97 protein-coding genes and 2 tRNA genes (2 of these 99 running past the window's edge) are annotated in these 115343 nt (G+C 62.5%); 50 read left to right on the forward strand and 49 right to left on the reverse strand.

The window, feature by feature from the left end; all coding sequences use genetic code 11:
* The 4 genes from LIX93_RS18615 to LIX93_RS18630 all read left to right on the forward strand — a co-directional run.
* Window positions 1–425, forward strand: partial view of an EAL domain-containing protein gene (locus tag LIX93_RS18615; RefSeq protein WP_226505522.1) — the 3' portion only. The gene continues 1693 nt to the left of window position 1, outside the view; the window shows 425 of its 2118 coding nt (coding positions 1694–2118); its start codon lies beyond the left edge, outside the window; the stop codon is at window positions 423–425.
* A gap of 85 nt (window positions 426–510) precedes the next feature.
* Window positions 511–1017, forward strand: a complete 507-nt coding sequence (locus LIX93_RS18620) for a M48 family metallopeptidase (protein ID WP_226505523.1) — start codon at window positions 511–513, stop codon at window positions 1015–1017.
* A gap of 18 nt (window positions 1018–1035) precedes the next feature.
* Window positions 1036–1332 carry a winged helix-turn-helix domain-containing protein gene (locus LIX93_RS18625; protein WP_226505524.1) on the forward strand — a complete coding sequence of 99 codons (297 nt, stop codon included), beginning with the start codon at window positions 1036–1038 and terminating at the stop codon, window positions 1330–1332.
* A gap of 212 nt (window positions 1333–1544) precedes the next feature.
* A complete protein-coding gene (locus LIX93_RS18630) occupies window positions 1545–2306 on the forward strand; it encodes a transporter substrate-binding domain-containing protein (protein WP_226505525.1) in 762 nt (253 codons plus the stop codon).
* Window positions 2307–2315: 9 nt separating this feature from the next.
* Here the strand turns inward: LIX93_RS18630 and yccS are convergent, their stop codons facing one another.
* From yccS to LIX93_RS18680, 10 genes are all read right to left on the reverse strand, one after another.
* The gene (gene yccS, locus LIX93_RS18635; RefSeq protein ID WP_226505526.1) at window positions 2316–4502 is read right to left on the reverse strand and encodes a YccS family putative transporter; all 2187 of its coding nucleotides are present in this window, start codon (window positions 4500–4502) and stop codon (window positions 2316–2318) included.
* Between the two features lie 216 nt (window positions 4503–4718).
* A complete protein-coding gene (locus tag LIX93_RS18640; RefSeq protein ID WP_226505527.1) occupies window positions 4719–5897 on the reverse strand; it encodes an NAD(P)/FAD-dependent oxidoreductase in 1179 nt (392 codons plus the stop codon).
* A gap of 119 nt (window positions 5898–6016) precedes the next feature.
* A complete protein-coding gene (gene dbpA / locus LIX93_RS18645) occupies window positions 6017–7396 on the reverse strand; it encodes an ATP-dependent RNA helicase DbpA (protein WP_226505528.1) in 1380 nt (459 codons plus the stop codon).
* 60 nt (window positions 7397–7456) lie between these two features.
* Window positions 7457–8881 carry a multidrug transporter subunit MdtD gene (mdtD, locus tag LIX93_RS18650; protein WP_226505529.1) on the reverse strand — a complete coding sequence of 475 codons (1425 nt, stop codon included), beginning with the start codon at window positions 8879–8881 and terminating at the stop codon, window positions 7457–7459.
* A 117-nt stretch (window positions 8882–8998) separates the two neighbouring features.
* Window positions 8999–10330: a TldD/PmbA family protein gene (locus LIX93_RS18655; protein ID WP_226505530.1), complete on the reverse strand. Its 1332-nt coding sequence runs from the start codon at window positions 10328–10330 to the stop codon at window positions 8999–9001.
* Window positions 10330–11772, reverse strand: coding sequence for a TldD/PmbA family protein (locus tag LIX93_RS18660; protein WP_226505531.1), 1443 nt, complete (start codon window positions 11770–11772; stop codon window positions 10330–10332). The genes LIX93_RS18655 and LIX93_RS18660 overlap by 1 nt, the downstream gene beginning before the upstream one ends.
* A 118-nt stretch (window positions 11773–11890) precedes the next feature.
* The gene (locus LIX93_RS18665; protein ID WP_226505532.1) at window positions 11891–13669 is read right to left on the reverse strand and encodes a molecular chaperone; all 1779 of its coding nucleotides are present in this window, start codon (window positions 13667–13669) and stop codon (window positions 11891–11893) included.
* A gap of 208 nt (window positions 13670–13877) precedes the next feature.
* Window positions 13878–14747, reverse strand: coding sequence for an archaetidylserine decarboxylase (asd, locus tag LIX93_RS18670; protein WP_226505659.1), 870 nt, complete (start codon window positions 14745–14747; stop codon window positions 13878–13880).
* A 3-nt stretch (window positions 14748–14750) separates the two neighbouring features.
* On the reverse strand, window positions 14751–15566 hold the full coding sequence (locus LIX93_RS18675) for a rhodanese-like domain-containing protein (protein ID WP_226505533.1): 816 nt from the start codon (window positions 15564–15566) through the stop codon (window positions 14751–14753).
* 45 nt (window positions 15567–15611) lie between these two features.
* Window positions 15612–17132: an HDOD domain-containing protein gene (locus tag LIX93_RS18680; protein WP_226505534.1), complete on the reverse strand. Its 1521-nt coding sequence runs from the start codon at window positions 17130–17132 to the stop codon at window positions 15612–15614.
* 148 nt (window positions 17133–17280) lie between these two features.
* Between LIX93_RS18680 and motA the strand changes: the two genes are divergently transcribed.
* On the forward strand, window positions 17281–18132 hold the full coding sequence (motA, locus tag LIX93_RS18685; protein WP_226505535.1) for a flagellar motor stator protein MotA: 852 nt from the start codon (window positions 17281–17283) through the stop codon (window positions 18130–18132).
* 3 nt (window positions 18133–18135) lie between these two features.
* Window positions 18136–19143 (forward strand): flagellar motor protein MotB, encoded by a 1008-nt coding sequence (gene motB / locus LIX93_RS18690; RefSeq protein WP_226505536.1) that lies wholly within the window; start codon window positions 18136–18138, stop codon window positions 19141–19143.
* A gap of 101 nt (window positions 19144–19244) precedes the next feature.
* On the opposite strand, the gene rsgA is transcribed toward motB, so the two are convergent.
* On the reverse strand, window positions 19245–20276 hold the full coding sequence (gene rsgA / locus LIX93_RS18695) for a small ribosomal subunit biogenesis GTPase RsgA (protein WP_226505537.1): 1032 nt from the start codon (window positions 20274–20276) through the stop codon (window positions 19245–19247).
* A 159-nt stretch (window positions 20277–20435) separates the two neighbouring features.
* Between rsgA and orn the strand changes: the two genes are divergently transcribed.
* Complete coding sequence (gene orn, locus LIX93_RS18700; protein WP_226505538.1) at window positions 20436–20978, forward strand: oligoribonuclease; 543 nt, start codon at window positions 20436–20438, stop codon at window positions 20976–20978.
* A 116-nt stretch (window positions 20979–21094) separates the two neighbouring features.
* Here orn and queG read toward each other — a convergent pair whose 3' ends face one another.
* Window positions 21095–22171: a tRNA epoxyqueuosine(34) reductase QueG gene (gene queG, locus LIX93_RS18705; RefSeq protein WP_226505539.1), complete on the reverse strand. Its 1077-nt coding sequence runs from the start codon at window positions 22169–22171 to the stop codon at window positions 21095–21097.
* A 66-nt stretch (window positions 22172–22237) separates the two neighbouring features.
* On the opposite strand from queG, the gene LIX93_RS18710 reads away from it, so the two are divergent.
* From LIX93_RS18710 to LIX93_RS18765, 12 genes are all read left to right on the forward strand, one after another.
* On the forward strand, window positions 22238–23110 hold the full coding sequence (locus LIX93_RS18710; protein ID WP_226505540.1) for an NAD(P)H-hydrate dehydratase: 873 nt from the start codon (window positions 22238–22240) through the stop codon (window positions 23108–23110).
* Window positions 23098–23568 (forward strand): tRNA (adenosine(37)-N6)-threonylcarbamoyltransferase complex ATPase subunit type 1 TsaE, encoded by a 471-nt coding sequence (gene tsaE / locus LIX93_RS18715; protein ID WP_226505541.1) that lies wholly within the window; start codon window positions 23098–23100, stop codon window positions 23566–23568. The genes LIX93_RS18710 and tsaE overlap by 13 nt, the downstream gene beginning before the upstream one ends.
* Before the next feature lie 5 nt (window positions 23569–23573).
* Window positions 23574–24998 (forward strand): N-acetylmuramoyl-L-alanine amidase, encoded by a 1425-nt coding sequence (locus LIX93_RS18720; RefSeq protein ID WP_226505660.1) that lies wholly within the window; start codon window positions 23574–23576, stop codon window positions 24996–24998.
* Entirely contained in the window at window positions 24995–26920 is a 1926-nt protein-coding gene (gene mutL, locus LIX93_RS18725; RefSeq protein ID WP_226505542.1) for a DNA mismatch repair endonuclease MutL, read from the forward strand. The genes LIX93_RS18720 and mutL overlap by 4 nt, the downstream gene beginning before the upstream one ends.
* A gap of 1 nt (window position 26921) precedes the next feature.
* The gene (miaA, locus tag LIX93_RS18730) at window positions 26922–27893 is read left to right on the forward strand and encodes a tRNA (adenosine(37)-N6)-dimethylallyltransferase MiaA (RefSeq protein ID WP_226505543.1); all 972 of its coding nucleotides are present in this window, start codon (window positions 26922–26924) and stop codon (window positions 27891–27893) included.
* A 91-nt stretch (window positions 27894–27984) separates the two neighbouring features.
* Window positions 27985–28248: an RNA chaperone Hfq gene (hfq, locus tag LIX93_RS18735; RefSeq protein WP_226505544.1), complete on the forward strand. Its 264-nt coding sequence runs from the start codon at window positions 27985–27987 to the stop codon at window positions 28246–28248.
* Between the two features lie 12 nt (window positions 28249–28260).
* Window positions 28261–29562, forward strand: coding sequence for a ribosome rescue GTPase HflX (gene hflX, locus LIX93_RS18740; RefSeq protein WP_226505545.1), 1302 nt, complete (start codon window positions 28261–28263; stop codon window positions 29560–29562).
* 96 nt (window positions 29563–29658) lie between these two features.
* Window positions 29659–30837, forward strand: coding sequence for an FtsH protease activity modulator HflK (gene hflK, locus LIX93_RS18745; protein ID WP_226505546.1), 1179 nt, complete (start codon window positions 29659–29661; stop codon window positions 30835–30837).
* Window positions 30837–31703: a protease modulator HflC gene (gene hflC, locus LIX93_RS18750; protein WP_226505547.1), complete on the forward strand. Its 867-nt coding sequence runs from the start codon at window positions 30837–30839 to the stop codon at window positions 31701–31703. Before hflK ends, hflC begins: the two co-directional genes overlap by 1 nt.
* A gap of 286 nt (window positions 31704–31989) precedes the next feature.
* On the forward strand, window positions 31990–33177 hold the full coding sequence (locus tag LIX93_RS18755; RefSeq protein ID WP_226505548.1) for an ATP phosphoribosyltransferase regulatory subunit: 1188 nt from the start codon (window positions 31990–31992) through the stop codon (window positions 33175–33177).
* A 54-nt stretch (window positions 33178–33231) separates the two neighbouring features.
* Window positions 33232–34524 carry an adenylosuccinate synthase gene (locus LIX93_RS18760; RefSeq protein ID WP_226505549.1) on the forward strand — a complete coding sequence of 431 codons (1293 nt, stop codon included), beginning with the start codon at window positions 33232–33234 and terminating at the stop codon, window positions 34522–34524.
* Between the two features lie 141 nt (window positions 34525–34665).
* Window positions 34666–36600 carry a methyl-accepting chemotaxis protein gene (locus tag LIX93_RS18765; protein ID WP_226505550.1) on the forward strand — a complete coding sequence of 645 codons (1935 nt, stop codon included), beginning with the start codon at window positions 34666–34668 and terminating at the stop codon, window positions 36598–36600.
* 134 nt (window positions 36601–36734) lie between these two features.
* Here LIX93_RS18765 and LIX93_RS18770 read toward each other — a convergent pair.
* Together LIX93_RS18770 and LIX93_RS18775 are read right to left on the reverse strand one after the other, a co-directional pair.
* Window positions 36735–36821, reverse strand: a tRNA-Leu gene (locus LIX93_RS18770).
* A 174-nt stretch (window positions 36822–36995) separates the two neighbouring features.
* A tRNA-Leu gene (locus LIX93_RS18775) sits at window positions 36996–37082 on the reverse strand.
* 225 nt (window positions 37083–37307) lie between these two features.
* Between LIX93_RS18775 and rnr the strand changes: the two genes are divergently transcribed.
* The 8 genes from rnr to LIX93_RS18815 all read left to right on the forward strand — a co-directional run bounded on the left by rnr (window position 37308) and on the right by LIX93_RS18815 (window position 47135).
* Window positions 37308–40007, forward strand: coding sequence for a ribonuclease R (gene rnr / locus LIX93_RS18780; RefSeq protein ID WP_226505551.1), 2700 nt, complete (start codon window positions 37308–37310; stop codon window positions 40005–40007).
* A complete protein-coding gene (rlmB, locus tag LIX93_RS18785) occupies window positions 40004–40756 on the forward strand; it encodes a 23S rRNA (guanosine(2251)-2'-O)-methyltransferase RlmB (RefSeq protein ID WP_226505552.1) in 753 nt (250 codons plus the stop codon). The genes rnr and rlmB overlap by 4 nt, the downstream gene beginning before the upstream one ends.
* A gap of 274 nt (window positions 40757–41030) precedes the next feature.
* Window positions 41031–41453 carry a 30S ribosomal protein S6 gene (gene rpsF, locus LIX93_RS18790; protein ID WP_226505553.1) on the forward strand — a complete coding sequence of 141 codons (423 nt, stop codon included), beginning with the start codon at window positions 41031–41033 and terminating at the stop codon, window positions 41451–41453.
* 28 nt (window positions 41454–41481) lie between these two features.
* Window positions 41482–41712 carry a 30S ribosomal protein S18 gene (rpsR, locus tag LIX93_RS18795; protein WP_003171373.1) on the forward strand — a complete coding sequence of 77 codons (231 nt, stop codon included), beginning with the start codon at window positions 41482–41484 and terminating at the stop codon, window positions 41710–41712.
* Between the two features lie 35 nt (window positions 41713–41747).
* Complete coding sequence (locus tag LIX93_RS18800) at window positions 41748–42638, forward strand: hypothetical protein (RefSeq protein ID WP_226505554.1); 891 nt, start codon at window positions 41748–41750, stop codon at window positions 42636–42638.
* A gap of 19 nt (window positions 42639–42657) precedes the next feature.
* Window positions 42658–43104, forward strand: coding sequence for a 50S ribosomal protein L9 (rplI, locus tag LIX93_RS18805; RefSeq protein ID WP_226505555.1), 447 nt, complete (start codon window positions 42658–42660; stop codon window positions 43102–43104).
* A gap of 110 nt (window positions 43105–43214) precedes the next feature.
* Window positions 43215–44612, forward strand: a complete 1398-nt coding sequence (gene dnaB, locus LIX93_RS18810) for a replicative DNA helicase (RefSeq protein ID WP_226505556.1) — start codon at window positions 43215–43217, stop codon at window positions 44610–44612.
* Window positions 44613–44831: 219 nt separating this feature from the next.
* Window positions 44832–47135: a YgiQ family radical SAM protein gene (locus LIX93_RS18815; RefSeq protein WP_226505557.1), complete on the forward strand. Its 2304-nt coding sequence runs from the start codon at window positions 44832–44834 to the stop codon at window positions 47133–47135.
* Between the two features lie 9 nt (window positions 47136–47144).
* Here the strand turns inward: LIX93_RS18815 and LIX93_RS18820 are convergent, their stop codons facing one another.
* Entirely contained in the window at window positions 47145–48944 is a 1800-nt protein-coding gene (locus tag LIX93_RS18820; protein WP_226505558.1) for a hypothetical protein, read from the reverse strand.
* Entirely contained in the window at window positions 48887–51511 is a 2625-nt protein-coding gene (locus tag LIX93_RS18825) for a hypothetical protein (RefSeq protein WP_226505559.1), read from the reverse strand. Before LIX93_RS18825 ends, LIX93_RS18820 begins: the two co-directional genes overlap by 58 nt.
* Window positions 51512–51755: 244 nt before the next feature.
* On the opposite strand from LIX93_RS18825, the gene LIX93_RS18830 reads away from it, so the two are divergent.
* The 4 genes from LIX93_RS18830 (at window position 51756) to azu (ending at window position 59263) form a co-directional block, all read left to right on the forward strand.
* Complete coding sequence (locus LIX93_RS18830; protein ID WP_226505560.1) at window positions 51756–55040, forward strand: transglutaminase family protein; 3285 nt, start codon at window positions 51756–51758, stop codon at window positions 55038–55040.
* 101 nt (window positions 55041–55141) lie between these two features.
* Window positions 55142–57628: a circularly permuted type 2 ATP-grasp protein gene (locus LIX93_RS18835; protein ID WP_226505561.1), complete on the forward strand. Its 2487-nt coding sequence runs from the start codon at window positions 55142–55144 to the stop codon at window positions 57626–57628.
* Window positions 57628–58539, forward strand: coding sequence for a transglutaminase family protein (locus LIX93_RS18840; protein ID WP_226505562.1), 912 nt, complete (start codon window positions 57628–57630; stop codon window positions 58537–58539). Before LIX93_RS18835 ends, LIX93_RS18840 begins: the two co-directional genes overlap by 1 nt.
* A 274-nt stretch (window positions 58540–58813) precedes the next feature.
* Window positions 58814–59263, forward strand: a complete 450-nt coding sequence (gene azu, locus LIX93_RS18845; protein WP_226505563.1) for an azurin — start codon at window positions 58814–58816, stop codon at window positions 59261–59263.
* Between the two features lie 82 nt (window positions 59264–59345).
* Here azu and pncB read toward each other — a convergent pair whose 3' ends face one another.
* A complete protein-coding gene (gene pncB, locus LIX93_RS18850; protein ID WP_226505564.1) occupies window positions 59346–60542 on the reverse strand; it encodes a nicotinate phosphoribosyltransferase in 1197 nt (398 codons plus the stop codon).
* A gap of 491 nt (window positions 60543–61033) precedes the next feature.
* Between pncB and LIX93_RS18855 the strand changes: the two genes are divergently transcribed.
* The 6 genes from LIX93_RS18855 to LIX93_RS18880 all read left to right on the forward strand — a co-directional run bounded on the left by LIX93_RS18855 (window position 61034) and on the right by LIX93_RS18880 (window position 67678).
* Window positions 61034–62170, forward strand: coding sequence for a branched-chain amino acid ABC transporter substrate-binding protein (locus LIX93_RS18855; RefSeq protein ID WP_226505565.1), 1137 nt, complete (start codon window positions 61034–61036; stop codon window positions 62168–62170).
* Window positions 62171–62331: 161 nt separating this feature from the next.
* On the forward strand, window positions 62332–63246 hold the full coding sequence (locus tag LIX93_RS18860; RefSeq protein WP_226505661.1) for a branched-chain amino acid ABC transporter permease LivH: 915 nt from the start codon (window positions 62332–62334) through the stop codon (window positions 63244–63246).
* 2 nt (window positions 63247–63248) lie between these two features.
* Complete coding sequence (livM, locus tag LIX93_RS18865; RefSeq protein ID WP_226505566.1) at window positions 63249–64550, forward strand: high-affinity branched-chain amino acid ABC transporter permease LivM; 1302 nt, start codon at window positions 63249–63251, stop codon at window positions 64548–64550.
* Entirely contained in the window at window positions 64547–65422 is an 876-nt protein-coding gene (locus LIX93_RS18870) for an ATP-binding cassette domain-containing protein (RefSeq protein WP_226505567.1), read from the forward strand. Before livM ends, LIX93_RS18870 begins: the two co-directional genes overlap by 4 nt.
* Window positions 65419–66135, forward strand: coding sequence for an ABC transporter ATP-binding protein (locus LIX93_RS18875; RefSeq protein ID WP_226505568.1), 717 nt, complete (start codon window positions 65419–65421; stop codon window positions 66133–66135). The genes LIX93_RS18870 and LIX93_RS18875 overlap by 4 nt, the downstream gene beginning before the upstream one ends.
* Before the next feature lie 775 nt (window positions 66136–66910).
* Complete coding sequence (locus LIX93_RS18880; RefSeq protein ID WP_226505569.1) at window positions 66911–67678, forward strand: SDR family oxidoreductase; 768 nt, start codon at window positions 66911–66913, stop codon at window positions 67676–67678.
* Between the two features lie 130 nt (window positions 67679–67808).
* Here the strand turns inward: LIX93_RS18880 and LIX93_RS18885 are convergent, their stop codons facing one another.
* The 7 genes from LIX93_RS18885 to LIX93_RS18915 form a co-directional block, all read right to left on the reverse strand.
* On the reverse strand, window positions 67809–68933 hold the full coding sequence (locus LIX93_RS18885; RefSeq protein ID WP_226505570.1) for an AGE family epimerase/isomerase: 1125 nt from the start codon (window positions 68931–68933) through the stop codon (window positions 67809–67811).
* Window positions 68934–69161: 228 nt separating this feature from the next.
* Complete coding sequence (locus LIX93_RS18890; RefSeq protein WP_226505571.1) at window positions 69162–69731, reverse strand: HupE/UreJ family protein; 570 nt, start codon at window positions 69729–69731, stop codon at window positions 69162–69164.
* Window positions 69732–69864: 133 nt separating this feature from the next.
* Window positions 69865–70479, reverse strand: coding sequence for an urease accessory protein UreG (ureG, locus tag LIX93_RS18895; protein WP_226505572.1), 615 nt, complete (start codon window positions 70477–70479; stop codon window positions 69865–69867).
* Between the two features lie 10 nt (window positions 70480–70489).
* Window positions 70490–71164 (reverse strand): urease accessory protein UreF, encoded by a 675-nt coding sequence (locus LIX93_RS18900; protein ID WP_226505573.1) that lies wholly within the window; start codon window positions 71162–71164, stop codon window positions 70490–70492.
* Window positions 71161–71661, reverse strand: coding sequence for an urease accessory protein UreE (gene ureE / locus LIX93_RS18905; protein WP_226505574.1), 501 nt, complete (start codon window positions 71659–71661; stop codon window positions 71161–71163). The genes LIX93_RS18900 and ureE overlap by 4 nt, the downstream gene beginning before the upstream one ends.
* 174 nt (window positions 71662–71835) lie before the next feature.
* Window positions 71836–72462: a TetR family transcriptional regulator gene (locus tag LIX93_RS18910; RefSeq protein ID WP_226505575.1), complete on the reverse strand. Its 627-nt coding sequence runs from the start codon at window positions 72460–72462 to the stop codon at window positions 71836–71838.
* 166 nt (window positions 72463–72628) lie between these two features.
* Complete coding sequence (locus LIX93_RS18915) at window positions 72629–73165, reverse strand: phage infection protein (RefSeq protein WP_226505576.1); 537 nt, start codon at window positions 73163–73165, stop codon at window positions 72629–72631.
* 332 nt (window positions 73166–73497) lie between these two features.
* On the opposite strand from LIX93_RS18915, the gene LIX93_RS18920 reads away from it, so the two are divergent.
* Window positions 73498–75573 (forward strand): AsmA family protein, encoded by a 2076-nt coding sequence (locus LIX93_RS18920; RefSeq protein ID WP_226505577.1) that lies wholly within the window; start codon window positions 73498–73500, stop codon window positions 75571–75573.
* Window positions 75574–75760: 187 nt separating this feature from the next.
* Here the strand turns inward: LIX93_RS18920 and LIX93_RS18925 are convergent, their stop codons facing one another.
* On the reverse strand, window positions 75761–76294 hold the full coding sequence (locus LIX93_RS18925) for a ferritin-like domain-containing protein (RefSeq protein WP_226505578.1): 534 nt from the start codon (window positions 76292–76294) through the stop codon (window positions 75761–75763).
* A gap of 176 nt (window positions 76295–76470) precedes the next feature.
* Entirely contained in the window at window positions 76471–76812 is a 342-nt protein-coding gene (gene osmE, locus LIX93_RS18930) for an osmotically-inducible lipoprotein OsmE (protein ID WP_226505579.1), read from the reverse strand.
* A 195-nt stretch (window positions 76813–77007) separates the two neighbouring features.
* Between osmE and LIX93_RS18935 the strand changes: the two genes are divergently transcribed.
* Together LIX93_RS18935 and LIX93_RS18940 are read left to right on the forward strand one after the other, a co-directional pair.
* Complete coding sequence (locus LIX93_RS18935) at window positions 77008–77298, forward strand: PsiF family protein (protein WP_226505580.1); 291 nt, start codon at window positions 77008–77010, stop codon at window positions 77296–77298.
* A 195-nt stretch (window positions 77299–77493) separates the two neighbouring features.
* Window positions 77494–78504 carry a hypothetical protein gene (locus LIX93_RS18940; RefSeq protein ID WP_226505581.1) on the forward strand — a complete coding sequence of 337 codons (1011 nt, stop codon included), beginning with the start codon at window positions 77494–77496 and terminating at the stop codon, window positions 78502–78504.
* Window positions 78505–78634: 130 nt separating this feature from the next.
* Here the strand turns inward: LIX93_RS18940 and LIX93_RS18945 are convergent, their stop codons facing one another.
* Complete coding sequence (locus LIX93_RS18945; RefSeq protein WP_226505582.1) at window positions 78635–79906, reverse strand: Hsp70 family protein; 1272 nt, start codon at window positions 79904–79906, stop codon at window positions 78635–78637.
* Window positions 79907–80178: 272 nt separating this feature from the next.
* Here LIX93_RS18945 and LIX93_RS18950 point away from each other — a divergent pair, with 272 nt between their 5' ends.
* Window positions 80179–81138: a DnaJ C-terminal domain-containing protein gene (locus LIX93_RS18950; RefSeq protein WP_226505583.1), complete on the forward strand. Its 960-nt coding sequence runs from the start codon at window positions 80179–80181 to the stop codon at window positions 81136–81138.
* 53 nt (window positions 81139–81191) lie between these two features.
* Here LIX93_RS18950 and LIX93_RS18955 read toward each other — a convergent pair whose 3' ends face one another.
* The 16 genes from LIX93_RS18955 to cbiE all read right to left on the reverse strand — a co-directional run bounded on the left by LIX93_RS18955 (window position 81192) and on the right by cbiE (window position 98538).
* Window positions 81192–83822 carry a membrane-targeted effector domain-containing toxin gene (locus LIX93_RS18955; RefSeq protein ID WP_226505584.1) on the reverse strand — a complete coding sequence of 877 codons (2631 nt, stop codon included), beginning with the start codon at window positions 83820–83822 and terminating at the stop codon, window positions 81192–81194.
* Between the two features lie 120 nt (window positions 83823–83942).
* Window positions 83943–85643, reverse strand: coding sequence for an urease subunit alpha (gene ureC / locus LIX93_RS18960; RefSeq protein WP_226505585.1), 1701 nt, complete (start codon window positions 85641–85643; stop codon window positions 83943–83945).
* Window positions 85644–85749: 106 nt separating this feature from the next.
* Window positions 85750–86055: an urease subunit beta gene (locus tag LIX93_RS18965; protein ID WP_226505586.1), complete on the reverse strand. Its 306-nt coding sequence runs from the start codon at window positions 86053–86055 to the stop codon at window positions 85750–85752.
* A complete protein-coding gene (locus tag LIX93_RS18970) occupies window positions 86052–86588 on the reverse strand; it encodes a GNAT family N-acetyltransferase (RefSeq protein WP_226505587.1) in 537 nt (178 codons plus the stop codon). The genes LIX93_RS18965 and LIX93_RS18970 overlap by 4 nt, the downstream gene beginning before the upstream one ends.
* Window positions 86589–86592: 4 nt before the next feature.
* A complete protein-coding gene (locus tag LIX93_RS18975) occupies window positions 86593–87126 on the reverse strand; it encodes a GNAT family N-acetyltransferase (RefSeq protein WP_226505588.1) in 534 nt (177 codons plus the stop codon).
* Window positions 87127–87135: 9 nt separating this feature from the next.
* The gene (locus tag LIX93_RS18980; RefSeq protein ID WP_226505589.1) at window positions 87136–87438 is read right to left on the reverse strand and encodes an urease subunit gamma; all 303 of its coding nucleotides are present in this window, start codon (window positions 87436–87438) and stop codon (window positions 87136–87138) included.
* Between the two features lie 139 nt (window positions 87439–87577).
* Window positions 87578–88417, reverse strand: coding sequence for an urease accessory protein UreD (locus tag LIX93_RS18985; protein ID WP_226505590.1), 840 nt, complete (start codon window positions 88415–88417; stop codon window positions 87578–87580).
* A 45-nt stretch (window positions 88418–88462) separates the two neighbouring features.
* Window positions 88463–89161, reverse strand: a complete 699-nt coding sequence (gene urtE, locus LIX93_RS18990; protein WP_226505591.1) for an urea ABC transporter ATP-binding subunit UrtE — start codon at window positions 89159–89161, stop codon at window positions 88463–88465.
* Between the two features lie 361 nt (window positions 89162–89522).
* A complete protein-coding gene (gene urtD, locus LIX93_RS18995; RefSeq protein ID WP_226505592.1) occupies window positions 89523–90383 on the reverse strand; it encodes an urea ABC transporter ATP-binding protein UrtD in 861 nt (286 codons plus the stop codon).
* Entirely contained in the window at window positions 90380–91459 is a 1080-nt protein-coding gene (gene urtC, locus LIX93_RS19000; RefSeq protein ID WP_226505593.1) for an urea ABC transporter permease subunit UrtC, read from the reverse strand. The genes urtD and urtC overlap by 4 nt, the downstream gene beginning before the upstream one ends.
* On the reverse strand, window positions 91459–93030 hold the full coding sequence (gene urtB, locus LIX93_RS19005; RefSeq protein ID WP_226505594.1) for an urea ABC transporter permease subunit UrtB: 1572 nt from the start codon (window positions 93028–93030) through the stop codon (window positions 91459–91461). The genes urtC and urtB overlap by 1 nt, the downstream gene beginning before the upstream one ends.
* Window positions 93031–93223: 193 nt before the next feature.
* A complete protein-coding gene (gene urtA / locus LIX93_RS19010) occupies window positions 93224–94489 on the reverse strand; it encodes an urea ABC transporter substrate-binding protein (protein WP_226505595.1) in 1266 nt (421 codons plus the stop codon).
* Window positions 94490–94839: 350 nt separating this feature from the next.
* Entirely contained in the window at window positions 94840–95283 is a 444-nt protein-coding gene (locus LIX93_RS19015) for a copper chaperone PCu(A)C (protein ID WP_226505662.1), read from the reverse strand.
* Window positions 95284–95514: 231 nt separating this feature from the next.
* Window positions 95515–96240 carry a cobalt-precorrin-6A reductase gene (locus tag LIX93_RS19020; protein ID WP_226505596.1) on the reverse strand — a complete coding sequence of 242 codons (726 nt, stop codon included), beginning with the start codon at window positions 96238–96240 and terminating at the stop codon, window positions 95515–95517.
* Complete coding sequence (locus LIX93_RS19025; RefSeq protein WP_226505663.1) at window positions 96237–97334, reverse strand: cobalt-precorrin-5B (C(1))-methyltransferase; 1098 nt, start codon at window positions 97332–97334, stop codon at window positions 96237–96239. The genes LIX93_RS19020 and LIX93_RS19025 overlap by 4 nt, the downstream gene beginning before the upstream one ends.
* Window positions 97327–98538: a precorrin-6y C5,15-methyltransferase (decarboxylating) subunit CbiE gene (gene cbiE / locus LIX93_RS19030; protein ID WP_226505597.1), complete on the reverse strand. Its 1212-nt coding sequence runs from the start codon at window positions 98536–98538 to the stop codon at window positions 97327–97329. Before cbiE ends, LIX93_RS19025 begins: the two co-directional genes overlap by 8 nt.
* A 143-nt stretch (window positions 98539–98681) precedes the next feature.
* Between cbiE and cobG the strand changes: the two genes are divergently transcribed.
* From cobG to LIX93_RS19075, 9 genes are all read left to right on the forward strand, one after another.
* Entirely contained in the window at window positions 98682–99986 is a 1305-nt protein-coding gene (gene cobG, locus LIX93_RS19035) for a precorrin-3B synthase (protein ID WP_275948756.1), read from the forward strand.
* Window positions 99979–100605 (forward strand): precorrin-8X methylmutase, encoded by a 627-nt coding sequence (locus tag LIX93_RS19040; RefSeq protein ID WP_226505599.1) that lies wholly within the window; start codon window positions 99979–99981, stop codon window positions 100603–100605. The genes cobG and LIX93_RS19040 overlap by 8 nt, the downstream gene beginning before the upstream one ends.
* Window positions 100602–101348 carry a precorrin-2 C(20)-methyltransferase gene (locus LIX93_RS19045; RefSeq protein ID WP_226505600.1) on the forward strand — a complete coding sequence of 249 codons (747 nt, stop codon included), beginning with the start codon at window positions 100602–100604 and terminating at the stop codon, window positions 101346–101348. Before LIX93_RS19040 ends, LIX93_RS19045 begins: the two co-directional genes overlap by 4 nt.
* Window positions 101348–103033 carry a precorrin-3B C(17)-methyltransferase gene (gene cobJ / locus LIX93_RS19050; protein WP_226505601.1) on the forward strand — a complete coding sequence of 562 codons (1686 nt, stop codon included), beginning with the start codon at window positions 101348–101350 and terminating at the stop codon, window positions 103031–103033. Before LIX93_RS19045 ends, cobJ begins: the two co-directional genes overlap by 1 nt.
* A 116-nt stretch (window positions 103034–103149) precedes the next feature.
* Window positions 103150–103926: a hypothetical protein gene (locus LIX93_RS19055; RefSeq protein WP_226505602.1), complete on the forward strand. Its 777-nt coding sequence runs from the start codon at window positions 103150–103152 to the stop codon at window positions 103924–103926.
* A 63-nt stretch (window positions 103927–103989) separates the two neighbouring features.
* Entirely contained in the window at window positions 103990–104640 is a 651-nt protein-coding gene (locus LIX93_RS19060) for a hypothetical protein (RefSeq protein ID WP_226505603.1), read from the forward strand.
* A 79-nt stretch (window positions 104641–104719) separates the two neighbouring features.
* A complete protein-coding gene (locus LIX93_RS19065; protein WP_226505604.1) occupies window positions 104720–105532 on the forward strand; it encodes a hypothetical protein in 813 nt (270 codons plus the stop codon).
* A 65-nt stretch (window positions 105533–105597) separates the two neighbouring features.
* Window positions 105598–106407 carry a hypothetical protein gene (locus tag LIX93_RS19070; RefSeq protein WP_226505605.1) on the forward strand — a complete coding sequence of 270 codons (810 nt, stop codon included), beginning with the start codon at window positions 105598–105600 and terminating at the stop codon, window positions 106405–106407.
* Window positions 106404–107174, forward strand: coding sequence for a hypothetical protein (locus LIX93_RS19075; RefSeq protein ID WP_226505606.1), 771 nt, complete (start codon window positions 106404–106406; stop codon window positions 107172–107174). Before LIX93_RS19070 ends, LIX93_RS19075 begins: the two co-directional genes overlap by 4 nt.
* Before the next feature lie 3 nt (window positions 107175–107177).
* Here the strand turns inward: LIX93_RS19075 and LIX93_RS19080 are convergent, their stop codons facing one another.
* The 6 genes from LIX93_RS19080 to LIX93_RS19105 all read right to left on the reverse strand — a co-directional run.
* A complete protein-coding gene (locus LIX93_RS19080; RefSeq protein ID WP_226505607.1) occupies window positions 107178–109952 on the reverse strand; it encodes a hybrid sensor histidine kinase/response regulator in 2775 nt (924 codons plus the stop codon).
* 141 nt (window positions 109953–110093) lie between these two features.
* Window positions 110094–111389, reverse strand: a complete 1296-nt coding sequence (gene purD / locus LIX93_RS19085; protein ID WP_226505608.1) for a phosphoribosylamine--glycine ligase — start codon at window positions 111387–111389, stop codon at window positions 110094–110096.
* 173 nt (window positions 111390–111562) lie between these two features.
* Window positions 111563–113170 (reverse strand): bifunctional phosphoribosylaminoimidazolecarboxamide formyltransferase/IMP cyclohydrolase, encoded by a 1608-nt coding sequence (gene purH, locus LIX93_RS19090; protein ID WP_226505609.1) that lies wholly within the window; start codon window positions 113168–113170, stop codon window positions 111563–111565.
* 81 nt (window positions 113171–113251) lie between these two features.
* Window positions 113252–113572 carry a DNA-binding transcriptional regulator Fis gene (gene fis / locus LIX93_RS19095; protein WP_008368706.1) on the reverse strand — a complete coding sequence of 107 codons (321 nt, stop codon included), beginning with the start codon at window positions 113570–113572 and terminating at the stop codon, window positions 113252–113254.
* Window positions 113569–114582 carry a tRNA dihydrouridine synthase DusB gene (gene dusB / locus LIX93_RS19100; RefSeq protein ID WP_226505610.1) on the reverse strand — a complete coding sequence of 338 codons (1014 nt, stop codon included), beginning with the start codon at window positions 114580–114582 and terminating at the stop codon, window positions 113569–113571. Before dusB ends, fis begins: the two co-directional genes overlap by 4 nt.
* Window positions 114583–114726: 144 nt before the next feature.
* Window positions 114727–115343, reverse strand: partial view of a DUF3426 domain-containing protein gene (locus tag LIX93_RS19105; protein WP_226505611.1) — the end only. It continues 814 nt past the right edge of the window; the window shows 617 of its 1431 coding nt (coding positions 815–1431); its start codon lies off the right edge, out of view; the stop codon is at window positions 114727–114729.

A 115343-nucleotide genomic window follows, 5' to 3' on the forward strand; every position in this document is an offset into this window, starting at 1 on the left:
TGTCGGCTGATCAGCTGGAAATCGAAGTGGTCGAGTCTTTGCTCATGCACAACCCGCAGCAGGCCCGGGAACAACTGCAGCAATTGCACCGCCTGGGAGTGAAGATCGCCTTGGACGATTTTGGCAGTGGCAACTGCTCGGTAAAAATGCTCCGCGACCTGCCCATCGATACCCTCAAGCTCGATCGCCAGCTGATTGCCCGCCTGCCCGATTCGGCGCACGACGCTGCGATGGCCAAGGGCATCATCGAAATGTGCCTGGCCTTCGATATCACGGTGATTGCCGAGGGCGTCGAGACCCACGAGCAATACCAGTGGCTGCGGGCCAATGGTTGCCAGTTCGTGCAGGGCTTCGTGGTGGCCAAACCGCTGACCGCGGCCGATGCCGGGCAGTTTACCGAGCCGTTCGAGTGGGGGCTGCACTAGGCGCTACGGCGCGATCAGCATGGGCGATGCACTCGAGCGTTCGCCCCGGTAGACTGGCGGCTGATCCTCGGCCAGTCATCGCCCAATGAATCCCTTGAAGTATCTGCAAGCCTATCCCTCTTCGTTGCAAGAGCAAGTCCGCCAGATGATCACCCAGGATCGCCTGGGGGATTATCTGCGTCAGCGTTATTCCCAGCGTCACGACGTGCAGAGCGACAAGGCGCTGTACAGCTATGCCCAGGGATTGAAGCAAGAGCATCTGCGCAATGCGCCGAATATCGACAAGGTGCTGTTCGACAACCGTCTTGACCTGACGCATCGCGCATTGGGCCTGCATACCGCGATTTCGCGGGTGCAGGGCGGCAAGCTCAAGGCCAAGAAGGAAATTCGCATCGCCGCCTTGTTCCGCGACGCCGACCCGCAGTTCCTGCGCATGATCGTGGTGCACGAGCTGGCGCACCTTAAGGAGTCGGACCACAACAAGGCGTTCTATCAATTGTGCGAGTACATGCAGCCCGGCTACCAGCAGCTGGAATTCGACCTGCGCTTGTACCTGACGTATCGCGATCTTCCGCCGCCAGAGCGGCCCTGACCCTAAAAGGCTTTTGCAATGGATGTCAGCAAGACCAAAACCAGTTTTTATCGCCGCCTGTACGTGGCTTGGCTGATCGATAGCCAGCAGGCCAGCAGCGTGCCGGCGCTGACCGAGGTTACTGGCATGCCGCGGCGTACCGCGCAGGACACCCTCGCAGCGCTGGCCGATCTCGACATTGTCTGTGAGTTCGAGCAGGGCGATGGCGCGCGGCAGAACGCCGGGAGTTACCGCATTCGTGACTGGGGCGCGGTGCAGCCGCAGTGGATCGAGGCCAACGTGGAGCGTATCAAGGCGGTGCTCGGCTATCCCTGAATAGCATTCCTGAAACGCGGCCTACCCCTGCCTGCCAAGCGCGAATGTAACGAAAATGTATCACTCCCCGGCTTATTGCCATCACCAGGCTATGCTGGCGGCGCGTTCTGTGTGTAATCTGCATTGGCTACCCGGTGCATCGGTTCCCCTGAGCCAGTCAGCTCATGGACAAAGACAACGCAGGGCGCGGGCCCGTTGATAGGATGTTGAGCATGGGGCGTTTGCATCGAGCCTGTTGTTCGCTGGGGTTAGGGTTATGTGCACTGGGATTGCTGCTGCAGAGCCCTGCATTGGTGGCGCAGACACTACGATTGGTTGCCGATGCCTGGCCGCCGTTCACTGATGCGACCATGGTCAATGGCGGCCTGGCTACTGACCTGGTGACCCGCGCGCTGGTGCGGGCTGGCTACGCCACGCAATTTGAACAGGTGCCTTGGGCGCGAGCCCTGCAGGGGGTTGGCGAAGGGCGCTATGACGTCGTGATCAACGCCTGGTTCAGCGACGATCGCACCCACCTCGGCCAATTCTCCGCGCCCTATCTGACCAATCGCATCCGCTTGCTCCAGCAGAAGGGCGACAATCTCACCTTCAACGGTAATCTCGAGTCGCTGCATGGTCAGTCCGTGGCGGTGGTTCGTGATTATGCCTACTCAGCCGGATTCGACGCCGACAGCCAGATCACCAAAGTGCCGGTCCACAATTTTTCGATGGCCGTGCGCATGGTCGCTGCCGGTCGCGTCAACCTCACCCTCGAAGACGAGTACGTGGCGCGCTACTACCTGCAGCAGGAGTCGCCGAAAGTGCGCGGCGCGGTGGAGTTTTTCGGTCCGCCACTGGCAGAGAATACCCTGCACATCATGGTCAGCCTGAAGAACCCTGAACACGATCAGATCATCGCCGGGTTCGACTCGGCCATCGCCTCGATGAAGGCCGATGGCAGCTATGCCCGGTTGATGCACGAATACGGCATGTAGCGGTGCGGCTCAGGCAGCCTTTTCGTTTTCCTTGATGAGATGCGCCGCCATGGTCCGCAACGGTCCGAGTTGACGGCAGATCATTGCCAGCTGGCTTTGCACCAGACGCTGGCCTTCGTCGATTTCTTCGGGCATCTGCTCAAGCTCATTGGCCAGCGCCTCTTCGGCATCGCTGTGCACTGCCACTGCGGTCTTGTTGATCAGGCTGTTGGCGATTTCCTCGATGCTGCGAGACAGTGTTTCCCCTGCGCCCTCGATCAAGTGCACGCGCACCGGCTCCGGCAGCTCGGTGCCGCGATGGGCGCCCAGGCCCGATAGATAGCTGAGCAAGGTGTGGGACAGCACCAGGAAGCGAAAGCCCACGTCGGCTTCTTTGCGAAAGTGCCCAGGCTCCATCAGCATGTTGGCCAAGGTGGTGGAAAGTGCGGCATCGGCGTTGTGCGCGTTGCGCCGGGCCAGGCGGTAGGCGAGGTCGTCGCGCTTGCCCTGCGCATATTGCTGCATGATCTGGCGCAGGTAGATGCTGTTGCAAGTCAACGTATTGGCCAGCACCTTGTTGAGTTTGCGGCCCTGCCAGTCGGGCAGGAACAGGAACACCGCCATGCCGGCGATCAGGCTGCCGATCAGGGTATCGAACAACCGCGGCAGGAACAGCCCGTATCCATCGCCGGTCTGGTTGAAGCAGAACAGCACCATCAGCGTGATACCCGCCGTGGCCACGGTGTAGCGTGTGGTGCGATTGACGAAGAACACCAGCCCCGCAAGGATCGCGAACAGCGACTGCACCAGCGGGCTGGGGAACAGGTCGAACAGCGCCCAGCCGATGGTCAGGCCCACGGCCGTACCGACGATCCGCTGCCCCAGTTTGCGCCGCGTGGCGCCATAGCTCGGCTGGCAGACGAATACCGTGGTGAGCATGATCCAATAGCCCTGGTTGGGGTGAATCAAATGCACCATGGCGTAGCAGATGACCAGTGCCAGCGGCAGGCGCAAGGCATGGCGGAACAACAACGAGGTGGGGGTCAGGTTCTGGCGGATACGCGCCCAGTAGTCCTTGAGTCCCCGTGGCGAGCGGTCCAGCAGGCTGCTGTCGGTGTTGTCCGCGAGTTTGTCCGGGTTGCTGGCGTCGCTGAGCAGGCGGTCGAGGGTGGCCAGGTTGTTGGCCAGGGCCCGCAGCGAGCGCAGCAGCCCACGCCAGGCGGGGTTGTTCTGTTCGCGCAGGAAATTCAACGAGGCCTGCAAGTCGTCCAGCGCTTCGGCGAAGTTGGCGTCGTAGTTGAACGGCTGGCGCAACTGGATCGATTCCGACAGCCGCCGGCAGGCTGCCCCTTGCTGGCGCAGCAGGCGCTGGCAACGGTACAGCACGTCGCTATGGAAAAACGCATCGGTGAGGGCGTTGTACGCGTAATGCGAAGAGCTGGCGCGCTCGTGGATGTCCTGCGCCATAAAGTAGAGCTTCAGGTAGCGGCTCACTTTGGACCCCGGCCGCGTGCTGCCGACCCGGTGCAGGATGATTTCCTTGGAGGCGTTGAGCGCCGCCACTACGCGGCCGTTCTGCTTGGCCAGCTCCAGGCGGCGGGCTTCGATATCGAGGCCACGGATGGGTTCGAACAGCGACGACTTGAGCTTCAGGTATTGGCCCAGTTCGCGGAACAGCCGCGCCAGGCTCTGCTGCACCGGCTGGTTGGAAAACAGCGCCTGCCACAGTACCGACAGGATGCCGTACCAGCCCGCGCCCGCGACCAGCAACATGGGTTCATGCCAGAAATCCGTGACTTCGCCGCCGCGCTGGTCGACGCCGATCATGGTGTACACAGAGAGGATCAGCGTGGCGTAGGCAATGGCACCATAGCGTTCACCCAGCGAGCCGAGCATGGTCAGGGCGAAGGCCGCCACTGCCAGTGCGCAGACAAACAGGATGGGGAAGGGGAACAGCAGCTCTACGGCCAGTGCGCCGACGCTGAAGCACAACAGCGTCACCACCAGGGCGGTGAGGCGGCCTTGCCAGTTGTCGTCCGTTTCAGCCAAGGCACTGGCGATAATTCCCAGGAACAACGGAATCAGCAGGCGCATCTCATTCTGCCACCAGCACAGCGCCATGCTGCCGGTCAGGGCGATGAACACCCGCACGCTGTAGCTGAACTTGTCGAGCGCCCATACACGGCGCAGGGTCTGGCGAAAAGAGGTCGATGCCATGGGTTGGGGCAAACCAGTGGGGCAGAGGTGGGTATCTTAATGGAGGGGCGTGGGTGCTGATACAGGCTGGGTGTTGAAATCTGTGGGGTGCATTCAATCAGCGCCAGGCTTGCGGGCCCTTTCGCGGGCAAGCCTTGCTCTCGCAGGTTTACAGCTTGGGAGCTGTGTCCACTGTGGGAGCAAGGCTTGCACGCGAAGAGGTCCGAGAGCGCATCTTCAAACGTACTGCGCAGCTGCATACCCCGAGGCCCAGGCCCATTGGAAGTTGAAGCCGCCCAGGTGCCCGGTCACATCCAGCACTTCGCCGATAAAATACAGCCCGGGGCTTTTCAGCGATTCCAGGGTCTTGGACGACACTTCGCGGGTATCGACCCCGCCCAGCGTCACCTCGGCGGTGCGATACCCTTCAGTACCCGCCGGCACCAGGCGCCAGTTGCTCAGTTGCTCGGCAATTTCAGTCAACTGCGACGGGGTGTACTGCTTCATCGGCCGTGACTCGAACCATAGATCGGCCAGCAGGGTGGCCATCTTTTTGGTGAAGACCTCGCCCAGCAGCGTCTTGAGCTCGCTGTTGGGGCGCTCGGCCTGCTGTTGGGTCAGCCAGTCCAGAGCATCGACATCCGGCAGCAGGTTGAGCTCGATGCTGTCACCGGGCTCCCAGAACGACGAGATCTGCAGGATCGCCGGGCCGCTGAGGCCGCGGTGAGTGAACAGCAGGTTTTCCCGGAAGCTCTGGTCGTTGCAGCTCGCGATACAGTCCACTGACGTACCTGACAGCTCGGTACACAGCGCTTTCAACTGATCGGTGATGGTGAACGGCACCAGCCCGGCACGGGTCGGCAGCACGCTGTGGCCGAATTGCCGGGCGATCTGGAAGCCGAAACCGGTAGCGCCGAGGGTCGGAATCGACAGGCCGCCGGTGGCGATCACCAGCGACTGGCAAGCGAACTCGCCGGCGCTGGTAGTGAGTTGGTAGCCGCTGGCGGTTTTCTCGATCGTCTGGACGCTGGTGTCGAGGCGCAGATCTACTTTGGCGTCGCTGCACTCGTTCAGAAGCATCTCGAGGATGTCGCTGGACTTGTTATCGCAGAACAGCTGGCCGAGTTTTTTCTCGTGATAGGGCACGCCGTGCTTGGCCACCAGGGCGATGAAGTCCCATTGGGTATAGCGTGCCAGAGCCGACTTGCAGAAATGCGGGTTCTGCGAAAGGAAATTGCCTGGCTCGGTGTACAGATTGGTGAAATTGCAGCGGCCACCCCCAGACATGAGGATTTTCTTGCCGGCTTTGTTGGCGTGGTCGAGCAATATCACCTGGCGGCCGCGCTGAGCGGCGCTCAGGGCACACATCAGGCCAGCGGCGCCAGCGCCAATGATGATGACTTCGGTAGAGCGCACTGCGGGGTTCTCCCGGAAAACAAAAATCACCGTAGCGAGGGGGCCTGCCCCCGACAATAGCTCAGACACCGGGTGTGCCAGACACGCCGAGTCTAGGGCAAGCCCCGCGCTACAAAGGTTTAAAGAATCCGCACTTTCAGCGAGCGACCCTTGATCTTGCCGCTATTGAGGCGCTGAACCGCCTCTTTGGCGACATCACGCTCTACCGCCACATAAGCCTGGAAGTCGAAAATCGCGATCTTGCCCACTTGAGTGCCGGCGATGCCCGCGTCACCGGTCAAGGCGCCAAGGATATCCCCGGGGCGTACTTTGTCTTTGCGCCCGGCGCCGATCAGCAAGGTCGACATGGGTGGCAGCAGCGGCGCGCCACCCTTGGACACCAGCTCGCTCAGCGGCGCCCAGTTGAGCGGCGACTTCTGCAGTTGCTCGATCGCCTGCGCGCGATGCGCTTCGCCCGGTGCTACCAGGCTGATAGCTACACCGCTCTCGCCAGCACGACCGGTACGGCCGACGCGGTGAATGTGGATTTCCGAATCACGCGCCAACTCGACGTTGAGCACCATGTCCAGCGCATCGATATCCAGGCCGCGCGCGGCGACATCGGTGGCCACCAGCACCGAGGTGCTGCGATTGGCGAACATCGCCAGCACCTGGTCGCGGTCGCGCTGCTCGAGATCGCCATGCAAGGCCACGGCGCTGAAGCCCTTGGCGACCAGATGGTCGACCGTCTCCTGGCACTGCTGCTTGGTAAAGCAGAACGCCACGCAGGACTGCGGGCGGAAGTGGCCCAGCACCTTGGTCACGGCGCTCATGCGCTCGTCCGGAGAGATCTCGTAGAAGCGTTGCTCGATCTGGCTGTCGGCATGCAGCGATTCAGCCTTGACCTGCTGCGGATCGCGCATGAACTTCGACGATAGCTGCTTGATGCCGACCGGGTAGGTGGCCGAGAACAGCAAGGTCTGCCGGCGCGCCGGGGTCTGCTCGATGATGTCGGCGATAGAGTCGTAAAAGCCCATGTCGAGCATGCGGTCGGCTTCGTCCAACACCAGCGTGTTGAGGCCGTCGAGCACCAGCGAACCCTTGCGCAGGTGCTGCTGGATGCGCCCGGGGGTGCCGACGATGATGTGCGCGCCGTGCTCCAGGGAGGCGATCTGCGGGCCGAAGGACACGCCGCCGCACAGGGTCAGCACCTTGATATTGTCTTCGGAGCGCGCCAGGCGGCGGATTTCCTTGGCCACCTGGTCGGCCAGCTCGCGGGTGGGGCATATCACCAGTGCCTGGCAACCAAAGTAGCGCGGATTGATCGGGTTGAGCAGGCCGATCCCGAACGCGGCGGTCTTGCCGCTGCCGGTCTTGGCCTGGGCGATCAGGTCCAGGCCCTTGACGATCACCGGCAAGCTTTGCGCCTGGATTGGCGTCATCTGGGCATAACCGAGTGATTCGAGGTTAGCCAGCATGCCGGCAGACAGCGGCAAAGTGTTGAAAGCGGTGTTGGTCACGGGACGGCCCTGCAAAAAAAGCAAAATGTCGCGCAGTGTAACAGCCCGTGACGCATGACCCTATGCTTCGATTTCGGCTTCCTGACGGGGCGTACCGCTGCTGGGCTTGTTCGACAGCTGGGCAAAGATCGCCGCCGCCAGCATGGTCATGATGCCGATGGTGAGGAAGGTCATCTGAAACGCGTCCACCGTGGTGGTGCCGTCGATACCCACCGAGGTACTGAAACCGCCGAGCAGCGCCCCGGCGCAGGCCACGCCCAGGCTCATGGCCAGTTGCGCCACCACCGACAGCAAGCTGTTGCCGCTGCTGGCGTCGGCATCATTGAGGTCGATCAGCGTCACGGTATTCATCGCCGTGAACTGCATCGAATTGACCGCCCCGAGCAGGCTCAGCTGAACCAGCAGCAGCCCATAGGGTGTCGCCGGCGTAACCAGGCCCAGGCTGCACAGCAAAGCACCCAGCAGCAGGGTGTTACAGGTCAGAATGACTCGGTAGCCAAAGCGCTCGATCAGCGGCTTGGCAATCGACTTGGCGATCATGGCTGCCGCTGCCAGGGGGATCATGCTCATCCCGGCTTCCGAAGGCGAGTAGCCCATCGCCACCTGCAACAACAACGGCACCAGGAACGGCAAGGCGCCGCCGCCCAGGCGCGCGAACAGGTTGCCGAGGATGCCGACGGCGAAACTGCGGGTACGGAATAGCGTCGGTGAAAACAGCGGGTTGTCGATGTGACCGGCGCGCAGCCAGTACGCCGCCAGGCATGCCATGCCGGCAAACAGCAGGAGCATCACCCGCAGGTGTGGCAGATGCAATTCACCCAGGCCTTCCATTGCGATAGTGATCAACACCATCGCCGCGCCGAACAGCAAAAAACCCACGCCGTCGAACGCGGTGCGGGTGCTGCCGCGCAGGTCCGGGAGGATTTTCCAGGTCGCCCAACAGCCGATCACGCCCACCGGCAGATTGATCAGGAAGATCCAGTGCCACGTCAGGTATTGCACCATCCAGCCGCCCAGCGTCGGGCCGATCAGCGGCCCTAGCAGGCCGGGTACGGTGATGAAACTGAGAATGCGCACCAGCTCCGAGCGCGGATAGGTGCGCAACACCACCAGTCGCCCTACCGGTAGCATCAGTGCACCGCCCAGGCCCTGCAGAATGCGCGAGATCACCAGCATGTTCAGCGTGTGCGAGAGTGCGCAGGCCAGCGAGCCCAGGCTGAACAGGAAGATGGCGCTGAAAAACACCTTTTTGGTGCCGAAACGATCGGCAATCCACCCTGAACCCGGGATCAGCAAGGCCACCGTGAGCATGTAGGCGATCACCACCGACTGCATGCGCAGCGGGTTTTCTGCCAGATCGCGGGCCATGGCCGGCAGTGCGGTATTGAGGATGGTGCCGTCGAGCGATTGCATGAAGAACGCGATGGCCACCACCCAGGGCAGCCAGCGAGCGGTGACGGGGTCAAGCGGTGGTCGTGTGGGCATTGTTAGCTCTTATTGGTTGGAGTCTGCGGCGCTTCCTTCGCGGGCAAGCCTTGCGCCCACAACTGCACACTGAGCTCTTTGTGGGAGCAAGGCTTGCCCGCGAAGCTTTTGAAACCGCTACAAGGTCAAGGTAATGCCTTTTATCAACGCCCCGGGCAAATGACTCGAAGACGTTCGTCGTTCACTGTAAGTACTGGTGGAAAGAATCATCTCGCGCTCTACCGTCAAGGCTTCCAGCTGCTCGCCGAACAGGCTGTAGAGGCTGTCATCGAAACGCATGGTGCTCACCGGGGCCTGGATGCGCCCGTCCTCGACCCAGAAGGTCGCGAATCGGGTCAGCCCGGTCATGCGCGCGGCGGGCAGATCCGAGTAGTTGAGGTACCACAGATTACTGATGTAGAGCCCGGTGCCCAGGCGTTGCAGGATGTCCTGCTCGCGCAGCTCGCCGGCCGCCATCTCCAGCGCGCTCGGGTATTCACCGCCGCTCGCGCCGTTACAGTGCAGGGCATATTCGCTGGCGCTGCGCGAATCGATCAAGCGCTCGCCGGCGCGGCCTTGGCGGATCAGCACGAGGTCGTCGCGGGGGTAGCCTTCTTCGGAAAAGCTCGGGCTCAGGGAGCCGCTGACCTGTTCGCTGAGCGTGACCAGCGGGCTCAGATGCTGATCGCCTTCGTAAAGGCGCTGCAACGGGCTGTTCTTGCTGGCGATGGCCTGGGCGGAAAAACCACCCCAGCTGAGCATTCCGACCAGTTCGTCCATGGCGGCTGGCGCCAGATAGGCGCGGTAGCGACCGGGTTGCAGGGTCTTGAGGGGCTGGGTCAGATGTTGCAATTGCTGGCGTGCGGCCTGCAGGCGCGTTTCGAACGCCCCCTGCTGCCAGCGCTGGCCGGCGTAGTTGGCCTTGACTGCCTCGCCGCTGGCATGGAACAGGCTCCAGTCCAGATTGAAACTATTGGCCTGATGCCAGCCGACCGCACCGTGGGAGTTGGCGAAGCCGCGGCTGATCGGGCCAGCGGCATAGATGCCGACCAGGTCGAGGCTGCCCGCCGCCGCGCAGATCTGCCGCACCACTGCATCGGGATCGGGCAACGGCTGTTCGAGCACCACATGGCTCTGCCAATCGCTGCTGTTGAGTTGCAGATAGGGGTCGGCCGGCAACAGCGGCAATGTCGACCGCAATGAACGCAGGGCGTCGGCCAGACGCTGACGATCGACCCCCAGATGCCCACTCAAGGCCAGGTGCATCGTGGCCTGGCGGCCGTTATCGATCAGTTTGAGATCGACCTGGATCTGCGTCACGTGCCCCGCCTGGCGCACTTTGGCATGGTTGAAGCGGATAAAGTCCGAGGCCTCGGCGTTGTAGCCGAAGGTGAACTGCGCCGGGGCGTCGATCGACTCGCTGAGCCAGTGCACCAGCGCCTGGAAATGGGCGAAGGATTCGTTATGCATCAGGCATCGCCTCCAAAGACGTCGATCTGGCTGAACACGCAGGCCGGCGAGGCATGACCGACGTTGACCACCTGATTGGGCTCGCCTTTACCGCAGTTGGGAGTACCCAGGACCTCGAAGGTGCTCAGGTCGCCCACTGCGCTGAGGTTGCGCCAGAATTGCGCGGAAATACCCCGGTAATTGGGGTTCTTGACCACGCCTTTGAGCTCGCCGTTTTCGATCAACTGGCCCCATTCGCAGCCGAACTGGAATTTGTTGCGGGCGTCGTCGATCGACCAGGAACGGTTGGTGGCCATCAGGATGCCGTGCTCGATGTTACCGATCAGGCGCTCCAGCGGCTGATCGCCGGGCTCGATATTGAGGTTGGCCATGCGGTCGATCGGCGCGCGGTTCCAGCTGCAGGCGCGGCTGTTGGCGACGCCCGCCATGCCGGTGCGGTGCTGCGACAGCGCGCCGCCCAGCGGGCGCAAAAGCACGCCATCTCGAATCAGGAATTGCTTGCTGGCCGGGCTGCCGTCATCGTCGAACGCGTAGCTGGCCAGTTGCTCGGGGATCTCGGGGTCGAAGGTGACGTTGAGCAGCGGCGAGCCGTATTGCAGGTGGCCGAAGTCTTCGGCCTTGATGAAGCTGGTACCGGCGTAGTTGCGCTCGTCACCCAGAATGCGATCGAGTTCCAGCGGATGGCCGATCGACTCGTGAATCTGCAGGGTCATCTGATCCGGCAGCAACAGCAGGTCGCGCGGGCCTTCGGGGGTATTGGGCGCTCCCAGCAGTTGCAGGGCCTGGTCGGCAACCCGTACCGCAGCGCCTTGCAGGCCGCAGCGGTGGATGACGTCGGTGCCGCCCTGCTGGCCGAAGTTCTCTCGGCCGAGGCTGCGTGATTGGGTGTCCTGGCCATCGTGGGCGGTGACGCTGATGCCCGGGTAGACGAACCGCCAGGCCTGGCGGATCTCGGCGCCAGCGCTGTTGAGGTAGATCTGCTCGACATCGCTGACCCCCAGGCTGGTCTGCCAGCTCACCAGCTTGCTGTTCACGGGCACGGCGGCGGACTCGGCGGCGAGCAGGGCGTAGCAATCGCTCAGGGACGCGAAAGGTTGTTCGATACCCGGTGAGGTGTAGTCGAAACGCCCTTGCGCGACGGCTTGAGTGCTCAGGTCGAGCAGGGCGTGGGGTTTGATCGCGCGCGCCTGGTGCTCGGCGCGGCTGAGGGCCTGCTGCAGGCCCTGCAAGGACAGATCCGGCGTGGCCGCGTAGGCCTCGACACCGTTGACACGCACGGTCAGCATCACCCCTTCATCGAGGCTCAGGCTGGGTGGTTCGGCGATGTTCTTGCGCACCGACAGGTACTGGCGCGATTGACGCACGTAACGCAGCGAAAAGAACTCCGCGCCCGTGCTCAGGGCGGCGAAGCGCTGCCTGAGTGACGCGGTGAAGTCGAACATGCTTGGCTCCTTTGGCTGATTGCCGATCCTTGTAGCGAGGGGCTCGCCCCCGAAAAAACGAACAAGCGATATCTATGCATCTGACACGGCTCATCGGCGCCGGACGCGCACCCTTTCGCTACAGGTCTTTCCACAGCGAATCAAAATCATCTTCCGGCGCCACGCCGCCCGCTGCTCCAGGCCCTTTGCCTGGATCGGCCGGCTGCTCGAGCGCGCGGTATTCGAACTGGTTGAAACTGCCGGTACTGGCCACGCGTTTGCCAAGGCCGGCGCGGCTTTCGTCGCCGTTGGTATTGATCACCACCTTGTTGCCTTCCTGAAAGGGCAGGCGCGGTGCCAGCAAGGTGGCCGGGATATCAATGGCGCGGATTTCCGGCAGCAGCAATCCGCGCAGATACTGGCTGTTGGGCTCGTTGGTGCGCACCAGTTGCAGGCCGCACGGCTGGGCATTGGGGGCGACCAGTTCGATGCCCATCTGCGTGCCGCCGCTGCGCACCTGGCGCACCCAGCGCACCACGGCGATGCTCCAGCCCTGGGAGGGCGCGTCCTGAATGCCGACCATCTCGCCGGCCTGCAATTGCGCCGGTACGTCCTTGAGCCAGGCCAGGCAATAGCCGCCCGGGCTGTGGTTGACGATCTGCAGCACGTAGGTCGGGTAATCCTCGGTGGTGCTGGCACTGTTGACGCTCTCACCGGCAGCGCCTGGCTGGCTGTACTGGATCTCTTCGAAGCCCGAGTTCATCTTTTCGGCATCGAATGCGTGGCCCCAGGTATCCGGCGTCGTCACCGCACCGAACTCCGCCGCGCGACCGGCCGGGCGGCGCAGGATGTCGCTGAACGAGCGCTCGCCGCCCAAGTGGTAATGCAGCGAGCTCATGCCGACGCACAGGGTCAAGGTGCCTTGGCCAGGGGTGCGCTGAAACGTGCGCTCGGCGACGTCGCCCCAGGCTGCAGCCACCAGTTGCAACAAATCGCTGCTGATACCGTTGGGCATCATCAGCCTGGATTGACCCCGTTGTTCAACGGGCAGCTCCAGGTAGGTCTTGATCGCTTCGGCCAGAGGTTGCGGGTCCAGACCGGGCAGATTGACCACTTGTTCATCGGTGAACAGGGTCTTGTAGCGGGGTGGTCCGTCGACGCCGGGCGCGATGGCGAACAGGCTCGACGGCTCGCTGGCGGGCTGGATCTTGACCAGTGCGCTCCAGGCCTCCAAGGCCTCGGCCAGTTTGGAAATGGCGCTCTGGCGCATCTGGTTGCAACGCGAACTGCCCAGCAGCAAGGCGCAGGCGTAGGTCTGCTCGGGGGTCATGCTGCGTGTGGCCAGCGCCAGTTCGTCCACCACCAAGGTGTTTTGCACCTTGTGTTCGCGGGCTATCTGGTACAGCTGGTGCAGTTCGAGCCAAAGGCCTTCAGGGACGGGACAATACAGGAGGCTGGCGCGAACCAGCGGGCCGTTGAGGCAATGCAGTGCTCGCTGGATTGCCATGGCGAGGAGTTGCAGGCGATCCTTGCCGAGTTTGGGCACGATATCGACGATGATCTGCTTGTAGCCGATGGCCAGCTGGTTTTGCAGGGCCTGGCACAGATTGGCGACCTTGCGCGCACGTTCGTCGAGGACGATCGCCTGATTGAGGAAGTGCCGCTCCAGGTGCTTGCAGACGTAATAGACCTCGGGGCGCAGCAGTTCGAGCAGTTGCAGGCGGTTCTCGCTGGGTGTGACCAGTTGATTGAGTTCAGCCATGCCTTGATACAGCTGCCGCGCCATTTCCCCGATATTGGCTTTCGGAAGCGCGGCAATCCAGCGTTTGAGCTCGCGCGGGTTCGCCTCGCAGAAGCTCAGGCTCAACTGCGATGGCGTCGGTGCGCGCAACAACAGGTGGGGGCTGGGGCGTGACATCACTCAATTCCTGGTATTGATTGCAGCTCCACGTGCAAATAGCGGCCCGGATGAACGGGAGTCTTGCACTCGATCAACTGGCCTCTGGCACGGACTCTAGCAGCATTGCGAGTCCATCGTCGGATCACTGATGCTACAGGGCAATTCGAGGCCCGTGCGATTGTTTCGTTCCTCAAGCCCTGGCCTCGGCGCAGGACCTGTTGCGTACTCATGACCTGGCAGGCGACGCCAAGCCTTGGCCCATCCGTACCGGCGAACCGGCCGTGAGGGAATGCGCCCATTTTACCTGTTCGGGGCCAAACAGCACGATGGCGGTCGAGCCCAGCTTGAAACGGCCCAGTTCGGCGCCCTTTTCCAGATGAATGGGTGCCCGGGCGGCCTCGTCGTAGCGGAACGTCTTCAGCTCGCGCTTGGGCGGCGTGACCAGCCCGGCCCATACCGTCTCTACCGAGGCAACGATCATCGCGCCCACCAGCACCACGGCCATGGGGCCGCGTTCGGTGTCGAACAGGCAGACGACGCGTTCGTTGCGGGCAAACAGCTCAGGAACGTTTTCGGCTGTGGTCTGGTTGACCGAGAAGATCCGCCCTGGCACATAGACCATTTCGCGCAGGGTCCCGGCCAGCGGCATGTGCACGCGGTGGTAATCCTTGGGCGACAGATAAACGGTGGCGAATTCCCCGCCCATGAACGGCGCTGCATTGGCCTGATCGCCGCCCAGCAGTTCGAGCACGCTGAAGCTGTGGCCCTTGGCCTGGAAGATGCGCCCGTGTTCGATGGGGCCCAGCTGACTGATGGCGCCGTCGGCGGGGCAGAGGATGGCCTCGGGTGTCGGGTCCAGCGGGCGCGCGTCGGGCTTCAGCGCGCGGGTGAAGAAGGCGTTGAAGTTTTCATAGGCGGTCACGTCCTCGACCAGCGCTTCGGACATGTTGACCTGATAGCGCTTGGCGAACCACTGGGTGAAGGCATTCTTGAACCAGGGGGCACGGCATTCGGCGACGCAACCCGCCAGGCGCGACAGCAGATGATGGGGCAGCAAGTACTGGCTGATGATGAACAAGCGAGATTTCATGGATATTCCTTAAACTTCAACCGGGGTGTCGGGGTGGTTGCCCCATTCGCCCCATGATCCGGCATAGCCTTTGACGCGCGGGTAACCCAGGTGCTTGGCGACCAGGTAGGTAAAGCCCGAGCGGTGGTGGGTCTGGCAGTGGGTGATGATTTCTTTGTCGGCGGTGATGCCCAGGCTGGTGAGCACGGTAGCGATATCCTGGCGAATGCGCAGCGAACGCTCCTTGTCCATGCCGGCGGTCCATTCATAATTGATGGCGCCGGGGATGTGCCCGGCCTTGGCCGCAAGGACCTTGGCGCCGGAGTACTCCAGCGGGCCGCGGGCATCCCAGATTGCCAGGTCGTCCGTGCCCAGGCGGCTTTGCAGGTATTCACGAGTCGCCGTGGGGGTATCGTCGAAGGTCAGTGCAACGGGGCCGCCGACGGCGGTCGGGGTCATGCTGGACAATGGCAACTGCTCTGCTTCCCAGGCCAGCATGCCACCGTTGAGATAGTGATAGTGCTTGTGGCCGATGACATCGAGCAGCCAGATGAATCGGCCGGCCCAGCCACCGCCCTCGTCGTCGTAGACCACGTAGGTGGCGTCGGCATTGTGGCCGAGCTCGCCGAACAGCGCTTCGAGCGACGCCTGAGTGGGCAGCAGGCCGGGCGCCGGCGCTTGCCCCAGCTGAGTGCGCTTGGGGTCGACGAAATGGGCGCCCGCGATGTGACCGGCCTGGTAGCGTGCGGCGCTGGACAGGTCGACCAGGATCAGGCCTGGCGCGTCCAGGCGCGCCTGCAGCTCGGAGGGCTCGATGACCAGAGGCAAGCCGGAAAAATCAGACATGCGAAATCACCACGTCGAAGGAAAGCCGCAATTGTAACGCAAGCATCATCGGCTGCGGTTGCTAAAGGTGGTCAGGGCGCGCTCGATACATTGCGCGGTTTTGCCGAAGGCTTGCACGGTGATCTCGGAAAACGGCCCGCCGCCCTGATCGGCCAGCAGGATCATGACCACGCGGCCATTGCTCACCAGCGACCGAGCCAGCAGGTTGTCGCCGCGGAACAAGGTGCGCAGGCTGGCGGGCAGCTTGGACCAGTACTGGTCGTGGTTCTCCAGGGTGATACGGATCTGCCCGGCCTGGCGCGTCAGGTGTTGCAGCAGCGTGCTGTGGTCGATGTTGAGGGTCAGTTGCGCCGACGGCTCCGGCAGACCGGCGATCTGGTGCACGCGCAACTGGGTCATGCCCTTGTCGGTCATCAGCATCATGATGCGGCTCATGCCGCTCGCCACCAGGGCATCTCGCGCCCAGTTGGTCAGTTCCATGGCGTTGTTGAAGCGGCTCGGTTCCGCCAGCAGCTCGGTACAGAATTTGCTCCAGCGCTTGAGGTCATGGGCACTGGGCGCCGCTGCGGCGACCATGCCTTTATGCTCCCGGCGTTGATCCCACGGCCAGAGCAGCGCGGTGGCCGGGTGCCAGATCCCGGGGCCGGCATGATTTTGCGCACTGAGCACCGCTTGCTGGTGCACCTGTTGCTGCAGATCGCCCAGGGGCATTTGCAGGTACAGGCAGGTCAGGTACTGCCAGCGCGTGTTGTGGGGGCTGTCCCAGGCTTGCTGCGCCGACAGCGCCAGGCCGTTGGCCAGCAACACCGTATTGGCCGGCTGATTGAGCCAGCGCCGCAGTTCCGGATCGCTGTCCAGCTCCTGCTGTTGCTGCAGCCCCAGCTCGCGATGCCGCGCGATGTGCATGACCCGCACCAGTTGCCGCCGTTCGTTCTGCAACAGGCGATAGCCCTGAATGATCCACAGCGGCAGGCGCCACAGTTCGGCCATGGCCTGGCAAAGCTCCAGCAGGCGGATGCCGAACAGCTCGAGCTCGACCTTGGCGACCGGTTCGCGCTTGTGGATAACCCGCAATTCCCACTCCTCCAGCAGCTTGGGGTGGCTGATTGCCAATGGCCACAGCGGCGAGAGAAACAGCAGGCTGCCCCAGTGGATCTCTTGCCACAGGCGCGCCAGCCGCGCGGCGAACAGGCCATTGGCCTGCTGGCTGGCGTGCAGACTGATCATTTGCAACTGGCGCAGCGCCACCGGAAGGTCGTCCGCTTCAACGGCCGGCAATGACCGCAGCAGCTCGCCGGTGCGCTTGAGGCCCAGGCGATTGATGGCGATTTCCAGGCTCTCGGCGGGCTCCACCAGCTCGTTGCTGACTGCCATGTTGGCCTCGCGGATCACGCTCAGGACCAGCGCCGGGCTATCCTGCATGCGCTCGGAGATCTCGCGCAGGGAGCGGTTGCTGTCGTTGATCGCACTGCTGACCCGCTCGTGGGCGAGGCGCGCTACGGGCAGGCGAATGCTGTTGAGCAGCTTGATCCAGGCTTGTAGCGTACGGGGTGTCTGCGGTGGCATGGGCACTTCACTGGCAAGCGGGAGGGGGCAAACTGGTTTTTCATGTCGACTAACTATAGTCTGACGCACCTCTGCCGATAAGTAGGGCATCTGAACTAAATTGCTTATGCCCAGCCCCGTCCACGACTTCGTAAGTGTTTGCTAACCTATGGCTAAAATTATCGGCATCATCGTCGTAATCGCTAGTGTGCTAGGCGGTTACGTGCTGTCCCACGGTCAGATCGCAGCGTTGATCCAGCCCTTCGAGGTCCTGATCATCGGCGGCGCGGCGCTGGGCGCATTCCTGCAGTCCAACCCGGGCTACATGACCATGCACGTCTTCAAGAAAGCCCTGAAGATGTTCGGCTCACGGTTCACCCATGCCTTTTACCTTGAAATCCTCAGCCTGATCTACGAGATTCTGAACAAGAGTCGTCGTGAAGGCATGATGGCCATCGAAGCGGACATCGAAGACGCTTCGGCCAGCCCGATTTTCGCCAAGTACCCGACCATCCTCAAAGATGAGCGCATGACGGCGTTCATCTGCGATTACCTGCGCATCATGTCGTCCGGCAACATGGCACCCCACGAGCTCGAGGGCCTGTTCGACATGGAAATCCTCAGCATGAAGGAAGAGCTCGAACACCCTTCCCATGCCGTGACAGGCATTTCCGATGGCTTGCCGGGCTTCGGTATCGTCGCGGCGGTACTGGGTATCGTGGTGACCATGGCCTCGCTGGGTGACGGTGACAAAGCTGCGATCGGTGGCCACGTGGGGGCGGCACTGGTCGGTACTTTCCTCGGTATTCTGGCGGCTTATGGTTTCTTCGGCCCGCTGGCCCAGTGCCTGGCCCATGATGCCAAGGAAGAGGTCAACGTTTACGAATCGATCAAGGCTTCTCTGGTGGCTTCGGCCTCCGGGATGCCGCCGTCGCTGGCCGTGGAATTCGGTCGTAAAGTCCTGTATCCAGCCCACCGCCCCAGCTTTGCCGAGCTGGAGCAAGCGGTCCGCGGTCGCTGATCCATGGAAAATAACCAGCCCATAATCATCAAGCGCGTCAAGCGCTTCGGTGGCGGACACCACGGGGGCGCCTGGAAAATCGCCTTCGCCGACTTCGCCACGGCAATGATGGCGTTCTTCCTGGTGCTGTGGCTGTTGTCCAACGCCACGCCGGAACAGAAGATCGCCATTGCCGGATATTTCAAGGACCCGATCGGCTTTACCGAGAGCGGCTCGCCCTATGTGATCGACCTCGGCGGTTCGCCGCAGCTGGCTCCGGACGCGACGCTCAATCCGGAGCAGGAAGTGTCGCCGGCCAAGCCCGAAACCCAGAAAAACGACACCCAGGACAACATCAGCAAGAACGACGAAGCGGTCGAGAAGCAGCGCCTCGAACTGTTGCTGCAGGAGTTGCAGACCAAGGTCGACGAGAACCCGCAACTGGCCAAGTTCAAGGACCAGATCCTGTTCGAGATCACCCAGGAAGGGTTGCGCATCCAGATCACCGACGCCGACAATCGGCCGATGTTCGACCTTGGCAGTGCGCGCCTCAAGCCATATTTCGAAGACATCCTGCTGGCCATGGCCGACACCATCAAGGCGGTGCCGAACAAGATCAGCATCAGCGGCCATACCGATGCCACCGCTTACAACAACGTCAACGGCATGGGTAACTGGGAGTTGTCGGCCAACCGTGCCAACGCCGCACGGCGCGCACTGGTAGCGGGTAGCTATCCTGACAATCAGGTGGCCCGAGTGGTAGGTTTTGCTTCGTCGTCGCTGTTCGATCGCAAGAACCCGCTGAGCCCGATCAACCGTCGTATCGACATCGTGGTGCTGACCAAGAAGGCCGAGAAGGCCATCGAAGGCGAGCAGTCGCCGGATGACGGCAAGGATGCGGCGCCTGCAACGCCGGCAGCTCCGGGCCAGCCAGGCGCCTCGATCGAGCCGGGCCCGCCCGTGCAGCCGAACCAGGTACGGCAGAAGGTCAATATCTTCGATAACGGGCCGCTGAAGGGCACTTCGCCTTAACCAGGGTGATCTTGCCAGCGCCTTCGCAGGCAGAGCCCGCTTCCACAATCTGGGAGCGGGCTCTGGCCGCGAAGGGTCGGTCCGGCCAGCACCGATCCCGATCAGTAAGAATCCTGCGGCAAACTGGCGATGATCGAGCGATAACTGTTCATTCGCTGTTGCTGCACACGACCATCGTCCAAGGCCATGAGCAGCGCACAGCCGGGTTCGCGATCGTGCTTGCAGTCGCGGAAACGGCAGGTACCGAGCAGGTCGGCGAATTCGATGAACCCTGCCTCGACATCGGCACGGCTGACATGGCCCAGGCCGAATTCGCGAATACCCGGTGAGTCGATCAGCTCGCCGCCGCCGGGGAAGTGAAACAACCGCGCCGTGGTCGTGGTATGGGTGCCCTGACCGGACAGTTCCGACAGCGGCCCGACGCGGGTCTGCACTTCCGGTAGCAGGCTGTTGACCAGCGACGACTTGCCCACCCCCGATTGCCCGACGAACACGCTGATGTGCCCATCCAGGCGGGCTTGCAGTTGCTGCATACCGTCGCCGTGGTGCGCCGACACTTCCAGCAACGGATAACCCAACTGTCGATACACCGCCAATAGTGCGTTGAGCGCTGGCGCGTTCTGCTCGTCGATCAGGTCGGCCTTGTTCAGCAGCAGCAGCGGGTGAATGCCAGCGTGCTCGGCGGCCACCAGATAGCGGTCGATGAGATTGGCGTGGGGCTCGGGCATCGGCGCGAAGACGATCACGATCAGGTCGACGTTGGCCGCTACCGGTTTCAACTGGCCGCGGCTGTCGGGCCGGCACAGCTCGGTGTTGCGCGGCAGTTGCGCGACGATCACGCCGATGCCTTGGTTGCCTGCGCGCCAGACCACCTGGTCGCCGGTCACCAGCGCAGGCAGGTTGGCCCGCAAGTGGCAGCGGAATACCTGGCCGGCCAGTTCGCCTTCACGCGCCTCCACCTCGACCTGAACGCCGAAGTGCGCGATCACCAGGCCGATTTGCTCAGGTCCCAGCTCGCCGCCTTCCAGCGTCTCCAGTGTGTGTAGTTCGCGTTTGGCCGCACGCGCGGCGCGCTCACCCTGGACTTTTTCGATGCGCCAGTTCTGGCGGCGGTTTAACTGGCGTTTGGCCATGGGACTTCCACGTGAAGAGCAATTTGAGGTTGAAAACGAATCGACGCAGCGCGTGACTGCATGCATGCAGTGACAAAACCGCAGTAATGATCGAAACGGCGGCGAGTTTAGCACGCCCGGCTAGGCTAAACTGCGCAGCTACGCCGAGGAGCCTTACCCATGCAAAACCCGCAGAACCTCATCTGGATCGACCTGGAAATGACCGGCCTCGATCCCGACCACGACGTCATCATCGAAATGGCCACCATCGTCACCGACAGCGACCTGAACACCTTGGCCGAAGGCCCAGTGATCGCCATTCATCAGAGCGACGAGATCCTCGCCGGCATGGACGAGTGGAACACCCGCCAGCACGGCGGTTCGGGCCTGACCCAGCGTGTCCGCGAGAGCACCATCAGCATGGCCGAGGCCGAGGCGCAGACCATCGCCTTCCTGGAGCAGTGGGTGCCCAAGGGCAAGTCGCCGATCTGCGGCAACACCATCTGCCAGGACCGCCGCTTCCTGTATCGCCACATGCGCGGGCTGGAAAACTACTTCCACTACCGCAACCTTGACGTCTCGACCCTCAAGGAGCTGGCCGCGCGCTGGGCGCCGGAGGTCAAGGACAGCTTCCAGAAGGGTAGCACCCACCTGGCGCTGGACGACATCCGCGAGTCGATCGCCGAGTTGCAGCACTACCGCAAGCATTTCATCAAGTTTTGATCCTTGGGGCTCTTTGGATAAGCGGTAAGCCGTTAGCCGTTAGCCGTTAGCCGTTAGCCGTTAGCTTAAAAAGATCGGCCCTTTGCGAGTATCGCAAGGGCCGATTTTCGCATCGATCAAGATGCCTGCGCCCGCTGCGCATGTTGCGCCAACGCCCACTCCACATGCTCGCGCACCAGCGCCGAAGGATGCTCGCGGCGCGCTTGCAGGGCTTCCAGCACGGGTATGGTCGACGGCGCGTTGCCCAATCCCACTGCAAGATTGCGCAGCCAGCGTTCATAGCCAGCGCGGCGCAGGGGCGAACCCTCGGTGCTGCTCAAAAAGTGCGCTTCGTCCCACAAAAACAACTGGGCCAGGTCGGCATTGTCGAGATTGTGCCGAGGGCTGAAGTCCGTTTCTCCGGTGGGCCGGGCAAAGCGATTCCACGGGCAGACCATCTGGCAGTCATCACAGCCGAATACGCGATTGCCGATCAGCGCGCGCAATTCCACGGGTATCGCGCTTTTCAGTTCGATGGTCAGGTACGAGATACAGCGCCGCGCGTCCAGCACGTAAGGGCCGACGAACGCCGCAGTCGGGCAGACATCCAGACAGGCGGTACAACGCCCGCAATGTTCGGTGGTGTGCGGCGGGTCGATCGGCAGAGGCATGTCGACGAACAGCTCGGCGAGGAAGAAGTAGCTGCCAGCCTTGCGATTGAGTACCAGGGTGTTCTTGCCGATCCAGCCCAGCCCCGCCTGTTCGGCAATGGCTTTTTCGAGCACCGGGGCGCTGTCGACGAAGGCGCGATAGCCAAACGGCCCGATCGCCGCCTGGATGCGTTCGGCCAGTTGCTGCACGCGTTTGCGGATCAGCTTATGGTAGTCACGGCCCAAGGCGTAGCGCGACACGTAGGCTTTGTCGGGCTGTGCCAACTGCTGGGCCATGCGCGTGTCGCCGGGCAGGTAGTCCATGCGCAGCGACACCACCCGCAACGTGCCCGGCACCAACTCCTCGGGGTGCGAGCGCTTGGTGCCGTGGGCGCCCATGTAGTCCATTTCGCCATGGTAGCCGGCGTCGAGCCAGCGCTGCAGGTGGTGTTCATGCTCGCCAAGGTCCAGCCCGGCGATGCCGACCTGCTGGAAGCCCAGTTCGCGGCCCCACTCCTTGATGGAGTCGGCCAGGGCATAAAGATCGGCGGCATTGCTAGACATGCGAGGGAGGCAACCAGGGCTGAGGTGCGTATAATTCTGCCAGACATTGCTCCCGAAGGTTAAAGCATGCTGCCGCCCGACGACTCACTCCCCGACGTATCGCACCCTCCCGTGCTGCTCACCGCCCTCACCACACCTGTGCTGACGCCGCGCGAGCCCGACAGTCATAAGGGCCAGTTCGGCCGCGTGCTGGTCATCGGTGGTGATCACGGCACCGGCGGCGCCAGCCTGTTGAGCGCCGAATGCGCGCTGCGCAGCGGTGCTGGCATGGTATCGCTGGCCACTCGTCCTGAGCACGTCGCGGCGGCGCTGGTGCGCTTGCCGGAAGTCATGACCGCAGGTGTCAGTTCGGCCAACCAGTTGCTGAACATGGTCGAGCAGGCCACCGTGCTGGCCGTCGGGCCTGGGCTGGGGCAGGGCAGTTGGGGGCACAGCCTGCTGTCGATGGCGGCCTGCTCCGACAAACCGCAGGTGTGGGATGCCGACGCGCTCAATCGCTTGGCGAGCGGCGCCGTGACCTTGCCCGCCGGTGCGGTAATCACGCCGCATCCTGGCGAGGCGGCGCGTTTGCTGGATGTATCGATCAAGCAGATTCAGGCGGATCGCCCGGCGGCGGCGCATGCCTTGGCGAAAAAATACGCGGCGGTGGCGGTGCTCAAGGGCAGCGGCAGCTTGATCGCCTCGCCGGACGGACGGCTGGCGCAATGCGATCACGGTCATGGGGCGATGGCTACCGCTGGCTTGGGCGATGTCCTCACCGGCCTGATCGCGGCGTTGCTGGCACAGGGCATGGCGCCGTTCGAGGCGGCCTGCCTGGGCGTCTGGCTGCATGCCCGCGCCGGCGAGCAGCAAGGCCCGCACGGCCGCGGCCTGGCGGCCAGCGATCTGATCCCAGCCATTCGTCAGTTGCTCGAGGAGCATGCGCCGTGCCAGAAGTAACGCTGTATCTGCAGGGCGAAGAAGCGATGGAGGCCTTTGGTAAACGCCTGGCAGCGTTGACTCTAGGGGTTGGGACTATTTTTCTCGAAGGCGATCTGGGCGCTGGCAAGACTACGCTGTCGCGCGGTCTGATTCGCGGTCTGGGGCATGTGGGCGCGGTCAAGAGTCCGACCTTCACTTTGGTGGAACCCTATGAAATCGGCGCTGTGCGAGCGTTCCACTTCGACCTCTATCGGCTGGTCGACCCAGAGGAACTCGAGTTTTTGGGGATCCGCGATTATTTCGATGGCGATGCCCTGTGCCTCATCGAGTGGCCCCAGAAGGGTGCAGGCTTTTTGCCAAAGCCTGACCTGACCATTACCATAAGCCCGGCAGCGGCAGGACGCTCGCTGCATATAGCGCCGCAGACTGACCGCGGCACTGCGTGGTGTGCCGTTCTGGCACAGGAAATTACTTGATCATGATGGGGAAAGGTATGCGCATGCGCGCTTGGGTCGCGGCCGTTGGAGTATTAATGACGGTGGTGGCGGTCAATGCATTGGCCGCTTCGCAGGTCAAGAGCGTGCGGTTGTGGCGGGCCCCGGATAACACCCGGCTGGTATTCGACTTGTCAGGGCCTGTGGAGCACAGCGTCTTCACCCTGGCGGCGCCCGATCGCCTGGTCATCGACATCAATGGTGCAACGTTGGGCGGCCCGCTGAACGTACCGATGGCCAACACCCCCATCACTTCGATGCGCTCGGCGCAACGGACGCCAACCGATCTGAGGGTGGTCATCGACCTGAAAAAGGCGGTGACGCCCAAGAGCTTCGTCCTGCCCCCCAACCAGCAATACGGCAACCGCCTGGTAGTGGATCTCTATGATTCGCCTCAGGACGCCGAGCCTGCGCCGCCATCGCCACCGGTAGCCACGACGCCGGCGGTGCCGGTCTCGCCCGCCCAGCCGAGCATCAAGCTGGAGCCGGTACCCAACGGTAAACGCGATATCGTCGTGGTCATCGATGCCGGCCACGGCGGTGAAGACCCAGGCGCTTCCGGCTCGCGCGGCCAGCATGAGAAAGACATCGTGCTGGGCATCGCTCGCGAATTGCAGCGCCAGATCAATCAGGACAAGGGCTTTCGCGCCGAATTGACCCGCACCGGCGATTATTTCATTCCGTTGCGCGGCCGTACCGAGATCGCCCGCAAGAAGGGCGCCGACCTGTTCATCTCTATCCACGCCGATGCGGCGCCTTCCTCGCAGGCCTTCGGTGCCTCGGTGTTTGCCTTGTCCGATCGCGGCGCGACTTCCGAAACCGCGCGCTGGCTGGCGGACAGCGAAAACCGTTCCGACCTGATCGGCGGTGCCGGCAATGTCAGCCTCGACGACAAGGACCGCATGCTTGCGGGCGTGTTGCTCGATCTGTCGATGACCGCGTCGCTGAGCTCCAGCCTCAACGTGGGGCAAAAAGTGCTCAGCAGCGTCGGGCGCGTCACACCGTTGCACAAGGCGCGGGTCGAGCAGGCCGGGTTCATGGTGCTCAAATCTCCGGATATCCCGTCGATTCTGGTCGAGACCGGCTTTATTTCCAACGCCAACGAGGCCAGCAAGTTGCAATCGGCGCAGCATCAGCAGGCCTTGGCCCGTTCGATCCGTGCCGGCGTGCAGCAGTTCTTCCAGCAGAATCCGCCGCCGGGCACCTACATCGCCTGGCTGCGAGACAGCGGCAAGCTGGCGGCGCGCTCGGCCAGCGAGCACGTGGTGCGTGCCGGGGAAACCCTGCCGATGATCGCCGCGCGCTACGAGGTCCCGGTGGCCAGCCTGCGCGGCACCAATAATTTGAAGAGCGACGAGCTGAAAATCGGCCAGACCTTGACCATTCCCAGCGCAGCCTTGGCGTCCCAATGAATACTACCGCCCGTATCGAGCTGCTCAGCCCGCGCCTTGCCAACCAGATCGCTGCTGGCGAGGTGGTCGAGCGCCCGGCCTCGGTGATCAAGGAACTGCTGGAAAACAGCCTCGACTCAGGCGCCCGGCGTATCGATATCGACGTCGAGCAAGGTGGCGTCAAGTTGCTGCGGGTACGTGACGATGGCGGCGGTATCTCCAGCGATGACCTACCGCTGGCCCTGGCCCGTCACGCTACCAGCAAGATCCGCGACCTGGATGACCTGGAGCGGGTGATGAGCCTGGGCTTTCGCGGCGAGGCGCTGGCATCGATCAGTTCGGTGGCGCGCCTGACCCTGACCTCGCGCACTCAGGATGCCGAGCAGGCCTGGCAGGTGGAGACCGAAGGTCGCGACATGGCTCCGCGAGTCCAGCCCGCCGCGCACCCGGTGGGCACTTCGGTGGAAGTGCGCGACCTGTTCTTCAACACGCCCGCGCGGCGCAAGTTTCTCAAGACCGAAAAAACCGAGTTCGATCACCTGCAGGAAGTGATCAAGCGTCTGGCGCTGGCCCGCTTCGATGTCGGCTTCCATCTGCGCCACAACGGCAAGACCGTGCTCAGCCTGCATGACGCCCACGACGACACCGCCCGTGCTCGTCGTGTCGCTGCGGTGTGCGGCCCGGCGTTCCTGGAGCAGGCGCTGCCGATTGAAGTCGAACGCAACGGCTTGCACCTGTGGGGCTGGGTCGGGCTGCCGACCTTTTCCCGTAGCCAGGCTGATTTGCAGTACTTTTTCGTCAACGGCCGGGCGGTGCGCGACAAGCTGGTGGCGCATGCGGTGCGCCAGGCCTATCGCGACGTGCTGTTCAACGGTCGTCACCCAACGTTCGTGCTGTTTCTGGAGGTCGATCCGACGGCAGTCGACGTCAATGTGCACCCGACCAAGCACGAAGTGCGTTTTCGTGATGGCCGCAGTGTGCACGACTTCCTGTACGGCACCTTGCACCGCTCCTTGGCCGATGTGCGACCGGAAGATCACTTGCCAGCAGCGTCTGCCACGCCTGAGGCGGCGCGGGCGACCGGGCTCGATGCCGGTGAATTCGGTCCGCAAGGCGAGATGCGTCTGGCGGCCAATCTGCTCGAGCCTACGGCCTCGGCGCCGACCTACGGCGCGGGCCTGCAGGGTAATTACGGTGGCAGCGGTTCCGGATCCGGGTCCGGTGGCTACGGCAATCAGTACGTGCCACGGCCCTCGGCTGCTTTGCCGGTCGCGGAAGCCCAGGCGGCATATCGCGAGTTCTTCAAACCGCTACCAGGTGCTGAAGGCGCCGCCGCACTGCCGACCAGCGATGGTGACATTCCGCCATTGGGCTACGCCCTGGCGCAACTGAAGGGCATCTATATCCTTGCCGAAAACGCGCAGGGCCTGGTGCTGGTGGACATGCACGCGGCCCACGAGCGCATCATGTACGAGCGCCTGAAAATTGCCATGGCCAGCGAAGGCCTGAGTGGCCAGCCCCTGCTGGTGCCCGAATCCATTGCAGTCAGCCAGCGCGAGGCCGATTGTGCCGAAGAGCACGCCAGCTGGTTCCAGCGCCTGGGCTTCGAGCTGCAGCGTCTGGGCCCGGAAACATTGGCCATCCGGCAGATTCCGGCGCTGCTCAAGCAGGCCGAGGCCAATCGCCTGGTGCATGACGTGCTCGCCGACCTGATGGAGTACGGCACCAGCGATCGTATCCAGGCGCATCTGAACGAGTTGCTCGGCACCATGGCCTGCCACGGCGCGATCCGCGCCAACCGGCGCCTGGCCATCCCGGAAATGAACGGCCTGCTGCGCGACATGGAAATCACCGAGCGCAGCGGCCAGTGCAACCACGGTCGACCGACCTGGACGCAGATGGGCCTGGACGACCTCGACAAGCTGTTCCTGCGGGGGCGCTGAGATGATTGCCTTGCCACCCGCCATTTTCCTGATGGGGCCGACCGCTGCCGGCAAGACCGACCTGGCCATCGAGCTGACCAAGGTGCTGCCCTGCGAGCTGATCAGCGTCGACTCGGCGCTGGTCTATCGCGGCATGGACATCGGTACCGCCAAGCCGTCCCGCGACGTGCTCGCCCAGTACCCCCATCGGCTGATCGACATCCTCGACCCGGTGCAGAGCTACAGCGCGGCGGATTTTCGTCGCGATGCCTTGCAGGCCATGGCCGAGATCACCGCGCGGGGCAATATCCCGTTACTGGTGGGCGGCACCATGTTGTATTTCAAGGCGTTGCTCGAAGGGCTCGCCGATATGCCGGCCGCCGACGCCCAGGTGCGCGAAACCCTTGAAGCAGACGCCGCACGTGACGGCTGGCAAGCGCTGCACGCGCGTCTGGCGGCCGTCGATCCGGTGTCGGCGGCACGCATTCACCCCAACGATCCCCAGCGCTTGATCCGCGCGTTGGAGGTGTTTCTGGTCAGCGGCGCGAGCATGACCGAGCATCGGCAGCGACAAATCGCGCAAAGTACTGACGCAGGCGCTTCTGGTAGCGGTCAATTGCCCTATACTGTGGCCAATCTGGCGATCGCTCCGACGGATCGGCGGGTGTTGCATGACCGAATTGCAGTTCGATTCGGGCAGATGCTTGAACAGGGATTCGTTGACGAGGTCAAAGCGCTGCACGACCGGGGCGACTTGCATGCAGGTCTGCCGTCGATTCGGGCAGTGGGTTATCGGCAAGTCTGGGATCATCTCGATGGCAAGCTGACAGCGGTAGAAATGCAGGAGCGGGGCATCATTGCCACTCGCCAATTGGCGAAGCGACAATTTACCTGGTTGCGCAGTTGGGCTGACTTAAACTGGCTGGACAGCCTGGCCTGCGACAATCTGCCGCGCACCTTGAAATACCTGGATTCGGTCTCCATATTGAGCTGAGTCCCTGCAATTGCCGTCTATCCTTGGGGGTGCGACGGCTAAAGCCATCATTTTTCGAATTATTCTATCGATCCTTAAAGGAGTGCGGCACATGTCAAAAGGGCATTCGCTACAAGACCCTTACTTGAACACCTTGCGTAAAGAAAAAGTGGGGGTTTCAATTTATCTCGTCAACGGTATCAAGCTGCAAGGCACGATCGAGTCGTTCGACCAGTTCGTCATCCTGCTGAAAAATACCGTGAGCCAGATGGTTTACAAGCACGCTATCTCCACCGTTGTTCCGGTCCGTCCGATTCGCCTGCCTAGCGCCAGCGAAGATGGCGCCGAACATGGCAGCGAACCAGGTAACGCCTGATAGGAGTCTGCATTGTTCTTTGAGCGCCACGGCGGTGGTGAACGGGCGATCCTCGTTCACTTGGATGGTCAGGACCCTGAGGCGCGTGAAGATCCGCAGGAGTTTCAGGAGCTGGCTGTCTCGGCAGGTGCCGACACCGTCGCGTTCGTGAGCGTGTCGCGACATCAGCCCACTGCCAAGTATCTGATAGGCAGTGGCAAGGTCGAAGAGTTGCGTGACCAGGTCAAGGCAGAACATGCCGACCTGGTGATCTTCAACCACACCCTCACACCCAGTCAGGAACGTAACCTCGAAAAAGCTTTCGAGTGTCGCGTGCTTGACCGTACCGGTCTGATTCTCGATATCTTCGCGCAACGCGCCCGTACCCATGAAGGCAAGCTGCAGGTCGAACTGGCCCAGCTCGAGCACATGAGCACGCGTCTGGTGCGTGGCTGGACTCACCTTGAGCGCCAGGGCGGCGGTATCGGTATGCGCGGCCCGGGTGAAACCCAGCTCGAAACCGACCGTCGTCTGTTGCGGGTGCGCCTGCGCCAGATCAAGGCGCGTCTCGAAAAGGTCCGCAGTCAACGCGAGCAGGCCCGTCGTGGCCGCAAGCGTGCGGACATTCCTTCGGTGTCGCTGGTGGGTTACACCAACGCCGGCAAATCCACGCTCTTCAATTCCGTGACCTCCTCGGATGTCTACGCGGCCGACCAATTGTTCGCTACCCTCGATCCGACCCTGCGTCGGCTCGAGCTACCCGATGCCGGGCCGATCGTGCTGGCCGATACCGTGGGCTTCATTCGCCATTTGCCGCACAAGCTGGTGGAGGCTTTCCGAGCTACGCTCGAAGAGTCCAACAACAGCGACCTGTTGCTGCATGTGATCGATGCCCACGAGCCGGAGCGCGATCAGCAGATCGAACAGGTGATGGCGGTGCTGACCGAAATTGGTGCACAAGGCTTGCCGATCCTCGAGGTGTATAACAAACTCGATCTGCTCGAAGGTGTAGAGCCGCAGATTCAGCGCGATGCAGATGGCAAGCCGCAGCGAGTCTGGGTGTCGGCTCGTGACGGCCGCGGCCTGGACCTGCTGCGCCAGGCCATGGCGGAACTGATCGAAAACGATCTGTTCGTCGGTACCTTGCACCTGGGGCAGCAATTCGCGCGTTTGCGGGCGCAGTTCTTCGCCGTCAATGCGGTCCAGAGTGAAACACACGACGACGAGGGCGCAAGCCTGCTGGCCGTGCGTCTGCCGCGTGTCGAGTTCAATCGGTTGATCAGTCGTGAAGGGCTGGAGCTCGAAGAATTCATCCAGCAACACACTTTGCAATAAATGCTTCGGTATCTGGTTATGCCGAGGTGACAGGCATTCTGTAGCATTGGTTGGCGCGCCGCGGGCGCGTCTTTGCTTTATCAGATGGAGAGCGCTATGGCTTGGAATGAGCCGGGTGGTGGCAATTCGAATAATCAGGATCCCTGGGGTGGCAAACGCCGCGGAGGCGACCGCAAGGGGCCACCGGATCTGGATGAAGCCTTCCGCAAGCTACAGGAAAGCCTGAACGGTTTGTTCGGTGGTGGGAAAAAACGCAGCGGTGATGGCGGTGGTCCGTCGTCGTCCAAAGGCGGTGGCTTCGGCTTGCTGGGTATTGGCCTGGCAGTGCTGGTGGCTATCTGGCTGTACAGCGCGGTCTACGTGGTCGACGAGCAGGAGCAGGCCGTCGTGCTGCGCTTCGGCAAGTACTACGAAACCGTGGGTGCGGGCCTGAATATCTACTTTCCACCGTTCGATAAAAAGTACATGGAAAACGTCACGCGCGAGCGTTCGTACTCCAAGCAGGGCCAGATGCTGACCGAAGACGAGAACATCGTCGAGGTGCCGCTGACCGTGCAGTACAAGATCAGCAATCTGAAGGACTTCGTCCTCAACGTCGACCAGCCTGAAGTCAGCCTGCAGCACGCGACGGACAGCGCCTTGCGTCATGTGGTCGGCTCGACCGCGATGGACAAGGTCCTGACCGAAGGCCGTGAGCAGATGGCGGGTGAGATCAAGGAGCGTCTGCAACGCTTCCTCGACACTTATCAGACCGGCATCAGCGTGACTCAGGTCAACGTGCAGAGCGCGGCAGCCCCGCGTGAAGTGCAGGAAGCCTTCGATGACGTGATCCGTGCCCGTGAAGACGAGCAGCGCTCGCGCAACCAGGCTGAAACCTATGCCAACGGCGTCGTGCCGGAAGCCCGTGGTCAGTCGCAGCGCATCATCGAAGATGCCAATGGCTATCGCGACGAAGTCGTCTCGCGCGCCAAGGGTGAGGCCGATCGTTTCACCAAGCTGTTGACCGAATACCGCAAGGCCCCGGATGTGACGCGCGAGCGCCTTTATCTGGAAACCATGCAGGACGTCTACAGCAACACCAGCAAAGTGCTGGTCAGTGGCGACAAGGGCAACAACCTGCTCTATCTGCCGCTCGACAAGATGGTCCAGGGCAGCCGCAACAATGGCGGTGCGTCCTCGACAACGCCGGCGCCGGTGGTGGATTCGGCGGGTGCACGTGCGGCGTCCGACTTGCAACAGCAGCAGCGTGAATTGCGTTCCAGGGAGAGTCGCTGATGAGCAATAAATCCGTGATTGTCCTGATCGTCGGCGTTGTCCTGGCGGTCGTTGCGTGGAATAGCTTGTATGTCGTTTCGCAGACTGAACGCGCTGTGCTTCTGCAATTCGGCCGTGTCGTTCAGGCCGATGTAGCCCCTGGCCTGCATGCGAAAATCCCGTATGTGAATCAGGTGCGCAAGTTCGACGCGCGGCTGCAGACTCTCGACGCGCCTACTCAGCGGTTCCTGACGCTGGAAAAGAAAGCCGTGATGGTCGATGCCTACGCCAAGTGGCGGATCAAGGACGCCGAGCGTTTCTATACTGCCACGTCGGGCCTCAAGGCCAACGCCGACGATCGCTTGGGGCGTCGCCTCGAGTCCGGTCTGCGTGACCAGTTCGGCAAGCGTACGCTGCATGAAGTAGTGTCCGGTGAGCGCGACGCACTGATGGCTGACATGACCGCTTCGCTGAATCGTATCGCCGACAAAGAGTTGGGGATCGAGGTGATCGATGTGCGGGTCAAGGGCATCGACCTGCCCAAGGAAGTCAACAAAAGCGTGTTCGAGCGCATGAGCACTGAACGTGAGCGTGAGGCTCGCGAGCACCGTGCCAAGGGTAACGAGCTGGCTGAGGGTATCCGCGCCGATGCCGACCGCCAGCGCCGTGTACTGCTGGCCGAGGCCTATCGCGAATCGGAAGAGGCCCGTGGTGATGGTGATGCGCAAGCAGCAGCCATCTACGCCAAGGCTTATTCCCAGGACCCTGAGTTCTACGGGTTCTATCGCAGCCTGCGTGCCTACCGCGACAGCTTCTCCAGCAAGAGTGATGTGCTGGTACTCGACCCGAGCAGCGATTTCTTCCAGTACATGAAGAAACCCAAGTAAAGGTCGCAGTCATCACTGCGAAGGGCTCCGCCGGGCGGCTTATCCGTCTGGCGGGGTGATCCTTCGGCAAAACGTGTGTATGATGCGGCAGCCGGGAAATTCCCGGCTTTTTTGCGTCTGCGATATCGATTGGCCTTTAAGCGGGCCGTGCATCGGTAAAGATTTCGAGGATAGCGGCCTCCAGGGCTTGTGCGGTCTGTAGCGACCGCCGTGCGCCTGCGCCGCTATCTGCTTCACTCAAGGCTCGGCTCAGGGCGGGCCGCCCGGATCAAAGGGGATTGGCGTAATGGCAACGGTAGACCGCTGGCTGCTGCCAGATGGCATCGAAGAAGTACTGCCGCCGGAAGCAGCGCGCATCGAAGTAGCGCGCCGCAAGGTGTTGGATCTGTTCCAGAGCTGGGGCTACGAGTTCGTCGTCACTCCGCATATCGAGTACCTGGAGTCGCTGTTGACCGGCGCGGGCCAGGACCTGGATCTGCGCACCTTCAAGGTGATCGACCCACAATCGGGTCGGCTGATGGGCTTTCGGGCCGACATCACGCCTCAGGTCGCCCGCATCGACGCTCATACCATGCGCCGCAAAGGCCCAAGCCGCCTGTGCTATGCCGGCAGCGTGCTGCATGCCAAGCCGCGGGCGCTGTCGAATTCGCGCAGCCCTATCCAGCTGGGCGCCGAGCTCTATGGTGATGCCAGCCCGAGCAGCGATGTTGAAGTGATCAGCCTGATGCTGGCTATGCTTGATCTGTGGCAGGTGCCGGGTGTGCACATGGATCTTGGTCATGTCGGTATCTACCGTGGCCTGGCCCGGGCGGCCGGCCTGACCGGCGAGGTCGAGCAGCAGTTGTTCGATGCCCTGCAACGCAAGGCTATCGACGAAGTCATAAGCCTGACGGCCGGCCTGCCCGCTGACCTGGCGCGCATGCTGCGTGCGTTGGTCGGGCTGTGTGGCGGTCAGGAAGTATTGGAGCAGGCCCGCGAAGTGCTGGCCGATGCACCGGCGCCCGTTGTGGCGGCGTTGAAGGATTTGCTGGAAATCGCCAAGCGCCTGGCCGCGCGGTTCCCGCAGTTGCCGCTGTATTTCGACCTGGGCGAGCTGCGCGGCTACCACTACCACACGGGTGTGGTGTTCGCCGCGTTCGTACCGGGTGTCGGCGTGTCGATCGCCCAAGGCGGTCGCTACGATGATATCGGTGCGGATTTCGGGCGCGCGCGTCCGGCCACTGGTTTTTCAACCGATCTCAAGAGCCTGGTGACATTGGGCAGCAACGAGATCGAGCTCCCGTCTGGCGGCATCTGGATGCCTGACAGCACGGATGCAGCGCTCTGGCAGACGGTCTGCCAGCTGCGCGGCGAAGGTCAGCGGGTGGTTCAGGCGTTGCCTGGACAACCGGCGAGCGCCGCCCTGGAGGCGGACTGTGACCGGCAATTGATTCAGCAGAACGGGCTGTGGCAGGTATTGCCGCTGGCTTCTTGAGTGTTCCTGCCGGCCGCAGCCGGCACCAAGTTTGCGCGAATGAGGACAAGTGTTATGGGTAAGAATGTCGTAGTCCTGGGCACCCAATGGGGTGATGAGGGCAAAGGCAAGATCGTTGATCTGCTGACCGAACATGCTGCCGCGGTGGTGCGCTATCAAGGCGGCCACAACGCTGGTCACACGTTGGTGATCAATGGCGAAAAAACCGTATTGCACCTGATCCCGTCGGGTGTGCTGCGTGAAGGTGTCGAGTGCCTGATCGGCAACGGCGTAGTGGTTGCGCCGGACGCTCTGCTGCGCGAAATCATCAAGCTGGAAGAAAAAGGCGTGCCTGTGCGCGAGCGCCTGCGTATCAGCCCTTCCTGCCCGCTGATCCTGTCGTACCACGTGGCGCTGGATCAGGCCCGTGAAAAGGCCCGTGGCGAGTTGAAGATCGGCACCACCGGTCGCGGCATCGGCCCGGCTTACGAAGATAAAGTCGCCCGTCGCGGCCTGCGCATCGGTGATCTGTTCCACCGTGAGCGCTTCGCCTCCAAGCTGGGCGAGTTGCTGGACTACCACAACTTCGTGCTGGTCAATTACTACAAAGAGCCCGCCATCGACTTCCAGAAGACTCTGGACGAGTGCATGGAATACGCCGAGATGCTGCGCCCGCTCATGGTCGACGTCACCGCCGAGCTGCACGAGCTGCGCCGCGCCGGCAAGGACATCATGTTCGAAGGTGCCCAGGGTTCGTTGCTGGATATCGACCACGGTACCTACCCGTACGTCACCAGCTCGAACACCACCGCTGGCGGTATCGCTACCGGTTCGGGTTTTGGCCCGATGTACCTGGACTACATCCTCGGCATCACCAAGGCCTACACCACTCGCGTGGGCTCCGGTCCGTTCCCGACCGAGCTGTTCGATGATGTCGGCGCCTACCTGGCCAAGAAGGGTCACGAATTCGGCGCTACCACGGGTCGTGCCCGTCGTTGCGGCTGGTTCGATGCCGTCATCCTGCGCCGCGCCATCGACGTCAACAGCATTTCGGGCCTGTGCCTGACCAAGCTGGACGTGCTGGACGGCCTGGAAACCATCAACATCTGCGTCGGTTACAAGAACGAAGCCGGTGCGGTGATCGACGCGCCAACCGATGCCGACAGCTACATTGGCCTGGAGCCGGTGTACGAGCAGATGCCAGGCTGGAGCGAATCCACCGTCGGCGCCAAGACCTTGGAAGAACTGCCTGCCGCCGCTCGCGCTTACATCAAGCGCATCGAAGAGCTGGTCGGCGCGCCGATCGATATCATCTCTACCGGCCCGGACCGCGTCGAGACGATCGTGCTGCGTCACCCGTTTGGCTGATCAAGCGAGCGCGGTAACAGACAAGGGGCCCTATTCGGGCCCTTTGTCGTTTCTGACACCTGTGCGGCACAGGATTTGCTGAGACTCTCCTCGTGTGAAGTGCCATCATTTTAGTGGCAGCCAGAAAATGAGGGTTCAGCGGTGTCGGCCATTCTTTCGTTGTTGCAGAGTCGTTTGTTGCGTCCGGTGTTCATCGCGCTCGGCATTGCCCTTTTGGTGCAGGTGCTGGTGGCCGTTGCTCTTACGCGGAGCACGGTGAGCGCCCTGGAGGCGGATTTAGGCAAGAGCATGCAGGTTGACAGCCAGCGCCTGAGTGCCGAGCTGGGGCAGGCCAGCGATGAGGTGCGTGGCAGCCTCGAGGCACTGTCGAGCAGCACCCGGCAGAAGCTCACGGCGGGTTTGTCGACACGCCTCCAGGATGAGCAGAAGCAACTGCGCGCCACCTTGGAGAAGGACCTGCACGACTCGGCCAACGACATGGCGCAACTGCTCGCCTCGGTGGCGCCGCGGGCCATGTGGGACAACGATGTGCCAGCGCTGTCGGAATTCGCCCGGCGCGCCCAGCGCAATCCGAACGTGCTGTTCGTGGTCTATGACGACGCCGCGGGCGAGCACCTGACCCGTTATCTCAATCGTGACAACCCGATCAACCAGGCGCTGGTGGAGAAGGGCGCCGGCGATCGCGCGCTGGACAAAGCGCTGGATGCAGCGCGCAACGACCCGGCCGTGTATTACGTCGAGTCCTCCATCAGCCCCAACGGCGTGGAGATCGGCAAGGTACGCATGGGCGTATCGACGGCGTCTATCGATGTCGAGCTCAAGGCGCTCGACAAGCGTTTTGCTGCACTGATTGCGAGTGGCGCTCAATTGGTGGGCGACAGCCTGGGTTCCGCTGCCAGCGACAGCGCGAAGACGCTGCAAGGTCGGCTCAAGATTGCGCAGGACAGCGCGACCGGCATGCAGGCCAATACTACTGCTGCGGTGCAGGAAGCGGCGGGCGCATTGCGTTGGCGCATCGGCATGGGCCTGGCACTGGTCGGCCTGGGGGTATTGCTGGTGCTGGCGGTGGTGCTCGGGCGCCGGGTGGTCAGCAAGCTGCATCTGTTGATTCGCGCGCTCGATGATCTGGCGGCGGGCGAGGGCGACCTGACCAAGCGGGTACAGCTCGACAGTCGTGACGAAATTGGCGATATGGCCGCAGCGGTCAATCGCTTCGTCGACAAGTTGCAGCCCATCGTGCGTGAGGCGGGTGATGTGGCTCAGCGCACCGGTGCGGAAATTGGTGCCCTGACGCAACGCAACGCCGGCGCCAATGCTGCCGCCGAGCTGCAGCGGGACGAGGTGGCAGCGAGCTTGCAGGCGTTATCGAAGATGGCGGACGAGGCACAGGCTGAAAGCCAGGCGATGCAATCGGCGCTGGCGCAGGTGGTGGAGATTCGCCAGGCGACCGATGAAAACACCCGCGCTTCGCAGCAGGTGGGCGGGCTGATAGAGGCCTTGGCGGGGCAGGTACAGACAGGTTCGCGAGTGATCGAGCGGTTGGCTGAGCAAAGTCAGCAGATCGAGGTGGTGCTGACGGTAATTCATGGCATCGCCGAGCAGACCAACCTGCTGGCGCTCAACGCGGCCATCGAGGCGGCCCGCGCGGGTGAAAGCGGGCGCGGCTTTGCCGTGGTGGCGGATGAAGTGCGGGCTTTGGCCAGCAAGACGCAGCGCTCTACGGGCGATATCCAGTCGCATATCGGGGCGTTGCAGGCGGGGGCCAAGGAGGCGGTGGCAGCGATCAGTCAGGCCGGGCGTCAGGCCGATGAGGGGTTGCGAGTATTGCAGGGCAGCGCGCGGTTGCAACAGAGCGTGCAGGCTTCGGTGGAGCAGGTGCATGCCGCGATCGGTCTGGCGACCCAGGCGGCGGCCCATCAGGCGCAAGGGGCGCAGGCGGTGAAAGGGCGGGTGGAGACGATTCATCTGCAGGCGGAGCGCGCTGCCGATCTTGTGCAGCAGACGACTGCCAGCAGTGTCGAGCTGGACAAGCTGGCGGGGCAGCTGAAGGCGAGTATCGGGCAGTTTCGGGCTTAGCTTGGCGGTGGGGCTGCTGGCCTCTTCGCGAGCAAGGCTTGCCCGCGAAGGCGTCGGCAGCTTCAACACAGTATTTGAGGGGTTTTCAAACCCCAGAAACGCAAAAACCCGCTTTCGCGGGTTTAAGCTGAAGATGGTGCCCAGGAGAAGACTCGAACTTCCACGACCGTAAGGTCACCAGCACCTGAAGCTGGCGTGTCTACCAATTTCACCACCTGGGCATACAACGTCGCACTGCGTCGTTGTGGGCCGCACTATACGGAGGGCGCCTGACTCTGTAAAGCCCTCGTGCAAGGAATTTTGCATCGGGCCAAGTCATTGCCCAGAAACGCAAAAACCCGCTTTCGCGGGTTTTTGTGAGTGAGATCAAAGTGCGCTACTCTGCATCTCGAAATTGGTGCCCAGGAGAAGACTCGAACTTCCACGACCGTAAGGTCACCAGCACCTGAAGCTGGCGTGTCTACCAATTTCACCACCTGGGCATCATCGACAACGCTGTACGTCGGCGATGGCGCGCACTATACGGAGCGAATTTTGCGCTGTAAACCCCTGTTGTTAAAAATATTAAAATTTTTGCGCCGGGCGGTCGTAGCGGGGTTTTTTTTACCTTCCGCCGGTTTATTCAGCACTGAACAGCAGCTGAAATTTCCCGTTTCAATACGCCTATGCCAAACTAACCCGCATATAGACAAGGTGAATTCTCTCTAATGGCCGATTGGCAGTCCCTCGATCCCGAGGCCGCTCGTGAAGCGGAAAAATATGAAAACCCTATTCCCAGCCGTGAGCTGATCCTCGCGCACCTCGCCGAGCGCGGTTCGCCCGCCAGCCGCGAAGAGCTGGCTGACGAATTCGGCCTCTCCACTGAAGACCAGATCGAAGCCCTGCGCCGCCGCTTGCGTGCCATGGAGCGCGACGCTCAGTTGATCTACACCCGCCGCGGCACTTACGCGCCGGTCGACAAGCTCGACCTGATCCTGGGGCGCATCAGCGGCCACCGCGATGGTTTCGGCTTCCTGGTGCCCGACGACGGTAGCGACGATCTGTTCATGAGCCCGGCGCAAATGCGTCTGGTGTTCGATGGTGACCGTGCCCTGGCCCGTGTTTCCGGCCTCGATCGCCGTGGTCGTCGTGAAGGCGTGATCGTCGAAGTGGTGTCCCGTGCTCACGAGACCGTGGTCGGCCGCTATTTCGAAGAGGGCGGTATCGGCTTCGTGCAGCCGGACAACCCCAAGGTCCAGCAGGAAGTGCTGATCACCCCGGGTCGCCATGGCGCGGCCAAGGTCGGGCAGTTCGTGGCGGTGAAAATCACCCACTGGCCGACCCCGCGCTTCCAGCCTCAGGGCGACATTGTCGAGATCATCGGCAATTACATGGCCCCGGGCATGGAAATCGACGTCGCTCTGCGCACCTACGATATTCCTCACGTATGGCCCGACGCCGTGCTCAAGGAAGCCGCCAAGCTCAAGCCCCAGGTGGAAGAAAAGGACAAGGAAAAGCGCATCGATCTGCGCCACTTGCCGTTCGTCACCATCGATGGTGAAGACGCCCGCGACTTCGACGATGCGGTCTACTGCGAAGCCAAGAGCAAGCTGCGCCTGTTCAATGGCGGCTGGAAACTCTACGTGGCCATCGCCGACGTGTCGAGCTACGTCAAGCTGGGTTCGGCGCTGGACGACGAAGCTCAGGTGCGCGGCAACTCGGTGTATTTCCCCGAGCGCGTGATCCCGATGCTGCCCGAGCAGCTGTCCAACGGCCTGTGCTCCCTGAACCCGAAAGTCGACCGTTTGGCCATGGTCTGCGAGATGACCATCTCCAAGACCGGCGAGATGACCGACTACTGCTTCTACGAAGCCGTGATCCACTCTCACGCGCGCCTGACTTACAACAAGGTCAGCACGTTGCTGGAGCATTCACGGACCGCCGAAGCCAAGGCCCTGCGCGCCGAGTTTGGCGATGTGCTGCCAGATCTCAAACAGCTGTATGCGCTCTACAAGGTGCTGCTGAGCGCTCGTCATGCCCGTGGCGCGATCGACTTCGAAACTCAGGAAACCCGCATCATCTTTGGTTCGCAACGCAAGATCGCCGAGATCAAGCCGACCGTTCGCAACGATGCGCACAAACTGATCGAAGAGTGCATGCTGGCCGCCAACGTGGCCACCGCCGAATTCCTCAAGAAGCACGAGATTCCGGCGCTGTACCGCGTGCATGATGCGCCGCCGCCAGAGCGTCTGGAAAAACTGCGAGCCTTCCTCGGCGAGCTGGGGCTGTCCCTGCACAAGGGCAAGGATGGTCCGTCACCCAAGGATTACCGTGCGCTGCTGGCGTCCATCGCCGATCGCCCGGACTTCAACGTGATCCAGACCGTGATGCTGCGCTCCATGAGCCAGGCGGTGTACAGCGCTGACAATCAGGGCCACTTCGGCCTGAATTACGAGGCCTATACGCACTTCACTTCGCCGATCCGCCGCTATCCGGACTTGCTGACCCACCGCGCCATCCGCAGTGTGATCCACTCCAAGCTGGACACGCCGCACGTGCGCCGTGCCGGTGCGGCGAGCATTCCGAAAGCGCGTATTTACCCTTACGACGAAAATGCCCTCGAGCAGTTGGGCGAGCAGTGCTCGATGAGCGAGCGCCGTGCCGACGAAGCCACCCGTGACGTGGTCAACTGGCTCAAGTGCGAGTTCATGAAGGATCGTGTGGGCGAGAGCTTCCCGGGCGTGATCACTGCGGTGACGGGGTTCGGCCTGTTCGTCGAGCTGACCGATATCTTCGTCGAGGGCCTGGTGCACGTCACCGCGTTGCCGGGCGATTACTACCACTTCGATCCAGTGCATCACAAACTGGCCGGCGAGCGCACCGGGCGCAATTTCCGCCTGGGCGACACTGTTGAAGTGCGCGTCATGCGCGTCGATCTCGACGAGCGCAAGATCGATTTCGAAATTGCCCAGACCACCCTCGATGCCCCGATCGGTCGCAAGAACCGTCTGGCCGACGCACCTGTCACCAAAGGGCGGGCAGAGAAACCGTCGGGAAAAGCCAAGGGCGATAACGCCCACCCGGTGGACAAGGCCTACGCTCCCAAGGAACCTGCCGCGCGCTCCGGCGCCGGCAGCAAGCCGACATCGAGCCGCGGCGGCGCCAGCAAGTCCGCCGAGAAGACGCCGGACCTCAAGCCGCCGCGTCGCTCGGGCAAGGCTGAGCCGGTAGAGGCTTACCGTGCTTCAGATGCGGCGGCCAAGAATGCCGAAGTGCGCAAGAGCCGTGAAATGAAAAAGGCACTGCTGTCGGAGGCCAAGGGCAATCCAGGCAGCGCGGCCAAGAGTGGCGACGACAGCAAGGGGCCGACCAAGCACCGTAAAGGCCCTTCGAAGTCGGGCTCGCGTAAACCCAAGGCGAAATCATGAGTCAGTTGGAAAAAATCTACGGTGTGCATGCCGTAGAGGCGCTGCTGCGTCATCACCCCAAGCGCGTCAAACAGATCTGGTTGTCCGAAGGTCGTAGCGAGCCACGGGTTCAGACGCTGGTGGCATTGGCTGGCGAGAACCGCGTTCCGGTCGGCTCGGCCGAGCGCCGCGAGCTCGATGCCTGGGCGGGCGAGGGTGTGCATCAGGGCGTAGTCGCTGATGTCAGCCCTAGCCAGGTCTGGGGCGAGGCGATGCTCGACGAGCTGCTCGACCGTACCGAGGGCGCGCCGTTGTTGCTGGTGCTGGACGGCGTGACCGATCCGCACAACCTCGGCGCCTGCCTGCGCAGTGCCGATGCGGCCGGCGCACTGGCAGTGATCGTGCCCAAGGACAAATCGGCGACCCTGACCCCCGCGGTACGCAAAGTGGCCTGCGGCGCGGCGGAAGTGATTCCGCTGGTGGCGGTTACCAACCTCGCGCGGACGCTGGAAAAGCTCCAGCAGCGTGGCCTGTGGGTGGTCGGTACCGCTGGCGAGGCGGAAATGGACCTCTACCAGCACGACATGACCGGCCCGACCATCCTGATCATGGGGGCCGAAGGCAAGGGCATGCGGCGTCTGACTCGCGAGCATTGTGACTACCTGGTGAAACTGCCAATGGCGGGCAGCGTCAGCAGCCTCAACGTCTCGGTGGCCACCGGTATTTGCCTGTTCGAAGCCGTTCGTCAGCGTAACGCCAAGAAGAAGTAATCTGCTCTCAAGGGCCTCTTCGCGGGCAAGCCTTGCTCCCACAGGTCTGCATTGCACCGTGGGAGCAAAGCCTGCTCGCGAAGCTCTTGTACCGTTTCGGTGATTGCTCAAATAATCACCAATCTCCTTGCTTCCCCTCCCGCCCTTCACTACAATTGCGCCCCTTGCCGTGGCGGCAGGTACGCACGTGCCTCGTCCGAGCAAGCTTACACTGTGTTCATTCACTCCTTGTCTGACCGCCCTGGCGGCAGGCTACAACCCGTAAGGAGCATTCATGCGTCATTACGAAATCATCTTTCTGGTCCACCCTGACCAGAGCGAGCAAGTCGGCGGCATGGTAGAGCGTTACACCAAGCTGATCGAAGAAGACGGCGGCAAGATCCACCGCCTGGAAGATTGGGGCCGTCGTCAACTGGCCTACGCAATCAACAATGTTCACAAGGCTCACTACGTGATGCTGAACGTTGAGTGCACTGGCAAGGCTCTGTCCGAGCTGGAAGACAACTTCCGCTACAACGATGCTGTGATCCGTAACCTGGTCATCCGTCGCGAAGAAGCCGTTACTGGCCAATCCGAGATGCTCAAGGCTGAAGAAAACCGCAGTGAGCGCCGTGAGCGTCGCGATCGTCCTGAGCACGAAGGCGCTGAAAGCGCTGACAGTGATGACAGCGACAACAGCGATAACGCTGACGAGTAATCCACGGACCACTTGAGGAGCCTATAACATGGCACGTTTCTTCCGTCGTCGTAAATTCTGCCGCTTCACCGCTGAAGAAGTGAAAGAGATCGATTACAAAGATCTCAACACCCTGAAAGCCTACGTATCCGAAACCGGCAAAATTGTTCCAAGCCGTATCACCGGTACCAAAGCTCGTTATCAGCGTCAGCTGGCCACCGCTATCAAGCGCGCCCGCTTCCTGGCCCTGCTGGCCTACACCGACAGCCACGGCCGCTGAGACCGGGCAGTCGACTGTAGCAAGGGATAGATTGCATGCGTTCGTTAGCTGATTTCATCATGCGCGGTCGCGTGCAGGCCACTCTCGTAGTGGTTGCTTGTGCGGCAATGCCGTTGTTGTTCTGGTTGAGTGCCGCCGCTGGGTGCCTTGTGTACCTGCGGCGCGGAATGAAGGACGCCTCTGGCGTTCTACTCTGGGCTCTGCTGCCGGCCTTGGTCTGGTGGTATTTCGGCGAACCGCGCACCTTGATGGTGTTGCTGGGCACGCTGGTGCTGGCGGCGCAATTGCGCTCCAGTGAGTCGTGGAACCGGGTGCTGCTGGTCAGCATCGCGCTGGGCCTGGTGTATGGCGTGGTATTGGGTGTGGTGTTCCAGGTGCCCATCGAAGCGATGGCGCAACAGCTCGAAAAGCTGTTGCCGCGGTTGCTTCAGGGCTTCTACCAGCAATTGTCGGTAGAGGAACAGGCCCGCCTGGCTGCGCTGATCGCACCGGTGCTGACCGGTCTGATTGCGGCCTTGTTGCAAGCCGTCAGTGTGCTGGCCCTGATTCTGGGTCGCTACTGGCAGGCAGTGTTGTACAACCCGGGTGGGTTCGGTCGCGAGTTTCGGGCCATCAGAATCCCCCTGTGGCCAGCGTTGATGCTGCTGGCGTGCATGTTGGTCGGTCCGAACTTCGGTCCACAGATCGCCATGCTGACGCCGTTGTGCAGTGTTCCGCTGGTGTTTGCCGGCCTGGCGCTGATGCACGGGTTGGTGGTACGGGGCACGCTGGGCAAGTTCTGGCTGGTCGGGCTTTACGTGACACTGCTGCTGTTCATGCAACTGATCTATCCGTTGCTGGTGGTCTTGGCCATCGTCGACAGCCTGATTGATTTTCGCGGTCGTCTGGCGCCGAAAGACGCCGATAACGCGAACGGTGAAGGTTAAAAGTTAAGAGGATTTCCACATGCAACTGATCCTTCTGGAAAAAGTCGCCAACCTGGGCAACCTGGGCGACAAGGTAAACGTCAAGGCTGGTTACGGTCGTAACTACCTGCTGCCTTACGGCAAGGCTACCGCTGCGACCGCTGCCAACCTGGCTGCGTTCGAAGAGCGTCGCGCTGAGCTGGAACAAGCTGCCGCTGACAAGAAAGCATCGGCTGAAAGCCGTGCTGCCCAACTGGCCGAGCTGGAAGTGACCATCACTGCCACCGCTGGCGACGAAGGCAAGCTGTTCGGTTCGATCGGTACTCACGACATCGCTGATGCGCTGACCGCCTCTGGCGTCGAAGTGGCAAAAAGCGAAGTTCGTCTGCCGAACGGCACCATCCGCAACGTCGGTGAATTCGACGTGGCTGTGCACCTGCACAGCGACGTAGAAGCCACTGTCCGCGTTGTCGTGGTAGCAGCTTAAGCAACACCTGACGGTCTGGCACCTTGTGTGTCAGACGGTTAACATCGGGCACGATCCTGTTTACAGGTCGTGCCCTTTGTCTTTCTCAGATAGCCTAATTCAGTGTGGTCATGAACGAGATATCCGCCCCCGAGCAATACGATCTGCAAACGTCTGCCCTCAAGGTGCCGCCGCATTCCATCGAGGCCGAACAGGCCGTGCTCGGTGGCTTGATGCTGTCCAACGACGCCTGGGAACGCGTGCTCGATCAAGTGTCGGATGGCGACTTCTATCGTCATGACCACCGTTTGATCTTCCGCGCCATCGCGCGTCTGGCCGATCAGAACACCCCGTTCGACGTGGTGACCCTACACGAGCAGCTCGACCGCGAAGGTCAGAGCGCCCAGGTCGGCGGTCTCGGTTACCTCGGTGAACTGGCGAAAAATACGCCGTCGGTCGCCAACATCAAGGCCTATGCGCAAATCGTTCGCGAGCGCGCCACGCTGCGTCAGCTGATCACCATCAGCAACGACATCGCCGACAGCGCATTCAATCCGCTGGGGCGCAACGCCGCTGAGATTCTTGACGAGGCCGAGCGGCAGATCTTCCAGATCGCCGAAGCGCGGCCCAAGACCGGCGGGCCAGTCAGCGTCAACGACCTGCTGACTAAAGCCATCGACCGCATCGACACGCTGTTCAACACCGATGCGGCAATCACCGGCCTGTCCACCGGCTATACCGACCTCGACGAGAAGACCAGCGGCCTGCAGCCTGCCGATTTGATTATCGTGGCCGGTCGTCCGTCGATGGGTAAGACTACCTTCGCGATGAACCTCGTCGAAAACGCGGTATTGCGCAGCGAAAAGACGGTACTGGTCTACTCATTGGAGATGCCAGGCGATTCGCTGATCATGCGGATGCTGTCGTCGCTTGGCCGGATCGATCAGACCAAAGTCCGTTCCGGTCGGCTGGATGACGACGATTGGCCGCGCCTGACCTCGGCGGTCAATCTGCTCAACGACCGCAAGCTGTTCATCGACGACACGGCGGGCATCAGCCCATCGGAAATGCGCGCGCGCACCCGGCGACTGGTGCGTGAGCACGGGGAGATCGGCCTGATCATGATCGACTACCTGCAGCTGATGCAAATTCCGGGTTCGAGCGGCGATAACCGGACCAACGAGATTTCCGAGATCTCGCGATCGCTCAAGGCGCTGGCCAAGGAATTCAACTGCCCGGTGGTGGCGCTGTCGCAGCTCAACCGCTCGCTGGAGCAACGGCCCAACAAGCGCCCCGTGAACTCCGACTTGCGCGAATCCGGAGCGATCGAGCAGGATGCCGACGTGATCATGTTCGTTTACCGGGACGAGGTCTATCACCCCGAGACCGAGCACAAGGGCATCGCCGAGATCATCATCGGCAAGCAGCGGAACGGCCCGATCGGTTTTATTCGTCTGGCGTTCATCGGCAAGTACACCCGGTTCGAGAATCTGGCGCCGGGCAGTTACAACTTCGACGACGACGAGTAATTACCGGCTTTGTCGTCGTTCAGGCGAGCCTCTTCGCGGGCAAGCCTTGCTCCCACAGAGGTGAGCCGCACACCTGTGGGAGCAGGGCTGCCCGCGAAGAGGCCTGCAAGAGCACACTGAACCTTCACCAAAATCCGACCATTACCGTCGGATTTGGTTAATTTTTGTGCTATATTCCGCGCCCGCGTTTTTCCATCTGTAGCCAACACGGTCATCGACATGCAAGCAGCCAAGCCGCTTTTCGACTATCCCAAGTACTGGGCCGAATGTTTCGGTCCCGCACCGTTCCTGCCCATGAGCAGGGAGGAGATGGATCAGCTTGGCTGGGATTCCTGCGACATCATCATCGTCACCGGTGATGCGTATGTGGATCACCCGTCGTTCGGCATGGCCATCATCGGCCGCCTGCTGGAGTCCCAGGGCTTTCGCGTGGGCATCATCGCCCAACCCGACTGGACCAGCAAAGACGACTTCATGAAGCTCGGCGAGCCGAATCTGTTCTTCGGCGTTGCGGCCGGCAACATGGACTCGATGATCAACCGTTACACCGCCGACAAGAAAGTCCGTTCCGACGACGCCTACACCCCCGGTGGCCTGGCCGGTTCGCGGCCGGACCGCGCCAGCCTGGTGTACAGCCAGCGCTGCAAGGAAGCCTACAAGCACGTGCCGATCGTGCTGGGTGGCATCGAAGCCTCGCTGCGCCGCATCGCCCACTATGATTACTGGCAGGACCGGGTTCGTCATTCGATCCTGATCGACGCCTGCGCCGACATCCTTTTGTATGGCAACGCCGAGCGCGCCATCGTCGAAGTCGCCCAGCGTCTATCCTACGGCCAGTCGATCGATACCATCACCGATATCCGCGGCACCGCGTTCATTCGCCGTGATACCCCGGAAGGTTGGTACGAAGTCGACTCGACGCGCATTGACCGTCCGGGCAAGGTCGACAAGATCATCAACCCGTACGTGAATACCCAGGACACCCAGGCCTGCGCCATCGAGCAGGAAAAAGGCCCGCAAGAGGATCCCGACGAGCCGAAGGTCGTGCAGATCCTGGCCAGCCCGCGCATGACTCGCGACAAGACCGTCATCCGTCTGCCATCGTTCGAGAAAGTCCGCAGCGACGCTGTGCTCTATGCCCACGCCAACCGCGTGCTGCACCTGGAGACCAACCCCGGCAACGCCCGCGCCCTGGTGCAGAAACATGGCGAAGTGGACGTGTGGTTCAACCCGCCGCCCATTCCCATGACCACCGAGGAAATGGACTACGTGTTCGGCATGCCCTACGCCCGCGTCCCGCACCCGGCCTACGGCAAAGAGAAAATTCCGGCCTACGACATGATTCGCTTCTCGGTGAACATCATGCGTGGCTGCTTTGGCGGCTGCACCTTCTGCTCGATCACCGAGCACGAAGGGCGCATCATCCAGAACCGCTCCGAAGAGTCGATCATTCGCGAGATCGAAGAGATCCGCGACAAGGTGCCGGGCTTTACCGGGGTCATCTCCGACCTTGGCGGGCCGACCGCGAACATGTACCGCATTGCCTGCAAGAGTCCGGAAATCGAATCCGCGTGCCGCAAGCCGTCGTGCGTGTTCCCTGGCATCTGCCCGAACCTGAACACCGACCACTCGTCGCTGATCCAGCTGTACCGCAGTGCCCGTGCGTTGCCCGGCGTGAAGAAAATCCTCATCGCTTCCGGCCTGCGCTACGACCTGGCAGTGGAATCGCCCGAATACGTCAAGGAGCTGGTGACCCACCATGTGGGCGGCTACCTGAAGATCGCCCCGGAGCACACCGAAGAAGGTCCGCTGAACCAGATGATGAAGCCGGGTATCGGCTCGTACGACAAGTTCAAGCGCATGTTCGAGAAGTACTCCAAGGAGGCGGGCAAGGAGCAGTACCTGATCCCGTACTTCATCGCCGCCCATCCGGGCACCACCGATGAAGACATGATGAACCTGGCGCTGTGGCTAAAGGGCAACGGCTTCCGCGCGGATCAAGTGCAGGCGTTCTACCCGTCACCCATGGCTTCGGCCACGGCGATGTACCACTCGGGCAAGAACCCGCTGCGCAAGGTCACCTACAAGAGCGACAACCTGACGATCGTCAAGAGCGAGGAGCAGCGCCGTTTGCACAAGGCTTTCCTGCGCTATCACGATCCAAAAGGCTGGCCGATGCTGCGTGAAGCGCTGGAACGCATGGGCCGTGCCGACCTGATCGGTCCGGGCAAGCACCAGTTGATCCCGCTGCATCAGCCGGACACCGACAGCTACCAGAGTGCGCGGCGCAAGAATTCCACGCCTGCCGGCAGCCACAAGGTTGCCAAGGGCCAGCAGATCCTCACCCAGCACACCGGCCTGCCACCGCGCGCCGCCGATGGCAGCAAGCCATGGGACAAGCGCGAAGAGGCCAAGGCCGCCGCCTTTGCCCGCAACCAGGAAGCCGCCAAGGCCCGCAAGGATGCCGCCAAAGGTGGTAAAGGCAAGGGCAAGCCCGCACGTCAGCCGGTCCTGCCCCGCTAAAGCCTGAACTCAGGCCGGCCCTTCGAAGAGGTTGAAGTCGACGCCGGCCATGTCGGTCTTCAGGCCATCCAGGCCGATGGTGCAGGACTGGCAGGTGGGGCGCACGGTAAAGGCGTCTACCGAGGCGAGGCTGGCGGTTTCCAGCCCGTCCTGCTTGATCCGGGTGACGATGTTGCGTTCGGAGTCCAGCAGGCGCGTATTGTTCTTGCCCACCTGGCCCAGGGAGCGGTGCTGAATATCCGGCAAAAACAGCACCGAGCTGGTGCCTGGCAGCACCTCGGGTTGGGCGTTTATGTAGATCACGTTCTCGTATTCCAGCCCTTCGGGCACCAGCTTCCAGCCCTCGGGCGCCTGCGATGTGCCAGCCCGCAGGGCATCTTCCAATTCCGCCAGCGGCACCCGGACCGCTGATTTTTCCCCGGACCACGCGTAATACAGGCGGTCAGGCCGGGCACCATCGTTGAAGCGTACATGCAGGTAGGCGAGGTTCTTGCCGGTATGGGTGCTGCTGCGCAGCGTCTCGCGGGCCAGGATGCTGTCGGCATCGAACAGTGCGTCCCGATAAAGCACATTCAGGTCCCCGGCCAAACGTTCGCGGACGGCCAAGGGCGTCTCGGCGTTCAGGCTGAAGCGGTAGCGCGCGGTGTCCTTGGCGTGGCTGATCAGGCGGGTCTGGGTGTATTTGCAGAACAGCGCGGCTTCGGCTGGCGATGTGTGCATGTTGAAAGGCCCGCCAATGAATTGCTCCAGCGCCAGATCGGTACGGTTGGCAAGGTCGGCTTCAATCAACTTCAGATCATCCGCCAGTTGCTCGGGGCTGAGCAGCGGTATGACCCGATGCGCCTCGCCCGAGCCGTTGTGAATCAACGCCAGGTAGTCGTCCTCAGTCACCGGCTGATTGGCCACGTCCGGGCTCAGGGTCATACGCTGCATTTCCAGCGAGGTGTCGCCAGGCGCGTAGTCGGCACGGTAATACAGATTGTCGTCTGCACGCACCACCAGTACCTGGCCCGCGGATGTCTTGTATTGGGCCACGACGCCGGACACCGTGCGGCTGTCGGCAACTTCCGCAAACACGCCGCCCTCCAGAGTCACCTGCTTGAACAGGTCATTGCCGCCGTTTACCTGTACCTGAACGTGCGGCAGTGCATCGGCGGGCAGGTATTTTTTCTTGCCGACCCGTACCAGTTTGCCGTTACCGCGCACCGTCCACAGAGCTTCATTGTCAACGAATCGACCCTCGGCATCGGCGCTCAGTGTGCGGTTGTTGAACCAGGGCACGACGTCCCGGCCAGGTTCGCTGAGTACCGGGGCATCGACGAAGTCGGTATTGCGAAAGGACCTGACCCGGCACGGGTCTGGCTCGAGCCCGCGCTTGGGTCGGCAGATCACCGCTGCGAAGTCATCGGTACGCTTGAGTTGGGTGTCGTTGGTGCGTCGCAGTACGTGGCTGTCGTCAGCGAGGATCACATGTTTATAACGTGCGCTGCCAACCTCCAGATAGAGCTCCTCGCCCCATTTCACCCACACCTTGGTCAGGTCCGGCTGCGGATCGGGGAAGCTGAGGCCGCCGCCTTCCTGCTTCAGCTTGATGATTCCGGGGCCGCGCAAACCGAGGTCGCCAGCGTCGTTGAGCGGCCACAGGGCAGGTCCATAGGGTTTACCGGTCACGGAGTCGGTCAGGTAGTTCTGCGGGCGAGCTCCCAGGCGGTCGTTGTATACCAGCACGCCCTTGCGCGGGCTTACCGCCTTCAGCTGGAAGCCCTGGTTCTTGAGCTTGGCGGTGGTGGCGGCGCGCCAGGCATCCATGAAGTCTTCAGGGGGGTGAATAGCTGTACCAGGCGCCGCGGGCTGGCTTTGATGGTGCTGCGCAGCGAGATCAGCGCGGCCTTGGAGGCACCATCCACCAGTGCCAGACGTGCGGCGCCTCGGGCGGCGCCCAAGGCCCCGCGGCCGGCGAGTCTGCTCAAGTCGACCAGCGCCAGGATCGGGATCATCTCCTTGCCGGCGCGCAGCAAAAAGGCGCCGGTTGCCTTGGTGGTTTGCACCAGGCTGCTGCGCAGCGCTCGGCTGGTGGTCAGCAGGGCGATGCGAGTGATCTGGGAGATGGCTTTGACGCCAGGGACGATGATCGCCAGTACGTCGAAAGCAATCCCCAGCAGCCCCAGGAATACCTTGGGGAAATCGCCCTCGCCCAGGCCTTCTTTGACCTCTTCGACACTGCCCCAGAATGGGATGATCCAGTTCTTGAGAAACACCAGCACGCTGATGGGGTGGGCTGCCAGCTCATAGCGGGTTTGGCCTTTGGCGTAGGCGGTGATCTCTTCATCGGTACCGAACATCAGGCTGGCTGACGCCTTGCGGGCGATATGTTCGAGGCGCTGCTCCCGCGGGATGAGGCCTTTATCGATGCGCGGGTCCTCGGGCTGCTCGCTGAGCCCCGGCATCAATAGCCCGAATTGCAGGCTCAGTTCCACGTAGCCCTGGCTGGCCAGGGTCGGGGAGCTGCCGGTGGCGTAGGCCTGGAAATCGAATCGATCCTTCATCAGCGTGCCCAATGGATAATACCGGCGGCCGAAATAGGGCAGGTCGGCACGCTTGATGATCTGCAGCGTATTGGGCATGACCTCGAAGGTGCGAGCTTGGTTTTCATGGGTCGCCTGGATGACGAAGCCGAAACGTGCCAATGGCCCCAGTTGCATGTCGGAACGGGACGCTTGCGGGTTGAGAACCTCCTGCAAGGCGTAGACCCTGACATCACCCTCCATCAGGGCGGTCTGGTCGTCGAAGGGGAGCTCGGCAAGCAGCCGCTTGATGATCAGGTAGTAGCCTGCGCGCATGTTATTCAGCCAAGGGCTGAACTCGCGATTGAACACGTCCAGGGCGCTGGGAGCGCTGAAATTGCCGACCCAGGGGTAAAAATATTCCGCGCCGTGGCCCTGCACGGGGTAAGGATGCCAATGACTGGGATCATCGAGGTGGTGCGGTCGTGGTGGTGGCAGCGGTCGTGGCGGCGGCAACAGGTGAGCTGGTATGGGCGGAGTGTCGATCAAAGGCAACGTGCTCGGGCCTTCGGCAGGGGGCTTGTCGACTGGGCTCCAGCTGCACGTAGCGATCACCTCCAGGGCGGGTACGGCGTGGCTGATGGGGTAGTCTCTGATGTCGACAGCACTTCCTGCGGGGGGCATCGGCCGATTGACGTACAGCTGATCGGCGCTGATCCCTTGCGCCTGCAGCAATCGACGGGCGATATCGAAGCGTTGGGGCAGCGGTGCCGAGATATTTTCCAGCGCGGTCTGCAAGGCGTCATTCTCATCAAGATAAGCCTTGAGGATGCGCTGAAGGTCTTCACCGTCTGGAATCTCGGGAAGCGTAGGGGCGAGTGCAATATCGGCTCGCGCCCAGGATAGTACTGCCGGTACCAGCGCCACGCCGATCACCTGCTGTTGCTCGGTAGTGGCATCAAGACCGATCTGCAGGGGATAGTCGGCCAGTTGCTGATAGCTCATGGTCCGGGCGGCGCCGGGTTGTATCGCTTCGGCAAGCTCGACACCGTGGCGAAACTGCACCCAGCGCGTGCTGCTGCGATACGGCAGGTCGGGTGGAATGCCCAATATGGCGAAATCGCTCGGCAAGTGTTCGAGCAAAGCCATATAGGCAATGATCGCGCTCTGGGGTGAAGCGACACGCTGCCGGCGCAGCAGATGATCCTCGAATTGGCGACGAATGTAGTCATAGCGCTGACCGACCAGTGTCGCGGATTGCAGCTCGAAGCCGTCTAGATCGCCGTGCGGGTCCAGCTGAATCCGCACGGCGGCCACCAGCAGTTTGAAGTCCATCAGCCCCGACGCGACCTGACTGCCATCGTTGCTGTACCAGCCCAAGGCAAGGCGCAAACGGTTGGCCAGCTCCGCAGCGCGCGGCGTGGTCAGCACCTTGACCAAGGCGGTCATCGGGTAGGCGCGCACGCTCTCGGCGGGTGTGGTGGTGAGCCAATCGCCGTCGATATGATCCAGCAGGCCCCCGGCTGCGGGCGGGCTCGCCACGGCCAGGAACGCCTTGAGCGTTGTCTTGATGTCGTCGATATCGACGCTGTCGAGCAGGTTATCGATATGGACGCCATCGCGATCGGTCTTGAGCAGCGACGCTTCTAGCCCCTGCTTGATCAGCAGCTGCGTGTCTTCGGCCTGCTTCAATGAGGTCGGTATTTCGAGCTTCAAGGCGTCGAGCTGTGGTGCCGAGCTGTCGATCAGCGCTTGCAACGGCGTTTCGGCGAGCGTCCAGAGGGCGATGAGGGTGGGATGGTTCCAGCTGTGCAGCGGGTGGCTTTCAGCGGGTTCGAGCGTGGCGGTCAGCGGGTGGGGGTAAGGGATCATGGTCTTCTCCAGGCAAAACCCGATTACCTCCCAGCCCACGCTGGTTATGGTGGTACATGGGTAGCCACGCAGGTGGCGAAAAACCTGCATGAGCTCGATTTCTGTGCGAACCTTCAGGCGCCTTGGTCAAAAGGCACGGTTTTGGTGCTTGGCGCCGCTGCGGTCTCCTGAAAGGCCCGCGGGGCGCCGTATGGCATAAGTCTTGCGCATTGCATTCAACGTCCAGGTCTGCAGGAGGCACGCTGTGTCGATACATGTCGCGTTGCACCACATCACGCATTACCGCTATGACCGGGCCATCGAGCTTGGTCCGCAGATCGTCCGTCTGCGTCCGGCGCCCCATAGCCGCACACGCATCCTCTCTTACTCGCTGAAAGTGCTGCCTGAAGAGCATTTCACCAACTGGCAACAGGACCCTCAGGGCAACTATCTGGCGCGCCTGGTGTTCCCGGAAAAGACCACCGAATTCCGCGTTGAAGTGGACCTGGTCGCCGAAATGGCGATTTTCAATCCGTTCGATTTCTTCCTCGAACCCTATGCCGATAAAGCACCGTTCACCTACAGCAAGGATGAACAGCACGAGCTCGGTTCGTACCTCGAAAAGCTGCCGCTGACGCCCAAGTTCAAAGCGTATCTGGACGGCATCAGCCGCGTGCCGGTTCCCACCATCGATTTTCTCGTGGGGCTCAACCAGAAGCTCAGCGAAGACATCCGCTATCTGATCCGTATGGAGCCCGGCGTGCAGACGCCAGAGCACACCCTGAGCGATGCCTCGGGCTCGTGCCGCGATTCGGCCTGGCTGCTCGTGCAATTGCTGCGTCACCTGGGTATGGCCGCGCGTTTTGTATCGGGCTATCTGATTCAACTCAAAGCCGACCAGCAATCCCTCGACGGCCCCTCGGGTACCGATGTCGATTTCACCGACCTGCATGCCTGGTGCGAGGTCTATCTGCCCGGCGCCGGCTGGGTCGGGCTGGATGCGACCTCCGGCTTGTTCGCCGGCGAAGGGCATATCCCGTTGGCGTGCAGCCCCGATCCGACCTCGGCGGCGCCAATCAGCGGCCTGGTCGAGCCGTGCGAAGCGCAGTTTTCCCACGAAATGTCCGTGGAGCGTGTCTGGGAGGCCCCGCGGGTCACCAAGCCCTACAGCGACAGTGAGTGGCAGACCATTCTCGCCCTCGGTGAGCACATCGACGCCGACCTGCTAGCCGGCGACGTGCGCCTGACCATGGGCGGCGAACCGACGTTCGTGTCGGTCGACGACCCCGATGGCGCCGAATGGAACACCGCAGCCCTGGGCCCGACCAAGCGCACATTGTCTGCCGAGTTGTACAAGCGCATGCGCGACAGGTACGCCCCCGATGGCCTGGTGCATTTCGGTCAGGGCAAATGGTACCCAGGCGAGCAGCTGCCGCGCTGGTCGCTCAATTGCTACTGGCGTCTGGACGGTGAGCGCATCTGGAAGGATGAGCGCCTGGTCGCCGACGAAACCGAAGACTACGGCGCCACAGGCGAGACGGCCGGGCGTTTCCTCGCTTGCGTCGCCGAGCGCCTGAAGCTGCCGACCCGCTACGTGTTCCCGGCCTACGAGGACAATTTCTACTACCTGTGGCGCGAAGGTACTCTACCCTCCAACGTCAAGGCCGAAGACCCGCGTCTCAAGGATGAAATGGAGCGCAAGCGTCTGCGCAGCGTCTTCACTCAAGGCCTGGACAAAATCGTCGGCCAGGTGCTGCCGCTGGCGCGCACGCCGGCCGGCGATCAATGGCAGAGCGGGCGCTGGTACCTGCGCGACAATCACTGCCGCCTGGTACCGGGCGACTCGCCCTTGGGCTATCGCCTGCCATTGGCGTCGCAGCCATGGGTCACGGCCGCGGAATACCCGTTCGTGTTGCCGATCGACCAGAACCAGGACCTGCCTGGGCTACCGGCGCTGGAGCATCTGCACGCCACCAGTGGCAACCAGCGCACCGTCCAGGCCGAAGAACGCGAGCCGAAAATCGACGAGTCCGCCGCCTGGCTGACCCGCACCGCGCTGTGCGCCGAAGCTCGGGAAGGTCGCCTGTATCTGTTCATGCCGCCGCTGGAGCGTCTCGAAGACTATCTCCAACTGGTGAGCGTCATCGAATCGGCGGCCAAGGAACTGCGCTGCCCGGTGCTGCTGGAGGGTTACGAGCCGCCGGCCGACCCGCGCCTGGTCAATTTCCGCATCACCCCGGACCCAGGTGTGATCGAGGTCAACGTGCAGCCTTCGTCGAGCTGGGCGCAACTGGTACAGAGCACCGAGTTCCTTTACGAGCAGGCCCGGCTCAACCGACTGACCACCGAAAAGTTCATGATCGACGGCCGCCACACCGGTACCGGCGGGGGCAACCACTTCGTGCTCGGCGGCGCCACGCCTGGGGATTCACCCTTCCTGCGGCGTCCCGACCTGCTGCGCAGCCTGATCAGCTATTGGCACAATCACCCGTCGCTGTCGTACCTGTTCTCCGGGCTGTTCATCGGCCCGACTTCCCAGGCGCCACGGGTCGACGAAGCGCGCAACGATTCGCTCTACGAGCTCGAAATCGCCTTCTCGCAGATGCCGCCGCCCGGTCAGCCTTGCGCGCCATGGCTGGTGGACCGCTTGCTGCGCAACCTGTTGATCGACGTGACCGGCAACACCCACCGCGCCGAATTCTGCATCGACAAGCTCTATTCGCCCGACGGTGCCACCGGGCGCCTCGGTCTGCTGGAGCTGCGCGCCTTTGAAATGCCGCCCCATGCGCGCATGAGCCTGGTCCAGCAGTTGCTGCTGCGGGCGCTGGTCTCGAAGTTCTGGCGTCAGCCGTACGCGCCGGCCAAGCTGGCGCGCTGGGGCACAGAGCTGCACGATCGATACTTGCTGCCGCACTTCATCGAGCAGGATTTCGCTGATGTGATCGCCGACCTCAACAGCGCCGGCTATGCCTTCAAGACCGACTGGTTCGCCGCGCACCGCGAATTCCGTTTTCCGAAAGTCGGCGATTACGAGGTCAATGGCATCAAGCTGGAACTGCGCACGGCTCTGGAACCCTGGCATGTACTGGGCGAAGAAGGCACCGCGGGCGGCACTGTGCGTTACGTGGATTCGTCGCTCGAGCGCTTGCAGGTCAAGCTCAGCGGCCTGCCGCCGGATCGCTATGTGCTGACCTGCAACGGTCGCGCCGTGCCGCTGCATCCCACCGGCCGGGTCGGCGAGTTCGTGGCGGGGGTGCGCTTTCGTGCCTGGCAGCCGCCCAACTGTCTGCAGCCGACCATCCCGGTGCATGCGCCGCTGGTTTTCGATCTGCTCGACACATGGATGCAGCGCTCGCTGGGTGGTTGCCAGTATCATGTCACCCATCCAGGCGGGCGCAGTTACGAAACCCTGCCGATCAATGCGAACGAGGCGGAGAGCCGTCGTCTGTCGCGCTTCTTCCGCATCGGCCACACGCCGGGTCGGATGGATGCCGCGCCACTGAAGATCAACGATGAGCTGCCGATGACACTGGATATGCGTCGCGGCTGATCTACCCTCAAGGACCCCGCACCATGGCTGCATGGCGCGGGGCTTTTGTCTCTGGGTGTCTGCGCTAACCTGACCTTATTCCGTTTGCTGCCGAGCGTTCCATGCCTGACCTGCTTGACCCATACCCGCTGACCCCGGGTACCTACCACGAGATGCTCGAGGCCGATGGGGCCGTGCGCCCGCACTGGCAGCGCCTGTTCGATCAGGTTCAGCGCTTGAGCCCGGCTCAACTGGCCCAGCGCCAGGCTTTGCTGACGCGGCAGATTCAGGAGAACGGCGTCACCTACAACGTCTATGCCGACCCCAAGGGCGCCGACCGGCCCTGGGAACTCGACCTGCTGCCGCATTTGATCGATGCCGAAGAGTGGCAGCAGCTATCGGCCGGTATCGCCCAGCGCGCGCGCTTGCTCAATGCCGTGCTGGCGGACATCTACGGGCCCCAGACGCTGATCCAGGAAGGCTTGCTGCCGGCCGAGCTGGTCTATGGTCACAATCATTTTCTCTGGCCGTGCCAGGGCATCGTGCCGCCACAGAATATTTTCCTGCACCTCTATGCGGTCGACCTGGCGCGCGCGCCGGACGGCCGCTGGTGGGTCACGGCAGACCGTTCCCAGGCACCATCCGGCGCGGGTTACGCGCTGGAAAACCGCATGAGCGTGTCGCGGGTCTTCCCCGACTTGTACCGCGATCTGCAGGTGCGGCACATGTCCGGATTCTTCCGCACCTTGCAGGACACCCTGGTACGCCTGGCGCCCGCCGACGATGAAGCGCCGCTGGTGGTGCTGCTGACCCCAGGGCGTTTCAACGAAAGCTATTTCGAGCACCTGTATCTGGCTCGCCAGCTGGGCTATCCGCTGGTCGAAGGCGGCGATTTGACGGTGCGCGACGCCACGGTGTACCTCAAGACCCTCAGCGGTCTGCGCCGTGTGCATGCGATCATGCGCCGCCTCGACGATGATTTCTGCGATCCCCTGGAGCTGCGTACCGATTCCGCGCTGGGTGTGCCCGGCCTGTTACAGGCGGTGCGCCAGGGGCGGGTGCTGGTTACCAACGCGCTGGGCAGTGGTGTGCTGGAGTCCCCCGGCTTGTTGGGCTTCTTGCCGAAGATCAACGAGCACCTGTTCGGCGAAGAGCTGATCCTGCCGTCGATCGCCACCTGGTGGTGCGGCGAGCCGCCGGTGCTGGCCCAGGCGCTGGAAAAACTCGACACTCTGCTGATCAAGCCGGCGTTCCCGTCCCAGAGTTTTGCCCCGGTGTTCGGCCGCGACCTCGACGCCACGCAGCGCGAGGAGCTCGCCGCCCGGCTGCGAGCGCGGCCCTATGCCTACGTCGCGCAAGAGATGGCGCAGTTGTCCCAGGCGCCGGTATGGCAGCCCGAGGGCGGCTCCTTGCAACCGCGGGCCATCGGCATGCGGGTGTACGCGGTGGCCGACGAGGTCGGTTATCGGGTGTTGCCCGGTGGCCTGACACGGGTGGCCGGCGAGGCTGACGCCGAGGTGGTGTCGATGCAGCGCGGCGGTGCCAGCAAGGACACCTGGGTGCTGGGCAACCAGGCCCCCACAGGCGAACAATGGCGTGCCCAGCGCCCCATCGGTGTGCCGGAACTGGTCCGTCGCGACCCCTATCTGCCGTCGCGGGTGGTCGAGAACCTGTTCTGGTTCGGCCGTTACTGCGAGCGCTGCGACGACAGCGCGCGGCTGCTGCGGATCATCCTCGGACGCTATATCGACGGTGATGACCCAAAAGCCCTGCAGGCGGCGGTCGATCTGGCTGTAAGCATCAATCTGCTGCCCGACGAGGGTGACATGCAGGAGCGCATTCGCGCAGCCCTGATGGGTGAAGACTGGCCCTTCAGCCTGCGCTCCAACTTGCAGCGCTTGCAGTGGGCCGCGTCCCAGGTGCGCGGCAAGCTCTCGCGGGAGAACTGGCAGGCGCTGGTGGAGTTGCAGCGCGAGGCCGTGACTCTCGATGTCGAGGATGCCGATTTCGGCGAGTTGCTCGATTTTCTCAACCGGTTGGTGATGTCGCTGGCGGCGTTGTCGGGCTTTGCCCTCGACGACATGACGCGCGATGAAGGCTGGCGCTTTTTGATGATCGGCCGGCGCATCGAGCGCTTGCAGTTCCTCAGCACCAGTCTGTCGGCCTTCATGGAGAGCGATGCGGTATTCGACCAGGCCGGACTGGAGTGGCTGCTGGAGCTGGGCAACTCGAGCATTACCTATCGCTCGCGCTATCTGGCCGAGCCGCAGTTGATTCCGGTGCTCGACCTGTTGCTGCTCGATGCCCAGAACCCCCACGCGGTGTTCTTCCAGCTCAAGCTGGTGGCGCGCTCGTTGCGGCGCCTGAACGACGAATTCGCGGCGCCGCGGGACAAACTGCTGGCGCCGCTGATCGAGCGCCTGTCGCGCTTCGATCTCGGCACGCTGGAGTACTCGCTGTTTGGCGTGGCTTGTGTGCGCGCCGTGCTGGAAGGGCTGAGCGAACTATTGCGCGAGATCACCGAGGCCAGCAGCCAGGTGTCCGATCGCCTGGCCATGCGCCATTTTGCCCACGTCGACGATATCAGCCAGCAAACGGTGTCCGTCTGATGAGCGCCCATTACACGATTATTCACGACACCCACTATCGATACGACAGCCCGGTGTCCCTGGCTCAGCAGCTGGCGCATCTGTGGCCGCGCGAGTGCGACTGGCAGGTCTGCCACGAGCAAGCCTTACAGATCACCCCCGACCCGACCCAGCGCATGGACGAGCTCGATGTATTCGGCAATCCGCTGACCCGTCTGGGCTTCGAGCGTCCCCACGATGAACTGCGGGTGTGCGCGCGCTTGCAGGTCGAAGTGCTGGTCAGGCCCAAGCTGGACTTCGAGGCGTCACCACCCTGGGAGGCGACCCGCGATGCGCTGTGCTACAGCAGCAAACCGGTGGCCAAGCCGGTGCTGGAAGCGTGCCGCTATCGTTTCGAGTCGCCCTATGTGCGCTTGAAAAAGAACTTCGTAGGGTTCTCGCAAAGCTGCTTTCCGGCCGGGCGGCCATTGATGCTGGGCGTGCAGGCCTTGATGGAGAAAATCTTCAAGGAGTTCACCTTCGACGCCGAGGCCACTCAGGTGGCGACGCCGTTGCTGGAAGTGCTGGAGACTCGCCGCGGCGTTTGCCAGGATTTCGCCCACTTGATGCTGGCGTGCCTGCGTTCCCGTGGCCTGGCGGCGCGTTATGTCAGTGGTTATCTGCTGACTCAGCCGCCACCGGGCCAGCCGCGGCTGATCGGCGCCGATGCGTCCCACGCCTGGGTGTCGGTGTTCTGCCCGGCGCTGGGCTGGGTGGATTTCGACCCGACCAACAACGTGCAGCCGGCGCTGGAGCACATCACCCTGGCCTGGGGCCGGGATTTCTCCGACGTGTCACCGCTGCGCGGGGTGATTCTGGGCGGCGGCAACCATGATCCGGAAGTGCAGGTGACGGTGATGCCGGCGCTGGAGGCGCAAAAGCTGCTGCCTTGATCTGTCATTCATCGTCGACACCTGACCTGTGTGAACGCGCAAGCCCGCTCCCACGGGGTCGATCAGTCGCCTGTGCCGCTCGCGCCGCAGGCATAGGCAACCAGTACTTGGCGAAGCAGGGCATTGATACGCATGGGGTTTCTCCTTGGGGATGTTGTGCATCCTGACCGTCGCCGTTATGTTTGACCCGTTGATTGTCTCGATCAGCCTGATAGAGGGATCTGCAATCCCCCACATCGCGTCCTCTCAAGCCACCTTCCGGAGATCTGCCCCCATGCTGGGAAAAGCCCTTGCCCTTACTGCCTTGAGCCTGTTCAGTGCCGATCTGCTGGCCGCCGAGTGCGCCGTCACGGTCGATTCCACCGACACCATGATGTTCGACACCAAGGCCATCGAGGTCAGCAAGAGCTGCAAGACCTTTACCGTCAAGTTGACCCACTCCGGCTCCTTGCCCAAGGCCGTGATGGGCCATAACTGGGTGCTGGCCAAAGAGTCCGATGCCAAGGGCGTGGCCAGTGACGGCATGAGCGCCGGGGCCGACAGCGATTACGTGAAGGCCGGCGATGCGCGCGTCATCGCCCACACCAAACTGATCGGTGCGGGGGAAAGCGATAGCGTGACGTTCGATGTGGCGAAGTTGAGCGCGGGGGAGGTATACGAGTTCCTGTGCACCTTCCCTGGGCATATCGCGATGATGAAGGGCAGCCTCAAGCTGGTGGATTGAGGCTGGCCTTGCCGGTGCGAGACTCTGAAATTTTGGGCAAGCAGTGCCGGCCCTTTCGCGGGCTGCACTCCCGCACTCGCCATCACTTCACCTTGAACACATGGCGCATGTACGCCACGAAATTCTCGTCCCGGCATTGCGTCTTCGCCGCTTCGTCGGAGATCTTCGCCACTGGCTGGCCGTTGCAGTCGGTCATCTTCAGCACGATGCTCATGGGCTCCACCCCGGGGATGTCGCAGGTCAGGTTGGTGCCGATGCCGAAGCTGACATTGATGCGACCGCGCAACGCGCGGAATATCGACAAGGCTCCAGGCAGATTCAAACCATCAGAGAACACCAGCGTCTTGGTCCGCGGGTCTATGCCGAGCCGACGGTAGTGGGCGATGGCTTTCTCCGCCCACACGATGGGGTCGCCGGAGTCGTGGCGCAGACCGTCGAACAGCTTGGCGAAGTACAGATCGAAGTCGGTGAGAAAGGCGTCCATGGTGATGGTATCGGTCAGGGCGATGCCCAGCAGGCCCCGATATTCACGCACCCAGCAGTCCAGTGCGGCAATCTGGCTGTCGATCAGCCGCGGCCCGAGCTGCTGGTGGGCCATGATCCATTCATGGGCCATGGTGCCCAGCGGCTTGATATCGAGCTTGCGCGCCAGGTGCATATTGCTGGTGCCGACGAAGCGCGCGGGAAAGTCCTTGTGCAGGCAGGTGACGATTTCTTCCTGCACGTTGTACGAAAAGCGTCGCCGCGTGCCGAAGTCCGCTACTTGCAGCTCGGCCAGTTCGTCGTCGCTGGCATTCGCGCTCAACCAATCGAACTTGCGGTAGAGCTGATCCCGCGCTTCGCTCATGGCTACCTGCGGGAAACGTGCGCGGTTGCGTACTTCGCTGACGGTCGCCAGCAGCGGCACCTCGAACAGGATTACATGCAGCCAGGGCCCGCGCAGGCGGATGCACAACTGGTCGTCTTCGATACTGGTATGCAGGTAGCGCAGATTGAAGCGGAACAACCCCAGAAAGCGCAGAAAGTCCGGCTTCATGAAATTGATGCTTTCGAGGAAGGCCAGCTCATCATCGCCCAGGCTGAGCTCGCACATGCTTTCTATATGTCGGCGTATTTCGCCCAGATAGGGGCGCAGGTCTTCGCCATTGCGGCAGCGAAACTCCCACTCGACCTCGACGTTCGGATAGTTGTGCAGCACGGCCTGCATCATCGACAGCTTATAGAGGTCGGTATCGAGCAGATTCTGCACGATACGCTCGGCGAAAACGGGTTCACTCATGGGGGCTCCTCACGGGCCAGGGCGCCTGAAAATGGCAGTGGCGCACAGTTGCGGCACATTCTGACAGCCTTTTTGCGCCGGGGGCGAGCAAGAATGCGTCATCGGCCCCAGCGCCGCGCGCTGCAAATGCCCTCGTTCGCCCATTTTCGGGGGCCTGCGCTCCGGTAACAGCCCGGCTGAAATGGTGCGGCGCGTAGCAGTCGTGCACTGCTAATGTGCACTTCGGTTACGTAGCTTGTTACGGGATGGTTGCACGGCAAACAGGTCTGAAGTTGCAACGCAATATATAAATGGTTGCACCTTTTTGCGTCATGGGTTCTACCTTGCGGGTTTCGTGTGGTTGCACGACCCATATTCGAAGGGGGCCAATCCTGCGCGAGCCACGCAGGGCCGATCTCTGGTGCATTTTGAAAAGTGATGGCACGGGCCTTGCTCAGGAGCAAGAGCAGAAGCTGTAGTGCCAACCAAAAAAATCTCAGGAGCACCACCTCATGTCGCAAACGTTTTACAGAAAGGGTTTTCTGGCGCTGGCCGTTGCTTCGGCCTTGGGCGTTTCTTCTTTTGTGCAAGCCGACGTGAAGATCGGCGTGGCGGGCCCGATGACCGGTGCCAACGCTTCGTTTGGTGAGCAGTACATGAAAGGCGCACAGGCTGCGGCCGATGCGGTCAACGCCGCCGGCGGCATCAACGGCGAGAAAATCGTTCTGGTAGCCGGTGATGACGCTTGCGAACCCAAGCAGGCCGTGGCCGTCGCCAACCGCCTGGTCGACCAGGACAAAGTCATCGGCGTGGTCGGGCATTTCTGCTCTTCGTCGACCATCCCGGCTTCTGAGGTTTACGCCGACGCCGGTGTCATCGCGATTACCCCGGGCTCTACCAACCCGACCGTCACCGAGCGTGGCCTGGGCGACATGTTCCGTATGTGTGGGCGTGACGACCAACAAGGCATCGTCGCTGGCGATTACATTGTCGACGTGCTCAAGGGCAAGAAAGTCGCGGTCATCAACGACAAGGACACCTACGGTAAAGGCCTGGCGGACGCCACTTCGGCCCAGTTGAAAAAACGCGGCGTGACGCCCGTGCTGGAAGAAGGCCTGACCCGCGGCGAGAAAGACTTCAGCGCCCTGGTTACCAAGATCCGTGGCGCTGGCGCCGATGTCGTGTACTTCGGCGGTCTGCACCCGGAAGCCGGCCCGCTGGTTCGCCAGCTGCGCGAGCAGGGCCTCAAGGACGTCAAGTTCATGTCTGACGACGGTGTGGTCACCGACGAACTGGTCACCACCGCTGGCGGCGCGCAATACGTCAATGGCGTGTACATGACCTTCGGCGCCGATCCACGCAAGCTGCCGGACAGCAAGGCTGTAGTCGACCAGTTCCGCAAGTCCGGCTACGAGCCTGAAGGCTACACGCTGTATGCCTACGCTTCGATCCAGGCCCTGGCCGCAGGCTTCAACGGCGCCAAATCCAACAAGGGCGACGATGCCTCCAAGTGGCTCAAGGCTCACGACGTGAAAACCGTCATGGGTGACAAGGCGTGGGATGCCAAAGGCGACCTCAAGGTCTCCGATTACGTGGTCTACCAGTGGAACGCTCAGGGCAAATACGAGCAGCTCGAAAAGCAAAAGTGAGATGAGGCCTGGCGGCGGCGCTGTGTTCTGCAGCGGCCCGCCGGGTGACGACACTGCAGTCGCGCAGGCCAGTCGTTTCTCTTAATACCGATCCCACCCGTCGTGCCGGCAACCCCGGAGCATGACGGGTGGGCGGCTTCAAGCGTTCACGAGAGTGCATGATGGACGGGATTTTTCTGCAACAAATGGTCAATGGCCTGACCCTGGGCTCGGTCTACGGACTGATCGCCATCGGCTACACCATGGTGTACGGCATCATCGGCATGATCAACTTCGCACACGGCGACGTGTACATGATCTCTGCCTACCTGGCGGCTATCGGCCTGGCAGTGTTGTCGTTCTTCGGTATCGAGTCATTTCCTTTCCTGATTCTGGGCACGCTGATCTTCACCATTGTGGTGACCGGTGTGTACGGTTTTGTCATCGAGCGGGTGGCCTACAAGCCATTGCGTAACTCGACGCGTCTGGCACCGCTGATCAGTGCCATTGGTATTTCGCTGATCCTGCAGAATTACGCACAGATCGCCCAGGGCTCGCGCCAGCAAGGCGTACCGACCCTGCTTGAAGGCGCCTGGCGCTTCGATATCGGCAGCGGCTTCGTGCAGATCACCTACACCAAGATCTTCATCCTGGTGGCCGCCTTCATCGGCATGGGTGTGCTGACCTATATCATCAAGTACACCAAGCTGGGGCGCATGTGCCGTGCCACCCAGCAGGACCGCAAGATGGCGTCGATCCTGGGTATCAATACCGATCGCGTGATCTCCTATGTGTTCATCATCGGTGCTGCCATGGCCGCGCTGGCCGGCGTGCTGATCACGCTGAATTACGGCACCTTCGACTTCTATGCCGGCTTCATCATCGGTATCAAGGCCTTCACCGCCGCGGTGCTGGGCGGTATCGGTTCATTGCCAGGCGCCATGCTCGGCGGCCTGATCCTCGGCGTGGCGGAGTCGCAGTTCTCCGGCCTGGTCAACGCTGACTATAAAGACGTATTCAGTTTCGGCTTACTGGTCGTCATCCTGATTTTCCGTCCCCAAGGCCTGCTGGGTCGCCCACTCGTGGCGAAGGTATAAGTATGTCCGCTCCTATCGCAAAACCTATCGAGATCAAGAAAAGCCTGATCGACATGGTCATCGCCGGCCTGCTGGCGCTGATCGTGTTCGGGCCCATCGTCGGCATTGTGCTCGACGGTTACAGCTTCAATCTGCAGCCGACCCGCGTGGCCTGGCTGGTGGCGGCGGTCATGGTCGGGCGCTTTTTGATGAGCCTGTTCCTGCAAACGCCTGGCGGCGTACGGTTGTCCCAGCGTTTCGAGGGCTCGGGGTCAGGTGTGCATGTATTGCCGCCCAATCACAAATCGATGCTGCGCTTCGTGTTGCCGGCCATCGTCGTGCTGGCGGTGCTGTTCCCGTTCATGGCCAACAAGTACATCCTCACCGTGGTCATCCTCGGGTTGATCTACGTGCTGCTGGGCCTGGGGCTGAACATCGTGGTCGGCCTCGCCGGCCTGCTCGACCTTGGCTATGTGGCGTTCTACGCCATCGGTGCGTACGGCCTGGCACTGGGCTATCAATACCTGGGGCTGGGTTTCTGGTCGGCATTGCCGCTGGCCGCCATCGCGGCGGCGCTGGCGGGGTGCATTCTGGGCTTCCCGGTGTTGCGCATGCACGGCGACTATCTGGCGATCGTGACCCTGGGTTTTGGGGAAATCATCCGTCTGATCCTGAACAACTGGCTGTCGTTCACCGGCGGCCCGAACGGCGTACCGGTACCGTCGCCGACTTTCTTCGGCCTCGAATTCGGCCGCCGCGCCAAAGACGGTGGCGTTCCGATCCACGAGTATTTCGGTTTCGAATACAACCCGGACCTCAAGTACATCTTCATCTATGCCGTGCTGTTCCTGGTGGTGCTGGCCGTGCTGTACATCAAGCACCGCCTGACCCGCATGCCGGTAGGCCGCGCCTGGGAAGCCCTGCGTGAAGACGAGATCGCCTGCCGCTCGATGGGCCTCAACCACGTACTGGTGAAGCTCTCAGCGTTTACCCTGGGTGCCTCTACTGCCGGCCTGGCCGGGGTGTTCTTCGCCAGCTATCAAGGTTTCGTCAATCCGACCTCGTTCACCTTTTTCGAGTCGGCGCTGATCCTGGCGATCGTCGTGCTGGGCGGCATGGGCTCCACCGTGGGTGTGGTGATTGCCGCGTTCGTGCTCACCGTGGCGCCGGAGTTGCTGCGCAGCTTCGCCGAGTACCGCGTGTTGCTGTTTGGCGTATTGATGGTGCTGATGATGATCTGGCGCCCACGTGGCTTGATCCGCATCAGCCGGACCGGGGTGGTGCCGCGCAAAGGCGTGCTGAAGACCGAGGGAGCCGCGCAATGAACAACGAAATCGTGCTCTCCGTCGAACACTTGCAGATGCACTTCGGCGGCATCAAGGCGCTGAGCGATGTCAGTCTGCAGGTACGGCGCAATTCCATTTTCGCCCTGATCGGCCCTAACGGTGCCGGCAAGACCACCGTGTTCAACTGCCTGACCGGGTTCTACAAGGCTACCGGTGGGCGAATCCAGCTGCATGCTCGCGGTCGCGATACCAACGTCATCCAGTTGTTGGGCGAACCCTTCCAGCTGGGTGATTTCGTTTCGCCGAAAAGCTTCCTCAGCCGGGTGTACTACAAGATGTTCGGCGGCACCCACCTGGTCAACCGCGCCGGGCTGGCGCGTACCTTTCAGAACATTCGCCTGTTCAAGGAAATGTCCGTCGTCGAGAACCTGCTGGTGGCCCAGCACATGTGGGTCAACCGCAACATGCTGGCCGGCATCCTCAACACCAAGGGCTACCGCAAGGCCGAAGAAGACGCGATGAACACCGCCTTCTATTGGCTCGAAGTGGTCGACCTGGTGGATTGCGCCAACCGCCTGGCCGGCGAATTGTCCTACGGTCAGCAGCGCCGCCTGGAAATCGCCCGAGCCATGTGCACCCGTCCGCAGGTGATCTGCCTGGACGAACCCGCCGCCGGCCTCAACCCGCAGGAAACCGAGGCGCTCAGCGGCATGATTCGCCTGCTGCGCGACGAACACGATATGACAGTGGTACTGATTGAGCACGACATGGGCATGGTCATGGGTATTTCCGACGACATCGTGGTGCTCGACCACGGCAACGTGATCGCCAAAGGCGGCCCCGAGCAGATTCGCAACGACCCGAAGGTGATCGCCGCCTACCTGGGTGCGGACGAGGAGGAACTGGTATGAGTACGCCGATCCTCGAATTGAAGGACATCGATGTCCACTACGGGCAGATCCAGGCGCTGAAGAAGGTTTCGCTGCATATCGATGCCGGCGAGACGGTCAGCCTGATCGGCTCCAACGGTGCAGGCAAGTCGACGCTGCTGATGTCGATTTTCGGCCAGCCGCGGGCCAGCGCCGGGCAGATCATCTATCAGGGCACCGACATCACCCAGAAGTCGTCGCATTACATTGCGTCCAACGGCATCGCCCAGTCGCCGGAGGGCCGCCGGGTGTTCCCGGACATGTCGGTCGAGGAGAACCTGATGATGGGCACCATCCCCATCGGCGACAAGCACTCCAGCGAGGACATGCAGCGCATGTTCGAACTGTTCCCACGGCTCAAGGAGCGCCGCAACCAGCGCGCCATGACCATGTCGGGCGGTGAGCAGCAGATGCTGGCCATTGCCCGCGCCTTGATGAGTCGGCCCAAGCTGCTGTTGCTGGACGAGCCCTCGCTCGGCCTGGCGCCGATTGTGGTGAAGATGATCTTCTCGACCCTGCGCGAGCTGGCACAGACGGGCATGACCATCTTTCTGGTCGAGCAGAACGCCAACCACGCCCTGAAACTGTCGGACCGCGCCTACGTGATGGTCAACGGCGAGATTCGCCTGACAGGCACCGGGCAGGAGCTGCTGAGCAACGATGAGGTGCGTAACGCCTATCTGGGTGGGCACTGAGTTTCAGGCCAGCAATGCTGGTGATTTCGCGAGCAGAGCTCGCCCCCACAGGGGAATGCGTACACTGTGGGAGCGGGGCTCTGCCCGTGAAGGCGTTGGTACTGTCTGTTACGCGTTATAACCCCGCCATCATTCGAATACCCCCTTCTCCGGTTTTGTGGAAAACACTTTTCACATTCCTCCAAACCGCGACATAAAGCCGCTGTAATTCATTGTTTTGTCACAACTTCGAGTTGTCCCCGTTTGCTGTGGGGTGGACTGTGGGTAAGTTGGGTGTAGTCGGCTGGAGGCCTTTATCGGCGTGGCCTCCAGGCTTCTGGTTGTTTTTTGATCAATGGGTTTTTATGGTCCGACAATCCTGTTTGTCAAGGGTCTTATCCACTGGGCGGATCGCCACTTTCATGCCGCCAAAGCCTGTGGATAAGTCTGTGAACAAGCCTTGGAAACATGGCGCTGAGCGTTAGGGGGACTGGCCTGGGGCCATCTTGCCGATCCGCCTCGGCGTGAGTGGAGGACGAGAGATGTCTGCCAGGTCAAGGCAAATACTTTCAAATCTCGCTGCAAGCCGCGCCATGCAAGGCTTTGCCGGTTATCCACTTGCCCACGGTTACTGTGGAGCCGACTGTGGATAAGATGCGCATAACCGGCTGCGAGGCCTCTATTACAAGGCTTTGCGCAAGGTGGTTGTTTTTTGTTCAATTGTACAAGTCACTTGCTGGCGCCGGGCCACGCGGGCATGCTCTGTGGCCGGTGACCTTTACCTCAGGAGAAGAAGATGACTGATACCGTTTTTATTACTGGTGCCACTTCGGGTTTTGGCGAGGCCTGCGCCCGTCGTTTTGCCGATGCAGGTTGGTCGCTGGTGCTGACCGGGCGCCGTGAAGAGCGTCTCAACGCCTTGGCGGCTGAACTGTCGAAGAAGGTGCCGGTATTGCCGCTGGTGCTCGATGTGCGCGATCGCAAGGCTATGGAAGCGACTATCGGCAGCCTGCCCGCCGAGTTCGGCGACATCCGCGCATTGATCAACAACGCCGGCCTGGCCTTGGGGACCGATCCGGCGCCCAAGTGCGATCTGGACGACTGGGACACCATGGTCGACACCAACGTCAAAGGCCTGCTGTATGCCACGCGTTTGCTGTTGCCGCGTCTGATCGCCCACGGCAAGGGCGCGAGCATCGTCAACCTGGGTTCGGTGGCGGGTAACTATCCCTATCCGGGCAGCCACGTATATGGCGCGACCAAAGCGTTCGTGCGCCAGTTCTCGCTGAACCTGCGTAACGACCTGCAAGGCACCGGCGTGCGTGTCACCAATCTGGAGCCAGGCATGTGCGAGAGCGAGTTCTCGTTGGTGCGTTTCAATGGCGACCAGGCCAAGTACGATGCCACCTATGCCGGCGCCAACCCGATTCAGCCGCAGGACATCGCCGAGACCATTTTCTGGATCCTCAGCCAGCCAGCGCACATCAACATCAACTCGCTGGAAATCATGCCGGTGACGCAGTCGTGGGCCGGGTTTGCCGTGGAGCGGCCGGGTAAGGCGTGATCAGGCTCTCGATGTAGCGCTGACGCCATCGCCCTCTTCGCGGGCAAGCCTTGCTCCTGCACGGCATTAGTCGTACACCTGTGGGAGCGAGGCTTGCCCGCGAAGGCGGCCGAGTGAACCCTCTCGCGGCTTACAGCTGCAGCGCAGCCGCAATGCCCTGATAGCTGGTCGCCAGGTGATACGGCGTAGTCGACGGCATATCATGCCGGCTGATTTCGCCAGTACCATCACGGCACTCGATCCAGCCTTGGTCGTGCAGGAAACGCTCGCGCAGCACGGCCAACTGAGCGGCGACCCGCTCTTGCGCATCGGGACGCAGCGTCAGCGCCCGCAGATACTCGGCTTGCGCCCAGATGCGCTGGGTGGCGTCACGTACGCTGCCATCGGGGTGCAGCATCGCCAGCACCGCGCCGTCCTTCACGCCGTGCACCTGAGCAAAGCCGAACGCCTGCTCCAGCGAGCGATGCAGCGGGCTGCCGCGCAGGATCGGCGATGCTCCCACCAGGTAATACCATTCGAACTGATGCCCAGGCTCGAACCAGTTATCCACAGCCCCCAGCGGCTTCTCCAGCATCAAGTTATTCACAGGCTCGACGAAGTGCTTGTGCATGGCGTTGGTCAGCGCCAGCAAGGCCGTGTGCACCTGTGCGTCGTCGCGCACCGACAGTGCGGCGAGAAAGGCCTCGGTCAGGTGCATCAGCGGATTCTGCAGCGGGCCCTCGCCCAAGCTGGCCCAGTCACGGGCCAGGCACGAATCGTACAAGCCCTCGCTGGTGGCAAACTGCTCGAGGATCACTGTCAGCGCGCCGTCGAGTACCGAGGCCACGAACGGCTCGCGGATCTTGTCCCAGTAATGGGCGCAGGCGAACAGGATGAAGGCGTGGGTGTAGAGGTCCTTGCGGGTATCCAGTGGCTCGCCCTGGGCGTCGACGCTGTAGAACCAGCCGCCGTGTTCGGCATCGTGGAAGTGCCGCTGCAGCGAGCGGAACAGCAACCCTGCGTGCTCATGGGCACCGGGATGCTGGCCGATCAGGCTGGAAAACACATACAGCTGGCGGGCGCAGGCCATGGCGCGATAGCGCTGCACGGGCAGGTGATGGTGCTCGGGGGTGAGCGCTTCATAGGGCAATGCCAGTTCGGCGTTCCAGCCGGGGCCGCTCCACATCGGGACGATGGTATGCATGAAATGGCGTTGCACATCGGCAAAGGCCGCGGTCATTTCAGGCGCAGCGGTAAATCCAGGAACATGGGGCATTGGCTAGAAGTCATCGCGTCGGGCAGGGATGGATGCGCGATATGGTAGCAGGGGTGGGGGGGCAGTACACGGATGGTTGAGTTGCGGTGATGCCGATGGCCCTTTCGCCGCCGAACGCGCAACCTCCCTCCCGCACAGTCGTCTGGTCCTGAGTCGTCCACCGGTGGAAGCACGGCTTGCCCGCGAAGCCTTTGAAGCTTCACGGGCAGAGCCGCTCCCGTAGAGGGATCAGGCAGCCAGCAGCCACACCCCGGCCAGCGCCGACAGTGCGCCCAGTACGCGCACCAGCGGCGCGGCGGCTTGCGGCAATACGCGCACCAGGCCGTATCCGGCGGCATGCAGTACGGCGGTAGCGGCCACGAAGCCCACCGCATAGGTCCAAGGGCTGGACATTTCGGGCAGTTCAAGGCCGTGGGCAACACCGTGGAACAGGGCGAACAGTGCGGTCGCCGTCACAGCCAGCACCAAGGGGGGACGCACTGCCAGCGCCACGGCCAGGCCCAGCGCCAGCACCGAGGCGGCGATGCCGCTTTCCAGTGCCGGCAGTTGCAGCCCTTCGAAACCCAGCACGCCGCCGATCAGCATGGTACCGACGAAGGTGCAGGGCAGTGCCCAGCGTGCCGCGCCTTGTTGTTGTGCAGCCCACAGGCCGACGGCAATCATCGCGAGCAGGTGGTCCATGCCGGTCAGCGGGTGGGCGATGCCGGCGATCAGGCCAGTGCCGTGGCCGGGGTGGGCGAAGGCGGCGGCGGGGGCCAGGAGCAGGGCAACAGCGGCCAGGACTTTTTTCAGGTTCATGTTCGGGCTTCCTTGATGAGCTTTGATTTGCGGTGTTGGGGCGGGCCCCTTCGCTTGCGACGCGTGCTCCCACAGCTTTACGCATGCTCTGTGGGAGGGCCGCGCGTGTGGCGGCGCAGGGATCACCGAATACTTAAGCGGCGCTCAGTAGCCCCTGGCGTTCGATGAAGGCGATGATGGTCTCCAGGCCCTGGCCGGTTTTCTGGTTGCTGAAGACGAAAGGTTTTTCACCGCGCATGCGTTTGGTATCGCTATCCATCATTTCCAACGAGGCACCGACCAGTGGCGCCAGGTCGATCTTGTTGATCACCAGCAGATCGGATTTGCAGATACCCGGGCCGCCTTTGCGCGGCAGCTTGTCGCCCGCCGACACGTCGATCACATAGATGGTCAGGTCCGACAGTTCCGGGCTGAAGGTCGCCGACAGGTTGTCGCCGCCGGATTCCACCAGGATCAGGTCCAGGCCGGGGAAGCGCCGATTGAGTTGGTCCACCGCCTCGAGGTTGATGGACGCATCTTCGCGAATCGCGGTGTGCGGGCAGCCGCCGGTTTCGACGCCGATGATGCGCTCCGGCGCCAAGGCCTCGTTGCGCACCAGGAAATCCGCATCTTCACGGGTATAGATGTCGTTGGTGACCACGGCCAGGTTGTACCGCTCGCGTAGGGCCAGGCACAGGGCCAATGTGAGGGCGGTCTTGCCGGAGCCGACCGGGCCGCCGATACCAACGCGCAGAGGCTGAGAGTTCATCGATATTCTCCTAGGAACGGAACAGGCGGCTGTATTGGCGTTCATGGGCCATGCTCGCCAGGGACAGGCCAAACGCGGCGCTGCCATAGTGTTGAGGGTCAAGGGTGGTGGCCAGCTGCTGGGCGCGCTGCAGGTGGGGCTGTAATTCGCTGGTCAATCGCTGCGCGGCCTGTTGGCCGAGCGGCAGGGTTTTCATCAGCACGGCCAGCTGGTTTTCCAGCCAGCTCCACAGCCAGGCGGCGAGGGCATCGGTCGGCTCGATCTGCCAGGCGCGGGCAGCCAGTGCCCAGCCGAGGGCCAGATGCGGCTCGTCGGTGGCCTGCAGGAATTCGCGCGCAGGGTCGTCCAGCTCTGCAAGGCCGAGCAGCAATTGCTTGAGCGAATAGCCCATCTGCCGGCTTTCGAGCTGCAACTCGCGGGTTTCGCGGCTGGCGCGGTGTTGTTCGCAGAGCACCCGCAACTGCGTCCAGTCCTGATCGAGGGCGGCTTGGCAGTGGGCCAGCAGCAGCGGCGCTTCGAAACGGGCGAGGTTGAGCAGCAATTGGTCGCTGATCCAACGGGCGGCGGCTTGCGGGCTGTTCACCCGGCCATCGTCGACGGCCATTTCCAACCCTTGGGAATAGCTGTAGCCGCCAATCGGCAATTGCGGACTGGCCAGCCGCAGCAGGGCCCAGGCCGGATTCATTTACGCACGCCGAACTGATGCAGCTTGGGCGCGTAGTTGAAGTCTTCATCGCCATGACGTGAGTGGTGATGGCCGCCGCCGTAGGCTCCGTGCTCCGGCTGGAACGGTGCCTCCAGGGCGATGGTGGTAGCGCCCAGCTGTTCGAGCATGGCCTTGAGTACGTAATCGTCGAGCAGGCGCAGCCAGCCGTTGCCTACTTGCAGGGCAACGTGGCGATTGCCCAGATGGTAGGCGGCGCGGGTCAGTTCGAAGGCGTTGGCGCAGGTCACGTGCAGCAATTGCTCGGGGCGGGCTACCACTCGGACCACGCGGCCGTCTTCTGCCTCCAGGCATTCGCCGTCGTAGAGCGGTGGTTGGCCGCGTTCGAGGAACAACCCGACATCCTCGCCGTCGGCACTAAAACAGCGCAGGCGACTTTTGCTGCGGGCCTCGAAATTCAGGTGAATTTCAGCCGACCAGTCAGGTTTTTTTTCGATTCTGCGGTGGATAACCAACATTCAAAGGCTTCCAGCTAATTGCGGTGGCTATGACAGAGCAAGTGTCTTGCCAATCGAAGGCTAGCTCGAAAATGCTAGAAAAGCCGCGCCATGCGCGTGAATTCAGGGCGCTCAGGTGTTCCGATTTGGGGCTTTCGCCTTGTTTTTGTTCTTTTTTGGTGCGTTACGGCGTATTCAGCTGCCTAACCCCTGCCAGTGGCGGGCGCCGACAAAGATGAAGCGTAGCTGCTGGATGATCTTGGCTTCAGGTGACAGATACGCGGGCAATGGGTGCGGCGGCGGATCGATCAGCTCGGGCAGGGTGGCGAATACCGATTTGACCACCAAGTCGGCCATTACCGACAGCGAGGCGGCATCCAGATGCTGCCAGCGTGGCATCTGTCCGAGGTCCGCGGCGAGGTCCGAGCTGATGCCGTTGCGCAGGGTCGTCAGGGCCTGACGTACGGGGAGCGAGCCACCGTATTGCTCACGGGCGAGAAACAGGAATTGCGGGCGGTTGGCAGCCACGGCATCGAGAAAGATGCGCACCGAGGCGTCGGTGATGCCGCCAAGGATCAGTTCGTTATGCCGCACCAGGCGAATGGTGGCGCGAAAGGTTTCGCCCACTTCGCTGACCAGGGCGAGGCCGAGGTGGTCCATGTCTTCGAAATGCCGATAGAAGCCAGTGGGGACGATACCCGCCGCCTTGCTCACTTCGCGCAGGCTGATGCTGCCGAAACCTCGGCCGGACGCCATCAGTTGCCGTGCGGCTTCCAGAAGGGCCTGTCGGGTCTGCAATTTCTGTTCGGCGCGCGGGAGCATGGGCTGGCTGGCTTTCTGGGAGGGCAGCCTTGCACTTTAGCAAATCACTGGAAGGGGGGCGAACCTGAGATGCGGGAATGGCGCGGGATGGTGTTCAGCTAGCGACATTTTGCGGACAAAACAAAAGCCCGGTGGGTTTGCCGGGCTTTTTTCGGGGCAGTCAAACTTAGCTCACTTGAGTCAGGTTACGCTCGGCACCGTCTTGAGCGACAGTGTTCAGCTGACGATCAGCACCGTCTTGGGCGACCGAATTCAGCTGACGATCAGCACCGTCTTGGGCGACCGAGTTCAGCTGGCGATCAGCACCGTCTTGGGCGACCGAGTTCAGCTGGCGATCAGCACCGTCTTGGGCGACCGAGTTCAGCTGACGATCAGCACCGTCTTGGGCGACCGAGTTCAGCTGGCGATCAGCCCCGTCTTGAGCGACCGAGTTCAGCTGGCGATCAGCACCGTCTTGAGCGACCGAGTTCAGCTGACGATCAGCACCGTCTTGAGCGACCGAGTTCAGCTGACGATCAGCGCCGTCTTGAGCAACGGTGTTCAGCGAACGATCAGCACCGTCCTGCGCAATGGTGTAAGTGTGCGAAATCGAGGCAGCGCTGGTTTTCATCTGGCTCGACAGGTCTTGATGAGTGACCGGTGCAGCAAAAGCGTTTGCAGCCAGAATCGAGAGGGTCAGGGTAAGCAGCATTTGGCGTTTCATGATGGGTTGCTCCGGGGAAGGGCGTTAAGTTGTCTACGGAGCCAATACTACTCCCGAGAATTTGATATAAAAGTTCATAACAGCAATGGTAACAATCAACCAAATTGATTGTTTGCTGCAGGGCACGCCAATCAAGGGTTCCAGCCGATTGAAAACGCCCTGCTTCGGGGATTTTCCGACGCCGAACGCTTCATCATCGAGCGCGTTGATACATCGGAACATTCGATACCGGCTGCGAAAATCGAAACCGATGGGTCATTTATCAGTCACAGCCTATATAGCTAGAGCGCGCTCACACCTGAGTAGGCCGCTGTCACCAGGAGAAAGCCGCAATGTCGCGCACAGGAAAAGCCATCAGCTGGACGCTAGCCACCCTCGCGGTACTGCTGGTCATTATCGCGGTGGTCATTGCCACCTTCGATTGGAACCGGCTCAAGCCGACCATCAACGAAAAGGTCTCGGCAGCCCTGCATCGACCGTTCGCCATCAATGGCAATCTGGCGGTGGTGTGGCAGCGCGAGGCCGAAGAGGGCGGCTGGCGTGCGTGGGTGCCATGGCCGCACTTCGTGGCCGAGGACATCACCTTGGGCAACCCCGACTGGTCAAAAAACCCGCAAATGGCCGGCCTCAAGCGTATCGAGTTTCGCCTGGCGCCCTTGCCGCTGCTGGCCGAGCGCGTGGTCATTCCGCGTATCGACCTGACCGAACCCAGTGCGGATCTGCAGCGGCTGGCCGATGGTCGCGCCAACTGGACCTTCCAGTTCGACCCCAAGGATCCCAATGCCGAGCCCTCCAGTTGGGTGATCGACATCGGCGCCATTGGTTTCGACAAAGGTCATGTCACCTATAACGACGCCACGCTCAATGCGCAGATCGACGTCGTGATCGATCCACTCGGCAAGCCGATTCCCTACAGCGAAATTGCCGGCAACGGCGCGGCCAAGAAGGTCAGCGATCAGGGCGGCAGCGCTCAGGACTATGCGTTCGGGCTCAAGGTGGGAGGCCGCTACAAAGGCCAGGCACTGGATGCCACGGGCAAGATCGGCGGTTTGCTGGCGTTGCAGGATGCCGCCCAGCCGTTCCCGGTGCAGGTGGATCTGAAGGTCGACCAAACCCGGATCGGCGTGGTTGGCACTCTGACCGATCCGCGCAACCTCGGCGCCCTGGACCTGCGCCTGCGTCTGGCCGGCAGCAGCCTGGGCAACCTTTATCCACTGACCGGCGTGACACTGCCGGATTCGCCGCCTTACTCCACCGACGGACACCTGATCGCCAAGCTGCACGAGGCGGGCGGGGCATCGTTCAAGTACGAAAACTTCAACGGCAAGATCGGCGATAGCGATATTCACGGCGATCTGGGCTTCGTTGCCAGCCAGCCACGGCCGAAACTGAGCGGCGCGCTGGTCTCCAATCAGCTGCTGTTCACTGACCTCGCACCGCTGATCGGTGCCGACTCCAACGCTGAGCAGAAAGCTCGGGGCGGCGCCAGCAAGCAACCGACGGACAAAGTGTTGCCGGTCGAGCAATTCAAGACCGATCGCTGGGCGGCCATGGATGCCGATGTCGAGTTCACCGGCAAGCGCATCGTGCACAGCGAGAAACTGCCGTTCACCGATCTTTATACCCATGTGATTCTCGACAACGGCCAGATCCGCCTCGAGCCGCTGCGCTTTGGCGTGGCGGGCGGCAAGCTGGACGCCCAGATCGATCTCAACGGCCGCACCACGCCGTTGCAAGGTCACGCCAAGGTCACCGCGCGCGGCTTCAAGCTCAAGCAATTGGCGCCTTCGTTCGCGCCGATGCAGACCAGTTTCGGCGAGCTCAACGGTGACGCTGATATCGCCGGTACCGGCAACTCGGTGGCCGCATTGCTGGGCAGCGCCAACGGCAATCTGAAGATGTTGATCAACGACGGCACCATCAGCCGCGACCTGATGGAAATCGCCGGCCTCAATGTCGGTAATTTCGTGGTCGGCAAGATTTTCGGCGACAAGGAAGTGAAGATCAACTGCGCCGCCGCCGACCTGGGCATCAAGGACGGCCTGGCCAAGCCCAACCTGTTCGTGTTCGATACCGAGAACGCGATCATCTATATCGATGGCACCGCCAACTTCAAGAGCGAGCAGTTGGACATGAAGATCAGCCCGGAATCCAAAGGCTTCCGCTTGCTGTCGCTGCGCTCGCCGCTGTATGTGCGCGGGCCGTTCGCCAAGCCGGGAGCGGGCGTGCAGGCCGTGCCGCTGTTGCTGCGTGGCGCCGGGATGATTGCGCTGGGCGCGGTGGCCGGGCCGGCGGCAGGGCTGCTGGCCTTGGTGGCGCCGAGTGGCGGTAACGAGCCCAATCAGTGCACGCCGCTGCTGCAGCAGATGCGCGACGGCAAGGCGCCAAAGACGGTGTCGTCCAACTGATTAGTCTGAAGCGAGATGCCCATGTGCGAGCGGGCCTCTGCCCGCGAAGGCGTCCTTGCCGTCGACGCATGCCTCCAGTTGCACCGCGTCGCGTCAGTCCTGGTCAGAGATCGGTCCTACAGGGGCGGTGCGACTGGGCAGGCACAAAAAAACCAGGCACTCGCCTGGTTTTTTTACACCCCTGATATCACAGGCTGTTGTAGATATCCGCCATGTCATCGGCGTGCTCTTCTTCCTGAGCCAGGATGTCTTCGAAGATGCGGCGAGTGGTCGGGTCTTTCTCGCCGATGTACTGGATGATTTCGCGGTAGCTGTCGACGGCGATACGCTCGGCCACCAAGTCTTCGTAAACCATCTCTTTAAGCGTGCTGCCTGCCACATATTGCGCGTGGGACAGGCCGCTGATCAGGTCAGGGTTGAATTCCGGCTCGCCGCCCAGCTGCACGATGCGCTCGGCCAGCTTGTCAGCATGTTCGGATTCCTGCTGCGCGTGCTCGAGGAATTCGTCGGCAGCGATGCTGGATTTCAGGCCGTTGGCCATGAAGTAGTGACGCTTGTAGCGCAGCACGCAGACCAGCTCGGTGGCCAGCGACTCGTTGAGCAAGCGGATGATTTCTTCGCGGTCGCCGCTATAGCCTTCAGTCACGGCGCCTTTGTCGACATTCACGCGCGCGCGTTCACGCAGGGTGTTCTTGTCGGTGAGTTGCAGATTAATGGTCATTATCTCTCTCCAGGCTGGATACGGTCGGATCACGGTGAGCGCCACACTCTCTACGCGCCATGGTGCAGGCGCCGGGTGTGGTCGATGCTTAAGGTGTGAGTGGCTGGCGCGGCGAAAGTTTTACCGAGTGCATCCAACGGCAACTTCAACGCGGCGCGCCAGCGCGGGAGGGCGTGTTACATGGCTTTCTGGTTGGTCGCATGCTGGGCGCAGGTCATGAAGCCTTTGCTGTCGACATGGCCGGTGCCGTCGAAGCTGACGTAATAGGCCTGCTGCTTGCCGTCGCGGTTAAGCACATAGTTGTTGCAGGTACCGGCAGCCGAGGTGGCGGTGCCATCCTTTACCGTCGACGGCGACCCGCCGATGGCGATCACTTGCTGCATGGTCATGCCAGTCTCTACCTGCTTGACCAGCGGCTCGTTGCGGTAGGTGACGAAGTCCACGGGGTTTTCCGGGGTGGTCGAGCAGCCGGCCACGGATGCCAATACACAAAATGCTGCCAATGCTTGCTTGTACATAAAGGTCGCTCCTACGCGTGGCCGATAGTGGCCATGTAATATGTAGGGCCACGGCGTGGCGCCAGAGTTCGAAAAATCTTGCGCCGGGTTAAAGACTGGTACGCCAGGTTTGCCTGCGAAAGAGATTTGTAAGCGAGTTTGTCTACACTCCAGGCTGAGGGCGCGCTATTCGCCGCGCCAAAAGGAGACCACTCCATGAAATGCTCGTATGTCGCGATGATCTTGACGGGGTTGATGATGGGTTCGCAGGCGTTCGCCGCGACCGCGCAGCAGGAGAAAATGAAGACCTGTAATGCCGATGCCAGCGCCAAGACACTCAAGGGCGATGAGCGCAAGAGTTTCATGAGCAGTTGCCTGAAAGCCGCGCCGGCACCGGCCGCCACCCAGCAGGACAAGATGAAGACCTGCAACGCCGACGCGACCACCCAGGCACTGAAGGGGGATGCGCGCAAGACGTTCATGAGTGGGTGTTTGAAGAAGAAGTGATCGTTTCGATAACGCTGGGCATGACTGACTGACGCCTTTGCGGGCAAGCCTCGCACCCACAGAGGTATGACTCGACTCTGTGGGTGCGAGGCTTACCCGCAAAGGGGCACCCCCGGGCAATACCGTACCCACTGGCTCTACAGCGCGAAGGCTGGCAGACTGCCCATCCCTTCACGCCGTTTGTCTTGAGGCTGTATGCCAACGTTCTCCCAGCGTCACGTATTGTTGGCCAGTCTAGTCATTGTCATGGGCGGGCTGTATCTGGTGCTGCCGTTGCGCTTGTTGCCCAGCCTGCTGGCCGGACTGCTGGTGTTCGAGCTGGTCAATATGCTCACCCCGCAACTGCAACGCCTGATCGCAGGGCGCCGCGCGCGCTGGCTGGCGGTGGCATTGCTGGGCACTCTGGTGGTCAGCGTGCTCGCGCTGATTTTTGCCGGCATCATCAGTTTCGTGCTGCACGAGGCGGAAAACCCCGGCGCTTCGTTGGACAAATTCATGGGCGTGGTCGATCGCGCACGCAGCCAGTTGCCGCCGTTCATCGACGCCTACCTGCCGGCCAGTGCCGCCGAGTTCCGTATCGCCATCAGCGGCTGGCTGGGCAAGCATCTCACCGATCTGCAGTTGATGGGCAAGGACGCTGCCCACACCTTCGTGACCCTGCTGATCGGCATGGTCCTGGGTGCCATCGTCGCCTTGCAGAACCTGCCCGATCCGACCCAGCGCAAGCCGTTGTCCGCCGCGCTGTTCGATCGCCTGTCGCTGCTGGTTCAGGCGTTTCGCAATATCGTTTTCGCGCAGATCAAGATCTCGCTGTTGAACACCGCGTTTACCGCGATCTTCCTGGCGGTGGTGCTGCCGTTGTGCGGGATCAAGTTGCCGCTGACCAAGACCCTGATCGTGCTGACGTTCCTGCTGGGGCTGCTGCCAGTGATCGGCAACCTGATGTCCAACGCGCTGATCACTATCGTCGGCCTGTCGTTGTCGATCTGGGTGGCGGTGGCGGCGCTGGGGTATCTGATCGTGATCCACAAGGTCGAGTATTTCCTCAACGCGCGGATCGTCGGCGGGCAGATCAGCGCCAAGGCGTGGGAGCTGCTGTTGGCGATGCTGGTGTTCGAGGCCGCGTTCGGGCTACCTGGGGTGGTGGCGGGGCCCATCTATTACGCGTATCTCAAGAGCGAGCTGCGATTGCAGGGATTGGTGTAACCCTCAAGGGCCTCTTCGCCGCCGAACGCGCACCCTTGCTCCCACAGATGTACACAGGTCCAGCTTTCACACCTGTGGGAGCAAGGCTTTCCCGCGAAGAGGCCCGCGAGAACGCCATCATCACCAAGCCTTACATATCCCCATAACGCTTGCGCGCTTCGATCGCCAGGCCGCTGCCGATGCTGCCAAAGATGTTGCCTTCCACATGCCGCGCGTTGGGCAGCATCGCCGAGACGCTCTGGCGCAACGCCGGAATCCCGCTCGAACCACCGGTAAAGAACACCGTATCGACCTGGTCCACTCGCACGCCGGCTTTGTCCAGCAAGCTGGTGACACTGCCGCGCACCCGCTCCAGCAAGCCGTTGATCGACTGTTCGAACAGCGCTCGGGTGAGTTCGACGCTCAACTCCGGCTGAATGCGATCAAGGGCCACGAGGCGCTGGTCGCGTTCGGTGAGCTGGATCTTGGTTTCTTCGACTTCCATCGCCAGCCAGTGCCCGGCGCGCTGCTCGATCAGCTTGAACAACCGGTCGATGCCGTCGGTGTCCTGGATGTCGTAGCGCATGCTGCCCAGCGCCTGCTGGGACTTTTGCGAGTACACCGAGTTGATGGTGTGCCAGGTGGCCAGGTTGAGGTGCAGGCTGGTGGGCATGAACGCGCCGCTTTTCATGCGGCTGCCGTAGCCAAACAGCGGCATCACGCCTTGCAGGCTCAGCTGCTTGTCGAAGTCGGTACCGCCGATATGCACGCCGCCGGTGGCGAGGATGTCATCCTGGCGGTCATCGTGGTCGCGACGTTCAGGGCTCAGGCGTACCAGCGAGAAGTCCGAGGTACCCCCGCCGATGTCGACGATCAGCACCAGCTCTTCGCGCTCGATGGTCGACTCGTAGTCGAAGGCCGCAGCGATCGGCTCGTACTGGAACGAGACCTCGCTAAAGCCGATCTTGCGCGCCACTTCGGCCAGGGTGTCTTCGGCCTCCTGGTCGGCGAGCGGATCATCGTCGACGAAATGCACCGGGCGGCCCAGCACCACGGCGTCGAACGGGCGGCCGGCGTTGGTTTCGGTGCGCTTCTTGAGTTCGCCGATGAACATCCCCAGCAGGTCCTTGAACGGCAGGGCGGTGCCCAGCACGCTGGTGTCATGCTTGATCAGCTTGGAACCGAGCAGGCTTTTGAGCGAGCGCATCAGGCGCCCTTCATAGCCTTCGAGGTACTCGTGCAGAGCCATGCGGCCATAGGCGGGGCGGCGCTCCTCGAGGTTGAAAAAAACCACGGACGGCAGGGTGATCTTGCCGTCCTCCAGCGCGATCAGCGACTCCTCGCCAGGGCGATGCCAGCCGACGGTGGAGTTGGAGGTGCCGAAGTCGATGCCGCAGGCACGGGCCGGGGATACGTTTTTCATGTTGTCGAGGGTTCCGGTAAAAAACGGCCGCGCAGTGTATGCCAGTCGTTGACAGAATCGAAGGCCGAATATCCGTTATTTACCCGCTGGATGCCTTGAAAGAACATCAACGACCCCCAATTTAGTCTTATCGATCCGGCCTGCGGGATTCTTTTCGCACAGGTGTATTCATTCACGCCCCTGCAGGGCCGATAAACTTCCATCGCGCTTCAGCGTCTCACGCCGTGAACGCTGGCGCCGCGACCCCGGTAAACGAAGGTGGTTACCCTCCAATGGATTTCAAAGACTACTACAAGATCCTCGGCGTAGAGCCGACGGCGGATGAAAAAGAGATCAAGTCCGCCTACCGCAAACTGGCGCGCAAGTATCACCCTGACGTCAGCAAGGAGGCGGGTGCTGAAGACAAGTTCAAGGAAGCTTCCGAGGCCTATGAGGCTTTGAGCAACCCGGAAAAACGCGCCGAGTACGACGAGCTGCGCAAATACGGCCAGCACGGGCGGCCGTTCCAGGGCCCGCCGGGCTGGCAGGGGCGCGGCGGTGGCGGTTTCGACGAAGGCGCCGATTTTTCCGACTTCTTCAGCTCCATTTTCGGCGGTTCCGGCGGCGGACGGCCGGGCGGCAATCCGTTCGGCAGCGCTCAAGGGCGTAGCCGTGGCCGCGATGGCCAGGATGTGCAGATGGAGCTACCGGTGTCGCTGGAGGAAACTCTGGCGACCGAGTCGAAGAAGATCAGCTTCAAGGTGCCGCAGCACAATGGGGCCGGGCAGCGCGTGGCGGATTCGCTGAAAACCCTCAACGTGAAGATCCCCGCCGGGGTCGCGGACGGCGAGCGCATTCGCCTCAAAGGCCAAGGCGCGCCGGGCATCGGCGGCGGTGCCACGGGTGACCTGTACCTGACTATCAACTTTGAAAAACATCCGTTTTTCGAGGTGGATGGCGACGATCTGATCCTCCAGGTGCCGTTGGCGCCCTGGGAAGTAGCACTGGGCACCAAGGTGGCAGTGCCGACCCTGACCGGGCGCATCAACCTGACTATCCGCCCGGACAGTCAGAACGGCCAGCGCCTACGGGTCAAGGGCAACGGTCTGCTGAACAAACAGGGTCAGCGCGGCGACCTGTTCGCGCAGATCAAAGTGGTGATGCCCACCCATAACGACGCCGAAGCGCAGGCCCTGTGGGAATCGTTGGCGAACAACGCCGAGTTCGATCCACGGGCCAACTGGAGCCGCTGATCGACAGCAGCGTCCGCCCATTCACTGCAAGTGAGGACGGCCGCGGCCTTGGGTCAGACGCTGGCGCTCGACATCACCGAGCCCTCGGGCAAGGTCCCCATCTCGATCTGCAAATCGGTTCTGAGGTTACCTTGGGACCCTGCCAACCGCTGGCCAGGGTCTTCGCTGATAGTGAACGGCGTATTGCGTGATACATCCTTGACCCTCACCCCCACCGTGTCTGACAGGTCCGCCAAACCCGGTACGTCCTCGTAGGTGCTGACCTTGGTGTGGTCGACCAACGCAATCCAGCCGCTGGCCGGGCGCGCTGCCTGGTGGGCGCGTATACGCTGAATGGCGTAATAGTTGCGCATTTTCTGACCGATTCCCGCTTCCGTCTGGCTCAAACCATGCACCTGGTGGGCAGCGGCACAGTCGAGTGCCTTGACCTTGATCCCTTGCAGGCGCGCCATCTTGATGAGCTCCAAGGGGGTGTACTTCGCCAGGATCGACTGCCGGGTCAGGCGGGTCAGGTAGTTGTACAGTCCGCTGGGCATAAGGCCAGTCTCCAGGTAATGGTCCAGCCAGCCTTGATGCAGTTCCTTGATCAGCAGGTCGGTGTACAAAGTCTGTACGCCCTGCGATTTCAGGTCGCCCATGTACTTGATCAACAGCTTCTTGCTGCCAATTGCATCCTTCGCTTCACCGATGACCAGGCCTTGGCTCTGATCGTAGACCGCTTCGAAAAGCGTATCGGGGGTTGCCAATTCGTTGAATCGAGGTACCAGGATGCTGCGCGGCTCTCTGGGAAGGTTGAAGAAGAGCCGGGCGTGTGCGGCCAGCTCGTTACGCGCGACCAGCAGTTCATTTCTCGCCATGGCGAACGTATCGTCCAGCGTTGAGCTCATCAGTCGCGCACTGTCACGGCCGATCAGGGGTTCGATCAGCTCTACGTATTTCATCGAAACTTCGTAGGGTCGCAGCTGTATATCGAGTCGATGCGCTTCGACCATTTGCGGCGTGATTGCGCCAGAGGCTGACTCTTCGTCGGCGCCGACCACAAGCGGGTCGATGACTTCTTCAACATAGGGTTCCCACACGCCGCGCCAGTTGGCCTCGACGGGCCAGGCGCCGGTCAGGTTGTCGGGCGTCAGCGGGTTGATCACGACCCAGCGGTCCAGGACCTCAATGAACTCCACCTCATAGACTTTTTGCGCGAGCTGGATATAGCGCTTTTCGCCGCTCACGTAGAACAGACCGCCGGCGCCATTGATTTCGGTGGGCAGGACGGAGAGGTCGATATCGACCGCGTAGGGCATGGGCGATTGGGTCTCGACGACGGCAGGTGCTTCTTCGGCCAGGTCGGCGAACTCGTTGAGGATATGCTTGCCGCTGCCCTTGAGCATGGGCAGGCTGAACAGCAATGACAGCGCGTCGAGTGCTGCGGCTACCGCGGCCTTGCTTCGCTGCTCGTGGGTTTTGCCGTGCAGGACGACGGCCAGGTGGGCACCCAGGCTGATGGCCGAGGCGCCGACGACGGATGCCGCGACCAATGAATCACCCGGTGCGATCCCGGCGGTAACACGGACGAAGGCGCTGAGGTCGACCAGAAAGATGTCCTTGCGCAGCTGCCAGTTACTGGTGAGCATCGTCTGTGCTTCGGTTTCCAGGCGAGCGCGCAGGTTGTCGATCAGATAACTGAACACGTCCTTGGTAATCGGCTGGCTGGCGCCATTGAGCATGGTCTGCCCAGCGACCCAAGGCGTGCGCTGCATAGTGTCGAGCGTGGAGTTGAGGGTTTCGAGGGTCGAAGAATCGGTTTGATGGTGCGCCGTGAAATGCGAGAGCAGATGCTCACGCCGCGCCGGGTCGGCCGCCTGAACGCAGAACCATTCATAGACTTCACGTTCGGAGTGGAAGGTGTGGAACCAGTCAGGGGGCAGGTAGAGGGTTTGATGCCCTTGAGCATTTTTCACCCTTATGATGCCCGTGGCAGCTATTCCGCCCAGGGTCAGATCGGAGACTTCGGCCAGGTCTCTGCTGGTGACGGCTCGTTTCAATTGTGCAATGGTCGGAGGGAGCTTCAACGGGCCCGCCACGCTGAAGATGAATTGTTTGAAGGCGCGGCGACTGAGCAATCGACGGCGCATTGCCTCGAAGGCATAGCTCACGCAAAGGGCTTTAGCCACCAATCGCCCGCTGTCGCCCTGAGCGGTCCAGAACGCTTCCAGTTGCGTCTGATAGGCCTGCGCAAAATTGCCCTCCCACAAGTCATTCATGATGGTCAGTGGCGACAAAGCCAGTTCGTTGCGCTGGTCGAAGTGACCAGCCGTGCTGTCTGCGGTGTAGAAACCGCTCATGCTGTCCAGATCGATGGCGTTGATTTGATCGTTGACGTCGAAGCGGCGCTGGGTCAATTCGGTCATGGTTCGGGATTGGTCGGGCACACCATAGTGCTCCCAGCCGGTGAAGGTCTGTGGGTTGCTGATGGCATTGGAAAACCGGTGCCAGTACACAGTATCCGGATCCAGATCACGGCCAGTATGGACCTTGAGGATTCGGGCTGCTTCCTGACGAGCGCACTGGTTGACATCCGGGAAGGCGGTATAGAAATCAGTGGCAGCCTGGGTCAGTGCGGCGAGGGTTTGCTCAGGTGTTTCAGGCGACAGAGCGATCGCGTTCTCGGTTGCTTGGGTGTCGGACATGGCTGTCTCCTTGGTTGTAATGTCAGGAGTCAGCGAGGTTAGGGGGCGATGTGGAGGCTGATGCGGTATATACCTGCAGGCGCCTGCAGGCGCGTTGCCTGCATGACGCCCGTGAGCGCGCTAAAACAAAAAGTACCGCTGTGCCAGCGGCAGTACATCCGCCGGTTCACACCACAGCAGCACGCCATCGGCCTTGACCTGGTACGTCTGCGGATCGACATCGATCTGCGGCAGGTAGCCGTTGTGGATCAGGTCGGTCTTCTGCACCGTGCGGCAACCCTTCACGACGGCGATCTGTTTCTTCAACCCCAACTGCTCCGGCAAGCCGGCATCCAGTGCTGCCTGGCTGATGAAGGTCAGGCTGGTGGCATGGCGCGAGCCGCCATAGCTGGCGAACATCGGCCGGTAGTGCACGGGTTGCGGGGTGGGGATCGAGGCGTTGGCATCGCCCATCAGGCTGGCTGCGATCGCCCCACCCTTGAGGATAAGCGTCGGCTTGACGCCGAAGAACGCCGGGCGCCACAGCACCAGGTCGGCCCATTTGCCGATCTCGATCGAACCCACTTCGTGGCTGATGCCATGGGTGATGGCCGGGTTGATGGTGTACTTGGCGATGTAGCGCTTGATGCGGAAGTTGTCGTTGCCGGCCACGTCTTCGGCCAGCGGGCCGCGCTGTTTTTTCATCTTGTCGGCGGTTTGCCAGGTGCGCGTGATCACTTCGCCCACGCGGCCCATGGCCTGGCTGTCGGAGCTGATCATGGAGAACGCGCCGAGGTCGTGGAGGATGTCTTCGGCGGCGATGGTTTCGCGGCGGATGCGGCTTTCGGCAAAAGCGACGTCTTCGGCGATGCTGGGGTCGAGGTGATGGCAGACCATCAGCATGTCCAGGTGTTCGTCGATGGTGTTGCGGGTAAACGGCCGGGTCGGGTTGGTAGAACTCGGCAGCACGTTGGGCAGGCCGCACGCCTTGATGATGTCCGGGGCATGGCCGCCGCCGGCGCCTTCGGTGTGATAGGTATGGATGGTACGGCCCTTGAAGGCGCCCAGAGTGGTTTCGACGAAGCCCGATTCGTTGAGGGTGTCGGTGTGAATGGCCACCTGCACGTCGTACTGGTCGGCCACCGTCAGGCAGTTGTCGATGGCGGCTGGAGTGGTGCCCCAGTCTTCGTGCAGCTTGAGGCCGATGGCGCCGGCCTTGACCTGCTCGATCAGCGGTTCGGGCAAGCTGGCGTTGCCCTTGCCGGTCAGGCCGATGTTCATCGGGAAGGCGTCGGCGGCCTGCAGCATGCGCGCCAGGTGCCAAGGGCCCGAGGTACAGGTGGTGGCGTTGGTGCCGGTGGCCGGCCCGGTACCGCCGCCGATCATGGTGGTGACGCCGCTCATCAGCGCTTCTTCGATCTGCTGCGGGCAGATGAAGTGGATGTGGGTGTCGATACCGCCGGCGGTGAGAATCATGCCTTCGCCGGCGATGACTTCGGTGCTGGCGCCGATGGCGATGGTGACGTCCGGCTGAATGTCCGGGTTGCCGGCCTTGCCGATGGCGGCGATGCGCCCGTCCTTGAGGCCGACGTCAGCCTTGACCACGCCCCAGTGGTCGATGATCAGGGCGTTGGTGATCAGCGTGTCGACCACTTCGGCGGCCAGCAGCTGGCCCTGGCCCATGCCGTCGCGGATCACCTTGCCGCCGCCGAATTTCACTTCTTCGCCGTAATGGGTGAAGTCCTTTTCGACCTCGATCCACAGGTCGGTGTCGGCCAGGCGCACCTTGTCGCCAACGGTGGGGCCGAACATGTCGGCGTAGGCTTGTCTGGAAATCTTCAAATCTTCGTTCCTCAGCTTTGAAGCAGCTGCAAGCTTTTAGCCGCAAGCTTCAAGTAAAAGCAAAATGTGTGAGCACCGCGCTGTTTCTTGCAGCTCGCAGCTGCTCCTATAGGCTGCCCATGATCCGCCCGGCAAAGCCGTAGACCTTGCGCAGCCCGGCCAGGTCGACCAGCTCCACTTCGCGGCTCTGGCCTGGCTCGAAGCGCACGGCGGTGCCGGCGGGGATGTTCAGGCGCATGCCACGGGTCGCGGCGCGGTCGAATGTCAGCGCATCGTTGGTTTCGAAAAAATGATAGTGCGAGCCGACCTGGATCGGGCGGTCGCCGCTGTTGGCCACACTCAGGCTGAGGGTACGGCGGCCGACGTTGAGTTCGATGTCGCCGGGCTGGATCTGGTATTCGCCAGGAATCATGCGGGCAATCCTTGAAGAAGTTTGTAATAGAGGGCGGTATTGATCAGGGTGCCGTCCGGCCGCCCCGCATAGTCGGGGATTTCGCCGACGCGGGTGTATCCGGCTGCCTTGTAGAAGGCTTCTGCGGGGGAGCGGGCTTCGGTGTCGAGGAACAACAGGCTCAGACCTTTCTGGCGAGCGACGAGCTCGGCGCCGTTCATCAACTGAGTCGCCAGGCCGTGACGCTGAAAGTCCATGTGCACCAGCAGTTTTTGCACCTCGGCGCGGTGGCGGCCGTTGGCTTTATTGCAGGGCGCCAGTTGCACGCTGGCCAGCACTCGTTCGTTGTGCACCACCACCCACAGCAGGCGCTCGGCGCTTTCGAGCTGGCCCTTGAGCTCGCTCAGGTAAGCGACCCCCTGGGCCCGGTCGAAATCCTTCAGAAAGCCTATCGACGCGCCCTGTCGCACCGCGTCTTCGAGCAATTCGTACAGGCCCTGCTGATAGTGAGCAAAGCCTTCAACGGTAACGCGACGCAACTGGGCAGCATTCATGGACTTACTCCGAGGGACTCGCAGAAGGTTGAGCACCGGGGTTGAGGATCAACTGCATGAAGGTCAGGTCGAGCCAGCGCCCGAACTTGGTGCCGACCTGGGGCATCTGCCCGTTGATCGTGAAACCCAGGCGTTGGTGCAAACGAACGGACGCCGCATTGCCGCTTTCGATGGCGGCGACCATCACGTGTTTGTCGCAGGCCCTGGCGCGCTCGATCAGCGCGTTCATCAACTGCGGGCCGATACCCTGGCCGCGCTGGTCGTCGCGGATATACACCGAGTGCTCGACGGTGTGGCGAAAACCCTCAAAAGGCCGCCAGTCACCGAATGAAGCGTAGCCGACCGGGCTGTTTTGGGCGTCGATCGCCACCAGGATCGGGTAGCCCTGGGCCTGGCGCGCGCTGAACCAGGCCTGGCGGTTGCCGAGGTCGACCGGTTGTTCGTTCCAGATCGCCGTGGTGTTGAGCACCGCGTCGTTGTAGATGTCGCGAATGGCCGGCAGGTCGGCGTGCACCGCGTCGCGTATGAGCAAGGACATGCGAGGGCCTCAGGCAATGGGTTGGTGCACGGTGACGAGCTTGGTGCCATCCGGGAAGGTGGCTTCGACCTGGATCTCGGGGATCATCTCCGGGATGCCTTCCATCACTTGTTCGCGGCTCAGCAGCGTGGTGCCGTAGTGCATGAGCTCGGCGACCGTCTGGCCATCGCGGGCACCTTCCAGCAGGGCTGCGGAGATGAACGCCATGGCCTCCGGATAGTTGAGCTTGAGGCCGCGCGCCAGCCGCCGCTCGGCGACGAGGCCGGCGGTGAAGATGAGCATCTTGTCTTTTTCGCGGGGGGTCAGGTCCATGGGGTATCCGTTGTTGAAAGTGTTGGAATGTGGGGTGTTGCCGATGGCCCCTTGGCGGGCCAGTCTTGCTTCCACAGATGGTGCAATCCTGTGGGAGCAAGACTTGCCTGCGAAGGCGTCATACCGCCATAAGTCGCCATCAGGTGCTCCATATTCGGGGGGCCAGCGCTTCGCGGCCGAGCAGGGCGGGACGCAGCAGGGTCCATAACGCGATCAACCAGTCGCGGGCATGCAGGGCCTCGCTGGCCAGGCAGCGCGCCACCAGCAGGTCCGGCAACTGGGTCAGGTCGCCGCGCACCTTGCTGGGCAGCTCGCGGCAACGTTGCAACAGTTCGGGGTCGAGCGTGCCGGTGATCAACAGTGTGGCAAACACCGGCTGACCGTCCAGGCCGATGGGCGAATCGAGCAAGCCGTCATCGCCGCTGACGCGTTGGCGTTCGTGCCACAGGGCGCGGCCGTCGCGACGAATGTCCAGACGCGATTGAAAGTGGCCACGATCGAAGCGCTCGCCGGCGGCCGGTCGACCCAGCGCGACCACGTCCCAGTACAGCAGGCGGGCATCGCCTTCGAGCTCGATCACGGTCTGCAACTCGGCCTGGGCGGCGCTGTAGACGATGGTCTCCTGAGGCATCCATTCCAGGGTCGCGCCGGCGGCGACGTGCAATTTCAGCTGTTGATAGGCCGGCCCGGCGGCGCGATACCATTTGGCCGCGCCGGGGCTGGTCAATTGGGCCCAGGCGTTGGTGCCGACGCTGGCGGTGATGTCGAGGCGATCGCCACCGGCAATGCCCCCCGGCGGATGCACGATGATGTGCTGGCACACCTCGGGGCCTTCTGCGTACAGGTGCTTCTGCACCCGCAGCGGGCCCTTGTGGCGGCGCAATACCGGCCGGGTGCTGGCGCCGAAACGGGCATAGCCCAGCTCGAGTTCAGCGTGCCAGCTGGGGGTATAGAGGACAGAGGAAACGGGTAAATTCATGGGCTTTCGTACAGGGCTCTGGTCAAGGGACGCTCGTCAGGCAGATTAGATGGTTACCAGGCCGCGTACACCCTCGGCCTCCATGTTTTCGCCGCGGCCCTGCTGGACGATTTCGCCACGGGACATCACCAGGTACTGGTCGGCCAGTTCGGCGGCGAAGTCATAGAACTGCTCGACCAGCAGAATAGCCATGTCACCCTTGGCCGCAAGCTTCTTGATCACCGCGCCGATCTCTTTGATCACCGACGGTTGGATACCTTCGGTGGGTTCGTCCAGGATCAGCAAGCGCGGGCGGCTGGCCAGGGCCCTGCCGATAGCCAGCTGTTGCTGCTGGCCACCGGACAGATCGCCACCGCGGCGGTGCTTCATCTGCAGCAGTACGGGGAAGAGCTCGTAGATAAAGGCCGGGACTTCCTTGGCTTCGCTGCCGGGGAAGCGCGACAGACCCATCAGCAGGTTTTCCTCGACGGTCAAACGGCCGAAAATCTCCCGGCCCTGAGGCACATAGGCGATGCCGGCGTGCACACGCTGGTGCGGTTTGAAACCGGTGATGGCCTTGCCTTCCCAGTTGACGCTGCCGTCCTTGGCCGGGATCAGCCCCATCAGGCATTTGAGCAGGGTGGTCTTGCCCACGCCGTTACGGCCCAGCAGGCAGGTGACTTCGCCGACTTTCACCTCGAAGCTCAGGCCGCGCAGGATGTGGCTACCGCCGTAGTATTGGTGCAGGGTGTCGACTTGCAGCATGGTGGTGACTCTCCTGAATTTTTGTCCGGCTGGTCCGGCCTCTTCGCGAGCAAGCTTCGCTCCCACAGAGTCCGCCGCACCTGAGGCGTACACCTGTGGGAGCATGGTGGTGACTCTCCTGAATTTTTGTCCGGCTGGTCCGGCCTCTTCGCGAGCAAGCTTCGCTCCCACAGGGTCCGCCGCACCTGAGACGTACACCTGTGGGAGCATGGTGGTGACTCTCCTGAATTTTTGTCCGGCTGGTCCGGCCTCTTCGCGAGCAAGCTTCGCTCCCACAGAGTCCGCCGCACCTGAGACGTACAACTGTGGGAGCGAGGCTTGCCCGCGAAGGGGCCATTTGCCATGCCCCATAGCATGGGGATCACCGCCCCAGATAAACCTCGATGACCCGCTCGTCCGCCTGCACGTCTTCCAGCGAACCCTCGGCCAGCACGCTGCCTTGATGCAGCACGGTGACGTGGTCGGCGATCGAGCCGACGAAGCCCATGTCGTGCTCCACCACCATCAGCGAATGCTGCCCGGCGAGGGTCTTGAACAGTTCGGCGGTGAATTCGGTTTCCGCATCGGTCATGCCCGCCACCGGCTCGTCGAGCAGCAGCAGTTGCGGATCCTGGACCAGCAGCATGCCGATCTCCAGAAACTGCTTCTGGCCGTGGGACAGCAACCCCGCCGGGCGCTCCACCGAGGCGCTCAGGCGGATGGTCTCCAGTACCTGATCGATGCGGTCGCGTTGCTCGCCAGTCAGGCGCGCCCGCAGGCTGGCCCACACCGACTTGTTGGTCTTCTGCGCCAGTTCGAGGTTCTCGAACACGGTGAGCGCCTCGAATACGGTCGGTTTCTGGAACTTGCGGCCGATACCGGCCTGGGCGATCTGCACTTCGCTCATGGTGGTCAGGTCCATGGTTTCACCGAACCAGGCCTTGCCATGGGAGGGGCGAGTCTTGCCGGTGATCACATCCATCAGCGTGGTCTTGCCGGCGCCGTTGGGGCCGATGATGCAGCGCAGTTCGCCGACGCCTATATACAGGTTGAGGTTGTTCAGCGCCTTGAAGCCATCGAAGCTGACGCTGATGTCCTCCAGGGTAAGGATGGTCCCGTGGCGGGTATCCAGGCCCTTGCCGGCGCTGGACCCCAGGCCGATGGCATCACGGCTGGTGCCTTCATCGGAGTTCGGATCAATGGCCGGTTCGAGCATGAACTGCGTGGTAGGTGGCGTTCTCATTGTTCGCTCCTTTTCTTCAGCAGGCCGATCACGCCTTTAGGCAGATACAGGGTGACGATGATGAACAGCGCGCCCAGAAAGAACAGCCAGTACTCGGGAAAGGCCACGGTGAACCAGCTCTTCATGCCGTTGACCACGCCAGCGCCCAGCAGCGGCCCGATCAGCGTGCCGCGGCCTCCCAGCGCCACCCATACGGCGGCCTCGATGGAGTTGGTCGGCGACATCTCGCTGGGGTTGATGATGCCCACCTGCGGCACATACAGCGCCCCGGCCAGGCCGCACAGCACGGCACTCAACACCCACACGAACAGCTTGAAGCCGCGCGGATCGTAACCGCAGAACATCAGGCGGTTCTCGGCGTCACGCAAGGCGGTCAGCACGCGGCCGAACTTGCTCCGTGCCAAGCGAAAACCCAGCCACAGGCTCACCACCAACAGCGCCACGGTGAGCAGGAACAACACCGCGCGAGTGCCTTGGGAGGTGATCTCGAAACCGAGGATGCTGCGAAAGTTGGTAAAACCGTTGTTACCGCCAAAACCCGTCTCGTTGCGGAAGAACAGCAGCATGCCGGCAAAGGTCAACGCCTGGGTCATGATCGAGAAATACACGCCCTTGATCCGCGAGCGGAAGGCGAAGAAACCGAACACCAGCGCCAGCAAACCCGGCGCCAGCACCACCAGACACAGGGCCCAGAGGAAGTGCTCGGTGCCGACCCAGTACCAAGGCAGTTCGCTCCACGACAAAAACGTCATGAACGCCGGCAGGCCATCGCCGGCCGCCTGGCGCATCAGGTACATGCCCATCGCGTAGCCGCCGAGGGCGAAGAATAGCCCGTGGCCCAAGGACAACAGCCCCGCGTAACCCCAGACCAGATCCAGTGCCAGGGCGACGATGGCGTAGCACAGGATTTTGCCGACCAGCGTGAGGGTATAGGCCGACACCTGCAGGCCGTTGCTGGCCGGCAGCAGCGACAACAGCGGCAACGCCAGCAGCACCAGCAGGATCACCGCGCCAATGACGAGGGTGACCTTGGGGCCGGCTTTTTGCGCGGCGGTGAGCATCAGTGGCTGGTTCATCAGTCGATCACCCGTCCTTTGAGCGCGAAGAGGCCTTGCGGACGCTTCTGGATAAACAGAATGATCAGCGCCAGGATGAGAATCTTGCCCAGCACGGCGCCGATCTGCGGTTCGAGGATCTTGTTGGCGATGCCCAGGCCGAAGGCCGCCGAGACGCTACCGGCCAGTTGCCCGACTCCGCCGAGGACCACCACCAGGAAGGAGTCGATGATGTAGCTCTGACCGAGGTCCGGACCGACGTTGCCGATCTGGCTCAGGGCCACGCCGCCCAGCCCGGCGATGCCCGAGCCGAGGCCGAAGGCGAGCATGTCGACGCGCCCGGTGGGCACGCCGCAGCAGGCCGCCATGTTGCGGTTCTGGGTGACGGCGCGCACGTTGAGGCCCAGGCGGGTCTTGTTCAGCAGCAGCCAGGTCAGCACCACCACCGCCAGGGCGAAGGCGATGATGACGATGCGGTTGTACGGCAGCACCAGGTTGGGCAGCACCTGGATGCCGCCGGACAGCCATTCGGGGTTGGCGACTTCGACGTTCTGCGCGCCGAAGGCCAGGCGCACGGCCTGGATCAGCATCAGGCTGATGCCCCAGGTGGCCAACAGGGTTTCCAGCGGCCGCCCGTAGAGGTGGCGGATGACCGTGCGCTCCAGGGCCATGCCGATGGCTGCGGTGACGAAGAACGCCACCGGCAGGGCGATCAGCGGGTAGAACTCGATGGCGCCCGGGGCGAAGCGCTGGAACAGAATCTGCACCACATAGGTGGAGTAGGCGCCGAGCATGAGCATTTCGCCGTGGGCCATGTTGATGACGCCCAGCAGGCCGAAGGTGATCGCCAGGCCGAGAGCGGCCAGCAGCAGGATCGAGCCTAGGGAGATACCACTGAACGCCTGGCCGAGCAGGTCGCCGATCATCAATTGACGTTTGACCTGGGTCAGGCTGGTTTCGGCGGCGGTGCGCACGCCAGCATCAGCCTCGACGCCGGGGGCGAGGATGTCTTCGAGGCGAGTCTTGGCCAGGGGATCACCGGTGTCGCCCAGCAGGCGCACGGCGGCCAGACGCACGGCGGGGTTGGGGTCGACCAGTTGCAGGTTGGCGAGGGCCAGGCCCAGGGCGGTTTTGACCTTGTTGTCTTTTTCGCCGGCGAACTGGTGGTCGAGGATGGTCAACTGCGCCGGTTGCGCACTCTTCTGCAACTGTTGGGCAGCGGCCAGGCGCAGGGTGGCGTCGGTAGCGAACAGTTGGTGGGCGGCCACGGCGTTTTCTACCAGGCCGCGCAGGCGGTTGTTCAGGCGCAGTTTGCGCACGGGTTCGACGGCGGCGGCGCTGCCATCGAGGGGGGAATAGGTGTCGTTGCTGTCAACGAAAGGGTGTTTGTCGGCATCGGCTGCCACGCTCCCTGCCTGCAAGGCCAGGAGCAACTCGGTGCGCTCGGGTACCGGCTGGGCGGCCCAGGTTTCCAGCAGCCTGGCCTGGCCGGAAGAGTCGGCAGCGACGAAGTCACTGGCGTCGTTGGCCTGTGCGGTGAAGGGCAGCAGCAAAGCCAGTGCGACGATGAGGCGACGGAGGGTGGTGGGCATATCGGTGTCCTGTGCAGCGATGCGGTCCAACGATCCTGAAGCACTGCGCACGGCCCTCGTGGGAGCGGGCGTTGCCCGCGAAGGCGCCAGTGGCAGCGCCTTGAATCAGCAAGTCTTACGGTGATCTTGCTGACGTCTTTGCGGGCAGAGCCCGCTCCCACAGGGTTGGCAGTGTTTGTGGAGAGCGGTCGTCTTAGTTGCTCTTCACTGGATGATCCGGCTTCTTGTCGTTGCCAGGGATGTACGGGCTCCACGGCTGGGCGCGGATCGGCTCCTTGGTCTGCCACACCACGTTGAACTGACCGTCATCCTGGATCTCGCCGATCATCACCGGCTTGTGCAGGTGGTGGTTGGTCTTGTCCATGGTCAAGGTGTAGCCCGATGGCGCGGCGAAAGTCTGCCCGGCCATGGCGTCACGGACCTTGTCGACCTCGAACGATTTGGCTTTCTCGGCGGCCTGGGCCCACATATGGATACCCACGTAGGTGGCTTCCATCGGGTCATTGGTCACGGCCTTGTCGGCGCCCGGCAGGTTGTGCGCCTTGGCGTAGGCTTTCCAGTCGGCGACGAATTTCTTGTTGACCGGGTTCTCGACCGACTGGAAGTAGTTCCAGGCCGCCAGGTTGCCGACCAGTGGCTTGGTGTCGATGCCGCGCAGTTCTTCTTCGCCCACCGAGAAGGCCACGACCGGTACGTCGGTGGCTTTCAGGCCCTGGTTGGCCAGTTCCTTGTAGAACGGCACGTTGGAGTCACCGTTGACCGTGGAGATCACAGCGGTCTTGCCGCCGGCGGAGAATTTCTTGATGTTCGAAACGATGGTCTGGTAGTCGGCGTGGCCGAACGGGGTGTAGACCTCTTCGATGTCGCTGTCCTTCACGCCTTTGGAGTGCAGGAACGAGCGCAGAATCTTGTTGGTGGTGCGCGGGTAGACGTAGTCGGTGCCCAGCAGGAAGAAGCGCTTGGCCGCGCCGCCGTCTTCGCTCATCAGGTATTCCACCGCAGGAATCGCCTGCTGGTTGGGCGCAGCGCCGGTGTAGAACACGTTTGGCGACATCTCTTCGCCTTCGTATTGCACGGGGTAGAACAGCAGGCCGTTGAGTTCTTCGAAAACGGGCAGTACCGATTTGCGCGATACCGATGTCCAGCAGCCGAACACCACCGCGACCTTGTCCTGGGTCAGCAACTGGCGGGCTTTCTCAGCGAACAGCGGCCAGTTGGAGGCGGGGTCGACGATCACCGGTTCGAGCATCTTGCCGTTCACGCCGCCTTTGGCGTTGATCTCGGCGATGGTCATCAGCGCCATGTCCTTGAGGGAGGTCTCGGAAATGGCCATGGTGCCCGACAGCGAGTGCAGGATGCCGACCTTGATGGTCTCGGCGGCCTGGGCGGTCCAGGTCAATCCCATGGCGGCGATGGATGCCGTCAACGTAAAAGCCTTGATCAAGCTGCGACGCTTCATTGTGCAATCTCCATGTACGTGCGTTTTTTTAGTGGGGCAGATGGCGATTCGGTGAAAGCTGCACAGAGTGCTAGCAAAGGCTGTGCCTAACCGGTTGCGGCGCGCTGGTATAAGGCTGGCAGGGCAGAGGATGATGGGCGTCTTGCGCTGTATTGGTGCGTGTTTTAGCGAGGGGTGCGTGGGGTGGGGCTAATCTGGTGCGCAGTTGCTGACCGATCGGTCAGGTCTTGAGCGTTTCTTCTATGGGGCTGTTTGCTGGATTTGAAAGCCTCGTCGCGAGCGCAGGTGTGCACCTGTGGGAGCAACGGTGCGCGTTCGACGGCGAAGAGGCCTGTACGGACGAGCGGATGCTAAGGCGCAGCGCGGCTGATCGGTACGTCGACCGTCACATCACCGGCTTTTTCGAAGTGCAGGGTCAGCGGAAAATGCTCACCTTCAGCGCGAGGCGCATCATCGCGCAGATCCAGCAGCATGACGTGATAACTCATGGGGGCGAACACTGCGTCCTCTTCAGGGTTGATCTGCAGCGAATCGAGTTGCTGCATCTTCATCATCCCGTCCTGGTGCAGGTGCTGATGCAACTGGGCCGATCCGGCAATTGGCGTGTCGACACTGACCAACCGATCGGGGAATGTGCCGTGGTTGCTGATCACGAAATACGCTGCCACGGTGGGAGCACTGGGCGGCAGCGCCTGGGACCAGGGGGACTGCACGGTGATGTCGCCGACCGGGTAATCCTTGGCGCTGGCCAGTGCGCAGGTGAACAGCAGGGCAAGGCAGGTGAGCCGGGTCATCAGGCGCCAAGTGAGGTGCATTGTGAGCGTCCTTGATCAGGGAATGGGCGCCATATTAGCCAGATGGCGGGGTGGAAGTAAAAAGGCTGATGGGGCGGGCTTGCTGGTGGGGGTTTGCTGCTTCAGGTATGCAAGACTTGAGGGCCTCTTCGCCGCCGAACGCGCACCCTGGCTCCCACAAAAGCACGGCACCTGTAGGAGCAAGGCTAGCCCGCGAAGTGGCCGGTAAGTTCACCCCAAATGCTGGGGCAGTCGTTCGATCAACTCGGCGACACTATCAAATTCTCGATCGACCGCCGGCAGCAGCGGCCGAGCTTGCAGCAACACTGGCATATGACGTTCCCGGGCCACCTGCAATTTAGGTTCGGTGGCGCTGCTGCCGCTGTTCTTGCTGATCAACACGTCAAAGTCGTTGGCCGCAAACAGTGCGCGTTCTTCATCCAGACGAAACGGCCCCCGCGCGCCGATGACGTGGCAACGGCTGTTGCCAGAGTGCTCGTCCAGCGTGCGCAGGGTCCAGAACTGCCCAGCGGGAATCTCGTGCAGATACTCCAGCGGCTCGCGGCCCAATGTGAAGAACGGCCGCTTGAAGGGCCGCAACGCGACGGTCAATTCGCGCCAATCGGCGAAGGTCCGCCAGTCGTCATTCACCTGCGGTTGCCAGCCGGCACGGCGCAGTGCCCAGCACTCGATCCCCGCCTGGCTCGCCGCAACGCTGGCGTGAGTGCTCATCTGTGCGGCGTAAGGGTGGGTGGCGTCGATCAGCAGGGTGATGCCTTCACTGCGGATGAAGGCCGCCAGCCCGTCTGCGCCGCCGTAACCACCGACCCGCACCTGGCAGGTCAAGTCGGTGGGTACGCGACCGATCCCGGCCAGGCTGTAGAGATGCTGCGGGCCCAGGGTGCGGGCGATGGCGAGGGCTTCGGTGACGCCGCCGAGCAGCAGTACCCGCTTCATACCGCCACCCCAGCGGTCCCGACGATGCCGCCCTGGCGATCGATGGCGAATACCTCGACCTGCACACTGGCAGGCACCACGCTGCAGGCGAAGGCGCGGGCATGACGGCACACCTCGTCACCCAGGGCGATGCCCGCAGCGCTGGCCATCGCCAAGGCCTGCTGGCTCGTATTGGCCGCGCGTATCGCCTGTTGCAGCGCGTCGTCGGCGCCGATCGCGGCAGCCCACTGTGCCAACTGCGGCAGGTCGATGCTCGAATGGCGGCTGTGCAGATCCATATGTCCGGCCGCCAGTTTGCTGATCTTGCCGAAGCCACCGCACAGGCTGAGCTTGGCGACCGGCACCTTGCGCAGGTGCTTGAGCACGGCACCGACGAAGTCGCCCATCTCGATCAGGGCGATGTCGGGCATCTGATAGACCCGGCGCATGGTGTCCTCGCTGGCGTTGCCGGTGCAGGCGGCGATATGGCGGTAGCCATTGGTGCTGGCGACATCGATGCCCTGATGGATCGAGGCGATGTAGGCCGCGCAGGAAAACGGCCGGACGATGCCGCTGGTGCCGAGGATCGACAAGCCACCGAGAATACCCAGGCGCGGGTTCATGGTCTTCAGGGCCAGGGCGGCGCCGTCCTTGACGTTAAGGGTGATTTCGAAGCCGCCGCCATAACCGCATTCGGCGGCCAGACGCGTCAGGTGTTCGCTCATCATCCGCCGTGGCACCGGATTCACGGCCGGCTCGCCGACGTCCAGTACCAGCCCTGGGCGGGTCACCGTGCCGACGCCTTCACCCGCGACGAAGATCACGCCGGGCACTTCGAGCAGACGCACCCGGCTGAACAGCAAGGCGCCGTGGGTGACGTCCGGATCGTCGCCAGCATCCTTGATCGTGCCGGCTTCAGCGCCGTCATCCAGCAAGCGGCAGAACTCAAGGCGCATCGTCACGTGCTTGCCCTTGGGCAACACGATATCGACGGCATCCAGCGCTTCGCCCAGCAGCAGCAAGCGCGCGGCCGCCAGGCTGGTGGCGGTGGCGCAGCTGCCGGTGGTCAAGCCGCTGCGCAGCGGCGCCGGTTGCTCGGCGGTTTCGTCACGCATCATGGCTTTTGGTCAGGTCGAGCACGGTGATGGGCAGCGCCTGGCGCCAGGTGTCGAACTCGCCCAGCGGTTGCGCCTGAGCGATGTGCAGGCGGGTCAGGTCGCCGCCGTATTGAGCGCGCCACTGCATCAGCGCCGCTTCGCTCTGCAAGGTGACCGCATTGGCCACCAATCGCCCGCCAGGCTTGAGTGCGGCCCAGCAGGTTTCAAATACACCCGTGCGGGTCACACCGCCACCGATGAAGATCGCATCCGGCGCCTCCAGGTCGTGCAGCGCATCGGGCGCTCGGCCACGGACCAGTTGCAGGCCCGGCACGCCGAGGGCATCGCGGTTGTGTTCGATAAACGCCTGACGGCCTGCATCGGCCTCGATCGCCAGCGCGCGACAGCTGGGGTGGGCGCGCATCCATTCGATGCCGATGGAGCCGCAGCCGGCACCGACGTCCCACAGCAGCTCGCCCGGCTGCGGGGCCAGGCGGGCAAGGGTCACGGCGCGGATGTCGCGCTTGGTCAACTGGCCGTCATGGCGGAAGGCATCGTCGGACAGGCCGGCCAGGCGCGAGCGGCGCGGCGCGGTAATGGTCGCGCGGCAATCGATGGCGACCACATTGAGATCGGCGGCCAATTCATCGCCCCAATCTGCAGCCCAGGCGTTGTAGCGTTTTTCCAGCGGCCCGCCGAGATGTTCGAGCACGGTCATCTGGCTGGGGCCGAAGTGCTGGTCGCGCAGCAACGCGGCGATCGCCCGCGGGCTGCTGCCATCGTTGCTCAGCACCAAGAGGCGCACGCCGTTGGCCAAGTGTGCCGTGAGTGCACTCAGTGGCCGGGCGACGACTGAAATAATCTGGGTGTCTTGCAGCGGCCAGCCCAGGCGGGCGGCAGCCAGGGTGCAGGAAGACGGCGCTGGCAGCGTCAGCATCTGCTCGGCTGGCACCTGGCGCGCGAGGCTGGCGCCGACGCCGAACAGCATCGGATCGCCGCTGGCCAGCACACACACGGGCTCGCCCTTGAGCGCCAATACCGGCGCGAGGCTGAAGGGCGACGGCCAGTCCATACGCTCGGCACGCAGGCAGTGGGGCAGCAATTGCAGTTGCCTCGGTGCGCCGACAATGCGCGTGGCGCCCAGCAAAGCGCGCCGTGCCTGCTTGCCCAGGCCGGCAAAGCCGTCTTCACCGATCCCCACCACGGTCAGCCAGGGCAACATGAATATTCCTCATAGCGTTCAATTCCGACGGGCAGACTTTTCATGCTGTCGGCCAAAGCAGGCATAATACCGCGCCTTCACCCGCGAAGCGCTTTTTGACGAATTTGGGTATTCCTTTGCACGCGCCATCCCCGGCCCGCCCACTGCTGCCTGCTGTACGCCCCTCGGCCTGTCCGGGGTTGCTGCGTATCGTCCAGGCGCTGGATGGCGGTATCTGCCGCATCAAGCTGCCCGGCGGCCTGCTGACGGCAGATCAGGCCGACGCCGTGGCGCTGGCGGCGCGGGCGTATGCTGGCGGGGTGATCGAAGCCACCAATCGCGCCAATCTGCAGATTCGCGGCATTGTCGCTGAACATGGGGCGATGGTCGAAGCGCTATTGGCGGCGGGGCTCGGCCCCCGCCAGGCGGCTGGCGATGACGTGCGCAACGTGCTGCTGAGCCCGGCCGCCGGGCTCGACCGCCAGCAGTTGCTGGATGTCAGGCCGCTGGCCGCACAGCTGCTTGCCAGCCTCGAGCAGGAACCACGCTTGCACGCCTTGTCGGCCAAGTTCGCGATCCAGCTCGACGGCGGCGAAGCGCTGGCGATGCTCGAGCATCATCACGATGTGTGGCTCTCGCCGGTGATGATCGCGGGGGCGAGCTGGATGGCCTTCGGGCTCGCCGGTTGTCCGGGCCATGACCCGGCGCTGGGCGCCGTGCCGGCGATCAACGCGCATGCCTTGGTGCTGGCGGTGCTGGATGCCTTTCTGGCTCGTGCGACGCCTGAGCAGCATCGTCTGCGCGATCTGCTCACGGGCCCCGGCGCCACCGGGTTCGTGGCGGATCTGTCGGCCCGCCACCCTGACCTTGGTATCCGTACCGTGGCCTTTGACCGTGCGCCAACCACGGCAACGCCGATCGGTGTGCACGCTCAGCGCCAGCCTGGCCACTGCCTGGTCGTTGCTGGCGCCGCGCTTGGTCGCCTCGACGCGGAGCAGCTGCGCGGCGCCGCAGACCTGGCCCGGCGCCTGGGCGACGGCACCCTGCGCATCACCCCGTGGCAGGGCCTGTTGCTGCCCGCAATAGCCAGCGCCGATGCCGCATCGGTGCAGCGATCACTGGCAGCGCTGGGCTGGCTGGTTGACCCGGCGCAACCGCTGGCCGCGCTGATCGCCTGCACCGGCTCGAGTGGTTGCGCCAGGGGCCTGGCCGACACCAAGGCCGATGCACAGCTTCTGGCGGCCACCTTGCACAACCCCGCCGCCGTGCACCTGAGCGGTTGCGCGCGCTCGTGCGCCGCCGCCCATGTAGCGCCGGCTACCCTGTTGGCCGTGGGCAACGGCTACTACGATCTTTATTTGCGCGATGCGACGCGGCCCGGTTTCGGCGCGTTGCAGGCCACCCATATCACTGTGCAGGAAGCTGGCGCCTTGCTGGATGCCCGCTTACGGAGCAATACCCATGATTGATTACATCCGCGACGGTCAGGAGATCTATCGCAACTCCTTCGCCATCATCCGCGCCGAAGCCGACCTGAGTGGCATTCCGAGCGATCTCGAAAAACTCGCCGTGCGGGTGATCCACGCTTGCGGCATGGTCGAAGTGGTGGCGGATCTGCGTTTTTCGCCAGGCGCCGGCAAGGCCGGGCGTGATGCCATCGCGGCGGGCGCACCGATCCTGTGCGATGCGCGGATGGTTGCCGAGGGCATCACCCGCGCGCGGTTGCCGGCCAACAACGAGGTGATCTGCACCCTCAAGGACGATAGCGTGCCCGAACTGGCCCGAGAGCTTGGCAATACACGCTCGGCGGCGGCCTTGGAACTGTGGCGTCCGCACCTGGCCGGCAGTGTGGTAGTGATCGGCAACGCCCCCACGGCGCTGTTCTATCTGCTGGAGATGATCGACGCCGGCGCACCCAAACCGGCGCTGATCCTGGGCTTCCCGGTGGGCTTTGTCGGTGCGGCGGAATCCAAGGCCATGCTCGCCGCCGACAGCCGCGGCGTGCCCTTCGTGGTGGTCAATGGCCGCCGCGGTGGCAGCGCCATGGCCGCCGCCGCCGTCAACGCCCTGGCCACGGAGGTCGAATGATGTCGGGTGATGTCGTCAAGCGCGGTCGCTTGCTGGGGCTGGGCGTCGGCCCGGGCGATCCGGAGCTGATCACGGTCAAGGCCCTGCGCCTGCTGCGTGAGTCTCCGGTGATTGGCTATTTCGTCGCCAAGGGCAAAAAGGGCAACGCCTTCGGCATCATCGAAGGCCACTTGCAGCCGGCTCAAACGTTGCTGCCGCTGGTGTACCCGGTGACTACCGAAGCACTGCCCGCGCCGCTGTCCTACGAGCAGGTCATCAGTGATTTCTACGACCAGGCCAGCGCTCAGGTGGCCGCGCATCTGGATGCTGGTCGCGATGTGGCGGTGATCTGTGAGGGTGATCCGTTTTTCTATGGCTCGTACATGTACCTGCATGATCGTCTGGCTGAGCGCTACGACGCCGAGGTGATCCCTGGGGTCTGCTCGATGCTCGGTGGCGCTTCGGTGCTGGGAGCGCCGCTGGTGTATCGCAATCAGAGCCTGTCGGTGCTCTCCGGCGTGCTGCCCCATGACGATCTCAAGCGCCGCCTGGCCGATGCCGACGCGGCAGTGATCATGAAGCTGGGGCGCAATTTCCCCAAGGTGCGCGCAGTGCTCGCCGAGTTGGGCATGGCCGGGCGGGCGCTGTATGTCGAGCGCGCGACCATGGCCAATCAGAAGATCGTCGCGCTGGACGAGGTCGATCCAATGTCGTCGCCGTACTTCTCGCTGATCATCGTGCCGGGTGAACGGTGGCAGGGGTGATGGCGCCTGCGATCGTCATTCTGGGCGCTGGCGCGCTGGCGACGGCGCAGCGTCTGCAAGGGCTTTATCCACAGGCGCGAATTCATGGGCTGGCCGGGCGCGTCGACGACGCCGACGTAGCGTACAGCGATTTCGGCGCCACCCTGCGCGCGCTGTATCAGAGCGATACGCCGATCATCGCCTTGTGCGCGGCGGGTATCGTCATCCGCAGCCTGGCCGGCGTGTTGCTGGAAAAGGGCGCCGAGCCGCCGGTGCTGGCCGTTGCCGAAGACGCCAGCGCGGTGGTGCCGCTGCTCGGTGGGCTGGCGGGGGTCAATGTCATGGCGCGGGCGATCGCCGAGCACCTGCAGGTCAATGCCGCGATCACCACCAGCGGCGAACTGCGCTTTGGCACCTGTCTGCTCAATCCGCCCGAGGGCTACGCGCTGGAGGATCTGGGGCAGGGCAAGCGTTTCGTGTCCGATCTGCTGGCGGGTGAGTCGGTGAGGGTCGAGGGCGAGGCGCCCTGGCTGGCTGAAGCGCGGCTGCCGCTGGATGACCAGGCACGCCTGACCATCCGCGTGGCCAGCCAGGCGCACGCACCGGCGGCGGATGAACTGTTGATCTATCCGCGCAACGTGTTGGTGGCGGTGAGTGCCGACGCCGAGGATATCGTTGCGACGGTCACCCAGGCCCTGCAGGCGGCCGGCCTGGCGAGGCCGGCCTTGGCGTGCCTGCTGGCCGCTGAAACGCAGATGGCCGACGTGGCATTGCAGGGCGCCGCGCAGACGCTGGGTGTGCCGCTGCGCTTTGCCGGCGGTGCAACCCCGCGCGCGTTGGTCGAGCAGGCGCTGGGCCTCGAGCCTATGCAGGTCGGTGCGCATTGCGCCGTGGGTGTCGCCGCGCTGCCGATCGAGCTCGCTACCGTCGGCCGGTCGCGCGGGCGGCTGGCGGTCATCGGCCTGGGGCCAGGCGCCGCCGAGCTGATGGTGCCTGCGGTCAAGGCCGAGCTGGCGCGTGCTGACGATATCCTCGGCTACGAAACCTATGTGCGTATGGCGGGGCCCTTCCGTGCCGATCAGGTGCTGCATTGCACCGATAATCGCGAAGAAATGCAGCGCGCCCGGCATGCGTTCGAGCTGGCCGCGCAGGGCCGCTCGGTGGTGGTAGTGTCGTCGGGTGATCCCGGGGTGTTCGCCATGGCTGCGGCGGTGCTCGAAGCGCTGCATGAAGCGGGTCGCCCGGACTGGCATCAGGTCGATCTGCAGATGCTGCCGGGGGTGTCCGCCTCGTTGGCGACGGCCGCGCTGGCCGGTGCGCCGCTGGGGCATGATTTCTGCGTGATGTCGCTGTCGGATAATCTCAAGCCGTGGTCGATCATCGAGACGCGTCTGGAGCTGGCCTGTCAGGCCGATCTGGCGCTGGCCTTCTACAACCCGATCTCCAAGGCGCGGCCGCTGCAACTGGGTAAGGCGCTGGACATCGTCCGTCGCCATCGCGCGCCGCACACGCCGGTGACACTGGGCCGGGATGTCGGGCGGCCGGGGCAGCGTTTGAGTATCACGACGCTGGGCGAGCTGACGGTGGATCAAGTCGACTCGCGGACCATGGTGCTGGTCGGCTCGTCGACCACCTGCACCTTCGCCAAGGCCGATGGCGGACAGTGGGTCTACACCCCGCGCTGGTACCCGCACAAGCCGGGATGAATTGCCTGACAGGGAAGTCCTTACCGATTCATCGGTGAGGCCGACCCTTATACCTTGAGGTTGCCGCGCTGCAAGGCGCTGCTCACTGCTCAACTACCTCAAGGATTCGACTCATCATGGATATTCAAGAACGCGTACAACTGCTCTCCAACCTCGACGTCGTAGTACCGGCCGCTCCTGCGGTGGTCATGGGCCGCAGCGTCGTTGCGCCAGAGCCGATCAAAGGCACCGGTGAGTGTGGCTTGATCGTTGGTTCGGCCATGCATGGCTGCATCGACGGCCTGACCGTTGCCAACAAGTATGCTGTGGTCAATTCGCAGTTGCTGGCCGAGCGCGCTGCCAGCGCCAAGTTCGATAACGAGACGCAGCCCAAGGAGTGGTTCAAGCGTTATCTGGACGTCCTGCGTATCTGCGGCTGGACCACTCAAGGCAGCGAATTCAACACCTACAGCAGTGCTCAGGTAGACGAGACTGTCGAGCAAGTCACCCTGTCGATCATCCGTTCGCTGGGCGGCGGCAATAGCAAAGCCTACTGCCGTGTCATTGCCGGCTCGTTCGGCGCGCTGCGCGCCAACGCCCGGGTCAGCAGCCGCTTTCATGCCTCCACCACCAAGACCGGTTCGGCCAAGTTCCGCATCCTGCCGTGCATGCAAACTGCGGACGAGCACGTGGTCATGGTACTGACGTCGATGCAGGCCGCGACCAAGGACGGGCACATCGAGAGCCAGACGCCGGGCCGCTTCTGGGAGCGCACTGTGCATCAGACCGACATCCGCTACGCGGCCGCCGAGTGCATGCTCAACATGCAGGTCTACAACGGCGCCAAGGCGCAGATCGAGAAGAAGCTGGCAGGTAATACCGCGAACCTGATCGACGCGCTCGATCTGGATTGATGCTTTCGTACCAGCCCGGTGAACCATCGGGCTGGTGACGTTATGACAGCTTTGGAATTGCCTATGTCTGATGAAGCGCTACATGCCGAGGCAGTCGGGTCGGTGATCCTCCTGACGCACCACGGTCGGTCTGACTCCTCCGTGCTCGATATACGTCCTGCCTTGCTGGCCGCTCATTTGAGTGCCGCCAAGTTGCATAGCGATACTCACGAGCTGCATTGGAAGGGTGAATTCCATCGCGTGCTGGGTTTGCTGGGCTGTCGCCAGACTTCCCATACCCACCATGATGGCCTAAGTTTTAGCCGAGCGGGCTGGGTGGTTCATGATCTTTTGAGGATCGGCATCGCCAAACAGCTCCCAGTGGCCATGCGCCGCCCTGTCCGGCAGGCGTTGGCGACGGTCGCTGCAGCGCCCGATAGCTCCCCAGGTCTGCAGGTATTGCATGCCAACAGCTGGCGTGGCACTGCACTGGACCTGCAGGTGGTGTTGCTTGAAACAGCTGGCCGCCTGATTACATTTGGCATCGGCTTTCAGAGCCCCGAGCCTGTTCCCGAGAGATGGCTCAGCCATCACTTCAACGCAACTCGTGGCAAAGCCTTTGTTTACACGTGGACCACCACGTCGATATTTTCCCGCGAGTTATACGAACCATTCGCACAGGGCCTGAAAATTCGGCTGGGCGATCGCCTCCATACACACATCGCTGCATTCTAGCGGGGCGCGTGCGCCAGCCGGAATGGGCTTTCATACGCGAAATCATGACGATTCGCGTTTTTCTACAAGGAATTTTCTTATGCAATTCGCACCTGTCTCTCTGTCCCAAATGAAAGATCAGTTGGCCCAGCTTGAAGCTTACGAGCTACCTCAGGCCCCGGCGCCCGTCGCTACGTCGCGATCGTCAATGGGCGCCCGCAGTTTTGCCGCAGGGACTACCAGCCCGGACGCGGCGGTCGTTTGCAATGGTGTAGTTTCGTTCGTCAGCGGCATGAGCGAACAGAACAAGGCGGATGTGCGCAACAGCTACCTGTACGCCAGCCTGGTGGCTTCCAAGCAATTCCCGAAGGAAGAGGATGGCGCCAAGTGGTACGAGCTGTTTGCCAAGGTGATGAACGAATTGGGTTGGACCTTCATCAACAAGCGTTACTCGCGCTTCAGCTCCCAGGACACGTCGCTGAGTATGGATCAGGTAGGCCTGCAGGTCATCGGTTCGCTGGTGGCCAGCGCGGCGTTGCCCGGTGCCATCGGGCCAGCCCTGTTGAAAGCGGCGGGTACGGCGTTGGATGGTCTGAAAAAAACCGGCAATGAAAAACCGATCAACCTGTTCAATCGCAACGCCAGCAAGCCTGGTGGCGGCCAGTTCACGTTGAGTGCCTGTGCCGAAGACGATGAGGGCGAAGTGATCATGGCCTTCGGCGCCGTTCACTGTCAGTCCGCAGACAGCAAGGGCAGCGTGCTGTTCGTCAACTGGAACAACGCGTCTTCGCAAATCTATACCGGCGATGCACGCATGGTGCTCAACCCGCTGGTTTACACCATGGCACGAGACCTGGTGCTCAAGCGCCTGGGGCAGAACATCGAGTCGGCGATCGCCAATTACGAAATTTGACTGATTCGGCCAGACACGCAGCCGCTTACCGGGCTGCTGCGTGCCTGGATGCCCGAGGAAAACTTATGCCAGATGCAAACTACCAGGCGGTCATCAACGCCGGTTGCCTGTTATGGATGCCGACGATCAATGAGCAGGAATATCGTGACGTCATGACTTCGCTGCTTTACGTGCAGCTGGCCGCCAACAAGAAGCATCCATCCTTCACCGCGCCGGATCTGTGGCAGGAAGTCTTTATGGGGGCGCTCAAGCAGTTTGGCTGGGCGCCGCTGAAGGCGGGATATCGATCGCGTAGCGCCGACGCACATTTTCGCCTTGCTCAACTGATAGCCGCCGAGGACTTGCCCCTTACGCGCGGCCAACAGCAGGCAGGCGAACGCCTTTGTGCGTATGTGGCTTCGCTGCCTGGCACCGACAAGGCGTTGCAGGTATTGCAACGCAATATCGCCGGGTATGTGGGCATGGATGCGGTCGACGGCGGCGAAGCTGATGATAGCCACGCAGTGGATTTGCCTCGGCATTCGCTACCCGAGGTGGTCGCTGCAGAGCCCCAGGCGCCTGCGTCGGGACTGCGGGCGGCGCCTCGTCCGAGCCCGCATGCGGTGGTGGCGGTGCATGTCGGGATGATCCTGCCGGGGCGGCGAATCGAGTTGCTGACCGTGCAGTTCGCCACCCGTGAGCGCCTGGCCACGAACCTCTTCGAACAACAATTCGACGGCGCCAAGCTCATCGGCACTGTTCAGATCAAATCCTTCGTCGGCGAGCTTTCCGAGCTGCACTACGCATCATTTCGCGAGCGTCTGGAGAGCCTCGTGGGCGAGCACCGGGCCAGGGAAGTCGTCGAGCGGTTACCGTTTCAGGAGTACACAGCATGACTCGAACAATTCCCCCGGCACCCAGCCACGACGACACCCGCGCGATGATCGCGTCGCTGGCGCCCACGCAACGCCTGACCTCCCGCTCGGCAAGCCGCACGGATGACTGGGAAGCCTCGTTGCAGCGGGCAGTCGATGAAACCGACGTGGCGGTGCTGCCTAGCAGCCTGGTCGCGTTCAGCGCGCAGATCTCGCGACAGGACAAGCACGACATTCTCCTCTGTCATCAGTTGGTCCAGATACTCATGCGCGCCGCCCGGGAGCGTGAGGCCACGGACGATTGGTTTGCCTATTACAAAAGAAGGCTGGAGTTTCTCGGCTGGTACGAGCTGTACCTGCCCGATTCCGGAACATCCTCCAGTTATCTGCCTGCCGATGACATCAGCCCGGTGACGTTGCAGGCGGTCAAGGACATCGGCCTGCCCGGTAGCGGACTGCAAGCGCCAGCCCTGCAACGGCTGGAGCAGGACCAAGCGGCACAACGCGTGATGGTGCGCAATACGGTGGTCGGGCAATCGGCGGTGTACCGCTTCTTGCCGAGCATGACGGGGGCCAATGGCATGGTCGAAGCGTTGTTGTATCAGCGCCAGTTCCAGGATCAGCGCACGATGACCAAAGGCCGTTTTTTTTCGCAGATCACCACGACGCAACAGGTCGAGGAGCGCTTGGCGGTGATCGCGTTTCGTCCGGGGCATTTCGAACGACATCGGCAACAGGTGCTCGACACTCTGCGCCAACAGATCGAAACCCGGATCTATCCGTTGTAAGCGTCAGCCTTGCTGGATTTCGTCCTGGCGGGTATCGCGTTGCGCCACCCAGTGCTCGATCACCTCGCGCAACTGCGACAGCTCCACCGGCTTGGCCATGTGGCCATCCATGCCGGCCAGACGCGCGCGTTCCTTGTGCTCGCTGAGGATATGCGCGGTCAGGGCCACCACGGGGGTGCGCACTCGTTGATGGCCCATTTCCCAGGCACGCAGCTGCGCGGTGGCGCTGAAGCCGTCGAGGATGGGCATCTCGCAATCCATCAGCACCAGGTCGTAGCGCTGCGACTTCATGGCCAGCAAGGCTTCTTCGCCGTTGCTGGCGGTGTCGGGCTGCAGATTGAGCTTGCCGAGCATGCCGCGGATGACCTTGGTGGAAATGGTGTTGTCTTCGGCCACCAGAATGCGGAAGTCGTTCGGCACGTCAGGGGCCGGTGCTGCCGGCAGGTACGTCGCGAACTCGGGCGGCGGCGCGCTGTGGCGCTGCGCCAGTTCGTCGGCCAGGGTAGTGCGCAGCGTATAGCCGGCCACCGGCTTGGCAAGGATGCGTTTGATCCCGGCGTTGCGGGCGATGATCTTGCTGGGAGCGTTGCTGATACCGGTGAGCATGATCACCAGGATATCGTGGTTCAGGCTCGGGTCTTCCTTGATCTTGGCGGCCAGTTGCATGCCGGTCATGCCAGGCATGTTCTGGTCCAGCAGTACTACATCGAAGTAGTCGCGCAGATGCGCCTTGGTGCGCAGCAGGGCGAGGGCTTCCTTGCCTGAGGCTACGGCGCTGACGTTCAGGCCCCAGGCGCTGCACTGCTGCACCAGCACCTTGCGGCAGGTGTCGTTGTCGTCGACCACCAACACCCGCGCGTCGCGCAGCGAGGCATCCAGATCCGACGGCGCCTGCTCCAGGCGCAGTGGGTCCAGCGGCAGCGTCAGCCAGAAGGTACTGCCCTGCTGGCTGCCGGTCTTGATGCCGAACTCGCCTTGCATGAGCATGATCAACTGCCGCGCAATCACCAGCCCCAGGTGGCCGCCCAGCGTGTTGCTGGCCAGCAGGTCCTGGCTGCGCAGTTCGGTGTGCAGCAAGGCGTCGCGCTCGGCATCGGGTAGCGGCTCGCCACTGTCTTGCACGGCGATGCGCAGACGCGGTTGACCGGCGCGCTGATCGAGCGCCACCACCAGCAATACTTCGCCCTGTTCGGTCTTGCGCAGCGCGTTGTCGAGCAAACTGAGCAGGGCCTGGCGCAGGCGCGTCGGGTCGCCGCTGATCACCCGCGGGACCTGCGGCTGGGTAAAGCTGATGAGCTCGACGTTCTGCTGCTCGGCCTTGGCGCGGAAGATGTTCAGGCAGTCCTCGATCAGCGCATTGAGATCGAACTGCACGTCGTCGAGCTCGATCTGCCCGGATTCGATCTTGGAGATGTCGAGGATCTCGTTGATCAAGGTCAGCAGCTCATTACCGGCGCTGTGAATGGTCTGCACGTAATCGCGCTGGTTGACCGACAGCGGCGTGCCCAGGAGCAATTCGGTCATGCCCAGCACGCCATTCATAGGGGTACGGATTTCGTGGCTCAGGGAGGCGAGGAATTCGGCCTTGGCGTTGATTTCAGCGGTGCTGGCGGCGAGTTCGCGGCTGGCGCTCACCCGGTCCTCGTTGATGCTGCGCAGGCGCTCGCTCAGGGCCACGTTGAGAATGGTGCCGGAGATCACGGCGAAACCGACGAGGGTGAAGATCAGCCACTGCGTCGGGGTGCGGGTCAGGCCTAGCAGGGCAGGCACCACCACCAGGATGGCCAGATTGACCAGCAGCATGGCCAGGGTAAACAGCCGCGCCGGCCGGTAGCCCGCTTGCCAGTGCCAGGCCGCGATCAACAGCATGGTCACCGAGCCCATGCCGACGAAGCCGTAGGTCATGAGATTCATGGGCAGGGCATCAATGAACAGCAGCAACAGGCTGCCCACGCCAATCAGCAGTATTTGCGCGTACAGCAGCCGGGTCAGGGGCAGATGGCTGCGCGGAGTGAAAAAACGCTGAGTGAACATCAGCCCGCAGATCACCGCCAACAGCATGGTGACGTAGGCGGCGGGCGTTTGGGCCGGGCTCCATTTGAGCAACACTGGCGAGACCAGATTCATCAGCAGCATGCCGGTCAGCAACAGCATCAACTGACTGCCGGCCAGCCAGAACGAAGAGCTGGAGCGGCCGTAGCCGTAGCGGACCAGGTTGTGCAGCGCGATCATGAACAGTGCGCCGAACAGCAGGCCGAATAACATCGGCTCGCGCTGATCGCTGGCTGCGGCCAGCGCTGTTTCGAGGGTGATGCTGGGCCTGAGCTGATGTTCCGACACCATGCGCACATAGACGTCCAGCGGCCTCTGGCTGATCGGCAGGGCTAACAGGCGGTCGGTGCTGGTGGGGAAGGGGTCACCAGCGGCATGGGTACTGCCAGCCTGGCTCTGGCGGACCACAAAATCGCCATCGAGCACGTAGAGGTCGAGCTTGTTCAGGTCCGGGGCATAGATGCGCAGCAATTGCTGATCGTTGCCCGGCGCCAGGTGGTAATGCAACCACAACGCCTCGTCGGGCCGCGCGGCGTTCAGGTCGCGCAACTCGATGGGGCTGAATTCGTTTTGATAGCGTTGCGAACGAACGTCGCTTAACTGCAGGTTAGCCTGCCCATCGAGCAATACCGACCAGCCGCTGCTCTGTTCGGCATGCACCGAGCAGAGGCAGAGCATGGCCAGCAAGCTGACGATGAGAGTAATGGCGTTCCTGGGCCTGCGCACGGCGAAATCCCTTCGTGAGTAAATGCCTTTTGTAACTATGCGCGGCGCTTCAAGCGCATGGCAAGTGCACTATAGCGCTTGGCCGGTGCCGTGGCGCAGGGCGCGAGCGGGTGAGCGCGCGCCCTGAGCCGCGTCAGGAGTTTACAGCGAATCTTCGCCACGCTCGCGAGCAATTGCCCGGTAGCCGATGTCGTCACGATAGAAGCATCCAGCCCAATCGATTTTGTCTGCCAATTCATAGGCTTGCGCCTGAGCATCAGCCACGCTGCGGCCCAGCGCCGTGGCGCAGAGCACGCGACCGCCAGCGGTCACCACCTGGCCGTCAACCAATGCGGTGCCGGCGTGGAATACTTTGCCTTCCAGACTGGCGGCAGCCTCCAGGCCGGTGATCGCGGCGCCCTTGGCGTAATCGCCCGGGTAGCCGCCTGCGGCCAGCACCACGCCCAGGCTTGGGCGCGGGTCCCACTGCGCTTCGACTTTGTCCAGCGCTTGCGCCAGTGCAGCCTCGACCAGCAATACCAGGCTCGACTGCAGGCGCAGCATGACCGGTTGGGTTTCCGGGTCGCCAAAGCGGCAGTTGAACTCGATGACCTTGGGGTTGCCGGCTTTGTCGATCATCAAGCCTGCATAGAGGAAACCGGTGTAGACGTTGCCTTCATCGGCCATGCCGCGCACGGTCGGCCAGATCACCAGGTCCATGACCCGCTGGTGGACGTCGGCGGTCACCACTGGCGCCGGGGAATAAGCGCCCATGCCGCCGGTGTTCGGGCCGCTGTCGCCGTTGCCGACGCGCTTGTGGTCCTGGCTGGTGGCCATAGGCAGGACGTTCTTGCCGTCGACCATGACGATAAAGCTGGCTTCTTCGCCATCGAGGAACTCTTCGATGACCACCCGCGAACCGGCGTCACCGAAGGCGTTGCCGGCGAGCATGTCGCGCACGGCATCTTCGGCTTCAGTCAGGGTCATGGCGACGATCACGCCTTTACCGGCCGCCAGGCCGTCGGCCTTGATGACGATCGGTGCGCCTTTTTCACGCAGGTACGCCAGCGCCGGCTCGATTTCGGTGAAGTTCTGATAGTCAGCGGTGGGGATCTTGTGGCGCGCCAGGAAATCCTTGGTAAAGGCTTTCGAACCTTCCAGTTGCGCGGCACCGGCAGTCGGACCGAAGCAGTCCAGGCCGCGGCTGCGGAACAGGTCGACGACGCCAGCCACCAGCGGTACTTCCGGGCCGACGATGGTCAGCGAGACATTTTTCTCGGCAAAATCGGCCAGCTGTTCCAGCGCGAGCACGTCGATGGCGACGTTTTCGCATTTCGCTTCGATGGCGGTACCGGCGTTGCCGGGGGCGACGAAGACTTTCTCGACGCGGGGGTCTTGAGCGACTTTCCAGGCCAGGGCGTGTTCACGTCCGCCGCTGCCGATGATCAATACGTTCAAAGCACGCTCCTTCGGAGGTAGTTGAAAGCTGCAAGCTACAAGCTGCAAGTAAAAGCGAATGGGGTGCTCTTGATTGCAGCTCATGGCCATGAATGTGGGAGCTGCAACTGGAAGCAGGACCAACACCGCTCTGCCTCCACTTGCAGTTTGAAACTTACAGCGTGAACCTGCTTTTAATGGCGGAAGTGGCGCATACCGGTGAACACCATCGCGATGCCGGCTTCGTCGGCCGCGGCAATCACTTCGGCGTCACGCATCGAACCGCCCGGCTGGATCACCGCGGTGATACCCACTTTAGCCGCGTTATCGATACCGTCGCGGAACGGGAAGAACGCGTCCGAGGCCATCACCGCACCCTGTACCTGCAAGCCGGCGTGCTCGGCCTTGATGGCGGCGATGCGTGCGGAGTTGACGCGGCTCATCTGGCCGGCGCCAACACCGATGGTCTGGCGGTTCTTGGCGTAGACGATGGCGTTGGACTTGACGTACTTGGCCACTTTCCAGGCGAAGATCAGGTCGTGGATTTCGGTCTCGGACGGAGCGCGCTGAGTGACGATCTTCAAGTCGTCGGCGCCGATCATGCCGATGTCACGGCTCTGCACCAGCAGGCCGCCGTTGACGCGTTTGTAATCCCAGGCAGCGGCGCGATCCTGTGCCCAATCACCGCACACCAGCAGGCGCACGTTGGCTTTGGCGGCGATCACCGCGCGGGCCGCTTCGCTGACGCTCGGGGCGATGATCACTTCGACGAACTGGCGCTCGACGATGGCCTTGGCGGTCTCGGCGTCCAGCTCGCGGTTAAAGGCGATGATGCCGCCGAAAGCCGACTCGGTGTCGGTGGCGTACGCCAGCTCGTAGGCCTGGCGGATACCGCCTTCGGCATCCGGGCAGACTGCCACGCCGCACGGGTTGGCGTGCTTGACGATCACGCAGGCCGGCTTGACGAAGCTCTTCACGCACTCCAGCGCAGCGTCGGTATCGGCGACGTTGTTGTAGGACAATTCCTTGCCCTGCAGCTGGGTAGCGGTGGCGATGCCGACTTCGGCTGGCTTGGCTTCAACGTAGAACGCCGCGCTCTGGTGCGGGTTCTCGCCGTAGCGCATTTCCTGGGCCTTGACGAACTGGCTGTTGAAGGTGCGCGGGAATTCGCTGCGGCCTTCTGTGCTCAGGGTTTCGGCGGCCTGGTTCACGGTGCCCATGTAGTTGGCGATCATGCCGTCATAGGCGGCAGTGTGTTCGAAGGCCTTGAGCATCAGGTCGAAGCGCTGCGCGTAGGTCAGGCCGCCGGCCTTGAGGCTGGTCAGGACGTTGGCGTAGTCGCTGGCGTTGACCACGATGGCCACGTCTTTGTGGTTCTTGGCGGCCGAGCGGACCATGGTCGGGCCGCCGATGTCGATGTTCTCGATGGCGGTCGGCAGGTCGCAGCCCGGCTTGGAAATGGTCGCTTCGAAGGGGTACAGGTTGACCGCTACCAGATCGATCGGCTTGATGCCGTGCTCGCTCATGATGGCGTCGTCGATGCCGCGACGGCCAAGGATGCCGCCGTGGATTTTCGGGTGCAGGGTCTTCACCCGGCCGTCCATCATTTCCGCGAAGCCGGTGTAGTCCGCCACTTCGACTGCGGCGACGCCATTGTCGCGCAGCAGTTTGAAGGTGCCGCCGGTCGACAGGATCTCGACGCCGAGGCTTTCGAGCTCGCGGGCGAACTCGAGAATCCCGGTCTTGTCGGAAACGCTGATCAAGGCGCGGCGGATCGGCAGTCGGGTGGTCTGGTCGGTCATTTCAGTTTCCATTTAAAGCAGGGAAAGTCAGCAAAAAAGGCGAGCTCATCACGAGTCGCCTTTTCTGGTTTGAATGCATGCTTAAAGCAGATCGTACTGTTTGAGCTTCTTGCGCAGGGTGCCACGATTGAGGCCGAGCATTTCGCTGGCTTTGGTCTGGTTGCCCTTGACGTAGTTCATCACGCTTTCGAGCAACGGGGCTTCGACTTCGGAGAGCACGAGGTTGTACACATCCGTGACGGCTGCGCCTTCTAGGTGCGCGAAATAATTGTGCAGCGCCTTCTCGACACTGCCGCGAAGGGTCTGACCCTCTTCGCTAGGCGTGTTGAGGTGCTGTTTCAAATTGACGTTGTCGCTCACGGGTGTTGTTCCACTCACTAATGTCTCGGTCATCATGGTCATGCGGCCACCCCATTTCCGTCCTTTGTTGCCAGGCTCTCGTGATGTTCGCTGAAAAACGCGCGAACATTGGCCCTTTGTGCCGCCGTATCGTCCAGCGTGTTGAAGCGGCTACGGAACTCGCGGGCGCCCGGCAGGGTGGCCAGGTACCAGCCAACGTGCTTGCGCGCGATACGCACACCCATCACGTCACCGTAAAACTCATGCAGCGCGGCCAGGTGCTCTAGCAGGATGCATTCCACTTCACTCAGTTGCGGCGCCGGCAGTTTTTCACCCGTACGCAGGTAGTGCTCTATTTCTCGAAAAATCCATGGCCGGCCCTGCGCCGCCCGGCCGATCAATACACCGTCGGCACCGGTCGCTTGCAGCACGTGACGGGCTTTTTCTGGCGAATCGATGTCGCCATTGGCGAATACCGGGATCGACACGGCCTGCTTGATCGCTGCGATGGTGTCGTACTCGGCCTCCCCGGTGTACAGGTCGGCGCGAGTGCGGCCATGCACGGCCAGCGCGGTAATACCCGCCTGTTCGGCGATTCTTGCCACGGTGAGGCCGTTCTTGTTGTCCCGGTCCCAGCCCGTGCGAATTTTCAAGGTCACCGGTACATCCACCGCGGCAACCACCGCCTGGAGAATCTCCTCTACCAGGGCTTCGTCCTTGAGCAGCGCAGAACCCGCCGCCTTGTTGCACACCTTCTTGGCTGGGCAACCCATGTTGATATCGATGATCTGCGCACCCAGCTCGACGTTGGCCCGGGCCGCCGCGGCCAGCATCTGCGCATCGCCACCGGCGATCTGTACCGAGCGGGGCTCGGGATCGCCATCGTGGATCATGCGCAGACGCGACTTGCGGGTGTTCCACAGGCTCATGTCACTGCTGACCATTTCCGAAACCACCAGGCCTGCACCCAGTCGTCGGCAAAGCTGACGAAAGGGCTGGTCCGTGACCCCGGCCATGGGGGCCAGGATCAAACCATTGCTGACTGTGTAAGGGCCGATGCGTACCGCCGACATTGGGTCTTCCCTGTTGTGGGGCAGGATCAGGAGAGTTCGAAAAAGGGTTGGCATAATACCCGCTCTCGATGACTGGATAAAGATCGATTTGGATAAAATCTGAACAGTTGTTCGCGAATGCCAAGCCGTTTGAGGGTGTGCGGGCTATTCCGGCGACTGGAAGCTCAAGCTGTAGTTCACCGCCTTGCTGCCTGGGTCGAGGATGTCGAGGGCGATGTGGATCGGTGTTTGCGGCGGCATGTCGGTCTGGCCCGCCAGGTCGCCGCTGAGGTATTCGCTGGGCTTGAAGCGACGGCTGGCGATCAGCTTGCCGTCGAGGTCGGCAAAACGCAGTTCCAGCAGCGGAAACGGCTGGGAGAAGGGCGCGCGGTTATAGATGATCGCGTCGACGATCAGCGCGCCGCTGAACTGCGGATGGCTGCGCACCACCAGATTGCTGCTCTTGATCAGGGCAATATCGACCTTGGACGGTACCTCGCAGCCCACGACGGGGCAGAACTGCTGGAACCAGGGGCGATAGGCGTCCTGGCGAGCCAGTTCGTCGAAGTGATAGGCCACGTACTGGCCGGCCAGTGTCAGTGCCGCAATCAATGCCAGCAAGCTCCAGAGCAGACGCTTGCCCCATGAGCTCTGGGATTTCTGCCATTGCAGTTCGAGAGGGTCTTCGGACAAATCCGGCAGGTCGGCGTCGCGCATCCGTGGTTCGGCCCGGCGGGCCTTGGCGGGCTTGAGCGGCGTGGCGTCGACCCGGCGCAGGCTTT

This window comes from Pseudomonas sp. MWU16-30317 (genome assembly GCF_020515695.1).
In the GTDB taxonomy this organism is placed as follows: Bacteria; Pseudomonadota; Gammaproteobacteria; order Pseudomonadales; family Pseudomonadaceae; genus Aquipseudomonas.

What these genes read in the sequence shown, in the direction of transcription:
- LIX93_RS18620 (WP_226505523.1), top strand. Translation starts at nt 511, where the DNA reads ATGAATCCCTTGAAGTATCTGCAAGCCTATCCCTCTTCGTTGCAAGAG.
- LIX93_RS18625 (WP_226505524.1), top strand. Translation starts at nt 1,036, where the DNA reads ATGGATGTCAGCAAGACCAAAACCAGTTTTTATCGCCGCCTGTACGTG.
- LIX93_RS18630 (WP_226505525.1), top strand. Translation starts at nt 1,545, where the DNA reads ATGGGGCGTTTGCATCGAGCCTGTTGTTCGCTGGGGTTAGGGTTATGT.
- yccS (WP_226505526.1), bottom strand. Translation starts at nt 4,502, where the DNA reads ATGGCATCGACCTCTTTTCGCCAGACCCTGCGCCGTGTATGGGCGCTC.
- mdtD (WP_226505529.1), bottom strand. Translation starts at nt 8,881, where the DNA reads ATGCCCACACGACCACCGCTTGACCCCGTCACCGCTCGCTGGCTGCCC.
- LIX93_RS18655 (WP_226505530.1), bottom strand. Translation starts at nt 10,330, where the DNA reads ATGCATAACGAATCCTTCGCCCATTTCCAGGCGCTGGTGCACTGGCTC.
- LIX93_RS18660 (WP_226505531.1), bottom strand. Translation starts at nt 11,772, where the DNA reads ATGTTCGACTTCACCGCGTCACTCAGGCAGCGCTTCGCCGCCCTGAGC.
- LIX93_RS18665 (WP_226505532.1), bottom strand. Translation starts at nt 13,669, where the DNA reads ATGTCACGCCCCAGCCCCCACCTGTTGTTGCGCGCACCGACGCCATCG.
- LIX93_RS18675 (WP_226505533.1), bottom strand. Translation starts at nt 15,566, where the DNA reads ATGTCTGATTTTTCCGGCTTGCCTCTGGTCATCGAGCCCTCCGAGCTG.
- LIX93_RS18680 (WP_226505534.1), bottom strand. Translation starts at nt 17,132, where the DNA reads ATGCCACCGCAGACACCCCGTACGCTACAAGCCTGGATCAAGCTGCTC.
- motA (WP_226505535.1), top strand. Translation starts at nt 17,281, where the DNA reads ATGGCTAAAATTATCGGCATCATCGTCGTAATCGCTAGTGTGCTAGGC.
- motB (WP_226505536.1), top strand. Translation starts at nt 18,136, where the DNA reads ATGGAAAATAACCAGCCCATAATCATCAAGCGCGTCAAGCGCTTCGGT.
- rsgA (WP_226505537.1), bottom strand. Translation starts at nt 20,276, where the DNA reads ATGGCCAAACGCCAGTTAAACCGCCGCCAGAACTGGCGCATCGAAAAA.
- orn (WP_226505538.1), top strand. Translation starts at nt 20,436, where the DNA reads ATGCAAAACCCGCAGAACCTCATCTGGATCGACCTGGAAATGACCGGC.
- queG (WP_226505539.1), bottom strand. Translation starts at nt 22,171, where the DNA reads ATGTCTAGCAATGCCGCCGATCTTTATGCCCTGGCCGACTCCATCAAG.
- LIX93_RS18710 (WP_226505540.1), top strand. Translation starts at nt 22,238, where the DNA reads ATGCTGCCGCCCGACGACTCACTCCCCGACGTATCGCACCCTCCCGTG.
- LIX93_RS18720 (WP_226505660.1), top strand. Translation starts at nt 23,574, where the DNA reads ATGGGGAAAGGTATGCGCATGCGCGCTTGGGTCGCGGCCGTTGGAGTA.
- mutL (WP_226505542.1), top strand. Translation starts at nt 24,995, where the DNA reads ATGAATACTACCGCCCGTATCGAGCTGCTCAGCCCGCGCCTTGCCAAC.
- miaA (WP_226505543.1), top strand. Translation starts at nt 26,922, where the DNA reads ATGATTGCCTTGCCACCCGCCATTTTCCTGATGGGGCCGACCGCTGCC.
- hfq (WP_226505544.1), top strand. Translation starts at nt 27,985, where the DNA reads ATGTCAAAAGGGCATTCGCTACAAGACCCTTACTTGAACACCTTGCGT.
- hflK (WP_226505546.1), top strand. Translation starts at nt 29,659, where the DNA reads ATGGCTTGGAATGAGCCGGGTGGTGGCAATTCGAATAATCAGGATCCC.
- hflC (WP_226505547.1), top strand. Translation starts at nt 30,837, where the DNA reads ATGAGCAATAAATCCGTGATTGTCCTGATCGTCGGCGTTGTCCTGGCG.
- LIX93_RS18755 (WP_226505548.1), top strand. Translation starts at nt 31,990, where the DNA reads ATGGCAACGGTAGACCGCTGGCTGCTGCCAGATGGCATCGAAGAAGTA.
- LIX93_RS18760 (WP_226505549.1), top strand. Translation starts at nt 33,232, where the DNA reads ATGGGTAAGAATGTCGTAGTCCTGGGCACCCAATGGGGTGATGAGGGC.
- rnr (WP_226505551.1), top strand. Translation starts at nt 37,308, where the DNA reads ATGGCCGATTGGCAGTCCCTCGATCCCGAGGCCGCTCGTGAAGCGGAA.
- rlmB (WP_226505552.1), top strand. Translation starts at nt 40,004, where the DNA reads ATGAGTCAGTTGGAAAAAATCTACGGTGTGCATGCCGTAGAGGCGCTG.
- rpsF (WP_226505553.1), top strand. Translation starts at nt 41,031, where the DNA reads ATGCGTCATTACGAAATCATCTTTCTGGTCCACCCTGACCAGAGCGAG.
- rpsR (WP_003171373.1), top strand. Translation starts at nt 41,482, where the DNA reads ATGGCACGTTTCTTCCGTCGTCGTAAATTCTGCCGCTTCACCGCTGAA.
- LIX93_RS18800 (WP_226505554.1), top strand. Translation starts at nt 41,748, where the DNA reads ATGCGTTCGTTAGCTGATTTCATCATGCGCGGTCGCGTGCAGGCCACT.
- rplI (WP_226505555.1), top strand. Translation starts at nt 42,658, where the DNA reads ATGCAACTGATCCTTCTGGAAAAAGTCGCCAACCTGGGCAACCTGGGC.
- dnaB (WP_226505556.1), top strand. Translation starts at nt 43,215, where the DNA reads ATGAACGAGATATCCGCCCCCGAGCAATACGATCTGCAAACGTCTGCC.
- LIX93_RS18815 (WP_226505557.1), top strand. Translation starts at nt 44,832, where the DNA reads ATGCAAGCAGCCAAGCCGCTTTTCGACTATCCCAAGTACTGGGCCGAA.
- LIX93_RS18820 (WP_226505558.1), bottom strand. Translation starts at nt 48,944, where the DNA reads ATGGATGCCTGGCGCGCCGCCACCACCGCCAAGCTCAAGAACCAGGGC.
- LIX93_RS18825 (WP_226505559.1), bottom strand. Translation starts at nt 51,511, where the DNA reads ATGATCCCTTACCCCCACCCGCTGACCGCCACGCTCGAACCCGCTGAA.
- LIX93_RS18835 (WP_226505561.1), top strand. Translation starts at nt 55,142, where the DNA reads ATGCCTGACCTGCTTGACCCATACCCGCTGACCCCGGGTACCTACCAC.
- LIX93_RS18840 (WP_226505562.1), top strand. Translation starts at nt 57,628, where the DNA reads ATGAGCGCCCATTACACGATTATTCACGACACCCACTATCGATACGAC.
- azu (WP_226505563.1), top strand. Translation starts at nt 58,814, where the DNA reads ATGCTGGGAAAAGCCCTTGCCCTTACTGCCTTGAGCCTGTTCAGTGCC.
- pncB (WP_226505564.1), bottom strand. Translation starts at nt 60,542, where the DNA reads ATGAGTGAACCCGTTTTCGCCGAGCGTATCGTGCAGAATCTGCTCGAT.
- LIX93_RS18855 (WP_226505565.1), top strand. Translation starts at nt 61,034, where the DNA reads ATGTCGCAAACGTTTTACAGAAAGGGTTTTCTGGCGCTGGCCGTTGCT.
- LIX93_RS18860 (WP_226505661.1), top strand. Translation starts at nt 62,332, where the DNA reads ATGGACGGGATTTTTCTGCAACAAATGGTCAATGGCCTGACCCTGGGC.
- livM (WP_226505566.1), top strand. Translation starts at nt 63,249, where the DNA reads ATGTCCGCTCCTATCGCAAAACCTATCGAGATCAAGAAAAGCCTGATC.
- LIX93_RS18870 (WP_226505567.1), top strand. Translation starts at nt 64,547, where the DNA reads ATGAACAACGAAATCGTGCTCTCCGTCGAACACTTGCAGATGCACTTC.
- LIX93_RS18875 (WP_226505568.1), top strand. Translation starts at nt 65,419, where the DNA reads ATGAGTACGCCGATCCTCGAATTGAAGGACATCGATGTCCACTACGGG.
- LIX93_RS18880 (WP_226505569.1), top strand. Translation starts at nt 66,911, where the DNA reads ATGACTGATACCGTTTTTATTACTGGTGCCACTTCGGGTTTTGGCGAG.
- LIX93_RS18885 (WP_226505570.1), bottom strand. Translation starts at nt 68,933, where the DNA reads ATGCCCCATGTTCCTGGATTTACCGCTGCGCCTGAAATGACCGCGGCC.
- LIX93_RS18890 (WP_226505571.1), bottom strand. Translation starts at nt 69,731, where the DNA reads ATGAACCTGAAAAAAGTCCTGGCCGCTGTTGCCCTGCTCCTGGCCCCC.
- ureG (WP_226505572.1), bottom strand. Translation starts at nt 70,479, where the DNA reads ATGAACTCTCAGCCTCTGCGCGTTGGTATCGGCGGCCCGGTCGGCTCC.
- LIX93_RS18900 (WP_226505573.1), bottom strand. Translation starts at nt 71,164, where the DNA reads ATGAATCCGGCCTGGGCCCTGCTGCGGCTGGCCAGTCCGCAATTGCCG.
- ureE (WP_226505574.1), bottom strand. Translation starts at nt 71,661, where the DNA reads ATGTTGGTTATCCACCGCAGAATCGAAAAAAAACCTGACTGGTCGGCT.
- LIX93_RS18910 (WP_226505575.1), bottom strand. Translation starts at nt 72,462, where the DNA reads ATGCTCCCGCGCGCCGAACAGAAATTGCAGACCCGACAGGCCCTTCTG.
- LIX93_RS18915 (WP_226505576.1), bottom strand. Translation starts at nt 73,165, where the DNA reads ATGAAACGCCAAATGCTGCTTACCCTGACCCTCTCGATTCTGGCTGCA.
- LIX93_RS18920 (WP_226505577.1), top strand. Translation starts at nt 73,498, where the DNA reads ATGTCGCGCACAGGAAAAGCCATCAGCTGGACGCTAGCCACCCTCGCG.
- LIX93_RS18925 (WP_226505578.1), bottom strand. Translation starts at nt 76,294, where the DNA reads ATGACCATTAATCTGCAACTCACCGACAAGAACACCCTGCGTGAACGC.
- osmE (WP_226505579.1), bottom strand. Translation starts at nt 76,812, where the DNA reads ATGTACAAGCAAGCATTGGCAGCATTTTGTGTATTGGCATCCGTGGCC.
- LIX93_RS18935 (WP_226505580.1), top strand. Translation starts at nt 77,008, where the DNA reads ATGAAATGCTCGTATGTCGCGATGATCTTGACGGGGTTGATGATGGGT.
- LIX93_RS18940 (WP_226505581.1), top strand. Translation starts at nt 77,494, where the DNA reads ATGCCAACGTTCTCCCAGCGTCACGTATTGTTGGCCAGTCTAGTCATT.
- LIX93_RS18945 (WP_226505582.1), bottom strand. Translation starts at nt 79,906, where the DNA reads ATGAAAAACGTATCCCCGGCCCGTGCCTGCGGCATCGACTTCGGCACC.
- LIX93_RS18950 (WP_226505583.1), top strand. Translation starts at nt 80,179, where the DNA reads ATGGATTTCAAAGACTACTACAAGATCCTCGGCGTAGAGCCGACGGCG.
- LIX93_RS18955 (WP_226505584.1), bottom strand. Translation starts at nt 83,822, where the DNA reads ATGTCCGACACCCAAGCAACCGAGAACGCGATCGCTCTGTCGCCTGAA.
- LIX93_RS18965 (WP_226505586.1), bottom strand. Translation starts at nt 86,055, where the DNA reads ATGATTCCTGGCGAATACCAGATCCAGCCCGGCGACATCGAACTCAAC.
- LIX93_RS18970 (WP_226505587.1), bottom strand. Translation starts at nt 86,588, where the DNA reads ATGAATGCTGCCCAGTTGCGTCGCGTTACCGTTGAAGGCTTTGCTCAC.
- LIX93_RS18975 (WP_226505588.1), bottom strand. Translation starts at nt 87,126, where the DNA reads ATGTCCTTGCTCATACGCGACGCGGTGCACGCCGACCTGCCGGCCATT.
- LIX93_RS18980 (WP_226505589.1), bottom strand. Translation starts at nt 87,438, where the DNA reads ATGGACCTGACCCCCCGCGAAAAAGACAAGATGCTCATCTTCACCGCC.
- LIX93_RS18985 (WP_226505590.1), bottom strand. Translation starts at nt 88,417, where the DNA reads ATGAATTTACCCGTTTCCTCTGTCCTCTATACCCCCAGCTGGCACGCT.
- urtE (WP_226505591.1), bottom strand. Translation starts at nt 89,161, where the DNA reads ATGCTGCAAGTCGACACCCTGCACCAATACTACGGCGGTAGCCACATC.
- urtD (WP_226505592.1), bottom strand. Translation starts at nt 90,383, where the DNA reads ATGAGAACGCCACCTACCACGCAGTTCATGCTCGAACCGGCCATTGAT.
- urtC (WP_226505593.1), bottom strand. Translation starts at nt 91,459, where the DNA reads ATGAACCAGCCACTGATGCTCACCGCCGCGCAAAAAGCCGGCCCCAAG.
- urtB (WP_226505594.1), bottom strand. Translation starts at nt 93,030, where the DNA reads ATGCCCACCACCCTCCGTCGCCTCATCGTCGCACTGGCTTTGCTGCTG.
- urtA (WP_226505595.1), bottom strand. Translation starts at nt 94,489, where the DNA reads ATGAAGCGTCGCAGCTTGATCAAGGCTTTTACGTTGACGGCATCCATC.
- LIX93_RS19015 (WP_226505662.1), bottom strand. Translation starts at nt 95,283, where the DNA reads ATGACCCGGCTCACCTGCCTTGCCCTGCTGTTCACCTGCGCACTGGCC.
- LIX93_RS19020 (WP_226505596.1), bottom strand. Translation starts at nt 96,240, where the DNA reads ATGAAGCGGGTACTGCTGCTCGGCGGCGTCACCGAAGCCCTCGCCATC.
- LIX93_RS19025 (WP_226505663.1), bottom strand. Translation starts at nt 97,334, where the DNA reads ATGCGTGACGAAACCGCCGAGCAACCGGCGCCGCTGCGCAGCGGCTTG.
- cbiE (WP_226505597.1), bottom strand. Translation starts at nt 98,538, where the DNA reads ATGTTGCCCTGGCTGACCGTGGTGGGGATCGGTGAAGACGGCTTTGCC.
- LIX93_RS19040 (WP_226505599.1), top strand. Translation starts at nt 99,979, where the DNA reads ATGATTGATTACATCCGCGACGGTCAGGAGATCTATCGCAACTCCTTC.
- LIX93_RS19045 (WP_226505600.1), top strand. Translation starts at nt 100,602, where the DNA reads ATGATGTCGGGTGATGTCGTCAAGCGCGGTCGCTTGCTGGGGCTGGGC.
- cobJ (WP_226505601.1), top strand. Translation starts at nt 101,348, where the DNA reads ATGGCGCCTGCGATCGTCATTCTGGGCGCTGGCGCGCTGGCGACGGCG.
- LIX93_RS19055 (WP_226505602.1), top strand. Translation starts at nt 103,150, where the DNA reads ATGGATATTCAAGAACGCGTACAACTGCTCTCCAACCTCGACGTCGTA.
- LIX93_RS19060 (WP_226505603.1), top strand. Translation starts at nt 103,990, where the DNA reads ATGTCTGATGAAGCGCTACATGCCGAGGCAGTCGGGTCGGTGATCCTC.
- LIX93_RS19065 (WP_226505604.1), top strand. Translation starts at nt 104,720, where the DNA reads ATGCAATTCGCACCTGTCTCTCTGTCCCAAATGAAAGATCAGTTGGCC.
- LIX93_RS19070 (WP_226505605.1), top strand. Translation starts at nt 105,598, where the DNA reads ATGCCAGATGCAAACTACCAGGCGGTCATCAACGCCGGTTGCCTGTTA.
- LIX93_RS19075 (WP_226505606.1), top strand. Translation starts at nt 106,404, where the DNA reads ATGACTCGAACAATTCCCCCGGCACCCAGCCACGACGACACCCGCGCG.
- purH (WP_226505609.1), bottom strand. Translation starts at nt 113,170, where the DNA reads ATGACCGACCAGACCACCCGACTGCCGATCCGCCGCGCCTTGATCAGC.
- fis (WP_008368706.1), bottom strand. Translation starts at nt 113,572, where the DNA reads ATGACCATGATGACCGAGACATTAGTGAGTGGAACAACACCCGTGAGC.
- dusB (WP_226505610.1), bottom strand. Translation starts at nt 114,582, where the DNA reads ATGTCGGCGGTACGCATCGGCCCTTACACAGTCAGCAATGGTTTGATC.